At 48.1% G+C, this 115,343-nt stretch carries 88 protein-coding genes, 2 tRNA genes and 1 pseudogene (2 of these 91 running past the window's edge); 46 read left to right on the top strand and 45 right to left on the bottom strand.

What is annotated here, in order from left to right; genetic code table 11:
* Both PREMU_RS03250 and PREMU_RS03245 read right to left on the bottom strand, forming a co-directional pair.
* Positions 1–947, bottom strand: the 5' portion of a protein-coding gene (locus PREMU_RS03250) for a RagB/SusD family nutrient uptake outer membrane protein (RefSeq protein ID WP_007573100.1). Its footprint begins 793 nt before the window's first position; the window shows 947 of its 1,740 coding nt (coding positions 1–947); it begins with the start codon at positions 945–947; its stop codon lies beyond the left edge, outside the window.
* Between the two features lie 21 nt (positions 948–968).
* Positions 969–3,959, bottom strand: coding sequence for a SusC/RagA family TonB-linked outer membrane protein (locus tag PREMU_RS03245; RefSeq protein ID WP_007573099.1), 2,991 nt, complete (start codon positions 3,957–3,959; stop codon positions 969–971).
* A 243-nt stretch (positions 3,960–4,202) separates the two neighbouring features.
* On the opposite strand from PREMU_RS03245, the gene PREMU_RS03240 reads away from it, so the two are divergent.
* Positions 4,203–5,837, top strand: coding sequence for a DUF6377 domain-containing protein (locus PREMU_RS03240; RefSeq protein ID WP_156803945.1), 1,635 nt, complete (start codon positions 4,203–4,205; stop codon positions 5,835–5,837).
* Here PREMU_RS03240 and PREMU_RS03235 read toward each other — a convergent pair.
* The 7 genes from PREMU_RS03235 to PREMU_RS03205 all read right to left on the bottom strand — a co-directional run bounded on the left by PREMU_RS03235 (position 5,832) and on the right by PREMU_RS03205 (position 13,247).
* Entirely contained in the window at positions 5,832–6,776 is a 945-nt protein-coding gene (locus PREMU_RS03235; protein ID WP_007573097.1) for a lysophospholipid acyltransferase family protein, read from the bottom strand. The two genes, PREMU_RS03240 and PREMU_RS03235, sit on opposite strands and share 6 nt — an antisense overlap.
* On the bottom strand, positions 6,777–8,636 hold the full coding sequence (locus PREMU_RS03230; RefSeq protein ID WP_007573096.1) for a 4-hydroxy-3-methylbut-2-en-1-yl diphosphate synthase: 1,860 nt from the start codon (positions 8,634–8,636) through the stop codon (positions 6,777–6,779).
* Complete coding sequence (gene purE, locus PREMU_RS03225) at positions 8,637–9,143, bottom strand: 5-(carboxyamino)imidazole ribonucleotide mutase (RefSeq protein WP_007573095.1); 507 nt, start codon at positions 9,141–9,143, stop codon at positions 8,637–8,639.
* Positions 9,144–9,230: 87 nt separating this feature from the next.
* Positions 9,231–9,842 carry a phosphatase PAP2 family protein gene (locus PREMU_RS03220; RefSeq protein ID WP_007573094.1) on the bottom strand — a complete coding sequence of 204 codons (612 nt, stop codon included), beginning with the start codon at positions 9,840–9,842 and terminating at the stop codon, positions 9,231–9,233.
* A gap of 38 nt (positions 9,843–9,880) precedes the next feature.
* On the bottom strand, positions 9,881–11,392 hold the full coding sequence (gene rpoN, locus PREMU_RS03215; protein WP_007573093.1) for an RNA polymerase factor sigma-54: 1,512 nt from the start codon (positions 11,390–11,392) through the stop codon (positions 9,881–9,883).
* A 241-nt stretch (positions 11,393–11,633) separates the two neighbouring features.
* Positions 11,634–12,278, bottom strand: coding sequence for a hypothetical protein (locus PREMU_RS16045; protein ID WP_007573092.1), 645 nt, complete (start codon positions 12,276–12,278; stop codon positions 11,634–11,636).
* Positions 12,279–12,557: 279 nt separating this feature from the next.
* On the bottom strand, positions 12,558–13,247 hold the full coding sequence (locus tag PREMU_RS03205) for an SIR2 family NAD-dependent protein deacylase (protein ID WP_007573091.1): 690 nt from the start codon (positions 13,245–13,247) through the stop codon (positions 12,558–12,560).
* Positions 13,248–13,352: 105 nt separating this feature from the next.
* On the opposite strand from PREMU_RS03205, the gene PREMU_RS03200 reads away from it, so the two are divergent.
* The 8 genes from PREMU_RS03200 (at position 13,353) to mutS (ending at position 23,610) form a co-directional block, all read left to right on the top strand.
* A complete protein-coding gene (locus tag PREMU_RS03200) occupies positions 13,353–13,934 on the top strand; it encodes a BamJ family beta-barrel-assembly machinery protein (protein ID WP_007573089.1) in 582 nt (193 codons plus the stop codon).
* Positions 13,935–14,050: 116 nt separating this feature from the next.
* The gene (locus tag PREMU_RS03195) at positions 14,051–14,929 is read left to right on the top strand and encodes a BamJ family beta-barrel-assembly machinery protein (RefSeq protein WP_007573087.1); all 879 of its coding nucleotides are present in this window, start codon (positions 14,051–14,053) and stop codon (positions 14,927–14,929) included.
* A gap of 3 nt (positions 14,930–14,932) precedes the next feature.
* Positions 14,933–15,955: a BamJ family beta-barrel-assembly machinery protein gene (locus tag PREMU_RS03190; protein WP_007573085.1), complete on the top strand. Its 1,023-nt coding sequence runs from the start codon at positions 14,933–14,935 to the stop codon at positions 15,953–15,955.
* Between the two features lie 123 nt (positions 15,956–16,078).
* A complete protein-coding gene (locus PREMU_RS03185) occupies positions 16,079–16,543 on the top strand; it encodes an Lrp/AsnC family transcriptional regulator (protein WP_007573083.1) in 465 nt (154 codons plus the stop codon).
* Between the two features lie 19 nt (positions 16,544–16,562).
* Complete coding sequence (locus PREMU_RS03180) at positions 16,563–18,458, top strand: fused gamma-glutamyl-gamma-aminobutyrate hydrolase/peptidase (protein WP_007573081.1); 1,896 nt, start codon at positions 16,563–16,565, stop codon at positions 18,456–18,458.
* Entirely contained in the window at positions 18,455–19,492 is a 1,038-nt protein-coding gene (locus tag PREMU_RS03175) for a M28 family peptidase (protein ID WP_007573079.1), read from the top strand. Before PREMU_RS03180 ends, PREMU_RS03175 begins: the two co-directional genes overlap by 4 nt.
* Before the next feature lie 206 nt (positions 19,493–19,698).
* Positions 19,699–20,922 (top strand): VapE domain-containing protein, encoded by a 1,224-nt coding sequence (locus PREMU_RS03170; protein WP_007573077.1) that lies wholly within the window; start codon positions 19,699–19,701, stop codon positions 20,920–20,922.
* Between the two features lie 12 nt (positions 20,923–20,934).
* Positions 20,935–23,610, top strand: a complete 2,676-nt coding sequence (mutS, locus tag PREMU_RS03165) for a DNA mismatch repair protein MutS (RefSeq protein ID WP_007573076.1) — start codon at positions 20,935–20,937, stop codon at positions 23,608–23,610.
* A gap of 537 nt (positions 23,611–24,147) precedes the next feature.
* Here the strand turns inward: mutS and PREMU_RS03160 are convergent.
* From PREMU_RS03160 to PREMU_RS03125, 8 genes are all read right to left on the bottom strand, one after another.
* Entirely contained in the window at positions 24,148–25,410 is a 1,263-nt protein-coding gene (locus tag PREMU_RS03160; protein ID WP_007573074.1) for a histidine-type phosphatase, read from the bottom strand.
* 9 nt (positions 25,411–25,419) lie between these two features.
* Positions 25,420–27,102: a RagB/SusD family nutrient uptake outer membrane protein gene (locus tag PREMU_RS03155; RefSeq protein ID WP_007573072.1), complete on the bottom strand. Its 1,683-nt coding sequence runs from the start codon at positions 27,100–27,102 to the stop codon at positions 25,420–25,422.
* 17 nt (positions 27,103–27,119) lie between these two features.
* Positions 27,120–30,389 carry a SusC/RagA family TonB-linked outer membrane protein gene (locus PREMU_RS03150; protein WP_007573070.1) on the bottom strand — a complete coding sequence of 1,090 codons (3,270 nt, stop codon included), beginning with the start codon at positions 30,387–30,389 and terminating at the stop codon, positions 27,120–27,122.
* A 39-nt stretch (positions 30,390–30,428) separates the two neighbouring features.
* Positions 30,429–31,301, bottom strand: a complete 873-nt coding sequence (locus PREMU_RS03145) for a FecR family protein (RefSeq protein ID WP_040557964.1) — start codon at positions 31,299–31,301, stop codon at positions 30,429–30,431.
* Between the two features lie 72 nt (positions 31,302–31,373).
* The gene (locus PREMU_RS03140) at positions 31,374–31,919 is read right to left on the bottom strand and encodes an RNA polymerase sigma factor (protein ID WP_007573066.1); all 546 of its coding nucleotides are present in this window, start codon (positions 31,917–31,919) and stop codon (positions 31,374–31,376) included.
* Positions 31,920–32,493: 574 nt separating this feature from the next.
* Positions 32,494–33,525, bottom strand: a complete 1,032-nt coding sequence (gene rnc, locus PREMU_RS03135) for a ribonuclease III (RefSeq protein ID WP_007573065.1) — start codon at positions 33,523–33,525, stop codon at positions 32,494–32,496.
* Positions 33,526–33,529: 4 nt separating this feature from the next.
* Positions 33,530–34,792, bottom strand: coding sequence for a beta-ketoacyl-ACP synthase II (fabF, locus tag PREMU_RS03130; RefSeq protein ID WP_007573063.1), 1,263 nt, complete (start codon positions 34,790–34,792; stop codon positions 33,530–33,532).
* A 76-nt stretch (positions 34,793–34,868) separates the two neighbouring features.
* The gene (locus PREMU_RS03125; RefSeq protein WP_007573061.1) at positions 34,869–35,105 is read right to left on the bottom strand and encodes an acyl carrier protein; all 237 of its coding nucleotides are present in this window, start codon (positions 35,103–35,105) and stop codon (positions 34,869–34,871) included.
* A gap of 274 nt (positions 35,106–35,379) precedes the next feature.
* Here PREMU_RS03125 and PREMU_RS03120 point away from each other — a divergent pair, with 274 nt between their 5' ends.
* Together PREMU_RS03120 and PREMU_RS03115 are read left to right on the top strand one after the other, a co-directional pair.
* Positions 35,380–35,985 (top strand): DUF4254 domain-containing protein, encoded by a 606-nt coding sequence (locus PREMU_RS03120; protein ID WP_007573060.1) that lies wholly within the window; start codon positions 35,380–35,382, stop codon positions 35,983–35,985.
* Positions 35,982–37,025: a glycosyltransferase family 9 protein gene (locus PREMU_RS03115; RefSeq protein WP_007573059.1), complete on the top strand. Its 1,044-nt coding sequence runs from the start codon at positions 35,982–35,984 to the stop codon at positions 37,023–37,025. The genes PREMU_RS03120 and PREMU_RS03115 overlap by 4 nt, the downstream gene beginning before the upstream one ends.
* 46 nt (positions 37,026–37,071) lie before the next feature.
* Here the strand turns inward: PREMU_RS03115 and PREMU_RS15370 are convergent, their stop codons facing one another.
* Both PREMU_RS15370 and PREMU_RS03110 read right to left on the bottom strand, forming a co-directional pair.
* Entirely contained in the window at positions 37,072–37,269 is a 198-nt protein-coding gene (locus tag PREMU_RS15370) for a hypothetical protein (protein WP_156803944.1), read from the bottom strand.
* A gap of 405 nt (positions 37,270–37,674) precedes the next feature.
* Positions 37,675–38,882 (bottom strand): annotated as a pseudogene (locus PREMU_RS03110) (IS256 family transposase).
* 875 nt (positions 38,883–39,757) lie between these two features.
* Here PREMU_RS03110 and PREMU_RS03100 point away from each other — a divergent pair.
* Complete coding sequence (locus tag PREMU_RS03100) at positions 39,758–40,498, top strand: LytR/AlgR family response regulator transcription factor (protein WP_007573056.1); 741 nt, start codon at positions 39,758–39,760, stop codon at positions 40,496–40,498.
* Positions 40,499–41,143: 645 nt separating this feature from the next.
* Here PREMU_RS03100 and PREMU_RS15505 read toward each other — a convergent pair.
* The 4 genes from PREMU_RS15505 to PREMU_RS03080 form a co-directional block, all read right to left on the bottom strand.
* Complete coding sequence (locus tag PREMU_RS15505) at positions 41,144–41,863, bottom strand: C10 family peptidase (protein WP_223918546.1); 720 nt, start codon at positions 41,861–41,863, stop codon at positions 41,144–41,146.
* Between the two features lie 50 nt (positions 41,864–41,913).
* A complete protein-coding gene (locus tag PREMU_RS03090) occupies positions 41,914–42,381 on the bottom strand; it encodes a hypothetical protein (protein WP_007573055.1) in 468 nt (155 codons plus the stop codon).
* 645 nt (positions 42,382–43,026) lie between these two features.
* Positions 43,027–43,407, bottom strand: coding sequence for a hypothetical protein (locus tag PREMU_RS03085; protein WP_007573054.1), 381 nt, complete (start codon positions 43,405–43,407; stop codon positions 43,027–43,029).
* A gap of 4 nt (positions 43,408–43,411) precedes the next feature.
* On the bottom strand, positions 43,412–43,645 hold the full coding sequence (locus PREMU_RS03080; protein ID WP_007573053.1) for a hypothetical protein: 234 nt from the start codon (positions 43,643–43,645) through the stop codon (positions 43,412–43,414).
* Here PREMU_RS03080 and PREMU_RS14840 point away from each other — a divergent pair.
* The 5 genes from PREMU_RS14840 to PREMU_RS03060 all read left to right on the top strand — a co-directional run bounded on the left by PREMU_RS14840 (position 43,636) and on the right by PREMU_RS03060 (position 48,344).
* On the top strand, positions 43,636–43,776 hold the full coding sequence (locus PREMU_RS14840; RefSeq protein ID WP_156803943.1) for a hypothetical protein: 141 nt from the start codon (positions 43,636–43,638) through the stop codon (positions 43,774–43,776). The genes PREMU_RS03080 and PREMU_RS14840 overlap by 10 nt on opposite strands.
* A gap of 160 nt (positions 43,777–43,936) precedes the next feature.
* Positions 43,937–44,021 (top strand) — tRNA-Leu (locus tag PREMU_RS03075).
* Positions 44,022–44,046: 25 nt separating this feature from the next.
* Complete coding sequence (locus PREMU_RS03070; RefSeq protein WP_007573052.1) at positions 44,047–45,720, top strand: tetratricopeptide repeat protein; 1,674 nt, start codon at positions 44,047–44,049, stop codon at positions 45,718–45,720.
* A gap of 54 nt (positions 45,721–45,774) precedes the next feature.
* Positions 45,775–46,782: a DUF4369 domain-containing protein gene (locus PREMU_RS03065; protein WP_007573051.1), complete on the top strand. Its 1,008-nt coding sequence runs from the start codon at positions 45,775–45,777 to the stop codon at positions 46,780–46,782.
* A 14-nt stretch (positions 46,783–46,796) separates the two neighbouring features.
* On the top strand, positions 46,797–48,344 hold the full coding sequence (locus PREMU_RS03060; RefSeq protein ID WP_007573049.1) for a YifB family Mg chelatase-like AAA ATPase: 1,548 nt from the start codon (positions 46,797–46,799) through the stop codon (positions 48,342–48,344).
* A gap of 88 nt (positions 48,345–48,432) precedes the next feature.
* On the opposite strand, the gene PREMU_RS03055 is transcribed toward PREMU_RS03060, so the two are convergent.
* Positions 48,433–49,428, bottom strand: coding sequence for an alpha/beta hydrolase (locus PREMU_RS03055; protein WP_007573047.1), 996 nt, complete (start codon positions 49,426–49,428; stop codon positions 48,433–48,435).
* Positions 49,429–49,692: 264 nt separating this feature from the next.
* Positions 49,693–50,658 carry a glycosyltransferase family 2 protein gene (locus PREMU_RS03050; RefSeq protein WP_007573044.1) on the bottom strand — a complete coding sequence of 322 codons (966 nt, stop codon included), beginning with the start codon at positions 50,656–50,658 and terminating at the stop codon, positions 49,693–49,695.
* Positions 50,659–50,782: 124 nt separating this feature from the next.
* On the opposite strand from PREMU_RS03050, the gene PREMU_RS03045 reads away from it, so the two are divergent.
* The 5 genes from PREMU_RS03045 to PREMU_RS03025 all read left to right on the top strand — a co-directional run bounded on the left by PREMU_RS03045 (position 50,783) and on the right by PREMU_RS03025 (position 54,855).
* Positions 50,783–51,544, top strand: a complete 762-nt coding sequence (locus PREMU_RS03045; protein ID WP_244863860.1) for a lipopolysaccharide kinase InaA family protein — start codon at positions 50,783–50,785, stop codon at positions 51,542–51,544.
* Positions 51,545–51,678: 134 nt separating this feature from the next.
* Complete coding sequence (locus tag PREMU_RS15500) at positions 51,679–51,885, top strand: hypothetical protein (RefSeq protein WP_040557963.1); 207 nt, start codon at positions 51,679–51,681, stop codon at positions 51,883–51,885.
* Positions 51,882–53,237, top strand: a complete 1,356-nt coding sequence (locus tag PREMU_RS03035) for an NAD(P)/FAD-dependent oxidoreductase (RefSeq protein WP_007573039.1) — start codon at positions 51,882–51,884, stop codon at positions 53,235–53,237. Before PREMU_RS15500 ends, PREMU_RS03035 begins: the two co-directional genes overlap by 4 nt.
* A 22-nt stretch (positions 53,238–53,259) precedes the next feature.
* The gene (locus PREMU_RS03030) at positions 53,260–54,045 is read left to right on the top strand and encodes a lipopolysaccharide kinase InaA family protein (RefSeq protein ID WP_007573037.1); all 786 of its coding nucleotides are present in this window, start codon (positions 53,260–53,262) and stop codon (positions 54,043–54,045) included.
* Between the two features lie 12 nt (positions 54,046–54,057).
* On the top strand, positions 54,058–54,855 hold the full coding sequence (locus PREMU_RS03025; protein WP_007573035.1) for a glycosyltransferase family 2 protein: 798 nt from the start codon (positions 54,058–54,060) through the stop codon (positions 54,853–54,855).
* Between the two features lie 274 nt (positions 54,856–55,129).
* Here the strand turns inward: PREMU_RS03025 and PREMU_RS03020 are convergent, their stop codons facing one another.
* The 5 genes from PREMU_RS03020 to PREMU_RS14065 form a co-directional block, all read right to left on the bottom strand.
* Complete coding sequence (locus PREMU_RS03020; RefSeq protein WP_007573032.1) at positions 55,130–56,269, bottom strand: glycosyltransferase family 4 protein; 1,140 nt, start codon at positions 56,267–56,269, stop codon at positions 55,130–55,132.
* A 253-nt stretch (positions 56,270–56,522) separates the two neighbouring features.
* Positions 56,523–56,894 (bottom strand): desulfoferrodoxin, encoded by a 372-nt coding sequence (locus PREMU_RS03015; protein WP_007573030.1) that lies wholly within the window; start codon positions 56,892–56,894, stop codon positions 56,523–56,525.
* A 156-nt stretch (positions 56,895–57,050) separates the two neighbouring features.
* Positions 57,051–57,782: a hypothetical protein gene (locus PREMU_RS03010; protein WP_007573028.1), complete on the bottom strand. Its 732-nt coding sequence runs from the start codon at positions 57,780–57,782 to the stop codon at positions 57,051–57,053.
* 305 nt (positions 57,783–58,087) lie between these two features.
* Positions 58,088–58,840, bottom strand: coding sequence for a LytR/AlgR family response regulator transcription factor (locus tag PREMU_RS03000; RefSeq protein ID WP_007573026.1), 753 nt, complete (start codon positions 58,838–58,840; stop codon positions 58,088–58,090).
* The gene (locus tag PREMU_RS14065) at positions 58,818–59,873 is read right to left on the bottom strand and encodes a sensor histidine kinase (protein WP_007573025.1); all 1,056 of its coding nucleotides are present in this window, start codon (positions 59,871–59,873) and stop codon (positions 58,818–58,820) included. Before PREMU_RS14065 ends, PREMU_RS03000 begins: the two co-directional genes overlap by 23 nt.
* 193 nt (positions 59,874–60,066) lie before the next feature.
* Between PREMU_RS14065 and PREMU_RS02990 the strand changes: the two genes are divergently transcribed.
* The gene (locus PREMU_RS02990) at positions 60,067–61,221 is read left to right on the top strand and encodes an IS110 family RNA-guided transposase (RefSeq protein WP_007573023.1); all 1,155 of its coding nucleotides are present in this window, start codon (positions 60,067–60,069) and stop codon (positions 61,219–61,221) included.
* Between the two features lie 225 nt (positions 61,222–61,446).
* Here the strand turns inward: PREMU_RS02990 and PREMU_RS02980 are convergent, their stop codons facing one another.
* The 3 genes from PREMU_RS02980 to PREMU_RS02965 all read right to left on the bottom strand — a co-directional run bounded on the left by PREMU_RS02980 (position 61,447) and on the right by PREMU_RS02965 (position 64,033).
* On the bottom strand, positions 61,447–62,325 hold the full coding sequence (locus PREMU_RS02980) for a glycosyltransferase family 2 protein (protein ID WP_169311304.1): 879 nt from the start codon (positions 62,323–62,325) through the stop codon (positions 61,447–61,449).
* Between the two features lie 125 nt (positions 62,326–62,450).
* Entirely contained in the window at positions 62,451–63,248 is a 798-nt protein-coding gene (locus PREMU_RS02975; protein WP_040558573.1) for a class I SAM-dependent methyltransferase, read from the bottom strand.
* A gap of 703 nt (positions 63,249–63,951) precedes the next feature.
* Positions 63,952–64,033 (bottom strand) — tRNA-Leu (locus PREMU_RS02965).
* A 146-nt stretch (positions 64,034–64,179) separates the two neighbouring features.
* On the opposite strand from PREMU_RS02965, the gene PREMU_RS02960 reads away from it, so the two are divergent.
* Positions 64,180–66,645 carry a DEAD/DEAH box helicase gene (locus PREMU_RS02960; RefSeq protein ID WP_007573016.1) on the top strand — a complete coding sequence of 822 codons (2,466 nt, stop codon included), beginning with the start codon at positions 64,180–64,182 and terminating at the stop codon, positions 66,643–66,645.
* Positions 66,646–66,814: 169 nt separating this feature from the next.
* Here PREMU_RS02960 and PREMU_RS02955 read toward each other — a convergent pair whose 3' ends face one another.
* From PREMU_RS02955 to PREMU_RS02945, 3 genes are read right to left on the bottom strand one after another with little or no spacing between them, the layout of a single operon-like run.
* On the bottom strand, positions 66,815–67,522 hold the full coding sequence (locus tag PREMU_RS02955) for a porin family protein (RefSeq protein WP_169311303.1): 708 nt from the start codon (positions 67,520–67,522) through the stop codon (positions 66,815–66,817).
* Between the two features lie 5 nt (positions 67,523–67,527).
* A complete protein-coding gene (locus PREMU_RS02950; protein WP_040557960.1) occupies positions 67,528–68,694 on the bottom strand; it encodes a hypothetical protein in 1,167 nt (388 codons plus the stop codon).
* A 22-nt stretch (positions 68,695–68,716) separates the two neighbouring features.
* Positions 68,717–70,396, bottom strand: coding sequence for a Na/Pi cotransporter family protein (locus PREMU_RS02945; protein ID WP_007573010.1), 1,680 nt, complete (start codon positions 70,394–70,396; stop codon positions 68,717–68,719).
* A 97-nt stretch (positions 70,397–70,493) separates the two neighbouring features.
* On the opposite strand from PREMU_RS02945, the gene PREMU_RS02940 reads away from it, so the two are divergent.
* Positions 70,494–72,155, top strand: coding sequence for a nucleoside kinase (locus tag PREMU_RS02940; protein ID WP_007573007.1), 1,662 nt, complete (start codon positions 70,494–70,496; stop codon positions 72,153–72,155).
* Positions 72,156–72,417: 262 nt separating this feature from the next.
* Here the strand turns inward: PREMU_RS02940 and porZ are convergent, their stop codons facing one another.
* The 4 genes from porZ to leuS form a co-directional block, all read right to left on the bottom strand.
* Entirely contained in the window at positions 72,418–74,424 is a 2,007-nt protein-coding gene (gene porZ / locus PREMU_RS02935) for a type IX secretion system anionic LPS delivery protein PorZ (protein WP_223918544.1), read from the bottom strand.
* A 63-nt stretch (positions 74,425–74,487) separates the two neighbouring features.
* Positions 74,488–75,087, bottom strand: coding sequence for a non-canonical purine NTP diphosphatase (locus PREMU_RS02930; RefSeq protein ID WP_007573003.1), 600 nt, complete (start codon positions 75,085–75,087; stop codon positions 74,488–74,490).
* Positions 75,035–76,042: a YitT family protein gene (locus tag PREMU_RS02925; protein ID WP_007573001.1), complete on the bottom strand. Its 1,008-nt coding sequence runs from the start codon at positions 76,040–76,042 to the stop codon at positions 75,035–75,037. The genes PREMU_RS02930 and PREMU_RS02925 overlap by 53 nt, the downstream gene beginning before the upstream one ends.
* Before the next feature lie 12 nt (positions 76,043–76,054).
* Positions 76,055–78,943: a leucine--tRNA ligase gene (gene leuS / locus PREMU_RS02920; RefSeq protein WP_007572999.1), complete on the bottom strand. Its 2,889-nt coding sequence runs from the start codon at positions 78,941–78,943 to the stop codon at positions 76,055–76,057.
* Positions 78,944–79,653: 710 nt separating this feature from the next.
* Between leuS and PREMU_RS02915 the strand changes: the two genes are divergently transcribed.
* The 3 genes from PREMU_RS02915 to PREMU_RS02905 all read left to right on the top strand — a co-directional run bounded on the left by PREMU_RS02915 (position 79,654) and on the right by PREMU_RS02905 (position 82,462).
* Positions 79,654–79,866, top strand: a complete 213-nt coding sequence (locus PREMU_RS02915; RefSeq protein WP_007572995.1) for a hypothetical protein — start codon at positions 79,654–79,656, stop codon at positions 79,864–79,866.
* A 108-nt stretch (positions 79,867–79,974) separates the two neighbouring features.
* On the top strand, positions 79,975–81,639 hold the full coding sequence (locus PREMU_RS02910) for a fimbrillin family protein (protein WP_007572994.1): 1,665 nt from the start codon (positions 79,975–79,977) through the stop codon (positions 81,637–81,639).
* Between the two features lie 187 nt (positions 81,640–81,826).
* Positions 81,827–82,462 carry a DUF4294 domain-containing protein gene (locus tag PREMU_RS02905; protein ID WP_007572993.1) on the top strand — a complete coding sequence of 212 codons (636 nt, stop codon included), beginning with the start codon at positions 81,827–81,829 and terminating at the stop codon, positions 82,460–82,462.
* 352 nt (positions 82,463–82,814) lie between these two features.
* Here the strand turns inward: PREMU_RS02905 and PREMU_RS02900 are convergent, their stop codons facing one another.
* Positions 82,815–83,213 carry an HIT family protein gene (locus tag PREMU_RS02900; RefSeq protein WP_007572991.1) on the bottom strand — a complete coding sequence of 133 codons (399 nt, stop codon included), beginning with the start codon at positions 83,211–83,213 and terminating at the stop codon, positions 82,815–82,817.
* Between the two features lie 3 nt (positions 83,214–83,216).
* Entirely contained in the window at positions 83,217–83,687 is a 471-nt protein-coding gene (gene greA, locus PREMU_RS02895) for a transcription elongation factor GreA (protein ID WP_007572990.1), read from the bottom strand.
* Positions 83,688–84,087: 400 nt separating this feature from the next.
* Between greA and PREMU_RS02890 the strand changes: the two genes are divergently transcribed.
* Complete coding sequence (locus PREMU_RS02890; RefSeq protein WP_007572989.1) at positions 84,088–84,396, top strand: hypothetical protein; 309 nt, start codon at positions 84,088–84,090, stop codon at positions 84,394–84,396.
* The gene (locus PREMU_RS02885; protein ID WP_007572988.1) at positions 84,387–84,752 is read left to right on the top strand and encodes a hypothetical protein; all 366 of its coding nucleotides are present in this window, start codon (positions 84,387–84,389) and stop codon (positions 84,750–84,752) included. Before PREMU_RS02890 ends, PREMU_RS02885 begins: the two co-directional genes overlap by 10 nt.
* A gap of 33 nt (positions 84,753–84,785) precedes the next feature.
* On the opposite strand, the gene PREMU_RS02880 is transcribed toward PREMU_RS02885, so the two are convergent.
* Genes PREMU_RS02880 through PREMU_RS02870 form a run of 3 tightly spaced genes read right to left on the bottom strand, consistent with a single transcriptional unit; the run spans position 84,786 to position 88,824 of the window.
* Positions 84,786–86,339 carry an RluA family pseudouridine synthase gene (locus PREMU_RS02880; protein WP_007572987.1) on the bottom strand — a complete coding sequence of 518 codons (1,554 nt, stop codon included), beginning with the start codon at positions 86,337–86,339 and terminating at the stop codon, positions 84,786–84,788.
* Positions 86,336–87,997 carry a putative transporter gene (locus PREMU_RS02875; RefSeq protein ID WP_007572986.1) on the bottom strand — a complete coding sequence of 554 codons (1,662 nt, stop codon included), beginning with the start codon at positions 87,995–87,997 and terminating at the stop codon, positions 86,336–86,338. The genes PREMU_RS02880 and PREMU_RS02875 overlap by 4 nt, the downstream gene beginning before the upstream one ends.
* Before the next feature lie 8 nt (positions 87,998–88,005).
* Entirely contained in the window at positions 88,006–88,824 is an 819-nt protein-coding gene (locus PREMU_RS02870) for a pyridoxamine kinase (RefSeq protein WP_007572985.1), read from the bottom strand.
* A 197-nt stretch (positions 88,825–89,021) separates the two neighbouring features.
* Between PREMU_RS02870 and PREMU_RS02865 the strand changes: the two genes are divergently transcribed.
* The 16 genes from PREMU_RS02865 to PREMU_RS02795 all read left to right on the top strand — a co-directional run.
* Positions 89,022–90,110 carry a mannose-1-phosphate guanylyltransferase gene (locus PREMU_RS02865; RefSeq protein WP_007572984.1) on the top strand — a complete coding sequence of 363 codons (1,089 nt, stop codon included), beginning with the start codon at positions 89,022–89,024 and terminating at the stop codon, positions 90,108–90,110.
* 21 nt (positions 90,111–90,131) lie between these two features.
* Entirely contained in the window at positions 90,132–92,327 is a 2,196-nt protein-coding gene (locus PREMU_RS02860; RefSeq protein WP_007572983.1) for a substrate-binding domain-containing protein, read from the top strand.
* Between the two features lie 288 nt (positions 92,328–92,615).
* Positions 92,616–95,729 carry a SusC/RagA family TonB-linked outer membrane protein gene (locus tag PREMU_RS02855; RefSeq protein ID WP_007572982.1) on the top strand — a complete coding sequence of 1,038 codons (3,114 nt, stop codon included), beginning with the start codon at positions 92,616–92,618 and terminating at the stop codon, positions 95,727–95,729.
* A gap of 20 nt (positions 95,730–95,749) precedes the next feature.
* Positions 95,750–97,480 (top strand): RagB/SusD family nutrient uptake outer membrane protein, encoded by a 1,731-nt coding sequence (locus tag PREMU_RS02850; protein WP_007572981.1) that lies wholly within the window; start codon positions 95,750–95,752, stop codon positions 97,478–97,480.
* A 14-nt stretch (positions 97,481–97,494) separates the two neighbouring features.
* Positions 97,495–98,910, top strand: a complete 1,416-nt coding sequence (locus PREMU_RS02845; protein ID WP_007572979.1) for a DUF4960 domain-containing protein — start codon at positions 97,495–97,497, stop codon at positions 98,908–98,910.
* Positions 98,911–98,916: 6 nt separating this feature from the next.
* Positions 98,917–100,527, top strand: coding sequence for a glycoside hydrolase family 32 protein (locus PREMU_RS02840; protein WP_040557958.1), 1,611 nt, complete (start codon positions 98,917–98,919; stop codon positions 100,525–100,527).
* Between the two features lie 125 nt (positions 100,528–100,652).
* Positions 100,653–102,080 carry an AraC family transcriptional regulator gene (locus PREMU_RS02835; RefSeq protein ID WP_050796340.1) on the top strand — a complete coding sequence of 476 codons (1,428 nt, stop codon included), beginning with the start codon at positions 100,653–100,655 and terminating at the stop codon, positions 102,078–102,080.
* Positions 102,081–102,285: 205 nt separating this feature from the next.
* Positions 102,286–105,360 carry a SusC/RagA family TonB-linked outer membrane protein gene (locus PREMU_RS02830; RefSeq protein ID WP_007572972.1) on the top strand — a complete coding sequence of 1,025 codons (3,075 nt, stop codon included), beginning with the start codon at positions 102,286–102,288 and terminating at the stop codon, positions 105,358–105,360.
* Between the two features lie 32 nt (positions 105,361–105,392).
* Positions 105,393–107,162: a RagB/SusD family nutrient uptake outer membrane protein gene (locus PREMU_RS02825; RefSeq protein ID WP_007572970.1), complete on the top strand. Its 1,770-nt coding sequence runs from the start codon at positions 105,393–105,395 to the stop codon at positions 107,160–107,162.
* Positions 107,163–107,311: 149 nt separating this feature from the next.
* Positions 107,312–109,072 (top strand): glycoside hydrolase family 32 protein, encoded by a 1,761-nt coding sequence (locus PREMU_RS02820; protein WP_007572969.1) that lies wholly within the window; start codon positions 107,312–107,314, stop codon positions 109,070–109,072.
* Between the two features lie 219 nt (positions 109,073–109,291).
* The gene (locus PREMU_RS15495) at positions 109,292–109,417 is read left to right on the top strand and encodes a GH32 C-terminal domain-containing protein (RefSeq protein WP_244863857.1); all 126 of its coding nucleotides are present in this window, start codon (positions 109,292–109,294) and stop codon (positions 109,415–109,417) included.
* A gap of 158 nt (positions 109,418–109,575) precedes the next feature.
* A complete protein-coding gene (locus tag PREMU_RS02815) occupies positions 109,576–111,876 on the top strand; it encodes a TonB-dependent receptor domain-containing protein (protein WP_156803942.1) in 2,301 nt (766 codons plus the stop codon).
* Between the two features lie 47 nt (positions 111,877–111,923).
* Positions 111,924–112,154, top strand: a complete 231-nt coding sequence (locus PREMU_RS02810; RefSeq protein ID WP_007572965.1) for a hypothetical protein — start codon at positions 111,924–111,926, stop codon at positions 112,152–112,154.
* 31 nt (positions 112,155–112,185) lie between these two features.
* On the top strand, positions 112,186–113,634 hold the full coding sequence (locus PREMU_RS02805; protein ID WP_007572964.1) for a radical SAM/SPASM domain-containing protein: 1,449 nt from the start codon (positions 112,186–112,188) through the stop codon (positions 113,632–113,634).
* 3 nt (positions 113,635–113,637) lie between these two features.
* The gene (locus tag PREMU_RS02800) at positions 113,638–114,519 is read left to right on the top strand and encodes a GNAT family N-acetyltransferase (protein ID WP_007572962.1); all 882 of its coding nucleotides are present in this window, start codon (positions 113,638–113,640) and stop codon (positions 114,517–114,519) included.
* Positions 114,500–115,343, top strand: partial view of a peptidase domain-containing ABC transporter gene (locus PREMU_RS02795; protein ID WP_007572961.1) — the start only. Its footprint extends 1,337 nt past the window's final position; only the first 844 of its 2,181 coding nucleotides appear in the window; it begins with the start codon at positions 114,500–114,502; the stop codon falls past the right edge of the window. Before PREMU_RS02800 ends, PREMU_RS02795 begins: the two co-directional genes overlap by 20 nt.

Raw genomic sequence — 115,343 nt, 5'->3', positions numbered from 1 at the left:
TCGTGGAGCCAGTCGTTGGCTTTCGATGGTACTGACCACCAGTAGGTGTCACCTTTATAGTGCCAGTGAGACTCAGAGGCAGAAGCCGGGAAAGCGAAGATGACCTCGTCGCAGGTCTCGTTGTTCCAGTCGAAGGCAGCGTCCCAGCGGTCTGCGACTTTGTAAGTGCCGTACTTACCGTCGACGATGTCTTGAGCCACTTTCTCACAGTCAGCGAAATGATCCTCACCGACATAGACCTTGGCATTGAGATAGAGACGGGTCAAGAGGGCGGCAGCACCAGCCTGTGTCCACTGTCCTTGAAGATTTTCATTACCGCCGAGACTGCTCTTTTTCACCAGCTCGGGGATGGCAGCCTTCAACTCTGACTCGATGAAGTCGTAAATCTTCTTCGGCTCTACCTGGCTCATGGTGTTCTTCGACTGATCATAGAAGCTCTCAGAGAATGGTACGTTACGGAACTCGTCAAGAAGCGTAAGGTAGAACCAGGCACGCAGGACACGGTTCTGCGCCTTCAGGTTGTTGAACTCTGCCTCGGTGAATCCGAACTTAGAAGCGGAGAGCTTGTCAAGGTCCTCGATGACCATGTTGGCCTGACCGATGCCTTGGAAGCAGCCGTTGTAGGCACTCTGTGCCTCACCGTTAGTCGTTAGCCACTTGTGACGGTGCAGACGGGCCCAGCGGCCACCATCGTCCCACCAGTCCTCACGCGTAGGAGTGATGAGCTGGTCGGCGGTCTCCTCATTGAGCACCATACGGCTCTGGATGCTCCAGAAACCATGCTCGAAAGGCCGAAAAACGGCACGGATGACGTCATCCTTGGTATTATAGTAGTTCTGTGATGCCACCTGATCGTAGAGCGTCTCATCGAGATCAGTACAGCCGGTGACCGTCAGCAGTGCTGCCGGCATCATGAGCATGGCAGCATATCTAAATAGCTTATTCATAGTCTTGTAATGATTGTTTGTTTAGAAATCAACCTGCATGCCAAGCATAAACTGGCGTGTTGACGGATAATAAGAACGTGAACCCGTGGCTCCTGGATTAAGACCATTGACCTGATAGGTGGAAGGATCGACACCCGAAAACTGTGTCCAGGTGAAGAGGTTGCTGCCCACAGCATAGATGCGGAGCGACTCGATAAACTTGCTCTTCAGCGGCAGCGTGTAACCGATGTTCACAGAAGAGAGCTTGAGATAATCGCCCGGCTCGAGGAAGTAGTCGCACACGATAGGGTTCTGAGAGATGATCTTGTTCTTGCTGTATGCCTTGTCCATGACATTGCCCTGAAAGTTCTTCGTGCCATAGTAGAAATCATGGATATTGAAGATGTCGAAGCCAAGGGCTGTCTGGAAGAACAGCGAGAGGTCGATATTCTTATAACGGAAGGTGTGAGTCATAGAACCGGTGAACTTAGGCAGGCCATTGCCCACATACTGACGGTCATCGTCGGTAGCATTGTCGGCGAGAACCTTGTCACCGTTCTTGTCATAGACCACCCAGCGGCCCTGTGGGTCCACACCGGCATATTTCAGCATATAGAAGTTACCGATGCGCTTGCCTTTCTCAATGCGCTGCAAGGTATGGAAAGGATAAGGATCCTCAGGGCTGACGACATCATAATAGTCCTGGCCTACAAACTGATTGTTACTGAAGCTCACAAATTTGTTGGCCATGGTTGCTCCGATGACGTTCAGCGTATAGCTGAAGTTCTTGGTCTTGATGGCGTTCCATGTGATGTCGAACTCAAAACCGTTGTTACGCATGGTACCTACGTTGACGAAGGTTGTGGTGAACAAATAAGGAGGCACTGAGACATTGTAGTCGCCAAGGAGATCTTGCTGCTTGCGGTTGTAGTAGTTGAACGAACCGTAGAGCCTGCCCTGGAACAGCGTCCAGTCCAGACCGATGTTCCAGTTCTTGCCCTTCTCCCAGTGAAGGTCAGGGTTGACGTTTTTACCAGGACCCCATACCTGATAGAACTTACCGTTGTACATATAATAACCGAAGCCCTGCATGGTGTTGAGCGACTTGTAGCTGTCGAAATCCTGGTTACCTGTCACACCGTAGTCGGCACGTAGCTTCAGGTCGGCGAGCCAGCTCTTCATTTCTTTCATAAATGGTTCATCAGAGATACGCCAACCCACAGAGACGGCAGGGAAGTTGCCCCACTTGTGATTGGCACCGAACTTAGAGGAACCCTCATGGCGCAGAGAAGCTGTCAGCATGTAACGGCCCTTCCAGTCATAGCTTACACGACCGAAGAAAGCAATGAGCTTGTTGTCGTTCATGTACGATCCCATGTCGACTTCGCCCTTGTCCTTGGCGTAGGTTCCTGAACCGAGGTTGTTATCCTCAAGGGCATCGTTAGGAAAGTCCTTGTTGTTGGCGTTCAAGCCAGAGTATTTGTTGTACTCATAGGAGTAGCCCAACATGAGCTTGACATTATGATTACCGAAGGAGTTGCTGTAGTTGGTAATCCATTCCACACTCTGCATTGAAGATTTGGAGTAGTCTTGTGATGCCTCGCCGCTGCGTCCGGCATTGATAGCCAACGTACTTGTCGATGGCCGGAAGAATTGGTTGTAGTTGTCGTATTGATGGTCGGCAAAGGTCAGCTGTGTAGTGAGCATCTGCTTGCCCGGGTTCTTAAGCAACAAGGGGAAGAGGTTGAGCTTGGCCGAAGCATCCCAGTCGAGGAGCTTCGTCGTACCTGTGTTCTTGTCAAGGTTCTCGAGTTCCACCGGGTTATAGCCGGCCGCCTGTCCCTTGAAGTTATAATACTGCGCAGGATTTTGCGGATTCATGATAGGAGTGGTAGGATTGGCCTCTATGGCATTGCGGAAGACATCCCAGGAGGCTTTCCTGCGGTAAGCGATACGCGGAGCGATGTTGAGCCCGAAGGTCAACAGTCCGCTCTTCGTGGTATGGTTGATGGAAGCGCGCCCACCATATTCCTTACGTCCGGAGTAACGGTCGATACCCTCTGCATTACGGTAGTCGATAGAAGCACGATAGTTGCTCTTGCTGTTGCCACCGCTTAAGGTCAGCGTGTGCTGGGTTCGGACGCCGACGCGGCTCACCTCGTCAAGCCAGTCGGTAGATCCGCCGAGATCATAACCTGAACCGGAAGCGATGCGGTTGGCACGGTACTCGTCGGCACTGAGCATGTCGAGTTCTTTCTTGATGACATCGAACGACACCGTACCATTATAAGATGTATGGATGGCACCGTCGCGCGCGCCCTTCTTCGTCGTCACGAGGATGACGCCGTTAGAGCCACGGGTACCATAGATAGCAGAGGCGGCACCGTCTTTCAGAATATCGAACGAAGCAATATCATTAGGATTGATATTGGTGAGGTTACCACCCGGCACACCGTCGATGACAATGAGAGGACCTAAACCGGCAGCACGCGATGACACGCCACGGATCTGGATGCTCGCCTGATTGTTTGGGTCGCCGGCACCCGTGTTGGTGATGCTCACGCCCGGTACCTTGCCCTGGATCATCATCGACGGGTCGACACTGGCTACCTGTGTAAAGTCTTTGGAGGAGACATGAGAGATGGCGGAGGTCAACTCTTTCTTGTCCATCGTACCATAACCGATGACGACAACCTCATTGAGGACATCGTTCTTCTCATGGAGAGTCACGTTGATTGTCGTACGTCCGCCTACTACCTGAGTGGTGCTCTCAAAGCCAATATACGAGAAAATCAGCGAGGAAGAAGCAGGTACGCTGATAGTGTACTTACCATCCATATCGGTGATGCTGCCAGCCACATCTTTTCCGGCATTGGCAATCCTGACTGTTACGCCAATCAGAGGCTCACCACCAGGGTCGGTCACGGTACCCGACACTTTCACTTGCTGGGCAAATGCAGCAAGTTCCACAAACATCAGTAAGGCTAAAAGCACAAACCGACACTTGAAATCATTTCTTTCTTTTGGTCTCATGCTAAAAATATTAGTTGATTGTATTTATATTGTCACTGTTTTTAGAATTCTTTGCAAAGATAGTGAGCTTTATGATACCTTGTCATGAGAAGTACATAAGAAGTACATGAGAAGATCACAAAATAAAGTTTAATTGTTTGATAATCAATTATATATCATATAATTAAAAATAATCCAAAGTACATTGAGGAATTAATTATATTTTACGTAACTTTGTGAAATAAAAGTATAGGAAAGATGAAAATGAAATATTTACTATTTCTGGCCTTGATGTACATGACCGTCATAGACGTTTATGCCGGCAACTCCCAGCTTTATGCACGGCTCGACAGTGTAGTAGCCAATCGCGCTAATTACACGAAAGAAAAGGAGCAACGCATTGAGCAAATAAAGAAGATACTCCCCGTTACCGTAGATCCTATGAAACGGCTAAGGCTCTACGATGACATTTTCAACGAATACCATTATTTTCGTTTCGACTCGGCGATGGTCTATGTCAAAAAAGGACTAAGACTGGCAGAAGAGGCACACAACTCTTATTACACCCAGCTCAATCTTATTCATAAGGCTTCACTTCTCTCTGCTGCAGGGCTTTATAGTGAAGCTTTCGGTCTGCTGAATAAGCTGGACGCCAGACCCGTCATTAAAAGTCTGACCTACGAGTACAACCTCACGCTCTATTGGCTCTATACATACTGGAGTGACTATACCAACGACAGCGAGTACCGTGCCGTTTATTGGGCAAAGAAGAAGGAATATCTCCGCCGTACACTTAGTGTCGCCAAAGACCATCCCAACGACTATAATTATCTCAAAGGAGAATATGAGATGTACATTGTCGGAAGCCATATCAAAGCGCTGTACTATTATAATAAGGTGTTGGAATCGGAGCCAGAGAACACCCGTCTCTATTCCACTGCATGCTTTGCTGCCGCCTGCTGTTACAACTTCTTAAAACAATACGACAAGTTTGAGTCGTATATGATCCGTACGGCCATCACTGATATCATGACCCCTGTGAAAGAAAATCTCTCGCTCTATACTGTCGCTGACTGGCTGTTCACCACAAATGGCGACATCAAACGTGCAGAGAGGTATATCTCTGTGTCAATAGAGGATGCTAAGTTCTACAATAATAGGCTGCGCATCATCAGCAGTACCGACAAGCTGCCGGTCATCGTATCAAGGTTCAAAGACAAAATTAACGGACAGAATACCAAGCTCCTCTGGGCGCTCGGTGGAAGTTTCTTTCTGTTTCTTGCTCTTGTTGTCGCTACGGCATTCATTATCAGGCAGAACGGTCTGCTGACCAAACGGAGGAAAGAGATAGCTAAGCAGAACAAGCAGTTAGTTGGTCTTAATGATGAGTTGCAGTCACTGAATACCAAACTTACCGAGCACAACGAAAACCTCATAGATGTTAATCACAAGCGTGAGAACCTTGCAAAACTGTATATTGATCTTTGCTCAAAATACATTGACAGGCTAAACAGTTATCAGAAGTTTGTATACAGGAAGATTAAGGTCAATCAAATCAACGATCTGCTAAGTGCATTTTCATCTTCCAGGCTATCAGACGAGGATGCAGTGACATTCCTCAATGGCTTTGACAAGGCTTTTCTTGACTTGTATCCTACATTCATTGAGGAACTCAACCACCTACTCTCCTCCGACAGTGCCATACAACTGAAATCGGGCAATATGTCAACAGAGCTGCGCATCTTTGCCCTTATACGTCTGGGTGTAAAAGATAGCGGCGAAATTGCCAACCTGCTTTTCTGCACGCCACGCACTATCTACAACTATCGGTCGGCTTTAAAAGCAAAGGCCCTCAACAAGGAGACTTTTGAGGATGACGTCAGAAACCTGTGCCTATAGCATAATTCCCTGTATTTGCTTCTTGGCAACAACCTTTCCATTAATCACTGTAAACCGGCGGTCAAACTCCTCCTTGGTGCGTTTCCAGCGGTTGTGCGTCCACAGATAGTATTCGGGGGCTTTGCGCACCGACTGCTCCAGCATCCGGAAGAAGCGGCGTGTGACCTCTCCTTCGGGCAGGCTGGCGGGGTCGTCGGTGATGGGTATGTATTCTACATCGTAATAGCCGCGGCGCGGACGCGTCATCTTCACGTAAAAAATGACATCGTTCATCTTTCTCACGATGCGCTCGGCACCTGTGAATACCGGCGTCTCCGCATGGTTGAGGAAAGGCAGCCACAGATGGATATTCTCCCATTTGGGTGCCTGGTCAGCAATATATCCGGACAGGCTCATCCGTCCTTCGCGTCTCCAGCCTACGAGCTGCCGCAGGATGTCTTTCTTCGGAGTGGGCACACCTGTCGGCGCATAGGTGCGCAGACGAAGGAACACGTAGTTGATGACACGGCTGTGCAGTGGATCATAGATGAGACAGAGGCGACGCTCAGGATTCATGTCCTTGCCCACACGTGAGAGCCACTCCCAGTTGCAGTAATGTCCGAGAAAGCCTGCTGTGTTTCTGCCATTGACGAACCATTGCTCGTGCACCTCGGGATTCTTGACCCGCAGGCGGCGGTTAAGCTCTTCATCGCTGATGCTCAACAGCTTGATGGCCTCCAGGAAATAGTCGCAAAACCAATGGTAGAATTTCTTCTCGATGCTTTTGATCTCTTTTGTCGATTTCTCAGGAAAGACCGATGTAAGGTTTCGCCTGACTACGTCGCGCCTATACCTTATTATATAATAGAGTAGCGGCATAATCATATCAGAAATGGTATACAGCATCCTGAACGGCAGGATGCTGATGGCATAGAGAAGATAATAAACGAGTTTTGTCATTTATTGATGGTTTGAATCATCTGAACGGTCGTCTTTGATGAGCTTGAGCAGATGCTCCACGGCCTCACATTCCGGGATGTTATGCTCCACGCATTCCTTTCCCTTGTAGAGCGAGATCTTGCCCGGTCCGGCGCCTACATAGCCATAGTCGGCATCGGCCATTTCACCGGGGCCGTTTACAATACAGCCCATGATGCCTATCTTCAGGCCTTTCATGTCTTTTGTGGCCTCATGGATACGGCGGATGGTGTCGCGCAGATCATAGAGTGTGCGGCCGCATCCCGGACAGCTGATATACTCGGTTTTCGACGTCCGCAACCGTCCTGCCTGCAGAATGCCGAAGGCTGTGTCCTCAATGTCAGCCTCGGCGACGTTGCCGTCGTTCATGAGCCAGATGCCGTCACAGAGTCCGTCCATCATCAGTGCGCCCATATCAGCTGCCGATTCCAACTGAAACTCCTCTTTATCGTTCAACCGATACATCTGTGCAAAGACTACGGGATTCTCCACACCTGCGACCATCATTTCGTGGACGAGTGCACGCTGCGCCCCGAGCCGGTTCTGGTGATTGCTCATGCAGACCACGACGATCTCAGGATGCGCCTTCAGACAAGCAAGATATTCTTCTGCCGGCGTGCCAAACTGTAGGACGAGGAACTTCAGTTTTGTCTCAGCCATACCGATGAGTGGCATGGCGGTGACAGGGAAGATGGGGTAGAGCTGCGATTTGTCCGCAGCCTCGGTATAGCACTGATAGTCGACGATATATCTCTGACCTTTCACCCTCTCCTTGGGGAGCTGTGGACCGAGATAGATGTAGTCGGCCTTGGAGTCACGATTTTCCTCAGCGGCAACAGTCTTGTTCTTGCTGGCAATGACTACCGGCACACATTGACCACCAATATTTTCCACGACCTTTGTGTATCGGCGCTCCGGCCTGAGCCAATCGAAACCGCCATAGGTCTCAGCGGGGATGAGCTGATGTCCCGCTTTATGGCCAATATAATCTACCAAATGGCGGGCTACGGGTATCTCTGCTTCGGGTTCCTCTGTCAACGAGACACGGATGGTGTCTCCGATGCCGTCGGCTAACAACGCGCCGATACCCACGGCACTCTTGATACGTCCGTCTTCGCCCTCACCGGCCTCGGTCACGCCGAGATGAAGAGGATGGTGCATATCCTCCCTTTCCATGGTTTCTACAAGCAGGCGCACCGAGCGTACCATGACAACGGTGTTGCTCGACTTGATGGAGATGACAACGTTGTTGAAGTCGTGTTTCTTGCAGATACGCAAGAACTCCATACAGCTCTCCACGATGCCCTCGGGTGTGTCACCATAGCGGTTACGGATGCGGTCAGAGAGCGAACCGTGGTTCACGCCGATGCGGATGGCAGTGTGGTGCTCCTTGCAGATGTCGAGGAAGGGTACAAGACGCTCCTCTATTTTCTTGAGTTCCTCAGCATATTCTTCATCGGTGTACTCGTGCTTGATAAACTTTCGCGCGGGGTCTACATAGTTGCCGGGATTGATGCGAACCTTCTCTGCATAGAGCGCCGCTACGTCAGCTACGCGCGGATTGAAATGCACGTCGGCCACCAATGGTGTGGCAAAGCCATCGTGCCTTAGTCCGGCACTGATGTTCTTTAGGTTCTCAGCCTCCCTGATGCCTTGCGTGGTCAGGCGTACGAGCTCTCCTCCCGCCTTGATGATACGTTCAGCCTGGGTGATGCTGCCCTCGGTGTCGTCAGTGCTTGTTGTCGTCATCGACTGGATACGCACGGGGTTATCGCCGCCCATGTCGATCTGGCCAACGTGTACGACTGATGTCTCACGCCGATGATAGTTGAACAAATCCATTCAGCACTTAAATTTATAATCCTTGATAGCGACCAGCTCTGCGTTAGCCTTCTCTATTTTCTTTCCAAGTCCGGCTTTCCAAGCGTCTACCTTTGCAGCGATGGCCTCATCCCCCAAGGCTATCATCTCTGCAGCAAGGATGGCAGCATTCTGCGCACCGTTCACACCTACCGTAGCTACGGGTATGCCCGGCGGCATCTGGATGATGGAAAGCATGGCGTCAAGACCATCCAGCATGCCTTTGATAGGCACACCGATGACGGGCAGTGGCGTCGAAGCGGCAATGACACCCGGCAAAGCTGCTGCCATGCCGGCTCCGGCAATGATGACCTTCACGCCACGGGCCCTGGCACCTTTGGCAAACCGCTCCACGGCATCGGGTGTGCGATGGGCAGAGAGGGCATTCATCTCGAAGGGAATCTCCCGTTCCTCAAGCCATTTGCAAGCTTTCTCCATGACAGGAAGGTCGCTTGTGGAACCCATGATAATACTTACTAACGGCTTCATAATCTATGATATTTTATAAGGTTTGTCATTACTCTGAGCGGGCTGCGCAGCACTGAACGGAAACGAATTGTATTTTTACCATTCGTGTCAGATGATCGCCCAGAAGCCGATCACGGCTCCTACGAGAAAGCCAATGACGACCTGTGAGAGGGAGTGCTGCCTCAGAATCATGCGGCTGGTGCCCACCACGCCTGAAATAAAGAGGATGACACAAAACCACCACAGCGGATTGAAGGCAAAGAGGATGGAAAACGCCACCAGCGCACCCTCAAATCCACCTATGGCTGCGGTGTGCGTGGAAATCTTCCACCACACATTGACTATGGCACACACCACTTGAATGAGCAGCGCAGCCACAAGGATGTTGGCCATGAACTGCGGTATGTGCAGATAACTCATTATGAAATAGCACAACGTGTAGCACAAGATGGCGATGATGTAAGGCACCATACGGCTCTCCCGTTTGCCTAACTGCCATCGTGACCATCCCTGATAATTACGGTAGGCATGAATCAGGAGCGATGGCAGAAGGATGGTGAAGAGATATACCATCAGCAATACCATGCTCTTGTAAGCGAACGGCATCAAGTTCATGTAGCTGAAAACGAACAGTGCCAACAGCCCCCCCAAGGGCAGATAGAAAGGCGTGAACACCATGCTGACCACCCGTGCCGCTATGATAATGTCTTTTTCTCGCATTCTCTATAACTCAACTTAACTACTAACTACCGGCTCCCCTAACTTCTTCTGAGCCTCGCCACGGCCAGCCCAAGCTGTTCGCGATATTTAGCCACCGTGCGCCTGGCTATGGGGAATCCTTTCTTTTTCATCTCGCGTGCGAGGACGTCGTCGCTTAGCGGCTTATGCTTGTCCTCGTTGTCGATAAGGTCTTTCAGCGCGAGTTTAATCTTTCGTGTTGACATCTCCTCGCCATCCTTGGTCACGTAGCCGTCGGTGAAGAAGAATCTCAGCGGAAAGGTGCCCCAGCGGGTCTGCGCGTATTTCATGTTGCTCACGCGCGAGATGGTGGAGATATCCAGTCCTGTCCTCTCGGCAATGTCTTTGAGAATCATCGGCTTAAGGTCGGCTTCATCGCCATTCTGAAAGAATTTCTTCTGCCAGTTGATAATGGCTTTCATCGTGACATAGAGTGTGTGACGTCGCTGCCTGACAGCGTCGATATAGCCTTGAGCCTTGTCCACCTTTTCCTTGGCATAGAGCAGCGCCTCCTTCTCCTTACGGTTCATGTTCTGCTTATTGGTGCGGTAGGTATCGACCATCTCAGTGAACGACGGTGATATCTTAAGGTCAGGTAGGCGTCCCTCATTGATGGAGAAAGAGACGTTACCGTCATCGTCGGTATCGACGATAAAGTCTGGAGTGATCTGCTGCAGGCTCCGGCCCTCGGTCTCACTAAGCGCGGCCCCCGGCTTGGGGTTGAGCTTCTTTATCTCGTTATGAACAGCGGCAGCCTGATCATCAGTGAGACCCATTGACTGTGCGATTTTGTCCCAGTGTTTCTTGATGAACTCATCGTAATGATTGCTGACAACCTCCTTCATCAGCGTCCTGATCCTGCCCTCCGGCTTGCGTGCTATCTGCAGCAGCAGACACTCCTGTAGGGATCGGGCACCGATACCCGCAGGGTCGAAGGTCTGCAGGATGCGCAGCACCCGCTCTATCTCCTTCACCGGCACGTCAACACCATGGTAGATGGCCAGCTCGTCACAGATGTCGTCGAGGCTCTTCCTGAGCAGTCCGTCGCCGTCGAGCGACCCGATGAGATACTCCATGATCTGCTGTTGCTCTTCTGTGAGCTCCGTTTCTCCCATCTGTTCTTTGAGCTTATCGTAAAAAGAGGTGGTGTCGCCCCATACGGTCTCCTCATAGTCGGCATCAGGATTAGCCCGCGAGGAGCCGTGCATCGGCTCCGGCATCTCGTCGTCGCCGCCAAGGTCTTCCAGTGCATTGTCGAGAGCCTCCTCACGCTCTTCGCGCTCGGTTTTCTCCTCAAAAGAATCGTCGTCAGCACCGTCCGAGGAGTCTTCGCTGTTAGCTGGTTCCATCTCCATAGGTTCGTCGTCGCGCGTCTCTTCCAACGCGGGGTTATCGTCAAGTTCTGCGCTGATGTTCTGCTCCAGCTCCGCCAACGGCATTTCTAAGAGCTTCACTTGCAACATCTGCTGTTGCGAGAGCCGCTGCTGCTGTACCTGCTGTTGTGTCTGAGTCTGTATGAGTTTCTGTGCCATGATGATGATTGATGAAAGAGAAGTGCTGAAAACTGGAGCCCTGAAGACCCGTCATTACATGATTGGTCTATATTGTGATCTATACATCTCTTCTATTCAGTCTATTTTCTCTATTCAGTCTATTTTCTCTATTAGTGTCTATATTGTCTATCCGTGTCTATATTGTCTATCCGTGTTTTTCATCTGAGTTGTCGACCCATATGATGGGTTGATGTATTGACTGCACCTCTGAACCCCTCAACTATTTGAAATATTCCTTCAACTGTGCCGCCAAGGCAGCGAGTTCTTCAGGGTCCTTGTTGCCGAACCGATTCCATACATCCGTACAGGCCTCAAGGAGAGGAGAGTCGGTGGAGCGGCTTTGGCCGATATACGGGTCGCACACCAGGAAAACGTCCATCACGTTCACGACTTGGCGTGTACTCTCTTTCAAGAGTTTGGACAAGTCCTTGATTTCCGGCGTGTCCTCAACCATCGTAATGGGCGTGAGGCGGAAATAGAGATCAAGGATCATGATGAGCTTCACCGGTGTGAGCGTACCGATGCCGATGGGTCTGAAGTCTTTCTCCCACGACTCGTTCACCTCCACGCCCGCATAGAATGCGCCGGCGCTGCCGAAGCCGTTCATCTGCCGCAGCAGCTTGATGCCCCGTTTCAGTTTCCGAGGGTTTCCCGCATACACATCCCACAACCGTTGCAGACGCGGTGTGTCAATCTGCCGCAGTTTGAACATGCGCTGGTGGATCTGCGTAGGATGAATGTGCAGCTCCGTCGCCACGCCGACCAACTGCCGGCTGTAGAGATGCTTCACACCCTGCGGTTGCCTGAGATAAAGTTGTATAAGCAACAGCCAGTATTCATCGTGCCATTCTTCCCGTCGTACCATAAGCATGCCCTTTCAATATAATGCCACAAAATTAATAAAAAAACGGGAGATACAAGGTCTCTCAATAGGATATTATTATAAAACCGGAAGACATCGGTTTCTCTTTACGCTGTAAAGGCAACGCGTCTACGGCGTAAAGGCAACGCGTCTACGGTGTAAAGGCAACGCGTCTACGGCGTAAAGGCAACGCGTCTACGGCGTAAAGGCAACGCGTCTACGGCGTAAAGGGGAAGCGAGTATTCTGCAGAAAAAAAACGTCTGCTGCCTATAGGGATAAGGTCAGATCCTTTTCAGCAACTCTTTCATGCCCTCCGAGGCACCCTTCTGAATCTGTGTCACATGGCCTCCGGCCGCTACAGGATTGGGATCGATGAGGTAGACCGGCGAATCCCGAGGCACGAATTGCATAAGTCCGGCGGCGGGATAGACCACAAGCGACGTACCAATGATAACGAAAATATCGGCGTGGGACGCTGCTTCCGCGGCAGGCTCCAGCATGGGTACGCTCTCACCGAAGAAGACGATAAACGGGCGAAGCAGCGATCCATCGCCTGCTTTGGTACCGGGCTCAACATCGCTGTTGTCAGGTGTGAGCTGCTGGATATAACGCGGATCGTAAGGATCATTGCTTGAGCACGCTTTTGTCAACTCGCCGTGCAGATGGATGACGCGGGTCGATCCGGCTTTCTCGTGCAGGTTGTCCACGTTTTGGGTGAGCACCGTCACGTCATAGTCCTTCTCCATCTCCGCAATGAGTCGGTGGCCTTCGCAGGGCTGAGCGTCCCACAGCTTACGGCGCAGCCTGTTGTAAAACTCAGTGACGAGGCGGGGATCACGCTCCCACCCTTCATGGCTCGCGATCTGCTCCACTGGATAATTCTCCCACAATCCATCGTTGCCGCGGAAAGTCTTGAAACCGCTCTCCACCGACATGCCAGCTCCTGTCAAAAACACTACCTTCTTTTTCATACAACGTAATATTTTCCACAAAAATACTAAAATAATACGATTATGCTACCAAAAAAGCGTAACTTTGTGCGACTATTAATATTTAATAAGAAATCAGAAAAGAAAATGGATAAAGTAAGCTACGCCCTTGGCATGAGCATCGGGCACCAGTTACAGCAAATGAACGCCACCGACCTTAACGTCAGCGATTTCGCTGGAGCCATCACCGATGTCTTCGCAGGCAAGGCTCAACTCACCGACATGGAGGCTCAGACCGCTGTGCAGACCTTCTTCCAGCAGAAAACGGAAGGGCAGGCCAAGGCCGCTAAGGCCGAAGGAGAGAGTTTCCTGGCCGAGAACGCCAAGAAACCAGGTGTGAAGACCCTGCCTTCAGGCTTGCAGTATGAGGTGTTGCGCGAGGGAAACGGGCGTAAGCCGTCGGCTACCGACCAGGTGGAGTGCCACTACGAAGGCACACTCGTCAACGGACAGGTCTTCGATTCGAGCTATCGCCGTGGCGAGACAGCCACCTTTGGTCTCAATCAAGTCATCAAGGGCTGGACAGAAGGTCTGCAACTCATGCAGGAAGGGGCTAAATACCGATTCTTCATCCCCTACAACCTCGCATATGGAGAGCAGGGAGCCGGACAGTCCATTCCGCCTTACGCTGCCCTCATCTTTGATGTGGAACTGATCAAGGTGAAGTAATTCTTTCCTCATGAACGTTTCTGGAGCCGCCTTTCTGTAATAGATGCGGATTCCCAACGGTAAACAACGGGTTGAAGATCATCAATAAAAATCAAGACATAAACAGAATATCAACAATGAAAACAATGAAAACACTGGCCGTCATGGCCACCGCTGCCTTGGCTTTCTCAGCCTGCGGCAACTCGTCAGCTCCCCGTGCTGACCTCAAGACCGACATTGACTCCATGAGCTACGCCATCGGACTGCTGCAGTCGCAGTATGTACATCAGGCTATCCAGCAGGGGCAGGTCATCGACACCACCTATATGGACGAGTTTGTAAAGGGTATCAACGAGGGTGTCAACGCCGGCGACGACAAGAAGAAAGCGGCTTACATCATGGGCCTGCAGGTCGGTCAGCAGCTCTCTACCCAGCTTGTCAAGGGCGTGAATCATGAGGTGTTCGGCGACGACAGCACCAAGACCATCTCCTTGAAGAACCTGCTTGCCGGATTCATCACGGGAGCTACAGGCAAGAAGGGCATCATGACACCTGAGAGTGCCAACCAGATTGCGCAAAGCAAGATGGAGCAGATCAAGAACGCTACCATGTCGAAACAGTTCGGCTCCAACAAGGCAGCAGGCGAGAAGTGGCTTGCAGCCAACAAGAAGAAGCCCGGAGTAGTGACTCTCCCCTCGGGACTTCAGTATAAGGTTATAAAGGAAGGCAAGGGCGCTATCCCCACAGACACCACGACGGTGAAGGTGCAATATGAGGGCCGTACCATCGACGGGCAGGTCTTTGAGAGCAGCTATAAGAACGGCAACGGACCTGTAACCATGGTGCCTTCGCAGATGATTCCCGGATGGACACAGGCTCTGACCCGCATGCCTGAGGGCTCCGTGTGGGAAGTGTACATTCCCCAACAGCTCGCCTACAAGGATCGTCAGGCCGGAAAGATCAAGCCTTACTCAGTGCTGATCTTTAAGATTGAGTTAGTAAAAGTTGGTAAATAAACCATGAAAAAAGTCTTATTGTTCGTATCCCTCTTACTTGCCGTGACTGTCAGTACCATGGCAGCAGGCGACAAGAAAAAGGAATACAAGAAGGAAAACAAGAAAGAATGCATGGGGCATGCCTGCTGCAACGGGCAGCCCGTGAAACTGACCACCTCGTCTGATTCCACCAGCTACGCGGCTGGCTATGCCGCCACGGAGGGCTTACTACAGTATCTCACTCAACGCATGAATGTGGATACCGCCCATATCGCCGACTTCGTCCGCGGTTTCCGTGAGGCTGCAGCCAAGGCCAAAGACCCCGCTTTCGCAGCTTATATCGCCGGCAGTACCATCGCTACACAGGCTACAGGGCAGATTCTACCCAACATGAGCCGTGACCTGACAGGTACCGACGACAGCATCGCTACGGCACCTTTCTACGAGGGATTCATCGCCGGCGTCAGACAAGATACGGCTGTTTTCAAGATGGATAAGGCGCGCAAGCGCTTCGAAGACAAGTCGAAAGAGGCACGTGAGACCCGTAATCGCATCTTCAAAAAAGAGAATGAGGAGTGGCTGGCCAGCAACAAGACGAAGCCTGGAGTCATCACACTGCCCTCAGGACTGCAATACAAGGTACTGCGTGAGGGCAATGGGCCCAAGCCGAAAGCCACTGATGAGGTGGAGGTCGTGTATGAAGGCAAGACCATTGACGGAAAGGTGTTCGACGCTACCAAGAACCACGGCGGCAAAAAGACGGACTCTTTCCGTTGCGATCAGGTCATCAAGGGTTGGACAGAAGCCCTCACCTCGATGAACGTAGGTAGCAAATGGGAGATCTACATTCCGCAGAACCTCGCCTATGGCGCACGTGAGGCGGGTGAGATCAAGCCTTACTCCACGCTCATCTTCACTGTCGAACTGGTAGGCATCAAGGTGCCGGAGGCCACGAAAGCGGAAGAAACAAAGGCCGCCGACAGTAAGGCCACCCCGCAAGCCAAGAAGTCTGCCGGAAAGAAGAAAGCACCAGGAAAGAAGAAATAAATCTTCTGAACATTAACAAAATGCATGGATAATATAAAAATATCCGTGCATTTTGTTGTTTATATCATTTTTATTACCTACTTTTGCTACCAACATTAAAAACAAAGAGCATCAATAGACAATATGGAAAAGATAGACAAACTTGATAAAAAAATCCTTTCTATCCTCTCAAAGAATGCCCGCATTCCTTTCAAGGACGTAGCGGCAGAGTGCGGTGTGTCGCGTGCTGCCATTCATCAGCGGGTGCAGCACCTCATCGATGCCGGTGTTATTACAGGCAGTGGCTTCAATGTCAACCCCCTAAGTCTGGGCTATCACACCTGCACCTATGTGGGCATCAACCTTGAGAAGGGCTCCATGTACAAGGATGTCGTCAAGCGACTCGTCGACATTCCGGAGATTGTGGAATGCCATTTCACCACCGGCTCCTACACCATGCTCATCAAATGCTACGCCAAAGACAACGAGGCGCTCATGGATTTGCTCAACAATAAGCTGCAGACCATTCCTGGTGTGGTGTCGACAGAGACGCTTATCTCTCTCGAGCAAAGCATCAAACGGGAGATTCCCATCAACGTAGATGAGTAGAACGTAGACGAACAACAACATGAAATCATTTGATTTGGACGCGCATGCCAATGCCATCTATGCGTCCTTCCCAGAAGCCAATCGCCAGCCGGTGATTGGCATTACTGCTAATTACACCAACGGCGACGCGGCTCTCCGTGATAAATACTACGAGCAAGTGGTGCGCGCCGGTGGCACACCACTTCTCATCCCGCCCGTCGCCAACGCCAACGCTATCATCAACACCCTTGATCACATTGACGGACTGCTGCTCAGCGGTGGCGGTGACATCAATCCTCTGTGGTGTGAAGAGGAGCCGTCACCACAGCTCCATACTATCAATGCCACACGCGACAAGGCTGAACTGCTCACCGTGCGTCTGGCTTTTAACCGCCAGATACCCATGCTTGGCATCTGCCGCGGCATTCAGACACTCGCCGTCGCATTGGGAGGGAAGGTTAGTCAGGACATCAACAGCGGCTCTGCCGTATTGGCCGAAGGCGCAAACAGGACTTCACGCATCAAGCATTCACAGGATGCCGACCGCTGGGAGCCTACCCATACCATCAGTATCGAGCCGAATACCATCCTCTCAACCATCTATTCATCTGACACCGCGGCACCCGATGACACTGCCTCCGCCACCCTTGAGGAAGGTAGGAGTGGGACTTCTGCTGTCGTCAATTCCTTCCACCACCAGGCCGTTTCCAGCCCTGGTCCACGCTTCCGCGTGTCAGCAACAGCGCCCGACGGCATCGTTGAGGCCATCGAAAGCAATGAATACAAGTCCATCCTTGGCGTGCAATGGCATCCGGAATGGCTCGGCGACGAAGGCCTGCCACTCTTCAGCTGGCTGGTGGACAAAGCGCGGGAGTTCAGCGAGGTCAAGCGTCTCCACAATCGTATTCTGACACTCGACACCCACTGCGACACACCGATGTTCTTTCCGCAAGGCGTGCGTTTCGACCAAAGAGATCCACGCATCCTCTACGATCTGCACAAGATGACCGACGGCCGACACGACGCTGTCATCATGGCTGCGTATCTGCCCCAGCCAAAAATTGGTGAGCAGTTCTCGCAGAAAGTGGACATTGCCGGCATCATCAAGCACAATCCGCAGCTGCAGGGCATCTCCGCACAGCTGTCCCCCACACAGTATGCCGACCTCATCTTCGACAAATTAGAGCAGATCGTCGATGAGAACAGCGATTATATCAGTATTGCGCGCACACCCGCCGACCTCTACGAGGACAAGCGGAGAGGCCGGAAATCGATCATGTTCGGCATTGAGAACGGCCTCGCCCTCAATCACGACCTGGGCAACGTACGCCATTTCGCACAACGTGGTGTGGTCTACATCACGCTGTGCCACAATGGCGACAACGACATCTGTGATTCCAATCGGGGCGCGGCGATGCACAACGGCGTGTCGGAGTTCGGCGCAAAGGTCATTCGAAGGATGAACGATGAGGGCATCATGGTGGACTTGAGCCATGCCTCAGAGAAGTCATTCTATGACGCTCTCTCCATCAGCCGCACACCCATCGTGTGCTCACACAGCAACTGCCGCGCCCTCTGCGACGTGCCGCGCAACCTCACCGACGACCAGTTACGCGCTTTGGCCGCCAAGGGTGGCGTGGCTCACACCACCTTCTACCACGGATTTCTACGCAAAGACACATCAGAGGCATCCATCCTCGACGTCATGGCCCATCTTGAACACGCCATCGACATTATGGGCATAGACCACGTAGGCGTGGGCACTGACTTCGACGGCGACGGCACTGTGCGTGGATGCGCCGATGCTTCAGAACTCATCAACTTCACCCTCCAGCTCCTTCGGCGACGATATTCAGAACGTGACATCGCAAAGATATGGGGTGGTAACTGGCTGCGTGTCATGGCACAGGTTCAATCGGAGAGAAAGCAATCATGAAAAAGAAAATCATTATCATCATCGTGTTAGCCATTGTTTGTGCCACCGCCGTGTGGCTTTTCACATACGGTCCTCTCGCACACCGAGATGTAGAGAATACGGAAGAGACTGAGGAAGTGGAGAAAGTGCAGCCCGTCGGGCCCGTCTTCAACGCCGACTCCGCCTATATCTACACCAAGGCCCAGTGCGATTTCGGGCCGCGACCGATGAACAGCGATGCCCATGAGAAGTGCCTCAGCTGGATAGAAAATAAGTTCAAGGAATATGGCTGCAAGGTAACGCTACAACGATCAGACCTTAAAGGCTGGGACGGCACCATGCTCCACTCCACCAACATCATTGCGCAGTATCATCCGCAAGCCACGACACGCATCGTGCTCTGCGCCCATTGGGACTCGCGCCCGTGGGCTGACAACGATCCCGACTCGCTCAACTGGCACAAGCCCATTCTTGCTGCCAACGACGCTGCAAGTGGTGTAGCCGTCATGCTGGAGCTGGCACGGTTGTTGAAAGACACCCGACACCCGGTACCCAACGCTCAGTTGGGCATCGACTTCGTGTGCTTCGACGCCGAGGACTACGGGGTGCCCCAGTGGAGCAACATGCAGGACGACGGATCTACCTTTGCTCTTGGTGCACAGTATTGGGCAGGGAACATTCCTCATGGCTATGCGCCTTGCTACGGCATTTTGCTTGACATGGTGGGTGGCGCCGGCGCGCAGTTCTACCGTGAAGGCATGTCAATGCAGTATGCTCCTGCCATCGTGAAGAAGGTGTGGCGCGCGGCAAGGCAGGCCGGATACGGCTCTTTCTTCCCCAATGAAGACGGAGGCATGATCACCGACGACCATATTCCCGTAAACCAGACAGCCAAAATTCCCTGTATCGACATCATCCCCTACTATCCCACCTGCCAGCAGAGCTCCTTCGGACCCACCTGGCACACGCTCGCCGATAATATGGATAATATCGACAAGAATGTGCTCAAGGCCGTCGGACAAACCATGGTGCAAGTGATTTATACAGAGAAATAGGCGACACATACTGACTATCCTCTCCATCGTTCGGCACGTGCCGGAGAATTGTTCGGCACGTGCCGGAGGTAGCTCCTGTACGTGCCGGACGATGCTCCTGCACGTGCCGGGGCTTATTTTTTAATTGTATGGATAACATCAATTGGGTTGTCAGGTTTCTCGTTTTTTCTTTTTATCTTTGCAAACGGTAAAGACAATAAACAGCGATGACGGATGCCATAACATATTTAGAGCGGACGCACAGGTTGCGTCGCAACGTGCTGACGGGCGAGCTGCTCTATGCTGACGCTGAGGGTTGGCACAGGCTCTCCAAGGAAGGCCGCAACACCATTCTCTTAGAAGCAGAGCGCAAGGGGGTGAGCCTCACTGCCGAGACCCTCGACCGTTTCGTCCGCTCCACGCTCATCGAGCAGTGGAATCCTGCCAGGGAATGGCTTGACACACTGCCACAATGGGATGGCGAAGACCACGTGTTTGAGCTCTCACAGCGCATCGTCACCTCCAACCCCGACTGGGGTGACCGCTTTCACAAGTGGATGCTTCAGACTGTAGCCAGATGGATGGACATGGACGTGCCGCAGCGAGACATCATTGTGCCGGTGCTTGTCGGGCAATGGGGCTACGGCAAGACGTCGTTCTGCAACCTCATCCTGCCTCCTGCCCTGCGCCTGTATTATACCGACAAGATCAAACTCAGCGCTGCGGCAGAGGTCTATGAACTGCTGACAACCAACCTGCTGGTCAATATCGACGAGTTTTATCAGGAAAATACGCTTCAGGAACCTCTCGTGCGCTTTCTCTTCTCCCGCTCTACGCCGGTCTTCCGCCGGCCTTACGGCACCACGGAGGAGCCGCGCAGACAGTATGCAGGCTTCATCGCCACTACGGGAAACCTGCACCCTATGACCGATGCCGCGGGTGCCGCACATCTCGCATGCGTGGAGGTAGGTCATCGGATCGACCTTTCACCCATTCCCTATGAGCAGCTCTACGCCCAGCTGCGCGAGGAGATAGAGGACGGTTCCGACTTCCTTCTCACTGACGATGAGCGTGAACGCATGGCCGGACAGAACTCTCCTTTCGAAGAAGCCGACAACCTCGTGAAGATGGTGCGACTGCTTTATGCCAACCCGCCGAAAGGACAGAAGGCGAAAGCTGTCTATATCGACACCATCATCGACCGACTGATGCAGGAATATCCCTACTGGACGCCGGGCGAGCATGTCAATCAGGATGTTGGATTCGCTCTGCAGGAGGCCGGATTCACGCGCAGCCGCATCCACGGACGGTCGTGCTATCGCATCATACCACGCGATCCCCGACGCTTCGACTTTGCGGACAGTCAGGAGGAGAAACGAAACGATATGACGGATAATCCATTGGCACAGGCTTTGCTCTCCGGACTGGGAAATCTTGTAAAGCAAAAGTAATTATAACTCGCAATGCATCAATCTCAAAGCTCAAATAATACCCTCACCCCAATGATGCGCCAGTTCTTCTCTATGAAGGCCAAGCATCCCGATGCCTTGCTGCTTTTTCGGTGCGGCGACTTCTACGAGACTTACTGTGACGATGCCGTAGAAGCCTCAAGAATACTCGGTCTGACGCTCACCCGACGCAATAACGGCGCCTCTGCCGGCGCTGAGATGGCTGGTTTTCCCCACCATGCTCTCGACACCTACCTGCCCAAGCTCATACGGGCAGGAAAGCGGGTAGCCATCTGTGACCAGCTGGAGGACCCCAAGAAAAAACGCGCCATGATTAAGGGAAGGAAGGGTCTGACCGAGATGGATAAGATGGTGAAGCGCGGCATTACAGAGCTCGTTACGCCTGGAGTAGCCATGAGCGACAATGTGCTCAACTACAAGGAAAACAACTTCCTTGCTGCCGTTCACTTCGGCAAGGCTTCCTGCGGCATCTCTTTCCTTGATATTTCCACCGGCGAATTCCTCACTGGGCAAGGCTCCTATGACTATGTGGAGAAACTCATCGGCAACTTCTCGCCTAAGGAAGTGCTCTATGACAAGACGCGGCGCAAGGATTTTGAGCAGTATTTCGGTACTAAACTCACGGTCTTTGAACTTGACGACTGGGTGTTCACCGAGCAGACTGCGCGACAAAAGCTGTTGAAACACTTCGGCACCAAGTCGCTCAAGGGCTTCGGTGTGGAGCATTTGAAGGATGGTATCGTGGCTTCGGGTGCCATTATGCAATACTTAGAGCTCACGCAGCACACCAATATCAACCATATCACGTCGTTAAAACGGCTGGAAGAAGAGAAATACGTGCGGATGGACAAGTTCACTATCCGTTCGCTGGAACTGCTCCAGCCCATGCAGGAAGACGGCAAGTCGCTCCTCGACGTGATTGACCGGACTATCACGCCGATGGGCGGGCGGTTGCTCAGGCGATGGATGGTGTTTCCCCTGAAAGACGTGCGGCACATCAACGACCGCCTCGACGTGGTGGAGTACTTCTTCAAGGCGCCTGACTTCAGGCAGGTCATCGATGAGCAGCTGCACCGCGTGGGAGACCTGGAGCGTATCATTTCAAAGGTTGCCGTGGGCAGGGTGACGCCGCGTGAGGTCGTACAACTGAAGACTGCTCTGCAGGCCATCCAGCCCATCAAGTCGGCTTGTCTGTATGCCAACAATGGCAGTCTGAAGCGACTCGGCGAGCAGATGAACCTTTGTGAGAGTCTTCGGGACCGCATAGAAAAGGAAATTCAGCCTGATCCACCGCAGCTTGTCTCCAAAGGAGACGTCATCGCCGAGGGATTCAGCACGGAACTTGACCAACTGCGCCATATTTCGCGCGGAGGAAAAGACTATCTCCTGGAGATTCAGCAACGTGAGGCGGAGAAAACGGGTATTACCTCGCTCAAAGTAGGCTACAACAACGTCTTTGGCTACTATTTGGAGGTACGCAATACCTTCAAGGACCATGTGCCCGCCGACTGGATAAGAAAGCAAACACTGGCCCAGGCCGAACGATATATCACCCCTGAGCTAAAGCAATATGAGGAAAAGATACTTGGTGCAGACGAGAAAATCTTGGAGTTAGAGGCGCAACTCTTCTCTGAACTCATCGTTGACATGCAGGAGTTTATCCCTCAGATACAGATCAATGCCAATATTCTGGCACACATCGACTGCGTGCTGTCGTTTGCCAAAGTGTCTGAGGATAACGCCTATGTGCGCCCAGTGGTCGATGACACCACCGTGCTCGACATTCGCCAGGGCCGACATGCAGTGATAGAAACGCAGATGCCGCTCGGTGAGCGCTATGTGCCCAACGATGTTTACCTTGACACTGAGAAGCAGCAAGTGATGATGATCACGGGGCCAAATATGGCTGGTAAGTCGGCATTGCTCCGTCAGACAGCGCTCATCGTGCTGTTGGCGCAGATGGGTTGCTTTGTACCGGCAGAGAGTGCAAGAGTGGGATTGGTCGACAAAATCTTTACGAGGGTCGGCGCAAGCGACAATCTCTCGCTTGGCGAATCGACGTTTATGGTGGAGATGACAGAAGCTGCTGACATTCTCAACAATGTGTCGTCCCACTCTCTTGTACTGTTTGATGAGTTGGGTCGTGGCACATCCACCTACGACGGTATCTCCATTGCCTGGGCCATTGTGGAGTATCTGCATGAGCACCGTGGCTCACAGGCCCGCACACTCTTTGCTACTCATTATCATGAGCTCAACGAGATGGAAAAGCATTTCCAGCGTATCAAGAACTATAATGTGGCCGTGAAGGAAATCGGCGGCAAAGTCATCTTCCTGCGTAAGCTCACTCCTGGCGGCTCCGAACACTCGTTTGGTATTCATGTGGCTGAGATAGCCGGCATGCCACGCTCCATCGTCAGACGTGCTAATGAGGTGTTGAAAGAGTTAGAGGCTGATAATGCGGAAGTAGGAAATGCCGGAAAACCAAAAGTGGAAAACATTGGGAAGGACCATGACGGTATACAGCTCAATATCTTCCAACTCGATGATCCCGTGCTCAAGCAAGTGCGTGACGAGATTCTTGGGCTCGATATCAACAACCTCACACCTGTGGACGCGCTCAATAAACTCAATGAAATTAAGAAAATAGTTACCGGCAAAAGCTATTAAATGTGTGTCCGTAGCCTTGTCGGTGATAGGGAGAACGATGGCCAATACCACTTTCTTTTGGAAGTCAATGGGTGTGGACTCCTGACTTCATCACTTTTTTCTGCCATCATGTAGCGCACATTGATTATCAGTTATTTAGCTTAAAAAAGTGGGTGACTTTGAATGACGCAAACGTAAAAAGGTACTGAATCTCAGTGAGATAAGCAACAATATAAGGTTAATATATATTTACTTATCGATACTATATCATAATGCGTAACACACCATAAATAAGCCCCTTAAAACGGTTATGAAGTTATGCACAAACTTGACACCCTATAAATCATGGTTATGATATTGTTTTATGACGAAGGACATACACAATTATACCCATGATGGTGTGCAATCATCACCATAAAATGCTCATTGAGTTCTATCTCATCTCGAACAAGTCACTAACATCATTTCATAGAAAAGATGAAACAAACGGCTTAGGAGGCAGGCACATACAGCCCGCCTTTAGACCTATGGTAACTGTCTGACATCCGCCGTAAGAGTTCATTTCAGTTCATTGGTATAAAACTGTCGGACATCCTGCCATGAATAATAGGGGAAGCTGTCGGTCTTGACAGGGATATGCACCTCACGCTCATTGTGTAGGAACTTCACGAGGATATTGCCCCGGCTATTCCTGTAGAAGACAATCTGTACATTTGCAGCCATAGGTGCAGCCTTGAAATCAGACCAGTACTTATAGAGATTTTCCGGCTTGCTCACAGCCACATCAAAGTTCTCAATGTGAAGGATAGCCAGAAGGGGAATGATGTTACCGTCATGACCAAAACGGAGCGTAACAGCCATCTCTCCATCCTTGATAGCCTTGTCGGCTTGCTCGATGATGTCGCACAACAGGTGACGGGCATTCGCCACTACGATACCATTGCCATCTTTATGGTTGGCATTGCCTACATAGAACCGATAGTTGACACATTGCCACAGGTCGAAGAGCTCGCTTGGCGTGAAGAGGTCGTAGAAAGAGAGGTGAGTATCTATGTCCTGCATGTCAACGGCAATCCAGTACAATCCCCACATGAAGTTAGTTCCGTCAATATGTTGTCTGACATAGCCATCATCGGTGAAAAGCGACTGCATAAGACGCTGCGGCTTGACATGTGCTGCTTCGAATTGCCGGTACTCGCCCACCCATGGTCCATTATTGCTGTCAGTAAAGACATTCGACAGAGCCGTGTGGTAGTTCAGGTAATCCATGTATTTCTGACTCATCTCATAGCTGATGTCCAACTGAGGTGCCAGACTTTTCAGTTCATCCCCACAAGCTACCATGCTCATGGCACATCGCGGGACAACCGTTGAACGGGCCGACACCTTCCGTCTCCCCTTGAACACCTCCGGGAAGTTAGCATACATCCGCTTGGCTATGCCCTGATGCTGCCTTACACCAACAGGCGTTAGGTCTCCCCCACGTCCCTCCACATCTGGCCACAGCTGCTGCAGCCGCGACAGCACATCATACCCAAGGGGTGTCAATACGCCACACGAATCGGCATCATGAAGAGCATCCATGACCCATCTGTAGTCTCGGTCACCGATGAGATAACGGGAGCCATGGCGCCCATAATGACTGATATAGAAAGGATGGTAGCCTTTGGGAGGAGGCGTCAGTCTGACCGTCGGCTCCGGATAAGCTAAATAAACACCGCCAGCTTTATTCAAATCGGCACAGACCTCATCAAAAGAGGTCTGTGCTGATAAGGTAGCTGACAATAGCAAGGAAAAAGCTAATACCAGTAAGTTTCTCATATAACAGTATCAATATCCGTTATTCTGTTTGAGCTTAGGATTGTTTGTCAGCTCAGACTCAGGAATAGGGAAGAGATTATACTTATCATCGACATCACTCCCAAGTCTCACGCCATTCTTCCAGTCCCAGTTATCACCCTTGGTGAATTTGCCGAATCTGATAAGGTCTGTACGACGCTGAAGCTCTGAGGCGAGTTCCCGCTGCCGCTCAGCAAGAATAAAGTCGAGCGTAAGCTGGCTGTCGGTGATGTCACCCGGCACATCAGAACGTATGCCTGCCCTGGCATACTTGCCGCTCATATAAGCCCTCTCACGAATCTCGTTGACATAGTTCAGCGCCTCTGCCCTGCTGCCATTGGCACCACGGAGTATGGCTTCTGCCGCTATGAGATAGGCCTCGCCTGTGCGGAACATCGGAAAATTAATAGACGAGTAAGCTTCACCCTGGGCAGGAATCTTGTCATCCTTAGTCACATTACGCCATTTGATATATCCATATCCGCAGGTGAAGAGGCTTGTCATCTCTTCTTTCTCACCCCATGTCTCTTTCTTCTGGTTGGGCAGTGCCGTCATAAACTGGGCACGCTTATCCATCTTGTTATTGCCCCACGTGTCATTCTTGTCAAACACCACGTCTTTGGGATCAAAGGCATTAACAAGCGTTGTCTTTGCCCTGACATTTCCCCATCCGCGGGATCCAACACCTGTCTGGTAAAGTTCATTCATCGGACCATTGACAAAAGCCTTGACATAGAAGTTGGTACCGGCAGAGCTCTGAGCCTTCTTACCATCCTGACACAGAGGCCAGATGATCTCGGAACACTGATCATTGTCTGCAAGGAAGATCTGACGATAGTCTTGCGCCAGATTATACCCACCTTCATTAATCACCTTCTTGGCATAGGTCAGCGCATCGTCATAACGGTTCTCACCAATCCATGTCTCGGCATTGAGATACATACGAGCCAGAAGGAACCAGTCGGCGACTCTGTCCACACGTCCATACTCATTCTTATGTGGTCCACAGAGGTCATTCTCTATCGCCTTGAGTTCACTCTCCGCATATTCAAAGACCTGCTTACGGGTAGCCTGGTCGGGGACCGCCTTGACACCGGTATTCTCATCGATGATAGGCACACCCCCATAGAAGTCACAAAGGGTGGCATAGCAATAAGCTCTGAGAAAACGAGCCTCAGCTCTCATATGTACATAGTCGGTACCCAGCTGGTCGTAAAGTCCGCGGCTCCGCAGCTTCTCCTCCGTACACTCCCGCAAGAATTCGTTACAGTAGGCTATGGTCATGTTCAGACGCTGGTACGTCCATCTGATGACCGAGGCATTAGAAGCATCCCACTGGAGGTTCAGACATTTACGAAGACCGTTTGACTGGGACGGCATAAGAAAATTATCGGTCGGGAGTTCTTCAAGGTAGAAGAGAAGGCGCACATATCCAGAATAGCCCTCATTGGCACCCTCAAGATCACCGTCACCGCCATCACCACCACGCTGACCGGTAAGGATAAGTGACCCATAACACTTGGCAAGCATGCCTTTATACCCATCAACAGATGAATAAACCTTCTCACTGACAGGCTGATTGTCGTCAAGGGGCATGGTGTCGAGATCATTGAAGCAGGCTGTCAGCCCACAGCAAAAAAATAAAGCTATGATGAAACGAAAGATGTTTTTCATGATTACGACGTTTAAACTTAGAAATTCAGGTTTGCACTGATAGAGAATGTGCGCGGACGAGGATAGACATCACGGTCGATGCCATTCGGCAGTTCCGGATCGATACCTTTGTATCCGGTAATGGTAAACACGTTCTGCACGGTGAAAGCCAGTCGGAGGTTACTCTTTGTATTCCACACCTTAGGGAAAGTGTAAGCCAACGTAATATTATCCAGCCGGAGAAAATCGCCCTTCTCCAGGAACAGATCAGAATAAAGCTGCTGAGTGTCGAAACCTAAGTCTCGGGTAGAAGGCAGGATATTGGAGAAGTTGCCCTGGTCACTGTAGACAGACTGCAGATACTGGTCGGCACGCACATAATTATAGACATAATTGCCAAAAGCTCCGTGACCATTCATGCCGAGATACCAGTTACGGTAAGTGAATGACGTGTTGAAACCGATATAACATTTAGGAAGCGCACTCTTTGAGGGGTAACGTATCTCTGTATTAGAGATTGAACCGTCGGGCTGAATATATTTCCCTTCTATAGGCCTGCCATTGTCATCATAAGCCTGTTTGGCGAGATAGAACGTGTAAGGACGCTTACCGACCATAAACACCTGCACAAACTTACCTGTACCCGAGATTGAACCCGTCTGTACGAAGTTGCCCTGAGAGTCGATGACATTGAGCTTGGTGATTTCCGATGTATTCCAGGTATAGTTGAATCCTATATCCCATTTAAAGTCCTTGGTCTGTACGGGGACGGCATTGACAGAGAATTCCACACCTTTGTTGTCCATCTCCCCCACGTTCGTCGTCAGGATAGAAGAGAAGTTTGTACCTGAGATGACATTGATGGTGTTGAGAAGGTCTTTCGTATGACGTTTGTACACATCGAGCGATCCATAGATACGGTTGCCTAAGAATCCATAGTCCAGACCCGCATTCCATGTTGCCGTCGTTTCCCACTTGATATCGGTATCATAGGCATTCGGGCGGTAGGTACGGTACCAGGTATCTCCAAAACGGTAACTGGACTCCGGATAGGAGATGGTAAAGGTCGTCATGTACGGATAATCATTTAGGATATCCTGCTGACCCGTCTGTCCATAGCTGAGACGCAGCTTGAGATTGGAAATTACCCTGCTGTTTCTCAGGAAAGCCTCATCACTGACACGCCAGCTCAGTGCCACAGAGGGGAAGTAACCCCAGCGGTTGTCTTTGGCGAAACGTGAAGAGGCATCGGCACGCAGGGTGGCTGTGAGCATATAGCGGTTATTGTAAGTATAGTTGACTCGTCCGTAAAGTGACAACAGATAGTATTCTGTCTCATAGTGATAAGGAGAGAAGAGCTCCTTGCCCTCCGGCGACAAAGAGGTGTCATCATATTTCTTCCAGAAATGTTGCCAGCCATAACCTGCCATGGCACTGACATCATGCTTGCCAAAGAGATGCTGGTAGTTGGCATAGAGGTCGATAAGGGTGTTGCGCTTCTTCTGTTTACCGTCATAGTCGAGACCTGTGCCGTCTTTCATGTTCGACGTGTACATCGTACCCGCCAGATTGGGAATATCTTTCTTGTAGTTGCTCTCGAGATAATCCAGACCGAAGTTGGCATTCAACTGTAGATCCTCAAAACCATGCACCTTATAGGCAAGCTGCGTATTCCCGATGAATCTGCCCACCGTATTCCGAAACTTCTGCAGCTCCAACTGTGCCACAGGGTTATCCGTCTGTATTGCCATCGGCGACTTACCGTTCATCCATATAAAGTACCCCAGTCCCGGATCTGTCGAGGCTGTAGCGCTGCCTGTCCCCACGGGACGTGTTGGATCGTAGCGCAGTGCGTTGTTGACTACACTGCCGTCTACCATATGATTATTCTCATACGAAGCCTTGGCATTGAGCGTTACTGTGAGATGCTTGTCAAAGAAAGAGGGAGTGATGCCTCCGTCGAATGTGAAACGGTTGTATTGATTCGTCTTGATGATACCCTGCTGATTTGTATACCCGACAGAGGCCCTGTAAGGTGCAAACTTCCTGATATTGCCCGATGCAGAGAAATTATGCTCTGTACCTATAGCAGTACGATAGATCTCATCCTGCCAGTCTGTGTTGGCAGTGCCCATCTGCACATTGGAGGGTACCCCCGTCACTGTAGGCACAAAAACCCGAAACTCGTCTGCCGTCAGTGGGTTAAGACGCTTGGCAACAGTACCTATCGACACATTGCCATTGTAATTGAACTTCACGCCCCCTTGTGTACCCTTTTTTGTTGTGATGACGATGACACCATTTGATGCACGTGAGCCATAGATAGCTGTCGCCGATGCATCTTTCAGCACCGTAAAGGTCTCGATGTCATTCGGATTGATGGAACCGATGATATTACCGCCTCCCTCAATAGAAGAGTTGTCTACAGGAACACCGTCAATGACAAACAAAGGGTCATTGGAGGCAGAAAGAGAAGCACCGCTGCGGATACGGATGGTAGCGCTTGTACCCGGTGCACCGGAGTTGGTGACGACATTTACACCGGCTATCTTTCCTACGAGCGCGTCCTGAGCTGTGTTCTGCACACCTTTGTTCAGCTCGTCAGGCTTGATAGCCGTGACGGATCCCGTGAGGTCGTTCTTTTTCACCTGACCATAACCAATGACGACAAGCTCATTGAGCATATTGGCATCTTCCGACATGGTGATATTGATGCTGCTCTTACTGCCCACCGTCACCTCCTTAGGATTGAAACCTACGTAGCTGACAACAAGTATGGCCTTGTCAGGCACATTCAATGAGAAGTTTCCATCGATGTCTGTCACGGTACCCAGCGTACTGCCTTTCACCATGACGGTAGCTCCCGTGAGAGGCTCTCCCTTCGCATCAATGATGGTACCCTTCACCGTGAGTCTGTTGTCCTGGGATACAGCAGGACTGTTGACAGTTCTGCCGCGACCTGTCTTAATAAGCACCTGCTTGTCGGAGATGATATATCTCAACCCCTCAGCCTGACAAAGTTCAGAGACGATGCTTTCCACGGAACGGCCTTTTAGAGAGACATTGACTTCATCGTTAAGACGGCTTCGCACATTGTTGTCATAAGCGAACGTGTAGCCACTGTTTTTCTCAATGTAATCGAAAACGTCTTTTACCGTCATACGCTGTGCCTGAAGCACCATCATGCCATTTCCATCCTGTATCAAAGAGACATGCCCTGAGGCGAGAACTTGCCAGGGAAAAGACAGCAAACCTGCAGTAAGAAGCAGGGAGGCACCCCACTTAACTTTCTTGTTAGGTCTTATCATACTACTTAAGTTTAAAATGATTATGATATAATGTTGTTTTTATTTCCGTATTTTCACCACATTGCCATTGACAACATAGTGCGAATCAGAAAGGAAACTGATGCTTGTCAGCGTTCTCTCCCAGTTGTCGTTGAGCTGTAACTTACCATAAAGGCGCTTGCCTGAGATATTGGGTGAGCAGATAATACTCAAACCATAATAATCCTCCAGGGTAGATACGATCTGCTCCATCGTCTGTCCCTTGAGGTTAAGTACACCATCCATCCATGACACATAGTCGGCAGCATTAACATGTATGAGTTCACGTACGAAACCGTCTCTGATACGTACGAGATGGTCAGGACTCAGGCGAACCGTCTCGTCACTCCGTGTCGTTACCTCTACTGATCCGTCCAAGAGGGCTACCGAAGAGTTGCTGCTGTCATAGGTGTTGACATTGAACTTCGTACCGAGGACTTTGAGGTTGAAACCATTCCCATGTACCACGAAGGGACGGGCAGCATCGTGCGTCACATCAAGGAAGGCCTCTCCCGTGATAGCTATTTCACGTGTCTTCCCGGTAAAAAGACTCGGATAAGTCAAGGTTGTCCGTGAGTTGGCTATGACCTTAGTACCATCAGGCAAGATGATAGATTTTGTCTGCCCTATAGGGACACATACTTTCACCAGACTGGCTACGACAGTCTTCTTCTCCGTACGCTGCACCAATGCCACATCTTTTTCAGATTTTTCAGAAGTGAGAACGGCAGTCAGCATCACTCCTATCATCACAGCGACACTCGCTGCGGCAGACAGCAACACCGTCACCTTACGGTGATACCGGGCGATACGCTTACGGTGCGTGCGGAGCTTTATCTCGTCAGTGACGATATCAGAGGGAAGACAATGCTCTATAAGAAATCTGAGTTTCATATCTTCCTGAGATCCGTCATACCGGATGTTATGTAAATTATCGTTGTTCATCTATTCGTATTTGAAGGATTCCTACATCGCCTTCCGGAGTTTTTCCCTTAAAACAGATAGGGCGAAGGATATATGATAGTTGACAGTAGCCTTAGAGATCTGGAGCAGTTGTGATATTTCGTCATACGACATTTCCTCTATTTTTGCAAGAAAGAAGATATGCTTACATCGGGGTGGCAGGGCATCTATGGCTTTGTTGAGTTTTCGACATTCCTCTTCTGAGATGATACCGTCAATAGGCGACTTCAATTCAGGGAAATAGAAATCAGGGACTTCTTCCAAGGATATGTTCTGCTTCTTCCGTTTCTTACGCAGTGCGCTCACTGCCTTGTTGAAGGCAATGGTATTGATCCAGCCAAGGATGTTACCTATCTTGGGCAGTTCCTTTCTGTGCTGCCACACTTCGAGAAATACGTCACTGGAAAGTTCCTCGCTGAGCTCATAGTCTCCGAGTATTCCGAAGATATGGTAGAAAATCTTCGCTGAATATCGTTCCATGAATCCATCGAATGCCATTTCGTTCCCGTGTGAAATGAGATAAAGCTCGCTCCGTTCGGTATCTTGCATTGCGTGTTTTAGCTTTTAGTTCAAACCTGTTTCGATTGCGTTTCTATAAATAGAGACGCAAAAAAGGAAAAGACAAATAGGCTGTTTGGACCTCTTTTTTAAAAAATTCTCATCATACTGTTCTATTTCTGTTATCAGTGACAAAATTACTGCTATTTGTCTTTACAATAAAAATGTCGTTGCATTTCTATTAAAAAATAATACGATGACCGTGTGTTCATCCTTTTCTTGCAAAAATACAGATCTTTTGTCATAGTATGACCAAAGTGTGGTCATGATGTGACCAAAGCGTGGTCATGATGTGACCAAAGCGTGGTCATGATGTGACCAAAACGTGGTCATGATGTGACCAAAGCGTGGTCATGCTATGATACCTACTTCTCAGAAAAGATTTGGCTGACTAAATGCTTTACAGGATAATATATAAAATCCATTACAATCACTAAAATGGAACGATGGGATGATACCTACGCGAAACTAAATTCCATATCGTGAGACATGACGATAACCAAAAAACCTCTAAATCTCTTTAGTGAGACTTAGAGGGAATATCAAAGTTTATAAGGATTCTCTCCTATTCTTCGTGTTCTTCCTCGAATGCTATTCTCTCGGCTGTCGCAATGATGTTCTCACGGTCATGGTCGGATACGTTGTCAATGTCCATAACCATTTCGCGCTCTTCGCTGGCGGCACTTTCCTTCTCGGAGAAGACGCGCTCACGGAAGGCTGTCTCATGCTTGACATCGTCGGAGACTGCTGTGTCAGAGATTCTCATGAAAGTCTGGCTCTCGTCGGTGTTGGGGATGTCGTTGACCGGTTCCTCTTCCATCTTTGTGCGCTCACCCTTCGCCTTGAACACCTCGTCGATGAACTGCGGCTCGCGTTTGAGTTTGTCGAGCGTATCTTTGGCGGCTTTTTGCTGGCTCTCTTTCTTGGAGAATCCGTCGCCACTGCAGCCACAGACACTTTCAAGGAGCACCTGATAACTGAACACCGGATTGCCGTCCTTATCCTTGCCGCCCTTGATGAGCCTGAACTCGAGCTTCACCTTGTTCTTCTGCGTCCATTCAATGAGTTTCGACTTGAAGTTAACCTCTCTGTAAGCCACCTTGTCGATATTGATCATCTGTGCCAAGATACGCTTCTGGATGAAGGTCATGCAGGCGTTGTAGCCACGGTCGAGATACAATGCGCCTACGAGTGCCTCAAACGCATTGCCGCCGAGGTAGCTGTTGTGCGTATTGGAACGCCCGCTGGAAAGAATAAGGTCACAGATACCCATTTCCTTGGCGAGCTTGTTGAGCGTCTCACGCTGAACGAGCTTGGAACGTGTGTTGGTAAGGAAACCCTCACGCTTACCGGGAAAATGGCGATAGACGATGTCGCCCACAGCACAATCGAGCACGGCATCCCCCAAAAACTCCAGGCGCTCATTATTGATGGGCTTGCCCTTATTATTACGGTGGCGGATGCTCTTGTGCAGCAATGCTGTCTTATAATAAGTGATGTTGTGGGGATAGAAGCCGATAATGGAATACAAGGAAGCATAAAGCTCCTTATCCTTTTGGAAAAGGAGCCTTACTCTGTCTATTATGTTGACTAACATAAAGTTATTCAGCATATCTCTTAAAGATAACACAAGCGTTGTGACCACCAAAGCCAAACGTGTTGGAGAGCGCAGCACGCACCTCCCGTTTCTGTGGCTCGTTGAACGTGAAGTTCAGTTTGTAGTCGAGATCGGGATCATCATCACCAGCCTTGTGATTAATGGTTGGCGGCACGATGCCGTTGACGATACTCAGAACGCTGAACATGGCTTCCGCAGCGCCTGCAGCACCAAGCATATGGCCTGTCATCGACTTGGTGGAAGAGATGTTAAGCTTGTAGGCATCGTCGCCAAAGAGCTCTTTAATGGCCTTGGCCTCTGACAGATCGCCTACATGCGTAGACGTGCCATGAACGTTGATGTAGTCAATGTCTGAAGTCTTCAATTTGGCATCCTCCAAAGCAGCCTCCATGACGAGCTTGGCTCCAAGACCTTCAGGATGAGATGCGGTGATGTGGTAAGCGTCGGCACTCATGCCTTCACCTGCCATTTCGGCGTAGATGTGTGCTCCGCGCTTTTTAGCGTGCTCTAAGGTCTCTAAAATGAGGCAGGCAGCACCCTCGCCCATGACGAAGCCATCGCGGCTGCCACTGAAAGGACGGCTGGCGTGCTCAGGGTCATCGTTGCGGGTGGACAGGGCTTTCATAGAGCAGAACCCACCCAGGCCACACTCTGTGATGGCAGCCTCAGCTCCTCCGGCCAGGATGATATCCGCCTTACCCAGACGCAACAGGTTGAATGCATCGGCAAGAGCGTGCGAAGAAGAAGCACAGGCGCTTGTCGTCACATAGTTGGGACCATGGAATCCAAAATGGATGCTGATCTGACCGGCTGTGATGTCGGAAATCATCTTAGGGATAAAGAATGGGCTGAACTTCGGGCCTTCTTCACGGTGTTGACCATAGTACATCACCTCGTCCTGGAAAGTCTGGATGCCACCGATGCCAATACCATAGACTACACCGATGCGGTTCTTGTCTACTGTGTCAAGATCCATCTTCGAGTCAGCAACGGCTTGAATGGCCGCTGCCATACCGAGTTGCGTACAACGGTCCATCTTGCGGGCTTCCTTATGGTCAAGATAATCGGCGGCCTTGAAGTCCTTCACCTCACACGCAAACTGAGTCTTGAACTTGGAAGGGTCAAAAAGCGTAATAGGAGCTGCACCGCTCTTGCCTGCTAAGATGTTCTTCCAAGTCTCATTGACTGTGTTTCCCAGCGGTGTAAGGGCACCAAGTCCTGTTACTACTACTCTGTTCATTTCCATTTGGTAAAACCTTTTGTTAATACAAAAAAAGCGTTTAATGGCTATCATTAAACGCTGGGCATGACGCCAAAGTTATTTATTTAGCGTTCTCCTTGATGTAGTTGATGGCATCCTGGACTGTCTGAATGGTCTCAGCCTTGTCGTCGGGGATAGAGATACCAAACTCTTTCTCGAACTCCATGATGAGCTCCACTGTGTCAAGAGAGTCTGCACCGAGATCGTTAGTGAAACTTGCCTCAGGCTTCACGTCAGCCTCATCCACACCAAGTTTATCCACGATAATTGCCTTTACCTTTGATTCAATGTCTGACATAATTGTAATCGTTACGTTATTATTAATGAAATATATTTTTTCTCAAAAACGTGTGCAAAGTAAATAACTTTTTGTCAATTACGCAAATAAAATGTTGAAAAAGTGACTTTTAACTGCACAACAAGTAGTATGTTGTGCATTTTTCTGCCTTTTATAATCGATATATATCACCGTCAACCTGTTTTTTATGGGATTTAGGTTGGTAAGTTCAAAATAAGTTATTAATTTTGCATGTAATCTAAAGACAGCTATTTTAATTCACAGCACATATAATATGTCATTTACACAGAAATGCAATGAAATCTTCAATAAAGCAATTGAGGATTACCACGTGAAGGACGATATCGACACGCCCATCAGCAACCCTTATGGACATGACACGATAGAAAACCGCCTGTACTTGAAATGCTGGATTGACAGCGTGCAGTGGCACATGGAGGATATCATCCGTGACCCGCATATTAATCCACAGGAAGGCATGCAGCTCAAGCACCGCATAGACCGCTCCAATCAGGATCGCACCGATCTTGTGGAACAGATCGACTCGTGGTTTCGCCAGTATTTCTCTGATGTGACACCTTTACCTGACGCACGACTTAACACGGAGAGCCCTGCTTGGGCTGTGGACCGACTCTCTATCCTTGCACTCAAAATTTACCATATGCAGGAGCAGGCCAACCGCGAAGACGCTACACCCGACCACCGAAAACTGTGTAAGGGCAAGCTCAGCGTACTCTTGGAGCAGCAGAAAGACCTCTCTACTGCCATTGACCAACTGCTCGACGATATCGGCGAAGGAAAGAAATATATGAAGGTATATCGGCAGATGAAGATGTACAACGACCCGAGTACCAACCCTATACTCTACAAAAAGAAGTGAAAACTGATCACATCCTCATCATTCGCTTCTCAGCCTTGGGCGACGTAGCCATGACGGTGCCGATCGTGTACGGACTTGCAAAAGAGTATCCTACACTGCGTATCACCATGCTCTCGCAGTCTTTTGCACGCCCGCTCTTTGAGGATTTAGCTCCTAATGTCAGCTTCATGGAGTCAGACATCAAAGAAGAATATAAAGGCATCAAGGGGCTGAATAAATTATACCGTCGTCTTGCGGCCAAGCATTTCACGGCAGTGGCTGACCTTCACAATGTGCTGCGATCGAGTTATCTCCGCATGCGGTTCAACTTCGACCAGAACCATGTGGCGCATATCAACAAGCATCATGACCTGAGGCTAAAGCTTACGGCAAAGAGAAACAAGGTGTTAGCACCCATTCCAACTTCTTTCGACAATTATAAAGAGGTATTTGCCGCCTTAGGCTATCCTATCCATCATCTCGATTTTAAGTCTATCTTTCCCAATGGGCAAGGCCCATTGAGAGAGCTTCCTTCCGACATAGGTGAGAAGAAGGATTTCCAGCAGTGGATAGGCATTGCACCGTTTGCAGCGCATGAAGGGAAGGCCTACCCTCTTTACAAAATGAAAGATGTGATAGATCTCATTATCAAGAAGCATCCATCGGCTCGCATCTTCCTCTTCGGGGGAAAAAATGAGAGGTACCGATTGGCTGAGCTAGTTTCAAACAGTAAGAACTGTACAATTGTCGGTAACTATCTCAACAATCTCTATGAAGAGCTCATCCTTATGAGTCATCTTGATGTCATGGTAAGCATGGATTCTGCCAACATGCACCTTGCCTCGCTCGTCAACACACCCGTGGTAAGCATCTGGGGTGCCACGCATCCCTATGCTGGTTTCATGGGATGGAAACAAAAAGAAGAAAATGTCGTGCAGGTGTCTTTACCTTGCCGGCCTTGCTCCATCTTCGGTAACAAGCCATGCCGAAGAGGCGACTACGCCTGCCTCTACAATATCACACCTGCGATGATTGTAGAGCGGATAGAGAAAAACTTATAGTAATAGGCGAGGTGATAAGCGCTGGAATATATTTTTTTCCGTGTGCTTATAGGGAAATCATTCTAACCTTATCATTCATTGTGTGGATAACCCTGTAGATAATGCTGTGGAAAACTGTTGCGGTTTCAACAGCATTATTGCTTTTACTTTCAGCAAAAGGATATCCATAAGGTTGTAAAAGCTTTAACAAAGTGTTTTCAACAGTATTTCGACTACAAAAGTTATCAAACTCTTTCTTATCCACAATACACATATTTTGTTGATAACGTGAAAACTTACTGATATAAGGTGGATTAATATAACAAGCATATGTAGAGATAACAGCTTATAAAGTTAATATCCAAACTACCAAATATTTATCACATTTACTATCAACATATCCACAGACTATTATCATCCTACCATCTTTATTTTAAACTTAAAAATAAAAGATATAATAATATAAGATGGTGGAAAAAACACTAACCTTGCAATCATGAAAGGTCTGTCTATGCTTATCGGTGATAACCATTGGGACTCGTCTGAAGCAGAATCTGGGTAGTGTAAATCGAACTGTGTCAAGGTTGTATTCTTTATATCTTTAACCTCAGATGGGAGACACGATTTATAATCGTGTTTTCCAGATGAGGAGTCTTCTTCCGAGGTAAAGTTACATAATTTCAGAACGTTCTCCAAATTTAATTGCTAATTGTTGTGAGATGAGCGCCCAGTTTGCAAGTGGCATAGTCCACTTCCGGCTGATGTTCCGGTAAGCCAGATAGACGAGTTTCTCCAGGGCTGTATCACAGGGGAATACTCCCTTGTTCTTGGTAACCTTTCGTATCTGGCGGTGGTATCCTTCAACGGTGTTCGTGGTATAGATGAGCCGGCGGATTTCCTTGGTGTATTGGAAGAACTCCGTCATTCGCTTCCAGTTGTCACGCTACGATTTGATGACGATGGGATACTGTCCGCCCCATTTGGCATCAAGCTTGTCGAGCTCGGTCTCGGCTGCCTCCTTGCTGACAGCGCCATAGACCAGCTCCAGGTCCCTCAGAAACTCCTTCTGATGCCTGCTTGCCCACATATTTGATGGAGTTGCGTATCTGATGGACGATGCAGAGCTGCACGGCCGTATTGGGAAAGACGCTCCGAATAGCATCCGGGAAGCCTTTTCAGGCCATCCACGCAGCATATCATAATGTCTTCCACACCGCGGTTCTGCAAGTCCGTAAGCACCTCCAGCCAGAAGTTTGCCCCCTCGCTCTTGGCTACGTACATACCGAGCAGTTCCTTATGCCCGTCCTTGTTGATACCCAGTACATTGTAGATGGCACGGGTAACGGCACGCCCACTGTCGTCTTTCACCTTGTAGTGGATGGCATCAAGCCAGCAAATAGCATAGACCGACTCCAATGAGCGCGACTTCCACTCCTTAATCTCAGGAAGGACACGGTCAGTTATCGCGCTGATGGTCTCGGCCGACAGCCTGGTATTGAACTCCCGCTCAAAGTAACGGCTGATTTCCCGTGTACTCGTGCCAAAGGCATACATGCCGATAATCTGGTCTGCCATGCCCTCGGCAAGTATCGTCTCACGCTTACGCACGGTCTGAGGATCAAAGCTGCCGTTACGGTCACGGGGAGTTTCAACGGTCACCTCGCCATACTGAGTCTGAACGGTCTTGGGCATCTTACCGTTGCGGCGGTTGCCGCTCTCACGGGATTCTTCACGCAGGTGAGCGTCCATCTCACCCTCAAGAGCGGCATTCAATATGCGCTCCAACATTGGTGCCAAAGCACCATCCTTACCAAATAATGGTTCTCCCTTACGAAGCTGGTCCGCAGCTCTCTTGTAATCAATTTCGTTGTTGTCCATAAAAAATAAACTGTATAAAACTATTTCTTATTGTAGCTTGACACAGTTTACTTTACACTCTCGGTGGAAAAACTTTAGTAAGTTATAATTATTCAGCAAACACTACTTAAATATCTTTCTATTTCCAGTATAGTATCAGAACTTTTTGTTAACTTCGCATAAAGAAATGAATAAGGAATTTGCAAACGTCTATAATTTGACATCTAAGAAAGTGGGAGTAATCTCTCTATTCTTAGTTATTTTGTACGAGATTATGTGGTCGCCAGTTTATAACTACGACTCTCGTCTAATATCCAATTTGCCTACATTTCCAGAATTGATTATAGATGTTGTTACATGTACACTACAGACATGTTTGTGTAAAACAGCCATAAGATATGAGGCTCGTAATGGATTATTGCTAAAATGGGAGAATAAAACATTTCCAATGTTTATAACTATACTTGCTCTCTTCTGTACATTACTTGCACTTCCCATGACGCTACTTCAAATGCAACTCTATCATTCCTTCTCAATACAACAAGGGGATTGGCAAAATTACTATGTAGATGTAATGATTCTTTCACTATTATCTTGTTTACTCTTCACAATATCACTATTAGTTCAGTATATCGGATATGCGAAATGTATTGCAGTTTCTTTCCGAAAATGCAATCAAACACAATTGAATAATACTCCACTACATATAACGATAACTAACAACAACAATAATCTTGTGGTAACAAACGACTATAGGCCAATAGATAATGGAAGGTTATCATTAGGCATAGGACGACAAAACATAGATATAATGTTCTTGGTATTAGTGGTGTGAAATTCTATCACAAGGAATTAGAAAACATCGTCGAGATACCATTAGTTTAAAGTTATTGATTATGAAAATCCTGATTATTGAAGATGAGTTCGTAAATTTTATACATTTGGCAAATTTGCTAAATGGAACTAAAAACGTAGTTATAGAAGGTCCAATAAAGTCCGTCAAGGGTGTCAAAAAGTATTTTGAAAAGGACTGTTTAGATATAGATATTATTCTATCAGATATTCGACTTCCTGACGGGTTGGTATTTGATGCGCTTAGGGCTGTAAACTGTGAAATACCCATCATTTTCACCACGGCTTATGTTGATTACACATTGAATGCGTTCAAGTTTAATAGTATTGACTACCTTCTTAAACCAATCAAGCGCGAAGACCTTTTTGATGCCTTAGAGAGGTTTGTAAGACGGAAAACAGCGACATCCAAACTGTCGGTGATATCTCAGATCGGTGTACAAGAATACCGTCAGCGTTTTTTATGTCCATATAAGGAAAATATGATTGTTGTATTAGTTGATGACATCAGTCATATCTCTACAGAAAATAAGGTCACAAAAATTTATACCATAGACGGTCATAGCTATCATATAGACAATTCCTTGGACGAATTAATGGATCAGTTAAATCCCAAAGTTTTTCTGAGAATTAGTAGACAATATGTTATAAGCAAGCAGGCTGTTTCAAGCTATTCTGTTGGTTGTGATAGAAAAATATCGGTAAACTTGGTATACTACCCAAATACACATGTGATAGTAGGTAAAGAGAAACTATGTATTTTAAAAAAATGGCTAACCTGCTAATAATTTTCTCACAAGTTTAGTGGGTAGACATGTGTGTTTGTAATTTTAACAACAAACAGTCTTCTTGTAAACGGAGAGAAATTGACAGCAACTGCAATCCCCAAAAAGTCACAGTTGCCGTTTTAACCTAATAGTCAAATGGCTTTATTTTATACTAAAAATCATCGTAATCCGTATCTATGTGGAAATTATAGACTTTCATCAACATCTCATATTCTTTATAAGTATCATCGGACCACGTTTTATCGTCATATAGGTAATAGCCATTGTAGCATCCGTCCCAACCAAAGTTTATGTAATACACAATGTGGTACCGTTAGATGTTTTATAGCCATCTAGAAGCATACAATGCCCTGTTGTTGATGGCATATCAATACCAAAGCGCTTCCAAAGCCACCCTTTACTCTTCGGATGGCCTGAAAATATAGAAAGTCCATAGGCATTATTCTTCATGTTACTTTTAGTATTGTCCCACTTAGTATCAAAGCTGAATTGCCCACCTAAATAGCTGCCTAAAAATTTTACAGCGTCTTTTGTGTCTGTACCAGCGAAACTATTCTTATGATAGCTTGTGCCAATATTTTCGGCTATTTTCTTTATAACATTAGAGATGTCTGCTCTTTCATCTTGATTATAAAACCAGTCCTAGCGTGCTCTTGATTTGAGTTGTCTCCAAGAAGTTTTTAAAGTATATCCCTTAAAGACTCCGAAATCACTCTTAAGTACCGTCAAGGCTTGTGCCAAAGCAATTGGTACACACCCAGCTGCAGCACGACCGTTAATTGCATGATCCCCGGTTGATGAAGGAGACTGTAAATTAAAAGGATCACCCTGCCCCCATTCTACCTTGCATTTCGATGCAACAAACTCATCGCTACTTTTAGAGCTTCTCGTTTGAGAACATGCCCAATGCGGATTGCAAGACGACTCCGTTGTAATCTTGTTATAGACAGAGGATGCCATAACTCCAAGCATGAAAAGAAAATCGCCTGGTAATTGTTTTTGGCCAATTAATTGTCCATCTCTAAATTTGAGGTCAACACTATCGATATGTGCATAAATTGGTTCGGCCCTCTTATCTCCTGCCACAACTACGGTTGAGCCGTCAGAAAGCCTTACGAAGAAAAGAAGGTTGTTTGGATTGTTAATTTCATTTACTCCCCTTGTTGAACGAGTATGAATACAGATAGAGTCAACCCCAACAATACTGCCCGATTTGTTAAATGATCTAGTATCTGATTTATTTAGATATCCACTAACAACTTTTTCGACATCATTCCTCGTTACATTAAAGTTGTTGGTACCAACATTCGACAACGTTTCTTTCTTAATATCATCTTCTCCACTACATGATACAAGATACAAGCATGATGATAGAGAGGAATAACAGAGTTACATTTCTCATGATTATTTTTTTATTTGAATAATATATGAACTGTTGATATGCCGTCTGGGACAAAGAAGCCAATAGTCATTGAAAAAGGTCTTTTCTGTTTGGTATTTTCATTGTATAGTATTTTATATTTGCCATATCCAACTTTACTCAGTGTCATAAAGCCTAATTCTATTTTTAGAATGATGCCATTTTTACATAAGAACTTAGCTTCGTTCCCATTAGGCATGGTAATAGTGAACTGTTCCTTCTTCCTTATTTCTTTATCTATGCTTACGGATATTGGCGTTTCATTTTCATTGTAGAAAAGAAAGAATCCTTCAATATTATAATCTCCTTTTGCTAACTGAAAATAGCTTTCCGGTTGTTCATTACTTAAATTAATTATACTTGGATTTATGCCAATTAATTTATCAGTTATCTCATTCTTATCGCATGCGCTCATTAAAAAGAGTACAACGACGAATGTAATGTATTTTATCCCAGTCATTTTGAAATATATTTGGTTGTATGTTCCTTGCCATCAGGTATAATACAAAGAGCATGAATAGTCCAAGGTCTCACATCTTGTGATGTGAATAGATTATAGTTGTTGTTTTTCTCATTGTAATTATACGCAAAAGAAAAAGTTTTTTCATTATTGTTGTTTTGTGCATATTATATTCGACAACAGATATTTTGTAAATGCAAAAATACTTCTGTTATTACACTTCTACAAATTAAAATGACCGAGTTAGACATATATACGTATAAAGTGGACAAAAGTAAACTTCAAGTTTTCTATATGATTGTAAGTGTCAGCGCATAATTGGGTAATGTGTCAGAAAGGCTTTGGTTGTTGGCATATCGACTTCTAAGGCATTGATGCATTCATTTTCGCAACTCTCTCCATGTTTTAGCGAAAAATTCTATTGTGCTTTGAGGTTCATCCATCTGAAAATAAAATGTTTCTGCATCTATCTGTAAATTGAAAATTATTATTTAATACTGCAAATATACACACTTTTCGCTTATTTGCCAATCTCCTATTTTAAAAAAACATGAATCATCATCATTTTCCCATTGACGGAGCATTATGAAACGCATACGAGCACCTAAGACAATGTTCTTAGGACTCGTAAAAAGATTAAGCCAGCTATTTCAAATGTTTCTCACGCCATCTCTCCAGAGTCTTGGGATTGTTCTCCTTCATGTATTTGTCAAAGTCGATGGCTTCCTGCTGCTCTTTAGCTTGGGCTTCCATCTTCTCCTTGTAGTCGCACGCCTTAGAGTAGCTCGTTGCTACGAGGACAACAAGACCACCGATGACGATGCCGACAACCACGCTGCAGGGAATCACCCAATCGACGAAACAGCCCATGCGCTTGAAGAAGAGGTCGAAACGCTTTCGGTCGTCTTCGCAGAATTCCGCGTTGACAGATCTTGGGATGGCTTCGAGCATCTTTTTGGGTGCCTCCGCTATCGTTGCTTTCATGGCTTCTACAGCCTCCGTGTTCTTCTTGATGTTATCGTTCAAGTCCTTACGGGCCGCTCAGATCCGCAAGACTTCCGTCGGGATGGACCATCAGACTGCTGAAGCTGTCGAGATAGTCACTGATGGCACAGGAGCCCTGTGAGATGCTCTCAGCTTCCTTTGCGACCGCATCTGTGTGGGTCATGAAGTTCTCCAGATCAGTCTTGGCGATGGTAGCCGGTTCAGACATCACGCTTACAGCCTCTTGACTGTTTTCATTCCCTTTGGCGAATGCCTTCATGTACGTCTCATTCCATAGCGGAAACAGCAAAGAGAAATGCTATCTCAAAGTTCAAGGCACTCTACAAACTCGTCTCCAGCATGGCTCCTAAGGAGAACTTCTTCGATGAACCCTTTGCTGAGAACGACTAAGAAATAGTCATTTGGAATTTGTTATGCCTAAAAAGACTGAATTGTTACGTAACAGAGGACAATATATTAAATAGTGCAAAATAAGCGTACAAATTCTATTTAAATAAGCAGGGTTTAAGATAAATGAGCTAACTTTGCAGAAAGTCATGGGCAAATGGCCGCCGTGATGGTGGAATGGTAGACACGAGGGACTTAAAATCCCTTGGCCAGTAATGGCTGTGCGGGTTCGAGTCCCGCTTGCGGCACGAAAACTTTAATAGTAAATTTATTATGCGTAACCATCTGTTTTATTCTGTATCAGCATGTGCAATGCTTCTTTTAGCTTCATGCTCTAAGATGGGTCCTCTCTCTGCCGACAATTTCTCGGTAGACCCTAATCCATTGGAAACTGTAGGCGGTCAAGTTCCCGCAACCATCGATGGCACTTTCCCCGTGAAATATATGAAGAAGAAAGCCATTGTTACTGTCACGCCAGAGCTGCGTTATGGCAACGGCGAGGTGACGAAAGGACAGGGCGCTACCTTCCAGGGAGAGAAGGTTCAGGGCAACAACCAGACCATCTCTTATAAGATGGGCGGTAAATACACCATGAAAACCTCATTCCCTTACAATCCCGATATGCAGCAGAGCGAGATGTATCTCACTTTCGACGCCCGCAAGGGGAACAAGGTTTACAATGTGCCGGCCGTAAAGGTCGCAAACGGTGTCGTCGCCACGTCCGAGCTTTATAAGAAGACCATGGACAATGCGGGCGCTTGCATCGCACCCGACAGCTTCCAGCGTATCAAAGACCAGAAGGTACAAGCAAACATCAAGTTCCTTATCAATCAGGCCAATCTGCGTAAGAGTGAGCTGAAAAACAATTCCGTCAAGGAGTTCGTGAAGATGCTCAAGGAGATCAACGCCGACCGCAAGGGGTTGAACATGAAGAACGTAGAGGTTGCCGCTTACGCTTCTCCTGACGGTGGTTTTGCTTTCAACGACAAGCTGTCGAAGAACCGTGAGAAGGTCTCTACAGGCTATGTCAACAAGGAGCTCAAGGCTGCCAAACTCGGCGACACGAACGTTGACGCGCACTATACCGCTCAGGACTGGGAAGGTTTCAAGGAGCTTGTCGCTGCCAGCAACCTGCAGGACAAGGACGTTATTCTCCGTGTCTTAGAGATGTACAAAGATCCCGCGGAGCGTGAGCGCCAGATCAAGAACATGAGCGAGGGCTTCCGTGAGCTCGCCACAGGCATCCTGCCTGAGCTTCGCCGAAGCCGCCTCATTATCAATTATCAGACCGTGGGCCGCAGCGACGACGAAATCAACCAGCAGTACACTGAGGATCCGTCGAAGCTCAGCGAGGATGAGCTGCTCTATGCAGCCAGCCTGACCAACGATCCTGCTAAGAAGGCCGAAATTTACCAGAAAGCATCAGAGTTGTACGGCAACGACTACCGCTCGCTCAACAACCTTGCCGCTCTCGCCTTCAACCATGGTGACATGAACGCAGCCAAGCAGTACATCGCCCAGGCCCAACAGAAAGGCAACGCCCCAGAAGCTTATGCCAATCTCGCACTCATCGCCCTGAAGAACGGCAACACCAAGGAAGCTGAGAGCTATATCGCCAAGGCCAACGATGCCAACGGACTGAACGAAGTGCTCGGTAACCTGAATATCGCCAAGGGTGACTACGCTCAGGCTGTCAAGAACTTTGGTAACTCCACATCCAACAGCGCAGCTCTCGCACAGATTCTCACAAAGGATTATGCTACGGCTCTCTCCACACTTAACAACGTGAAGAATGCTGACGGCATGACAGAGTATCTGAAGGCTATTGTTTACAATCGTATGGGCAATACAACGGCTGCCAAAGAGGCTCTCCAGAAAGCAAAGCAGATTGACAGTGCACTGGCAACATATGCTTCCAAAGACCTTGAGCTTGCCAACCTGAAGTAATTTAACCGACATTAATAATATAGGAGCCATAGAGCCATAATGAAGAGGGGCTCTATGGCTTTTTTCTTTTTCCACATTATGCCACGCAACTTTTATCTCTTTCTTGCCATTCTCTTTCTCGTCTCCTGCGGTGAGGACAGCAAGCACTTCAAGATTGAAGGGCGGCTGCTGCAGATGAACCAGGGTGAGTTTTACATTTATAGCAACGACCCAGGCATCAACGGCATCGATACCATCAAAGTCCAAGGTGGCCGTTTCTCTTATGAGATGCCTTGCCTGTCACCTGTCACGTTGACGCTTGTATTCCCTAATTTTTCGACAACACCGGTCTTCGCGGAACCTGGAAAAACAGCAGAGATAGACGGTGATGCCTCACACTTGAAGATGTTGAAAATCAAAGGCACGAAGGACAATGAGCTGATGACGGACTTCCGCAGCCAGATATCAAACGCTTCACCACCAGAGATCAAGCATGATGTGGAACTGTTTATCAAAGATCATCCTGCATCGCCAGTGGGTGTGTGGCTGTTGGAGAAATACTTCATTGCCACTTCCAATCCCGACTATCAGACTGTAGACCGGTTAGTCAAGATCCTAATGGCAGAACAATCCGGCAACAATAGCCTGAAACGACTGGCGCAAAGTATTTCGAAACTAAATGATATAAGTGTAGGGAAGCGTCTGCCATCGTTCTTCGTCTATGACATCAACGGCCAGCCAATATCATCTTCTGAACTCTCGGCAGGCACGGCTGTCATTTGCGTTTGGGCGACATGGAGCTACGACAGTACTGACTTTCTCAGGCAATTGCAAACGTTGAAACAGACGAGCAGCATTAAAGTTGTCACCATCAACGTTGATCCCAGCAAGTATGATTGCCGCAACTTCACCAAAAACAACCAGATCACCTTGCCCGTAATATGCACAGGAGAAATGTTCGACACTCCCCTACTTAAGCAGTTAGGACTGCTGTCAGCCCCTGAGAATCTCGTCGTCAAGAACGGCAAAATCATTGGTCACGGCTTGTCCTCACAAGAGTTAACAAGGCTTTTAGGACACTAAAATAAAACAAGCCTATGCTCGTAAAAACCTATTCTGCTGCTGTCAACGGCCTACAAGTCACCCCCATCACCATTGAGGTAAGCCTGGTAAAAGGTGTGATGTACCACTTGACGGGACTTGGTGATGTGGCTGTGCGTGAAGGACGCGACCGCATTGCCGCCGCAATGCAATACAACGGATTAAAGTTTCCCAAGGCCGACATCACCGTCAACATGGCTCCTGCCGACCTAAAGAAAGAGGGAAGTGGCTTCGACCTGCCGTTGGCGATCGCCATTCTTGCCGCTGACGGGCAGATACCAGCCGATGCACTCGACCAATATATGATGCTCGGAGAATTAGGACTCGATGGCAAGTTGCAGCCTGCCAAGGGTGTGCTGCCCATTGCTATGAAGGCCAGGACTGAGCATTTCAAAGGGCTGATAGTGCCGAAACACAATGAGCGGGAGGCCGCAATTGTGAACCAAATCGCTGTCTACGGCATAGAGACGCTGACAGACGTCATCAATCTGCTCTCCGGACAGAAGCAGTTTGAGCCGTGCGTCGTTGATACGCGCAAAGAATTCTACGAACAACAATACGATTTTGACCTTGATTTCGCTGACGTACGCGGGCAAGAGAATGTGAAGCGTGCCCTGGAGGTCGCTGCTGCAGGCGGCCACAATGTCATCATGATTGGGCCGCCTGGATCCGGCAAGAGCATGATGGCCAAGCGGTTACCGTCTATTCTTCCACCGCTGACCCTTAGCGAAAGTCTTGAGACGACACAGATCCATTCCGTAGCCGGTACATTAAAACACGGATCCGCACTAATCTCTCAGCGACCCTTCCGCGCACCCCACCACACTATTTCCGAAGTGGCACTGGTGGGCGGTGGCAACAATCCCATGCCCGGTGAAATCAGCCTGGCTCACAATGGCGTTCTATTCTGCGATGAGTTGCCAGAATTTAACAAACATACCTTAGAGGTATTGCGGCAGCCCTTGGAAGACCGGCAGATCACTATCAGTCGCGCCAAATATTCAGTCACCTATCCGGCCTCATTCATGTTTGTGGCCTCGATGAATCCATGTCCCTGCGGCTATTATGGCGACCCCACCCACCACTGTGTCTGCTCTCCTGGGCAAATTCAGCACTACCTTAACAAGATTTCAGGCCCGTTGATGGACCGCATCGACATACAGTGTGAGATTGCGGCCATTCCTTTTAAGGAGCTCAGCAAAGCGCAGTCCGGTGAGCCATCAGCCAAGATCCGTGAGCGTGTCATAGCCGCACGAGCCATACAGACCAATCGATACAAGGGCATTGCGGGCATCCATTGCAATGCGCAGATGACGGAAAAAATGATTCATCAATATGCCGAGCCCGACAATGACAGTCTCTGCCTGCTACGTGAAGCCATGGAGCGGTTGAGTCTCTCGGCACGTGCCTACAGCCGTATCTTAAAAGTCGCACGCACCATTGCCGATCTCGCCCAATCAGAAAAGGTATTGCCATTGCACATCGCAGAAGCCATCGGTTACCGACAACTCGACAGGGGAGACTGGGCAGAAAGGGGAATATAATCTGCTGTTCTGCAAGAACGGCTCCCAGCAACGCACCTATCCTATGCGGTTTATGTCGCGAGTGGCAACAGATAACCACGCTCTCAAATTACAGATACTTCAGCAGGAAAGCCTTCACCCAGCGTGAATAGTGACTTCTGTGGTCTTTGAAACTGCGCGCGTGAGTGGAGCCATGGAAGACCACCATCTCTTTAGGTGCAGGCTTGGCGGCGTAGAGCGGATAAATCATACGCGTGGGCACAAACGTATCATTGCCGCCATGGATAAAGAGCATCGGCTTGCGGCATTTGGCTACCTGCCTTAGTGGAGAAGCTTCACCGAACGACCAGCCGTAGCCTGCCTTGCTAAGGGCTGACGCTGAATAGAGAAGTGGGAAATCAGAAAGCCCGAACATCCTGTCAAGCTCATAACTGAACTCATCCCAAACAGAAGTGTAGCCACAATCTTCAATGAAGCATTTGATATATGCTGGCGTGTCCTCGCCCGAGACATTCATCGTCGTGGCGCCACCCATCGACCATCCATGAATAACGATACGTGCATGACCGGTGGTGTCATCCTTGAAGAGGAGATCGGCAATGGCTGCCCATCTGAGCACGTCATGGCGGTCGTTCCAGCCCATCTGCATGACTGTCCCGCCGCTCTTACCATTGGCATGCAGGTCAGGGATGAGCACATTCATGCGCATCTCTTGGTTGTAGAAACATGCGAAATGCAACATGTCCACGGCGTTGTCGGTATAGCCCGGCACCAACACAGCTGTACGCGGCGTTTTCCTCGGTGCCTCAATGATGAGTGCATGCAGGCGTGTACTGTCATCGCTTAGTAAGCCCTTCTCCACGTTCGACATCACCACAAAGGTGTCACGAAGAGCCTTTACATGCTGTAACGAGTCCAGCCACGACACCATCCAAGGGTATCTTCCGCGCATTATCGCATACTGCAGAGTATAGTCGCGTCCCTTGTTATGAGCAGGACAAAGCGAAAAATCAATCAGATAGATACTTCCTCCCAAGACAAATAATATAATGAGACTAAGGATCAGCGAAGTAATCCACAAGGCTATTTTGTTTTTTCTTCCCATTGCTACAGATTTATGTCTGCAAAATTAAGAATAAAGCTGGTGATAACAAAGCTTCCCCGTTTGCATTTTCCTGGATTAAAATAGAGGAAGAAGGTCTTCGGTAACCTGCATCGGTGGGTCCGACAGACATCTCTCGTAGGCTCAGATAGAGCAAGATGAGCCTACATAAAGAGCGTCTGGCCGGCATCGGGATTCTTTTTAATTGGACCCTAAAGGTATTATAAAAAACGACGTAATATATGTCGCATATAAAAACTATTCAAGTTAAGATTCCATTCGCCAATCGGGCCTATCTTCATCATCTATACGGTTCAATACACCATAATCACCTTTTATCGCATAGAAGATAGCCTTCATGCGTCCCCTGAAATGCTCCCACCATAACTTACCGTGAGGATGTTTGTTCTGCTCTTCAATCCATGGCTTTCCCAAGTATGTGAGATAGTTGCGTATGGTAGAATTGAGTATCCGCCATTTAAAAAAGAACAATGGCAAGTATTTGTTTTTCTTTACGACGGCAGTCGTTTTGCACTCAAAATGATAAGCCCTGCTGGCTGCCAAGCCTTTAAAGTAACGCACGCCCACAAAGAGCAATTTGGCCGTAAAGTCTGGGTCACTGCCCATACCTGGCGTAAACTCTATGCTGTAGCCGCCTACCAGGTCCCAGATGTCACGGTGAACCAGCGAAGGTGGGCATGTGGCACCCTGCCAGTCTTGTAACTTCAATTGTGAGAACTCATTGAGCAGGCGTTGCTCCTGAAAATTGTCTGGTCGGTCACCATAATCAGCCTGCCAACCTTTCAACCCACCGGGATGATGATGCGGTTGTATGGTTGAGGCCGAGAGATAGAAATAGTTACTGTTAAGTTTTCTCACTTCATCATAGAAGGCTACATCCCACCCAGGTAATAAATACATATCATCGTTGAGAAACAATATATAATCAGTCTTCACCTTGGTACGCATTATGTTCATGGCCAGGCAAACACCTACATTATTCCGACTATAAGTATAGTCAAGTCCCTGTGCCTTCACCCATTCTAATGTACCGTCCTTACCCTCATTGATATGCACAATAATCTGGTGGCGATAGGCCGAATGTTCACGGATGCTTCTGATACATAGCTGTAAGAAAGGTAGGTTGTTCCACGATGGGATAAGAATGGAAAACAACATTCTCCCATCTGCATTGTCATTATTAAAAGAGAGATGCTCTATCGTAGGTTGCATATTCAATGGGAGTTAGCTAATATGTTAATATCATATTGCAAAATTACAAAAAAAGATAGACTTATATAAAAGTCAGGGATATTTTTTTTGCCTCCCAACGGAAAAGCATTACTTTTGCGAGGATATGACGAAGATGCAACTTTTCAATAACCGATACAAGTCGATGCGTGACTTTCTCCTTGGGATTCCAGAGCGGATGGACAAGGATGGCGAATACGTGTATGGCGGCAGACGTAATCTCATCAAGCGTTTCACGGCACCTGATGGGGAGATGCTCATCGTGAAGCGTTTCCACGCACCCCAGTTCATCAACCTATTTGTCTACTCTTGGGGTGTGCGCAAGCCGAAAGGTGCGCGTGCGTTCCAGAATGCCACAATTCTGCGAAAGCACGGCATCAATACCCCCGAGCCCATCGCTTACATGGAAAAGCGTAAGGGAGGTTTGCTGAGAGAGAGCTGGCTCATCACGGCGCAGTGCCCTTACACACATCTGCTCTATGAAATGGGTTCGGCAGCGCCTGACACCTACGAGCCCATGGCCAAGGCCCTCGCTGCTTTCGCAGCTCACATGCACGACGAAGGCATCCTGCATAAGGACTTCTCACCCGGAAACATCCTGTGGGACAAAGATGCATGCGGCAACATTGTCTTCTCTCTTGTGGATATCAACCGCATGTATTTCGCCTCTGTGGATATCCGTCGCGGCTGTTCCAATTTTACACGTCTTTGGGGACCGAAAAGGTTCATAGAGCTGCTCGTACGCGAGTATGCGCACCAACGGCATTTCGATGAGGAGCAAGTCCTTAGCATTGCACTTGCAGCCCGGGAAAAGTTCTGGATGAGATATCAACGTCATCACAAGATACCTTTTCCTTACGAGAAATAATCAGGTAAACATGGTAAATACAAAGTAATTTTGGCTAACTTTGTATCACTATTCTAATCAATTCACAAACGATGGCAAGCCATATCAGAAGGAGACTTTTCTTATTTCTAAGCCTATTGTCATTGACGCTGCCCATGAGCGTAAAGTCAACGACCGGTACGTTCACCGTCGGCAACAAGACTTCTCTGCTCAATGGCCAACCGCTCACGGTCAAAGCCGCCGAGATTCATTATCCCTGCATCCTGCGTGCCTATTGGGAACGCAGCATCAAACTGCTTCCAAGGGTCAAGCAGGGCGCGCCGGGGGCTATTAAAGACTACTATATTTACATTACACTATGAGCATCAATATCAAGCGGACCGCACAAAAGCGTGTGGTCATTGTCGGCGGCGGCTTAGGAGGCCTCCGCCTTGCAGAAGACCTGAAGGGCAGTGGCATGCAGGTCGTCCTGATCGATAAGAATAATTACCATCAGTTTCCACCACTTATTTATCAGGTTGCCTCAGCAGGACTGGCGCCCAGCAGCATATCCTTTCCCTTCCGCCAGCTCTTCCGCCACCGCAAGGACTTCTTTTTCCGTATGGCTGAAGCGCGTGCCGTGTTTCCTGACAAGAAGATCTTGCAGACATCTATCGGCAAGATCAGCTACGACCACCTCGTCTTCGCGGCTGGCGCCACCACCAACTTCTTTGGAAACAAGGACGTGGAGGAATGGGCCATACCCATGCGCACCATGTCCGAAGCCATGGGGCTGCGTAATGCTCTGCTCTCCAACCTGGAGCGCGCGATGACCTGCGCCACCGAAGAGGAACGTCAGGAGCTGCTCAACATCGTTATCGTAGGTGGTGGAGCCACCGGCGTGGAGATTGCAGGCGCTATCTCGGAGATGAAACGCTACGTCATCCCCAACGACTACCCCGACATGGACGCTTCCCACATGCACATCTACCTGCTCGAGGCCGGCGACAGACTGTTGGCAGGCATGTCGAAAGAATCGTCCGACAAAGCGCTCACCTTCCTCAAAAGCATGGGCGTGGACGTGCAGTTTGGTAAGATGGTGACCGACTACCGCGACTTCCGGGTGATGATCAAGGATGGCACGAGCATCGCTACCCGCACCTTCCTGTGGGTCTCAGGCATCCGCGCACAACCCATCACCGGCATCGACGGCGACCGGTTAGGCAGGGGATTCCGCATCAATGTGGACGAATACAACCGCGTGCAGGGGCTTGACGGCATCTTCGCCATCGGTGACCAGTGCCTTATGACGGCAGATGCCGCCTATCCTAAAGGGCATCCGCAGCTCGCACAAGTTGCCATCCAGCAGGCAAGGCTACTCGCACAGAACCTCAGAAAGATTGATCATGGAGATGCTTCGCTCACGCCCTTCCACTACAAAGACCTTGGAAGCATGGCCACCATCGGCCGCAACAAGGCTGTGGCCGACATCGGAAAGATCCACACGCAGGGCTTCATAGCCTGGCTCTTGTGGCTCGTTGTGCACCTGCGCTCTATTCTCGGCGTGAGAAATAAACTCGTCGTCATGCTCACCTGGGCATGGCAATACATCACCTACAACAACTCCATCCGCACTATCGTCTACGCCACCAAACCCAAGATGATACGTGAGCGCATTAAGCGTGAAGCCACAACCCACCTTGGTGAGGATCTGATGGAAGAGGAAAAAGAGTGAATCGATAGGCAAGATATAGGATATGCATAGTGAAATCTGTTCCACCCTGCAGGCTGACAAATGCTTTAACGAATGGTGGCGGCTGCTCCCCACCGCTTTCGACCATATGGGCGAGGTGGTTTTCAGCGGCCGCAATCAAATTCGGAAAACAGCTGTGCGGCTTGATGACGGCTCCATGACGGAAGTCGTTGTCAAGCGCTACAGGGTTCCACACTTCTTCCAACGCATTGCCTACAGCTGGCTGATCGCCACCAAAGCCAGGCGCGCTTACTTCAATGCCTGGCAGCTGAACTCGCGGCATATAGACACTCCCGAGGCTCTTGCCTACACGGAGTGCAGGGCGGCGGGGTGGCTGGGCTACAGCTTCCTACTGACAAAGGTGGACGATCAGGAAGCCATCGCCGGCATGCTCTGCATGGACGATGCCTTTGACCGGCCTTTCGCCACAGCACTTGCCGCATTCTTTGCACGGCTGCACGACAGGGGCGTCATCCATCAAGACCTCAACAACACCAACATCCGATTCAGCCGAAAAGAGGATGGCACCTACTCTTTCTCGCTCATCGACATCAACCGCATGACCTTCTTTTGCCCTAATGAGGCGCCACCGCTCAGAGAGTGCCTCCGCAACCTGACGTTGTATTGGGATCTGTCGCCAATGTATAGTTATGTCGCGCACGAATACATACGCCTGCGCGGGCTTCCGGAAGAGACCTATTCGTTGCTCATAAGAATCAAGAAGGCACACGACCGGCACTGGCGCCGCAAGAAAGCATTGTCACACCTGTGGCACCAGATTGTTCATTAATACGTTTGGAATATGGATCAGAAGATTTCTGTCGTCATCAACACTTACAATGCAGAGCTCCATCTTAGGGAAGTTCTTGAGAGTGTCAAGGGGTTCGACGAGGTTGTTGTCTGCGACATGGAGAGCACCGACCACACACTGGACATCGCAAAGGAATATGGTTGCAAGGTGATCAAAATAGCCAGGGGAGACTTCAAAATTGTGGAGCCAGCCCGAAACATTGCCATCCAAAGTGCCACTTATCCATGGGTTTTGGTAGTTGATGCTGATGAAATTGTGACCCCCGAGCTCCGTGACTATCTCTATGCACGCATCAAGGAGCCCGATTGCCCGCAGGGATTATACATTCCCCGCCAGAACCGCTTCATGAACATGCCGATGAAGGGGCGTGTGGGCGACCGACAGCTCAGATTCTTCATCCGCGAGGGAACAGCATGGCCGCCCTATGTGCATGCCACTCCCCATGTCAAGGGAAAGACAGCCCGCATTCCACACCTGCGCAACGTCATGCTCAGGCATCTCAACGAGAGCAGTCTCCACACCGTCATAGAAAAGGACAACCGTTATTCCGACGACGAGGTCAACAAACGTATCGACAAGCACTATGGCGTGTTTACGCTCTTCTACCGGCCAGCTTTCCATTTCTTCAAAAACTATATCATTGACGGCGGTTACAAAAACGGCGTCAATGGGATAATCCATGCCACACTAAAGGCTTTCTACCAGTTCATCCTCGTAGCAAAAGTCATTGAGAAGCGTGAAGCTGGTCTCTCTCCTTCCCACGCAGATGCGGCTGCTCCGAGGCCGTGATAGCCAAGCGTCACGCAATGGTCGGGACGAATAGGCGCCAAGTCGTGGACGATGATGGAGGAATACATGGCTGAGCACTGGATGCCTTTCCATCAGTGTGGCGATGTGTTCGTTGACCACAACGATCGATGACGGCAGCGGGGAACATTCGCCTGAGCGTGTTCATCAAAAGAGTGGAAAGAATGGTACCACCCATTTAGCGTATTCTGACAATGAGAATGCGCAAGGGCTTTTTAGGATGGTTTTTTATGGCCTGATGATCCATCCTGAATGTTCAACTTATAATTTTCTGATACACGCGGCACATCTGCGCGGCGACGTCGTTGTTCTCGAACCGCTTGATGTAGTCGCGTGAGCGTGCCACTACTTCCTCGCGGTTGGCCCTATCCACCATCGTCTCAATGGCAGTAGCAAGCGCCCTGGCATCATCAGGCGAGACGTAGAGGCTGTCGGGGCCGCCCGCTTCTTCAAGACACGAGCCCGTGGCAGCCACTATGGGAAGTCCACATTGGATCGCTTCGATGATGGGAATGCCGAATCCCTCATAGCGCGACGGATAAACGAAACATGCAGCATGACGGTAGAGCAGCGGCAACTCGTCATTGCCCACGTTGCTGAGAACATGTAGACGGTGCTCCAACCCATGGTTGCGGGCATAGCGCAGCACCTGCTCTGTGTAAGCAGTCTGACGTCCCACCAGCACTAAATGGAGGCCATTGGGCAAGAACGCGAGCGCTTCAACGCTCTCTAATGCGTTCTTCCGCTCCTCAATCGTGCCTACCTGGAGGATATAGCGCGGCCCAAGGTCACGGCGAAGGCGCGTGTCAGCACAGCCCTCAACACCTTCAGCACCTTTTCCCGCCACGGCAAAGTGCCGTGCGGCGCTTTGATAGATCACCGAGATATGGCTCTCAGGATAGTCGCTGAAAGCCAGGATGTCGCGCTTAGTGCATTCGCTGATGGCAATGATGTGGCTGGCTTCACACAGGGTGCGGTAGAATTTCCGCTTGTAAATCTGCACGTCCAGCCAGTGGTAATACTCTGGATGTCGGAGGAAGATGAGGTCGTGGATAGTGACAACCGCCGGTATACCCGCCTCGTGAATACCCCAGGGTAACTCGCCTGAGAGCCCATGGAAGAGGTCTATGCCGTCACTACGCAGGTCATTGACGATGCCATGGCTGCGCCAAAGGTCGCGCTGGATGCGCAAAGGCGCACGTTCCGGATAGCGGAAACGTACATTGGGCCGCGCGTGGACTTGCGAGCGCAAGTCGTCACGGCCCTTGTCGGGCGCATAGAGCAACAGTTCGTCGGTAGTGTCGACTGCTGAAAGACTGTTGATGAGTGTACGTCCATAGTTGCCCAATCCCGTTGCGTTACGCACGATGCGCTTGGCGTCATATCCTATTTTCATGGTTCTGCTTGTTGATGATTCGGCAAAGGTATCATAAAAAAAGCAGAAAACGACGTCCCCTCACTATTTTATTACTGAGTTGTTTCATAGTCCCGTCGTCGTCCGCCACGTGCAGGAGAAGTCTCCTGCACGTGGTGGAGAATCGTTCGGCACGTGGCGGAGAATCGTCCCTCAAATGCAGGACCATAAAAAACATGAGGATGATCATGGAAAGATCGTCCTCATGCCTCTATAGAAATGTCGTTTTTGCCCGTTATGCCTTCCACAGGCCATGGAGGTTGCAATACTCACGTGCAACTACCTCGGTGGCGTCGGTCTTGAACTCAGCCATGGGCTTGTCCTCCGGAGTAAGGTCACGGCGCAGCACACCATTGGGTGTCACCAGCTCAATCCATTGGATATAGTGCTCTGGTGTCATGGGATGAGCCACGCTGCCCACTGTGACGCGGTAGCCGCCCTCAATTTTCTCCACCACTGGTACGTGCTTTTCTGTTGCCGCGTCGGTGGTATTCTCTTTCAACAGTGTCATGGGCTCGCCGCAGCACACGGGTACAGCACCCTCATGCAAAACCTCAACGATGCCACCACAGTGCTTACACTTATAAACTTCTCCTTTTTTAGTCATAATGTTTTTGTCTTTAAAATGTTTCTGTATCAATTTCGTTTTATCATCATTCCGCATTATCCGAAGATGATAACATTGCAAATTTATAAACTTTCCATAAAACAGCCAACAAAAAACAGAAAAAAGTGTGCACAATCCTTATCTAACCAATCAAAATCATTCTCTCTTGGGGAGAGACTTCACTTCTTTGTTAGATAAAAAGACATATGGAAACTCTCTTCCTGTTTCTACATCAGTAAAGTCTAATGTATAAGTTGCCTTAGGCATGATACTTATCTTTGACATATTATTGAGAAGATTGATTGCTTCACGCTTTTTTAATCTAAACGTATGCCTGAATTCTTTATCTTCACCCTGTAAATCAAAAGACAGTATGGATCCGCCTTCAGAGATGTGATATGTTCCTTTCATTATCGGAATATCATTATATTTATGCTGCATATTGTTATAACTGAAAACATAAGAGATGCTATCTTTGCTTGAAATAAGAGCAAATAAACTTAGCGGTATATCTAAATTAGCTACTTCGCTAAAATCAAATACCAACGTAAGAAAAGGGTAAACCACTTGAACGGCAATATTGCATGATTCATTTGTAATTTTGTCTCGAACAACGATATTTGTTTCACCCTGTTCCCTCCCAATAAGAGAGACTTTCTGTTGTTTTCCATTTTGAGACGTCGAAAATAAAGTTTCAACGAAGTCATTTCCTTCCACTATTAGTTGTCCACTACCGCCAGTTACAGGGAGTGATACTGTATCTCCCAAAGCTACTTCACAATAATTATCAATAGTCAATGGCTGATGTTCGTTTTCTTCCTTATTGGAACACGCGAATAGGCAGGACACCAAGAAGCATATCAATATTAAATATAATTCCTTAATCATATGTATATAGGTAAAAGAGGGAGCATCCTAATTTCTTGTAAAGAATCATGCGCAATACTTTCATACTCCTGTTGTGTGAGTGTAATGGACTCTCCTGCGTCGTTGTGGAAACTGTCGTTTGCATCAGAGCAAGAACTCATTATCCCAACTACACATAGAGTAAAGATAAAAAACTTTTTCATTATTTTATTTTTTAGATTTACATTGCAAAGTTAAGTGTTTTTTATCTTACTACAATTAAAAAGTTACTGAAACGGAAAAATGTGATATTAAAACGGAATATTCTCAGATTAAACAATAACGAATCATTTAGAAAGCCATCGTTTGAGCTCGATAGTTCTCTCCTTACTTATAATAATGTTATCGTCATTACAACCTTTCAACCTGACTATTAACTTTGAGTTGAGAAATATACTTATTCTCTTGAAACTCCTTCTGTTTGCTATATATTGGCGGTTAATCCGAAAGAATATTTCCGGATCTAGCATATCTTCCAACTCCCCTAAAGTGAAAGGAATGGCAAAACCCTGCCCGTCGAAAAGATACGCCCTGACTTCAAACTTCTTGCATATATAGCTAATGTCATCAGTGTTAATAGGAATCAACTCGTCACCTTTGGGAATCAGCAAATGATGGTGTGTCTTATGCTCGGACGTATTTACCAAATTTTCCAATCCTTGTTTTTGTGTTTCACTTCTGAGAGTGAGTTTTCTAACCTTATCAATTGCAGCCTTTAGCTCATCAGGGACAATAGGTTTCAACAGATAATCTATTCCGTTATTCCTGAATGCTCGTATGGCATATTCGTCATATGCCGTTGTAAATATAATGAGTGCATTCGGAAAGATTTCTTTAAAGGCATCGAATACTATGTTTCCACCAAGACGTATGTCTGAGAATATCAAGTCGTAATTATTATCGCACCTAAGGGCTTCTTTCACCTCTTCAACTGATTTCAAAGGTCCTGACACGGATATGGTGTCATCAATATCCAGTATTAATTTGCGCAGGTGTTCTGCCCCTAAAGGCTCATCCTCAATAATCAGCGTTTTGTACATAGTTTTCAATTTCTTTTATTATTGGTAGATAAACACGGAAAAATCCGTTTTCGTTCTTTAACAAAGGTCTTTTCTTTTCCATAAGCGAATACTGCTTGAAGATATTCGACAATCCCACTCCTTCTGATGGAGCATGTTTCGAATACAATAAGTTTTTTATAATATTATTGCTTACCACTACGTAGTTCGAATCGCATTCTATGTCAATATATAATTTATTGACAGAAGAAGGAGCATTATGCTTCACGGCATTTTCTATTAAAACTTGCAAAGCCATAGGCACGATGTAACCATTGACTGCATTTTTTACTTCATAGTCAATGGAATCAGGGTATCGTGACTGCAATATGTCACAATAGTATTTTGCGTAGAAGAAAGCTTCTTCAATCGTAACGAGATTTTTACCAATGCTCTTTGTTACATACCTATATATCTTTGAAATATTAATTGCGAACCTCTCCGCTTCCCGAGGATTCATTTCTATCAAGCCTATAAGGATGTTCAGACTGTTGAAAACGAAATGAGGATTAAGTTGAAATTTTAGTAATCTTATAGCATCAGATTTTCTCTCTCGCTCATAGACAGATATAACCTGTCCGTAAAAATGCATTGTAAATATAAACGAACATAATGACGATACAAGACAAGAATCGTATACATCATCCAAAAGATACGGAGATGCATAAGATGGAAAAACATGGTCATAGGCAATGTCAATGATTAGTGAAATGAAAAAATTCAGAAATAATATTATAATGGCTACAGCGGCAAGATGTGCTTTCTTTATCTTCGGGTTTAATGCCTGATAGCATAGAAAGGAATAAGAACAAACAATACTGACAGCTGAGAACAATGCGCAAAATACTCCATTTACAATCAGACTTTTATAATCTTCGATTAACGACATGATACCTTGTATTCTGTCATACAGGCTTCCCATTTCTGACAGAACAAAAGATATAGCAGTAATGGAAAGCCACATCACAAATAATTTTGTCCTTGAAATGTTATAAAGTCCCTTTATATTTTTCATATTTCGCAAATTTAGATAAAATTCCCGAGTTATAAGCCAGTTGAGATAAAAAACCGAATAGATTTCCTCCCGCTGTGGCTATAACAAGGAAAATCAAGGCTGGCATACGCCCAATCCTATTTTACGTGCTCTAAGTCACAATTATTTGCCATCTTTGAGGTCTTAATTATTTAACCCTCTAAAAGTTAGGCTTATGAGAGCAGTATGCGGCCTTGACGTTCACAAAGATAGTGTTTATCTTTGTATTTTGACCGGGGAAGGCGAATTAATCGAGAAAATTTTCGGAGTTTTAACATTCCAGCTGCAGCAGATGCGTGACTTGTTGCTTGCCCATAATGTAGACGAAGTATCTATGGAGAGCACGAGCGTTTACTGGATTCCCATCTGGCGAGTCCTTGCGCCCCATTTCCACATGCGACTCGTCAACCCTTATTTCATCAAGCAGCTGCCTGGGCACAAGAGCGATGTCGCTGACGCGCAATGGATTGCCGAGTGCACATTGAAAAACCTTGTCAGCGGCAGTTTCGTGCCACCGGAGGACATACAGCAGCTTCGCCAGTACGATAGGCGCATCTTCGACCTTGACGAGGAAATCGTCCGCAAGTTGTCCAAGCTTGATGCCGTGATGCAGCGTTGCAATTTCCGCCTGAGCAACTATGTGTCCAACGTGGACTGCAAGAGTTACAAAGACGTGGTGCGGAAAATATCCGAGGGCGTGACAGACCCAGAGTCTTTGATAGGGGAAATCTACGGCCGCATCATAAAGCATCACGGCAGGGAAACGATACTGGCCTCGCTGGCCGGCGTCATATCACAGGCGGAGATAGACGTGCTCAGGCAGCTGCGGGAGGAGCTTGCCCTGGCCGAGGAGCACAAGCGGGAGTGTCTTGAGAGAATGCTGGAGATATGCCAGGAGAAATATCCTGACGAGTTGAGACGGTTGCAGACCATACCAGGGGTGAAAGAACGGACGGCCGCATCATTGATTGCGGAAATCGGAACGGACATGAGTAAGTTCGAAACGGCCAACCACCTTTCAGCTTGGAGCGGGCTGAGACCGAGAAACGACGAGTCCAACAAGAAGTTCAAGTCACGCCGCATAACTCACGGCAACGTTTATTTGCGCAAGAACATCATTCAGTGCGCATGGGCAGCAAGCAGGACAAAGGGCTGCTTCTTCAGTCGGTTCTCCTACCACCAGACCCAAGTCAGGAAGAAGAACAAGATGAAGGTCATCGTGGCCGTGGCTAGAAAGCTGTTGGTTGCCGCATGGCATGTAATCCACGACAAGACGGATTACGTTGACTTCCAAAAACGAGATCGCCAAGCACCCGCTTCAAATGGGTGACAACGATATACCACCCATGGAAAGGCTATTATCTTTGTGATAGCTTTGACCTCGCTCGCAAATTAACTTATCCCACGGGTGGCCATGGAAGCCAGTTTGAGCCTTGAGCTCGAAGAGGAAAGTACGATAATCCCCCACATTTTTCCAACCTTGGCTTTCAACTCTTAGTACTTCCTCGTACATTCCTTGCTTATTGATATTACGATGTGGTAGCATATTTTAATATTACAAAAAACACCCCGATAAATAGCATATTCTGAATATGTTAAAAAGGAAAAGTTTTGGGGTAGGTCCAAGTAGATTGTTTTTAATACTACGACTGTACAACCATTTTATCCACACTGTTATCCACAATAAGTGGTAACGCTGCAAATGACTGACAAGACGGAGCAGGGAAGAATAGCCTTGTAGCTCTTCACGTAAATCGTAAAGGGTTCGCAAGGCCTCTTCTGTCTTTTCCAGAAAACGCGCATTGCTCTCAAAGTGCACAAAAAATAATGGGTTGTCAATGTGGATAATACTCACATGCTTATCAGCCAAACTTTTGCCAAGAAGAGTATCCTCATAACCATAAGTCTTTATTTTCTCAGAGAAAGGATTGTCAAGCATTGTCATCCTATCTATCATAAAATTTCCTGAATGAAAATTAGTGTAAGGACTCATATTTCTTTTCCTCAGAGAAAAAGCCTTCTCTGCCTTCAACTCATTAAGGCATCTGAGGTTCGTATCATCTATACAGTCCTTAGACACTCCGATACTTCCACATACTACCTTGGCCTTGCCCGTATACCTCATATAAGTACCGACAAGATCCTCAGAGGGTATCATACCGGCATCCATATATATCAATGTGTCAAAACGGGCCTCATGGGCGAGAAAATTCCTTATTGCCGCTCTACCGATGTTAACCGGCCTTTTGATAAGCCGGCAACCTTCCATCTCTGCCACCTCATCGTTAAGAGAAGCAGCAGCCCCTGGAGAACCGTCGTCGGCGACAATTATCTCCCAGAGCATCTTCAAGCCAAGACATTGACGGCACAACTGCTTCACCTGATCTACACACGAGTCACAATAGACGGGGATAAGTATAGACAGACCTTTCATGATTTGTAAAACTCTTGCTTTAGCGTAGAAAAGTTCAATTTTTCCATTTGTATTCTGGACTTCTGTTGATTTTATTATTTTTTGTCCGTGATGGTACTTATATATCCGTCGTATGTATCGTTTTATCATCTTGGAGGTTTCACGGCAACAACAGAAAACAACATCGGTATTTCGCCACTCTTTCCTGCGATTTTGAATGTTCCGTTCTTTTCAGCTGTCATATTCCCGAATAAGTTGAAAGGCGAGTAATCATACTCTCCGAAAGACTGTATCTGCAAACCATTATTGAGCAAGCCATTCAGCACTACAGCCAGCCCGTGATTCCACGTAACGGTCTTTTGCCGATTATCGTTTTCTGAATCAGTGTAGGTGGCTTCTTCCACTATGTAAGGCTCTTTGCGTGAATAAGCATATCGGACTTGAGAGAAGTCTTCATTGAACATCCACAATATAGGGTGAAATTCCACGATAACGAACTTTCCACCGTCTTTCAGCATTTGTGAAAATACCCGTCCCCATTGGATTAAGTCGGGCAACCAATTAACAACACCGTAAGATGTATATACAATGTCAAACTGTTGCCCTTGCAGCACGGCAGGTGCATCGTAGATGTTACAGCAGCAGAATTGTGCCTTTAGTCCTAATTCCTCATTCAAGGACTTTGCCGTTTGTATAGCCTCTTCCGAGAAATCCACTCCCACGACATTGGCTCCCAACTTTGACAGGGAAAGCGTATCCATACCGAAATGGCATTGAAGATGCAGAATAGACTTCCCCCGAATATCTCCCAGTAAAGACAAATCCAAGTCGGGAACAGACTCTACCTCTCTTTTGAACTTGTCCAAGTCGTAAAATGAGGAATGCAGATGAATTTCTGTTCTTGCATTCCATGCTTCTTTGTTTATTTTATAATAATCTTCCATCATTTGTTTCTTGTTGATTTACTTATTAGGGTGTCCAGTTCGATGTTCTGAAAAACAGAGGCAGAAATCACCCGTTAAACTATTAATATAACATTCGATATTTAACGTTTTAAGTAATGAAACAGTTCTTTGAAAATTTGTATAACTCATTTTGATTTTTAGTATCTTTGAGTATTGATTCAAAGCACTTTAAGTCGATGAAAAAAGTAGCACGATGATCCCATAGAGAGAAAAACAAATCATCCACGATCTCCTCTGCTGTCTCATGGCTATGGGTTATAGCCATAGACAGTTCGCATAGGGCAGGATAATATTTCCGAGGGAGGTCTTCGAAAGTACACTTGTCTCCCTTTCGGATTAGATCGTATATACTTATACTGTTTTCTTTTTTCATATGTGGAGCATCCTTCGTAGCATTGATGTAGTGTAGTACCGCAACGCTATCAAGATGAGTTATATAATGCCAAACACTATTTGACAGTTGGTCATGTTATGTATACTTTATTTAGCACCATTTTAGCTTTCCATATGCAAAGATAGTAATTCTTAAGATTGTACAATAAGGAAGTTACGGATATTTTACATTTTATCTTCAACGGATAGTAAATATAAAGTAAACAGGCAGACTAAAAACAATTCGATCTATATGGTTAGAATTATAAAGCTAAGTGTTTGAAATCAAACCACTTAGCTTTTTACTTTGTACCCAGACTCGGGCTCGAACCGAGATGCCTTGCGGCACTGGTGTTTGAGACCAGCGCGTCTACCTATTCCGCCATCTGGGCAAGATGCGGAAGGACCGATGATGCGGGAAAGACGGTCTTCCAATGAAATGTGGTGCAAAGGTAAGTTATTTTTTTGAAAACAACAAGACAATTAGTTGTTTTTTATTAATTTTGCAGGAAACGATGATAGTTAATGATAAACAATGATGGCAGGAGACATGAAGCAAAAGCGAACGGCCAAGAAAAATAAGGACAAGCATATCCCTTATCAATATAAGCCCGATGGGATGGACCTTAAAACGTGGCAGCAGAAACTCCGCAAGCAGGCCGCTAAGGAGGCGCAGTTTCTGATCTTTTCCGTCGACGAGGAAAATGCGCCGGGGGAATACCGTGTAAACAACCCACGGAAATGTGAGACCTATAAGGTAGTCTATCGAGGTGCAAGAAGTCCATGGAACTACTGCTCCTGCATGGATTTCAAGACTTCACAGCTTGGCACGTGCAAGCATTTGGAGGCCGTTAAGATGTGGATTGGGCGAAAAGGCCATCATGTGCACCGAGAGATACCGTCTTACACCTCTGTCTATATTGATTATTCTGAAGGCCGGAAAGTCAGAATTCGCATCGGCACAGACCACAGGGCTGAGTTTGAATCGCTCTCTAAAGACTATTTCACCGACGGTGTACTCAATAATAATGGTTTGCTTCATTTTGAGCAGTTTCTTACACGTGCCCGTAAAACAGACGACACCTTTCGATGCTACAACGATGCTCTTGATTTTGTCCTTGAGCAGCGGGAGCGCCATGAGCGGGAACTTTGGACTTCCCAACTCACCGATGACGATTTTGCTACATTGTTGCATACCTCTCTTTACGACTATCAGAAGGAGGGTATCCGGTTCTCCGCCAGGGCGGGAAGAGCTATTATTGCCGATGAGATGGGACTGGGCAAGACCATCCAAGCCATCGGCACTGCACAACTGCTCAAAAACAAGGGACACATAACATCCATCCTTATCATTTGCCCTACTTCGCTTAAGTATCAATGGAAACGGGAGATTGAGCGGTTCACGGGCGAAGCGGTCCGTGTCATTGAGGGCAATCAGCTTAAGCGCCGTGACCAGTACTTTGCCGACGAGCCTTACAAGATTGTCTCATACAACGCGGTGGCTAACGATATAAGAACTTGGGGGCATCTGACCACCGATATGCTCATCATCGACGAGGTACAGCGTCTGAAAAACTGGGATACGAAGATTGCACAGGCAGCCCGGAAGATAGACTCTCACTACTCCGTCATCCTTTCCGGCACGCCGTTGGAGAACAGGCTGGAGGAACTCTACTCTGTTGTGGAGCTTGTTGATCAGTTCCTCCTTGGTCCTTTCTATCTTTTTCGCGACCGATACATTGTCAAGGACAATAAAGGCGTGACTGTCGGCTACCAAAACCTCAATGAGTTGGGCGAGAAGCTCAAGGCTGTTCTCATTCGCCGCCGCAAGTGCGATGTGCGTCTCCAACTCCCTGCCCGACAGGACAAGAATCTCATGATGCCTATGACGAGGGAGCAGATGACTGTACACGACGAGGCGAAACAGAGCGTACAGCGACTGATGCAGAAATGGGACCGTATGCATTTCCTTTCTGAGACCGACCGCAGAAGGCTGATGATGTTCCTGCAACAGATGCGCTGCGTGTGTGACTCCACCTATGTCCTTGACCAGAAGACGCGTTACGACACGAAAGTGGAAGAGACCGTGAACATCATCCTCAACGTGATTGAAGGAAGTGATGAGAAAGTGGTCGTCTTCAGCCAATGGGAGCGTATGACGCGCATCATCGCACAAGAATTAGAGCGTCATGGTATCCGCTTTGAGTATCTCCATGGTGGGGTGCCATCGAAGGTACGAAAAGACTTGGTCAACAACTTCACTGATCTTGCCGAAAGCCGTGTTTTTCTCTCTACTGATGCCGGCAGTACAGGGTTGAATCTACAGGTCGCCTCTGTCATTATCAATGTTGACCTCCCATGGAATCCTGCCGTATTGGAACAGCGCGTGGCACGCATCTACCGTATTGGACAAGAGCGTAACATTGAGGTCATCAACCTCGTTGCTGCCAATACTTTTGAGGAAAGTATGCTCGCCAAGCTGAAGTTCAAGACCTCTATGTTTGAGGGCGTGCTCGACGGAGGTGAGGATGCCATTTTCGTTGATAACAACAAGTTCGGCAAGATGATGGACAAACTCAAGGAGACAATGGAAGAAAGTAATGTATCTGCTGACGAAGTGCCCCTGGGAGACGTGGAAGAGGCTGCCCCTGCTGTTTCTTCCATTGATGAAGAAGATGATAAGGGTACTCGCATTGAGGAGGAGCTGCCCACTAATGATGTTTGGAACACCTCTGTTGCCAAACATACAGAAAGTAAGGAGTGCAGCGATAGCGAGAAGTCTGCAGGACATAAGGCACAAGCCCGGAGGCTGGTTACTGATGGTGTTGCTTTCTTCTCCGGTCTTGCATCTGCGCTCCAGTCGGAGCAATCCACCCGTGCACTTGTCGACTCCATTGTGGAGGAAGACAAGGAGAGGGGGACGGCCAACCTTAAAATACCAGTTCCGGATAAGAAAACGGTGATGCAGGTGCTTGGAATGATTGGAAAACTACTGAAGCCCTGACAGCTTGCACAAGAGCAAGGCAGGGTATGGCGTTGCGTACCATACCCTAAGCTATGATTTACAAATAAAGGATTTGCTGGGGTTCGTTGCAGAGGACCCGCAAAGTCGACTCACCAAAGGGCTCACCAATGGGGCCTACCGGGGAGCCGCCATGCGCTAAGAAGAAAGGTTACAGCGTGAACTTATATCCTGCCGTGATAAGGATGGGATAGTTACGTGAAGTCAGTGCCTCATAGGTGGTGCCCCAGGAATCAGACGGCTGTTGATGGATGGCCTTACGTACTTCAAAGCAATAGGTGGCATCGAGAGTGACGTGGTGCCACTCATAGCCCAAACCGAGAGGAAAGCCTGCCACAATGTTGCGGAAGTGACTGCTAACGTTCTGTGACTGTTTCTCTGTGTAGTGCTCCCACAGGTACATAGAGCTCGTGCCGTCGCCGAGATTCATGGTGCGGATGCTGCGAAGCCTCACTTTGTCCCTGGCTGAGATGAGGACACCGCCTGCCACACCAAAGTGAGCGGACAGTCCTTTTACGCCATGGAAATAAGCCTTGATCATCAGCGGTACGGAGATATATGCCACGTTGAGTTTTTCTTCTGCCGAGGCATACTTCTCTTTTCTCTCCTCAAATCCGGTTCCTATCAGACTGATGTCCGCACCTGTCGTGAGGGAATAATACTGTGACAGAGGAATCTCCACGCCAACGCCTGCCGTGTATCCAACTTTCCAAGTCTTTGTGCCCTGCAAAGCCGTGCCGTCCATCTTTGAGACAGAGATGCCTGCATGTGGGATAAAAGACACGCGGTGAGTTTCGTTCTGAGCCGATACACATAGGGTCAGCAACGATATGAGCAGAATTGATAGGATGTATTTCATGGTATTCATTTCCGTCGATAGGTATAGACTTCTGTCGTTGATTCCGATTTGCGGGTAAGTGTCATCTGGCGGTCAGTCTTGCTGCTGATGCTCCATTGTTCGATGTAGGAAGATCCGTGAGTCGTGATGGCATTCAGGTTATCGGTTATCGTGAGAATATTGTCCTCCACGCTGAACCACCCATCGTATGAATACCCAAGGTGGTTAGTCTTCTTCACTCGGTGCCCGGTCGTGAACTCCAAGGTATAGTAGTACTGCATGATCCAATCGTCTTCGGGCGTGATGTCCTCGTCGGTAATCGTCCTGCCATCAATAATGTCTGTATAATGCTTTGCCTCCCAGGTGCCGAGCCAGTCGGCAGAAACGGGGCTGTTGAGCAAGCGCTCCATTCGCACGATTTCCTGCGGTTTTTCCTTCCGCTCAAACCGCTGCACCATTTGTCCATCAGAGGCAGTAAGCAGCAATACCCCATTTCCAACGGCATACACTTTATAGCTTTGTCCCCACAAGGGGATGGCGCAGAAATAGCTGTTAAGCTGGATTTTTGCGGTATGGTAATTGATGGTGTGGTAGTTTTGGGCACCGACAATGGTTCCGATCTCCGACACATTACCCTCTTCGTCAATGTAGAAGCCACCGTCATGGGTGTTGTTTCCATCCGCCATCTCCCAATAGCCGGTGAGGTCGCTCATCGTGAAGCCTGACATCTTCATACTTTCCAACTCCTGAATCATCTTGTCTCCTTCGCCAGGGAGTGTAGATAGACGGTGGAAGGGTATCACGGAAGTCTTGCCATTATAAGCAAGATACATCATCTTGTCATCATTACCCGCTACGGTGACAGTATAGAAGCTTCCGTTGCCTTTGCTGAGCTGCATCTCATAGTGGTTGCCACTGGCAGTCCACTTGCCAGTTTTGAAGCCTAATTGATAGGGATCATTGGACGCCTGGGTATATATCCAGTCCGTCACTGTGCCGTCATCGTGCACTACGATGCCCTGAATGGCGCCGTCGCCGTTGAGATCTTCACCGGCTATCTGCCAATAGCCGGTAATAGGCGTGTTGATGTCCGGCTTCAGCGTGTCGGCATCATCGCTGCTGCACGCCGCGAGCGTGACGATACCGAGAAGAAGCGTGAGCATAGTCACGCAGTAGGTGTGTTTCATGGTCATAAGCTTTTAGGGGAGTAAATCATCACGACGCGGCCTTGAGTCCCATCCTTGCCTCTACGACATTGATGACATAGTCGCCAAGCTTTTCGCATTCCTGGATGATGTCCATATACATCGTGCCTGAAGCGTAGTCGTACTGGTGGTTATTGATATCGTTGAGGTTCTCGTTGCGCAGCTGGTTGCGATAGTTATTGATCTCGTTCTCAATGTTGAATGAGCGTGTAGCGTTAAGCTCTTCCCTATGGCCTTTGAGAAGAACGTTCATTTGCGTAAGTGCGTCGTCCACTAACTCGAACATCTGGTGGATGTGGTCGTACTGGTGCTCGTTGAAGTCCTCCTTCGAATTGAATTTGCGGTTGATGGTCCTGCCCATGTTGTTGCAGGAGTCGCCGATAGATTCCAGTTCTGAGATTTGCCGCAGCATGGAGCGAATCTTTCCCTTTGTCTCGTCGGAGAGGTGGGCGTTGCTCACCTGATCGAGATATTTAGCAATTTCTATCTCCATGTTGTCAGAGATATTCTCATATTTCTGTATGCGGTCATAGATCTTATTGAATTTATCTTCGTTTTTCTCTTCTAAGAGGTCCCTTACCATACCGAACATACGCTGGATGCGCTCTGCAAAGCTTTGGATTTCTTTCTGTGCTTCAAGCACCGAGAGTTCCGGAGTCTTCATAATACCGCTCTGGATAAAGCGCAAGCGGAAGTCATCGTCATCGGCGTTGGCCTTGGGCTTCCATACCCAGCAGCACACCTTCGCTACCTGCTTGACAAACGGTAACAAGATAATGGTATTAGACACGTTGAAGCATGTGTGGAACGCAGCGAGGGCAAAGGTGAGCTGCGTGCCGGATGGTGTATCCGTAGCGGGATTGAAGCCTACCAGGCCACAGGCAAGGTTGACAAAATATTTGAAGACGCATAGCACCCAGATGACACCGAAGACATTGAAGAACAGATGCCCGAAGGCGGCACGGCGCGCCTCAGTGTTGGCGGTGAGCGCCACGAGGTTGGCTGTCAGTGTCGTGCCGATATTCTCACCCATCACGAGTGCAATGCCGAGGTAGATAGGAAGTCCCGCCTGCGTGCAGAGCATCATGGTGATGGCCATGAGTGCGGCGGAACTTTGCAGAATACACGTGAGGATGGTGCCGAAAAGGAGGAACAACAAGATAGTTCCGAAACTGTTGGGGTTGAACGAGGCGAAGAAACCTTTCAGTGAGTCGAGTTCTGCTGGCGGCAGTTGGCTTTCACCGAGTGTGGCAAGGGCAAGAAACATGAAGGCCACACCGAAGAGAAAGTCACCCACGTAGCGATTTTTCTTGGAATAGATGAGCATCAGGCCGAAGAGGAATACAGGCCATACGAAATCGCTGATCCTAAACGAGAATCCTGCCGACATGATCCATGCTGTGAGCGTTGTGCCGATATTAGCACCCATAATGACGGAAATAGCCTGAACCAGCGTGAGCAGGCCGGCATTGACAAAGGACACCGTCATCACGGTCGTGGCGGTGCTCGACTGTACGGCTACCGTGGTCAGCATGCCTGTGAATACTCCCGAAATGCGGTTGGTGGTCATGGCACTCAATACATGGCGTAGCTGTGGGCCCGCCAGTTTTTGCAGGGCCTCACTCATCACTTTCATTCCATAGATGAGAAGCGCGAGGGCACCAACAATCTTTAATAAAAGAATGGTCATGTTTTAACTATGTTTATTATATGACTTTCGCTTTGCCCGATAGAAATGGCTAACTTTACACTCTATAATCATTTGGCCAACTATTAATGTTTGAAAAATGAAACAGGCGTTACAAATTCGTTGCAAAAATAATAAAAAAACACTAAACATCGCACCCGAAAGCACACTTTCTGATATTTTTTTTCAGTCTGGACTGAAAATGGAGTCAGGTCCGATATGTGCCAAAGTCAATAACAAGGTAGAAGGTCTGCATTACAGAGTTTTCCACAATAAAGATGTGGAGTTTCTTGACATGACCTCCGATTCGGGCTCGCGTAACTATACGCGCACACTCTTCTTCATTCTTTGTAAGGCGGTGCACGACCTTTATCCTGGCAGCCAAGTGGTGATCGACATCCCTGTGAGTAATGGTTATTTTGTCAATCTCAGTATTGGTCACGACGTGACAGTTGACGATGTCGAACGCATCAAGAAGCGCATGCAGGAGATCATCACGACCAAGATGTCCATTCGTCGCTTTGAGGTGCCCACAGAAACGGCCGTGAGGATGTTTGCCGACAAGGGCGACACGGCGAAAGTGAAACTGCTCAAGAGCTATGGCAGGCTCTATACCACATATTATCAGATTGATGACTATGTGGATTATTACTATGGCTCGCTGCTTACCAACACCTCACGGATCTATCTCTTTGGCTTAGAGAAGTATTTCGACGGGTTGCTTCTGCGTATTCCTGACTTGAAAAACCCGAAGGTCTTGCCTGAAATGACACATCAGGACAAGATGTTTGGCATCTTTAAGGAGCACCACCGTTGGCAGGATATCATCGGCGTGCGTACCGTGGGTGATTTCAACGAGTTGGTGGACAAAGGGGCAGCCACCGACATGATCAATGTCTCCGAAGCTTTGCAGGAGAAGAAGATATCGGAGATAGCAGATGAGATAGCCTCGCGCAAGGGTGTGAAGCTCGTGCTGCTTGCAGGACCATCATCGTCAGGTAAGACCACGACGTGCAAGCGCTTGTCCATCCAACTCCTCACCAATGGCATCCGTCCATTGCAGATATCCCTCGACGATTATTTCGTGGACCGTGAGCAGACACCTAAGGATGAGAAGGGCGAGTATGATTATGAGAGTATTTATGCCCTCAATCTCAAGCTCATCAACGAGCAGTTCAACCAGCTCTTTCAGGGCGAAGAGGTGGAGCTGCCCAAGTATGACTTTCAGGCGGGGAAATCGAGACCCAGCGGAAAGAAACTGAAGATGGAACCAAACAATGTGCTCATCGTTGAGGGCATTCATGCACTCAACCCCGAGCTGACCTCCGAAATTCCCGAGAAGCAGAAGTTCCGTGTCTATGTGTCTGCCCTGACGACGATTCTCCTCGATGACCACAATTATATCCCAACGACAGATAACCGTCTGTTGCGCCGTATCATCCGAGACTATAAGTACCGTGGCGTGACGGCACAGGAAACTATCCATCGATGGCCATCGGTGCGTGCAGGAGAGAATAAATGGATTTTCCCATTTCAGGAGAACGCCGACGCGATGTTCAATTCAGCCATGCTTTTCGAGCTTGCTGTCATCAAGCAGCAGGCAGAGCCGTTGTTGGAGCAGGTGCCGGAGAGTGCAGAAGAATATTCGGAGGCCTACCGGTTGAAGAAATTCCTCGACTACATTCGTCCGGTTCCCAATCGCGATATTCCGCCCACGAGCCTCCTAAGAGAGTTCCTCGGAGGCAGTTCGTTCAGGTACTGATTCCATCCTCTTGGCCTACACAAGCTGGTTAGTTTATCCGTGTAGATTTGTGTTATCTACCCTCAAAAACAGTTTTTAGCCACAGAAGGATAAAGAAGTATTCTTGCCACAGATATGTACAGATAACACAGATCTACACAGATGTCCGGTATGTCCCGAAGATATTTTGGATTTCACCTGTTCGACAGGCTTGAACTCTGCGCATGCACTTATAGGACGAGTTTCAAGCATAGACTCTTCTACTGAAAACATAATTAACTAATTAGTTAACAACAGCTATTTTGCAAACGGGTCCTTTCTCCCCTTCACTGGTGGCAATCTCAACCATGTAGACACCGCTTGCCACTCTTTTCCCGTTACGGTCCAGCCCATACCATTTGTATTGTCCATTGGCAGCGGTACCTTCATTGACAAGAGAGCCGCTGCTTGTTACAATCTTGACGGTTGCTCCGTTCTCCAGTCCTGTAATAGTGACGGCTCCCTCGTATCCTGGACGCACAGGGTTAGGGTAAGCCCATACATTGTCTTTTGTCATTCCATTACTGTTGTCGGCAAAGTTAGCCGTATAGGTGCATAGCCCCAAGTCGGTTCCTATATAGGTCTTTCCCGTGGCCTCATCGCAGGCAAGGGAAAGGATGTTGTCAGACAAAAGCTGACTGTCCGACTTAGTAAAATGAGCCAGTGTCGTGATGTTGTCGGAATCGATAACATACAGGCCGTTTCCGTTGGTTCCAAACCATTTCCTGTTGTTTTTGTCTATTGCCATACAGTTGATATCTACTCCTGAAAGCAGATAGTCAGCATAGTTGGTACCGTCGTTGCGTGGCACTTTGACCTGAGTATATACGGGGCTTGTGGCAGTGATCTGGTCGGGTGTGAGCATTAATGGACCCTTGTCGGTACCTATCCAAATATTATTTTCCTTGTCTTCGGCGATGCAGCGTACATAATAGATGTTGCTTATTTCTGTGCCATCCTCGTTCACATAAGGTGCCACGAAATCATTGAGTGCATCCGTAGATGTCTGATAAGCATAAAAAGACGGAACAGTCCAGTGGTTGTTGACAAACCATGTCAATCCGCGGCTGTCAGTCATTAATCCCTTCATGGCTCCTAAGCTTTGAGGATCATTGAAAAGATATTTAAGTTTCATCAATTCATTATGTGGATGTGACACCCATTGTCCGTCTTTTGTATATTCAAGGATAGATTGTGTGGGAGCCTGACTGTTCAACGCCCATAAATTACCGTCTTTGTCGTACATGACGCTAAGGATGAGCTCATAATCCTGGCTTTTCTTATCGAACCTCTCTATGGGGGAATTCCGGTGATTCCATAGTTTGACGAAGTTTCCATTCTCAAACTCATAGATACCGCTTCTTGCGCCTGCCATGACGTGGCTGTCATCACGGGGGTCGATGTCAAGACTTGATATGTCTTGATAATTTATACCTGTTGCAGGGGCAATGTCGTCTTGATAAATAGTCCATTTGTCATCGTCAAGCACTTGTATGCAGCCCGGCTGATAATTGAAAGCACCATTGCAAGAATAAAGTTTGCTGTTGTGTATTTTCAGGAAGCTGAAGTAATTGTATTTCGGCCCGTCGGGTTTCATCTTGTTGACGGTGGCAAGCAGTCCGGCGTCTATGGTCTTTGTCCGTGCTGTATAATCGCCAATGCGTGTCCATTGGTTGGGATTGAGAAGGTTGGAAGAGAGGGCTGCACGGTAAAGTCCTTTCGTGGAGCTTGCCGCATAGATGTAGTTGTTGTCGGTATAACAATAATCCACACGGAACCCAAGCTGATAGGTATCAGAAAAGGATGCGTCGGCGACATTGAGTTTCACAATGCCAAAGCCTGTGGAGAGATAAGCGTAACTGCCGGAAATATCCACACTGTAAACAGACTTATCCACAGTCATCGAGGTGTTCATATAGGCCGGCATATTGACAACATTGCCATTTGCAGAAAGCAGGTCGATGTTGCAATCATGATAGACAATGACAAGGCTATGTGCAGCCTTGCACCAGGCAATATGTGCGATGCCACAGTCGGAGAGCACGGTCGTCTTGTCGTAAGTCTGTACGTCATTGTCTCGCGTATTGTAACTGAAGAGCCCACCGGATGCCAATACGTAGAGCATGCCGTCGTTGGCTTGCTCTATCTCCTCAGGCTCATAATAGCTCAGATAGGCCTTCCACTGAGCTGTGGCTCCGCAGAGACAAGTCATCCACAACAAAGTGCACAAGATGATTTTTCTTCCTGTCATTGGCTATAAATAGAGTTTCACTAAGAATAATGCATCTACACGGAAAATATTCTTCGTGGACAGTCATTCGTGGAGGAGCCAGTCGGCGAGTTTCTTTACAGCCTTTGCTCTGTGGCTGATCTTGTTCTTCACCTCTTCGCCGAGCTCGGCGAAGCTCTTGTCGTAACCATCGGGAATGAAGACTGGGTCATAGCCGAAGCCCTCCGTACCATGCTTCTCATAAGCTATACGGCCTTCCACGACACCTTCGAAGCGATATTCGCGGGAGCAGACGAGGTTGCCGCCTTCCATCTGGATGAGCGAGATGACAGTGCGGAAACGCGCCTTGCGGTTCGGATTGTCGCCGAGCCTCATGAGCAGTTTCTTCATGTTGGCCTCACTGTTATGGTCCGTGTCCTCCGCGTAACGGGCAGAGTGGACACCGGGCTCACCATCGAGCGCATCGACCTCAAGCCCCGTGTCGTCAGCGAAGCAGTCGACATGGTAATGGTCAAAGACATACTCTGCTTTCTGATGAGCGTTGGCCTCAAGACTGTTCCCCGTCTCGGGGATGTCCTCATGACAGCCAATATCTGAGAGAGAGACAATATCAAACGACGGACCGAGAATCTCACGGATTTCCTGTAACTTGTGTGTGTTGTTGGTCGCGAATACTATCTTCATTTTTTTCTTTTTTCCCTATATTTATTTGTTTATTCTTTGGCAATTTTACCTTTACGTGGTCGAAGCCTTCACCGTAGACACCAATGACGGAACTCTGTGATACGAAGGCATCGGGATCTATCATCTTAATAATGCGGAAGATAGGTGTAGATTCGCGTTTGCGCGCAAGAATACAAAGCACTTTCATGTCTTGTCCTGTGTACCATCCGTGGCCGTCGAGAATGGTGATTCCACGATCCATCTGTGTGCCAATGGCATCGGCTATCTCTTTACTTTTCTTTGAGAAAATCATGAATTGCACTGATTCACGCTGCGCGTTCATCACATGGTCAAGCATGAAATTCTCTATAACCATTGTACAGAGACCAAACATCACTTTATGCAGCCGTCCTAATATATCGCCGAATTGAGGGAAGAACATACAACTGCCGATGATACAAAGGTCGATAGTTAACAATACCTGTCCCAGCGAGAAACTGTAGTACTTGTTGATTGATGCTGCAATGATGTCCGTACCGCCTGTCGATCCGTTGTTAAGGAAGACGATAGCCAGTGACGTTCCCGTCAGCATACAACCCATCATCAGCGACATGAAGTCCTGATTCTCACCTAATATCTTCACGTAGTGTCCTGCCGCGTCAACCGGCATAAGCTTTTGCGCGAACCATAACATGAAATAAAGCAGGATAATGGCGTAAATGGTCTTCATCAGAAACTTCAGGCCAAGAGCTCGTAATCCTACAATCAACAGGACAATGTTGATGATGAGATAGGTGTTTTGAATAGGGAAACCAGTGGCATAATAGATTACAGCAGCCATACCGGTGACACCTCCCGTCACAATTTCGTAAGGTAGCAGGAAAAGCGTATAGGCAAAGGCATAGAGGCATACACCAAAAGTGATGCCTGCATAGTCTTTGGCTTCGTCAAATATTAATCGCTGGTTGATGGTCATATAATAAAATGTTTATTTCACTACGATATTGATGATACGCCCCGGCACTATGATGACCTTGATCACCTTCTTGCCTTCCATGTACTTGGCGCAGCGGTCGTCGGCGAGCGTCTCTTTCCCAATGGTGTCCTTGTCGGCATCGGCGGCGAACATCTTCTGGAAACGGGCCTTGCCATTGAAACTCACCGTCATCTGCATCTCGTTCTCCACAAGATATCTCTCATCCCATGCAGGCCATTTGGCGTCGCATACTGTTGTGGTGTTACCGAGCTGATGCCACAGCTCCTCAGCGATATGAGGAGCGAAAGGAGCGATAAGCACGACGAGGTCGGAGAGCAGCGTGCGGTTGTGGTACTTCTGCTGACCCAGTTCGTTGACACAAATCATGAACGCAGAGATAGACGTGTTGTAAGAGAACATCTCGGTGTCCTGTGTCACCTTCTTGATGAGCTTGTGTACGCTCTTCAGACTGTCCTTACTTGGCTCTGCATCATCGACAAGGAACTTATCGGTACGGTTGTCCCAGAACAGAGCCCATAGCTTCTTCAGAAAGCGGAAGCAGCCGTCGATGCCGTTGGTGTCCCAAGGCTTCGAAGCCTCCACAGGACCGAGGAACATCTCGTACAGGCGCAGCGTGTCGGCTCCATAGTCGCGCACGATATCATCGGGATTGACGACATTGTACATCGACTTCGACATCTTCTCTATCGCCCAGCCACATACATATTTGCCTTCAGCACCGTCGGCTGACTTGCTGCCATCCTCGAAGATGAACTCCGCGTTGGCGTATTCGGGGCTCCATTTCTTGAAAGCCTCGGTGTCGAGAATATCGTTCTTCACAAGGTTGATCCATACATGGATAGGCGTCACGTCCTGATAGTTCTTACGCTGGCCGAAGCTGACGAAGACAGGCTTATCAGCAGTAGACAGTTCGTTGGCACGATAGACGAAGTTGCTTCTGCCCTGAATCATTCCTTGGTTGACGAGTTTCTGGAACGGCTCTTCCTCACAGCTCACACCATAGTCGTGGAGGAACTTGTTCCAGAACCGTGAATAGATGAGGTGGCCCGTGGCATGCTCCGTACCGCCGACATAGAGGTCCACATGGCGCCAGTATTCATCAGCAGCCTTGGAGACAAGGGCCTTGTCATTGTGAGGGTCCATATAACGGAGGTAGTAAGCGGAACTTCCTGCAAAGCCCGGCATCGTATAGAGGTCAAGGGGGAAGACGGTCTTGTTGTCTATCCTCGTGTTCTCCACAATCTGGTTGTTCACAGTGTCCCATGCCCATTTCTTAGCTCTGCCCAATGGAGGCTCGCCGTTGTCGGTGGGTTTATACTCTGTGATCTCAGGCAGCTCTACTGGGAGATACTGCCCTGGTACCATCCTTGGGATGCCGTTGTCGTAGTAGACGGGGAACGGCTCGCCCCAGTAGCGCTGGCGGGAGAAGATAGCGTCGCGCAGACGGTAGTTAACCTTCACGCGGCCGATTCCCTTCTCGGTAACAAACTTCTTCGTCTTGGCGATAGCTTCCTTCACGGTGCAGCCATTGAGCGAGAAACCGTCGATGCTCTTGTGACCCTCGCGCGGAGAGTTCATCACGATGCCTTCCTTGGCGTCGAAGCTCTCCTCCGACACATCGGCACCCTCAATGAGCGGTATGATGGGCAGGTTGAAGTGCTTGGCAAAAGCATAGTCGCGGCTGTCGTGTGCAGGCACTGCCATGATAGCGCCCGTGCCGTAGCCGGCAAGCACGTATTCGGAAATCCAGATAGGAATGTTGTCGCCTGTGAAAGGATTGACGGCATAGGAGCCGCTGAACACGCCCGTGACCTTATGGTCGCTCATGCGGTCAAGCTCTGTGCGGCTCTTCACATAGTTGAGATATTTGTCCACCCCGGCTTTCTGTGCCGCTGTGGTCACCTGCTGTACATACTCACTCTCGGGAGCCAGCACCATAAATGTGACTCCGAACATCGTATCGGCACGCGTCGTGAAGATGGTGAACTTCACGTCGGAGTCTTTCACGGAGAACTCCACTTCCGTACCCTCGGAACGGCCAATCCAGTTGCGTTGCGTGTCTTTGATACTGTCGCTCCACTGGATGGTGTCAAGACCGTCGAGCAGGCGTTGGGCGTAAGCTGATGTGCGGAGACACCACTGGCTCATCTTCTTCTGCACTACAGGGAAGCCGCCACGGATGGACACGCCTTCCACGACCTCATCGTTGGCGAGCACGGTGCCGAGACCCGCGCACCAGTTCACCATCGTCTCGCCTTTGAAAGCAATACGGTAGTTCATCAGCGCTTCACTCTTCTGCTTGTCGTCCATGGCTTTCCACTCAACGGCAGTGAAGCTGAGGGTATTGTCGCTCTGTGCCACGTTAAGCCCTTCAGTACCTTTTGTCTCAAGATGTTCGATGAGTTTGTCGATGGGTTGTGCTTTCTGAAGGTCGTTGTCATAGTAGGAGTTGAACATCTTCTCGAACGCCCACTGTGTCCAGTGATAATAGTGAGGGTCACAGGTCTTCACCTCGCGGTCCCAGTCGAAGGAGAAGCCTATCTTGTCGAGCTGCTCACGGTAGTGGTTGATGTTTTCGTTGGTGGTGACGGCTGGATGCTGGCCTGTCTTGATGGCATATTGCTCAGCGGGCAGCCCGTAGGCGTCGTAGCCCATGGGGTTCAGCACGTTGAAACCTTTCAGACGCTTGTAGCGGGCGTAGATATCCGAGGCGATATAGCCGAGAGGGTGGCCTACATGCAGCCCCGCACCGGAGGGGTAAGGGAACATGTTGAGGACATAGTATTTAGGTTTGTCGGGGTCTTCCGTTACCTTGTAGGTCTTGTCGTCAGCCCACTGTTTCTGCCATTTTTTCTCAATCTCTCTGAAATCGTAGTCCATTGCTTTGCTAAACTTATTATTTATAAGTGCAAAGATACAAAGATATTGGGAAATAATGTTTTAAGTAGCTTAAAAAACATGGTCGGACATATTTTTCATTCATTTCCAGAACGGCAGCACATCCATTCTGCCCTTACTGTTCTCAATGGTTCTCTCTTCATCAATATTCATTTTATTTTGTAATGATAATAAAATATCCTTGATAATTTTGCAGTTAATAAAATAAATATTAACTTTGCACCCGTAACCACCTGATGTAATATTGAATATAGATAAACATAAATGTCCACTGCATATTTCCTTCTATTGTATAAGGATGTGCAAGACACAGGAAAACAGAGCATTTTCCTGCAAAAAGTTATCAGATTGTTTGGTAGTTCCAAATAATTTGATAACACACACACACACACACACACACACACCACTACACTACAGGTGTAATCCGTGTTCTAATTATAAGGCTTTTTCACGCGCGCGAAACGATCCGCGCCAATCCAGCATGAGCAAGGGGATTCCGTAAGAAATCTTCTTGCAGGCCTTTCGTGGTTTGGCGTATTGGATTTTATGCGGAGCAGTAGTATGTTTATAACGTCTTTCCAACAGCACAATCATAAGGTTTACCGGTATCCATTATTGTAGGGGTAACGGGAGTAATAAGCATTTGTTTTAAAAAATAGGAATTACAAAATCAATTTCAAAATTCAACGATTATGAAAAAAGACAAGTATGTACAACCGATCATCGATGTAATCGAGCTTGACGAGGAAGAATCTCTGTTAGGTAGAAACAGTAATCCTACTACAGCGGGTGGCGGCCTTACACCTGGTAACGGAGGTGATTCTATTATGCACGCCAAAAGGTATCTCCCCAATGAGGAGGAAGAAATGGTAGGCAGTAAAGTGTGGAGGAAGCTTGGGAATTAAGAAGAAGCTCTGTCCGGATGCAGAGACGGACTTTCTAAAGTCTGTATCCGGGAGCTTAAACACTCAAGTAATCATTAAATCAATATCTTTAAGAACGGTACAACAGTAATGAATATTAGAAAGACATTTAGCATACAGGGTCTTTCCGGTATCCTAAGCATACTCGTGACTGCAGCCATCTTCACGGCTTGCACAAACGATGAGACGACAGACAAAGCTTCGGGGAAAGGGGCGCTGGTAAGCGGCTTCAACTTATCAGCTTCCCAGACATCTACGTCAGAAACGTTTATGACCAGAGCCAAGGTCAGCAGCGACGGAGCTTTCACATGGAATGTGGGCGACAAGGTCAGCGTCTTCAACTTCTCCACTTATTACACCTCTACGGCCGAGACTACGGAGGCAGGAGCCGAGACCCACTTTGAGGGACAGATGGTGGCAACGAAAGGCGACAGTATCGCCATGTTCTACCCTGCTATCAACGACGTGACCGTGAAGAGCGGCACAGAATTCGGGCAGCTGAACCTGGATATCAGCAAGCAGATGGGAACGCTCGACGACTTTGCAAACCGATTCTATTTTAAGTTCGGACTGGGCAGGGTAGACGATGTCAGCAACGGCATTGCGGCCGTGTCCGCCAAGCTTCAGGATCAAGTGGCGTTGTGCAATTGCAAGTTTACCTTCAAGCTCAACGGAGAGACATTGATGATGAAAGGTGTGAAAATAACCGGTGCTCCGTCCGTGGCCACCGTCAACCTGAGAACGGACAATCTCAACGGCAGCCTCACACCCTCCCACTCCACGCAAACCGATGTCATAGATGTTACCCCTCCGTCGGCCGACTCGGTTGCGGATATCGCCATGTTTCCCACTGGCGGACAGGAGGAAACCTACACTCTCACCGTGACGGGAGCCGACGGCAACACCTACAGCGTGAAGCAAGCAATGACGCTTGTGGCCGGGAAATACTACAACTACGTCATTGAGCTCGGTGAGGATGACACACCGGAATGTGATGACGTGAGATGGGCGAAGTCGAACTTCGTTCTCTATGACCTGTGTTACTCGTGGAACCGGTCGTCTTATGGTTTCTATTGCAGGCCGTGGAGCAGCAACACCACAAGACGTAGGGGCTACCGCGTGTGTGACACCTTCCGTTGGGGCGTCATCGGAGAAGCAGCCTGGAACCCTTGTGTGCCTTATTGCCCGCCAAGCGGCGACAGGGAGATCAGCGGTAAGATGTTTACCGACCCTGAGATGCGTCACGAGACAAAAGACTTCTGCAAGGCTCGCTATGGCGACATTGTCTATTGGGCAACCTGCGGCAAATTGCGTCTGCCCACAGCGAAAGAGATGACCAAGCTCTTCACAGCCCGCTCGTGGGAATATGGCATGCACGAAGACTACTGTCAATGGCCGGCCTATGGATTCATGTTCACCTGTCCGCCAAAGGGTGAGACACGGACCACACGCTACGATTACTGTTACCCCAAGCGGTTCTCGCGCTGGGACTTCGATAGTGGTATTTTCCTGCCCCTTGCGTCTTACCGCACCGGTGACGGCCGTTGGACCTGCGAGAGATATGTGTCTAAGTACATGACGTCGACGTTGGTCCAAGGCTGTGTGGACACATGGAGCTTCGGGCACAATGTGAACCCCGGCGGCAGTAAGACCGATTGGAAGACCGGCGCGAAATGCGATGCACGGACTCTCCGCTCGCGGTATTCGCCCTGTGAGTTTGTTCCCATACGTGCGGTGTATGTAGACAAGAAGTAATACTTTTGCAAAATGCCACTCTATAAATTCATGCAGATTTATAGAGTGGCATTTTACAAAACAAGGCCTCGGCAAATATATTTTAGCTGTGGAAAACATTGGAAAGGGCAGCAGGCGCCGGAATATTCATTTTATTTAATAGTCTTTCTATGCTCGTTCGGCAAATAGGTTGTAACTTTGTGCCATAATGAGAAGATTAGTCACCATACTGTTTCTTGTTTTCCCGCTCATGGCCATGGCGCAGAAGTTCAACAACGGTGTCAACCCCGAAGATATGGATGTTGACATGGACAGTCCTACATTCGTGCCAATGGTGAAGATAGGCAAGGTGAAGCAGGGAAAGGATTCCATCCAGTATGTGGAGTTGAACAATATCTGGGTGTATCCCGAACCCGTGTTTAAGAGTGCGGCTCAGCGTGCAGCTTATAACCGTTTGGTTTATAATATCAAGCGTGTGCTGCCCATCGCCAAGGAGTGCGACCGCATCATTATTGAGACGGGCGAGTATCTGGAGATGCTACCCAACAAGAAGGCGAAGGACGAGCACATGAAAAAGGTGGAGCAGGACATCAAGCGGGAATACACGCCCCGCGTGAAGAAGCTTACTTATTCTCAGGGAAAGCTCTTGATCAAGCTCATCGACCGCGAGTGCAACAACTCGTCTTACGACCTCATCAAGGCCTTCCTCGGACCCATCCGCGCCGGTTTCTACCAGTCGTTTGCCTGGATCTTCGGCGCTTCGCTCAAGAAGCAATATGACCCCAACGGCGCCGACCGCATCACCGAGCGCGTCGTCAGGCAAGTAGAGGCCGGACAGCTGTAATACGATAGGCGATGCTTACATAAGCGAAGCGGTTAATCATTCTTAATTGATGACCCACTGATGGAAGAACGTATCTTCCGTGAGGTATTTTTCTTTATCCTCTCTCAGCACGTTCTAATGTTGTGCGGTAGGCTTTGTTGGCATTCAGCACGCCGTGGCGGTAGTAACGGGCCACAAAATTGAGTTGTCGGTCATTCATCCATTGTCGTCTAACTTTTATCCATTCAGTTAGTGATACCACGACGCCTTGAACGACAGCCACTGCTTGGCCTGGTATTTCATGGCAAGGCGTGGGTTCACGGCGATGGTCGGTAATCGAAAGCTGTGCGATCATGGTCAACAAGAGACGAATTTACAGCTTCTTGAATTCAGTGTAAATCTTGTCGGCAGTCTCTTTCATCTCCTCTTCGGAGAGCTTGACATGCTTGTGGAAGTCCACATCAGCCTCAGAGTCGATGGGGATGAGGTGGATATGGGCGTGGTTGACATCCAGACCAAGCACCACCTGCGCCACTTTCTTGCAGGGAAAAGCCTTTCGAAGGGCGACGGCCACCTTTTTTGTGAAGACCTCAAAAGCGGCAAGGTCGTTGTCGCTCATGTCGAAGATGTAGTCAACCTCCTTGCGGGGCACGACGAGTGTGTGTCCTTTCTTTACGGGGTTAATGTCGAGGAAGGCGTAGAACCGGTCGTTCTCGGCACATTTGTAGCTGGGAATCTCTCCGGCAGCTATCTTACTGAAAATTGTTGCCATCGCTTATTCTCCTATACTTATTTCATCAATGCGGACGTGAATGGTGCCGCGGGGAATCTTAATCTCCACCTCTTCACCCACCTTCTTGTTGAGCAGCCCTTGTGCAATAGGCGTCTTGATGGAGATTTTGCCCAGCTTGAGGTTGGCTTCGCTTTCAGAGACGATGGTGTAGGTCATCTGCTTCTTGTTCTGAAGGTTGGTGATCTTCACTTTCGACATAATCTGCACCTCGTCGGTCTTCAGACGGCTTGTATCCACGATCTTAGCCTGTGCGATGGTGAGCTTCAGCTCATTGATTTTGGCTTCGAGCTGTGCCTGCGCCTCCTTTGCGGCGTCATATTCTGAGTTTTCACTTAAATCTCCCTTGTCGGCTGCCTCGGCAATGGCCGCAGAAGCCTTGGGGCGCTCCACAGACTCAAGTCTGCGTACTTCGGCTACGAGCTTGTCGTAGCCATCCTGTGACATGTATGCCATAATAAAACAGTATTAAATAACAGTTAATGTGTTAATAATTCTTATAGTAACAGGCAAACGAAAAAGAATACCGACATCCTGCTGGAATGTCGGTATTCCTTCTCTTAATCTTTCTGTTTATCCTATTCGTTGCAAAGTTAGTCCTTTCCGCCGATACGGACAAATTTTTTAAGGATTATTTCCAGAATATTTTCAGAAAGCCACTTTTGCGGTGAATGTCATCGTTCGGCCTGTTGCCGGATGCCGGAAGGTGATGCATCTTTTTCCATTATATGCAGGTATCGGATCGAGTATGCGTTGGCGAAGATAAGAGGAATAATTGATGTAGGCTATTTTTGGAGAAGATTTGTTTGCAGGTTAAAAGAAAAGTACTTATCTTTGCGAAAAACATAGGAAAGTTATGACGACATTACAACTCAACCAACAGCTCTTTCATGAACTGTCCATTATATCTCAAGACGAGAATAAGTTAAAGGAGGCGATTGCTGCGCTAAAGAACATCGCCCTTGGCATTTTGCCGGCTACAAATCAAAGTCCCAACAAGTCGGTTGTTCAAAAAAACAGTCAGACAGCTACCATGACGGATGATCAATGGGCGGCATATTTTTCAAATACTCCTGCTGTGGATATGCCATCCGATACGGAAACAGAAGAATTTGTAAAGAAAGGAAAAGGCAGAACCATTAAACAGATAGAGCCATGGCTGTGAAAAGATTCCGAAGAGGAGAGATCGTTGATGTGGATTTTTACTTTCCTGACAAAGATGTGACCTTACATCATCCGGGCGTTGTGGTGTCCTCACAAGAGTTACAAGAAGATGAGGATGGACTGATATACATCCTTTTAATATCATCAAAGAATATCCATCCTAAATACACGATAGAGCTTACAGACGAGATGGTGACCAAACCTTTAGGAAAACGGTCTTATTTTGTGACACATTTTCTAATGTACTTCTCTATAGAAGAGATCAATTTCTCTTATGGACGTGCCATTCGTCAGCCCTATTTAGACCAAGTGATATCCAAGACTATTGATAGTATTTTTGGTTGGGAAATAGCATAATTGGCCATAAAATAGAATCCCTCCAAATGTCAATTAGAACTTTGCTTTTGCGGTGAATGTCATCGTTCGGCCTGTTACCGGATGCCGGAAGGTGATGCTTTCAGCATGCAGACAGAGGCGATCGGCAGGTGTGCCATAGAGTAAGTCTCCCTTGATGGGGTCGTCGAGACCGAGGCCGTGTGCGCAATGAAGACGCAGCTGATGCGTGCGACCGGTCCGTGGCCATAGCCAGAGACGGTCGTCAGCCACCTTTTTATAATAAGTGATCGCCTCACGCCCATGGTCAAAGTCGACCATTTGCCGCGGGCGGTCGTCGAGGTCGGGGCGCAGGGGTAGCGAGATGATGCCTTCTGCAGGTGTCTCTGCAGGAAGCGGACGGCTCAGTACGGCGACATAGCGCTTGCTGATTTCGTGCCGGGCAAACTGCTGTTGGAGGTCATGATAGGCCGTCAGGGTCTTGGCAATGACCATCAATCCGCTTGTCGCCATGTCGAGACGGTGGACGATGAGCGGCGAGGCGCTGTCGGGATAGCGCTGCTGCATCAGTGCGAGCACACTTATGCGACTGCTCCTGCCGGGTACGGAGAGCAGTCCGGAAGGCTTCTCAATGACACAGAGATCGTTGTCCTCATAGAGTGTTTTTAGTTGTGTGGCCAGCCGATCATCCTCTTCATGGCTCTCCAAGGGGTTGGTATCGATCTCAATACCTTGCAGCATCCATCCGAGAATGGGTTTGCATTTACCGTTGCAGGCGGGATAGAACTGCAGATGATGGCGCACTTCGCCTTTCGGGCTCTCACCCCACCAGAACATTGCCATTGACCTCGGACGCAGCTCATGCTGATAGGCATATTGCAGCAACTTGGGCTCACAGCATTCCCCACTACCCGCCGGTGGAATCTCTCCACCGCGTATTTCTATCAGATTCCTGTGCTCACCTTTGGCGTTGAGCATGCGGAACCGTTGGAAGAGCCACCGCTGCAGGATGTCACTCTTCTGTCGACGCAGTGTCTTCAGGCTGTTAAGGTGATCGGTTTCTGCTTTTCTCGCTTCCTCCGCCTGTCGTTGTCTGACTTTCCAACGATGCAGTTCGGCATTCTCAAACTGCCGCCGGCGGATATACGCTTCATCGCTCTCGCCCTGGCGTTTTCCTTTCGTCGTGGTGGGACGGGGGTCTTCCGGCACCGGCTGCCCCTGTGAAGGCGCTGCCGCTTCAGGGACCAGAGTGCTGGAGAGTGCTGCAATCTCGTGATTGAGCTGTGTGATCTCAGCCTCGTGCCGTTTGAAATAGCCATTGGGCTGGAGGTAGTCGAAGACTGCTGGCACAAAATCCGGCCAGTCAGCACGCCCGTATATTTGTCCGCTGTATCCGGCAAGGTATTTGATTTGCTCTCCTTTGACGAAGCCAGTCTTACCATTTTCCACCACCAGGACGCCAAACATCTTTCCCTTGGCAATCTCTTGTCGAAAATGCTCATTGACGTGATGGTGGGAAAACGGCGACGGCTTGCCTTCCAGCCAAGTCATGAGTTGGCCGGCTGCAACGAGGCATTCGGGCGACGGCGTGTAGTAGAAAGGATTGTTCATGCAAAGAGCATGATGAGCGTCTGTGCTATCACGACCCTGACAAACATGCCGATGGGGTAGACCGAGGCGTAGGAGATGCTCGCCGTATCGCCCTTGCAGGTGTCGTTGGCATAGCCCAGAGCCATGGGGTTGGCCATAGATCCGCAGAGAATGCCACAGATGGTGCCGAAGTCGAACTTGTGCGTACGAAGGGCGATGATGCCGATGATAAGCACGGGGATGACAGTGATGAGAAAACCAATACCCACCCATGCCAGACCTTCGGGGCGCATAATGGTGGTCATAAAGTCCTTACCGGAGTCGAGACCAAGACAGGCAAGGTAGAGGGATAGACCGAGTTTACGCAACATGAGCGACGCTGACCGTGTAGTATAAGATATCATACGAGTCTTCGGTCCTAAGGCACCCACGATAATTCCCATAATGATAGGACCTCCGGCAATGCCCAGACGCAGACTGTTGGCCATGCCGGGGATGGAGATGGGAATAGTGCCGAGGGCAAGTCCAAGGACGATGCCGATGAAGATGCTGCCGATATTCGGTTCTTCCAACGTCTTCACGGAGTTGCCGAAGAAGTGTTCTGCATTGTCAAGATCTTCGTGTTTGCCCACGATAGTGATGCGGTCGCCGTATTGCAAACGCAGGTCGTCGCTGGCCAGAAGCTTGATGTCGCCGCGGACCACACGGCTCACATTCACGCCATAGGCTGCTCTCAGATGGATATCGCGCAGCCGTTTGCCGTTGAGACCGGCGCGCGTCACCACACAGATGCGGCTCTCCACTTTGGCGTCAATCGCATTCCAGTCGACATCGCTCTGGTTCCAGTCGTGATCCACGCGTTTGCCGAAGAGCAATTCCATGGATTTCTCGTCCTCCTTATTGGTGACCACGAGCAGCGAGTCGTTGACATGGAGCACGGTCTGGGCCATGGGCACGATGACCTCCTTGCCTCGCCAGATGCGCGAGATGATGAATTTAAGGTGTGTCATGTGTGCCAACTCGGCGATGTTCTTGCCTACAATGGCGGGATTGAGGGCAATGAACTGTGCAATATAGGTGTGGTCGTCGTCGGACAGCGGCTTCACCTCTAAGTCTTTTGGCTTTACAAAGAGTTTGCGGATGATGACCATGGCCACGATGACGCCCACCACGCCGAGCGGATAAGTCACGGCGGTGGCCAGAGCCATACTGCTGTTAGGCAGTCCGAGATGGGTAAGGGCCTGTGTGGCCGCACCGAGGGCGGGGGTATTGGTGGTGGCACCGCAGAGCAGGCCGACCATGTTGGACAGGCTCACACCCGTCAACGGGATGAGGACAAGCGAGAACAGTGTGCCGAAGACGATGACGGCAAGGCTCCATAAGTTCAGAGCCATGCCCTCGGAGCGCAGCGAACCGAAGAAGTTGGGACCCACATGAAGACCGAGGCAGTACACGAACATCGACAGGCCAAAGGTCTCAATATAGTCGAGAATGTTGTGGTCGATGGACAGTCGCAGTTCACCGGCAAGAATACCGATGAAGAACACCCATGCGATGCCGAGTGAGATGCCCCTCACTTTTATCTTTCCAAGGGCGAGACCCACGGCGATAATGATCGAAACGAGCACCACAGTCTGTATCGAAGAGTGGATGGTAAGGAGAGACGAGAAAAAGTTCATGGCCTGTTTTACAAGATGTTGAGATAGTTCTCCAGCGGTATTCCGGCATTTTTATCGCTGTTGTTTTTGTTGCGGTCGATGAGCGTATAGACGGCGTCCATGGCCTTTCTGGTGGCGGTTTTAAGCTCTACGCCGTCGAGCAGACGACCGATGAGTACGGCCGAGAAAATATCACCTGTGCCTGGGAAATGGACGGGAATCTCGGTGTAATCCAATAGAAAGCGCTCTCCGGTGCAGTGGTTGAAACCTGCCACACAGTGCTGTCCGTCGACGGTGACCGAGGTAATGAGCACCGATTTGGCCCCTGTGGCATGCAAACGGTCGAGGAGAGTGAAAGCCTGCTCACGGTTGACACCTTCGGCCCGGTAGGTAGTATCGGTGAGATAGCAGGCTTCGGTATAGTTGGGGAAGATGAGATCGGCGACGGCGATCATCTCTCTCATGCTCTGAATAGTAGCTGGTGTGACGCCGTTATAGAGCTTTCCCTCATCGCCCATAATGGGATCGACGAAGATGAGCGTGCCTAAATGCTCTTGCTCCATACAGTAAGCTGAGACGATTTGCGCCTGCCGCTCAGAGGCGATAAAGCCTGTGGCGATGGCGTCAAAGTGGAAGTCAAGCTCTTTCCAAACGGGAAAGACACCGGTGATGTAGTCGGTGGTGTCGAGAAGATTGAACTTTCCGTAGTCGAGAGTATTGGAGACCAAGGCCGTGGGAAGGTTATAGGTGACGTGGCCCATAAAAGACAAGATGGGAAGCATGGCTGCGGAAGCCACCTTACCGTAGCCACACATGTCATTGATGAGAAGTATTTTTTTCTTTTCCATGAGTTGTCAGCATAAAGCGATGGTGAAAGCCATAAGGCTATATAATACCGCAAAATTACTAAAAAACGGAAAGGTGGAGAAGTGAAAATAAAAAAATCGTTGCTTCAACTAAAAAATAAAGAAAAGAAGTAACTATTTCCTTGCCGGCTCGTTTTCTTTATGTAGCTTTGAAGTGATAAAAAGTAAATCTAAACTATATGGCATTCATTGACAACCAATATTGTCTGATTCTTGCCGGCGGAAAAGGCCAGCGTCTTTGGCCCTGCAGTCGTGAGAATCGTCCAAAACAGTTTATAGATTTTTTCGGTACCGGCAGGACACAGATCCAGCAGACGTGGGACCGGATGGCGAAAGTAGTGTCTCCCGACCACATCTTTCTCAGTACCAATGTCCAATATCTTGATTTAGTAAGGCAGCAGCTTCCTGAATTGCCGGATGAACGCATTCTTGTGGAACCCATTCTGCGCAACACCGCTCCAAGTATGGCGTGGGCTAACCATCGGATCTCTGAACTCAATGACAGCGCGGTAATGATAGTCGTGCCCAGCGACCAGATCATCCTCAATGTCGAGTCTTTCCTCAAGGACACCCGTACAGCGATGAGTTTTGCAGCTACTCACGACTCTTTCGTGGCGATGGGAGTGAAGCCGACGCGTCCGGAACCAGGCTATGGATATATCCAGATCAACGGCATCGTGGAAGGAAACATCCATCATATGCGCAGTTTTACAGAGAAACCCGATCGCGACTTCGCCAAAATTTTCATGGAAAGTGGCGAGTTTTTGTGGAATACAGGCATTTTTGTCTCCAACGTCAGGAACACACGCACGATGTTTGGAAAGTTTCTGCCGCCCGTGCTGCGTGGCCTTGACAAACAGTATCCGCACGCCACGCCCGATCAGGAGGCTGCTTACATGGCAGAATACTTCCCCTCCTACCCCAACATCTCTGTGGAGGCCGGCGTACTCGACAAGTTAGAGAATGTCTGTGTGATGCGTTGCGACTTCGGCTGGGCTGACTTGGGCACATGGCACGGCATCTATGAGGCGCTGCCGAAAAACAACGACGACAATGTCGTGGTGGACTCGGAAGTCTATATGGAGAACAGTCATCACAACGTAGTCAAGTTGCCTGAGGGGCGCATTGGCATTATCAGCGGCCTCGACGGCTTCATCGTGGCAGAGAAAGACAATGTGCTGCTTATCTGCAAAAAGGAAGATTCCTCAGCACTTGTCCGCAAGTATGTCAGCGAGGTGCAGCTGAAAAAGGGAGACGCCTACGTGTGATCCCTCAAGCATCATCATCAAATGAAGTGCTCTCTCTACTTTCTGCTCATGCTCTTCCTACTGTCGGCATGTACGGACAACCATGCCTACAAGTACCGTATAGGTGTGTCACAGTGTGTAGGTGGCAAGTGGCGGGAGAAGGTCAACGACGAGATGCTCTCAGTGCAGCACCTTTATGGCAACGAGGTGAAGGTCGATGTTGCGAACGCTTCGCACGACACTCACAAACAGATACAGCAGATAGACTCTCTCGTTGCCTCGGGCGTTGATCTCCTGGTTGTGGCTCCCAACGAGTACAGCCCTATCGCTCCGGCCATCGTGCGGGCAAAGAAAAGGGGAATCCCCGTGGTGCTCTTCGACCGCAAGGCGCGCACCAATGACTACACTGCCTATATCGGTGGCGACAACACCGAGGCAGGGCGGGCCATGGGTCACTATGCTCTCTCGTTGTTGCAGGAGCGCAACGATGATCATACGCCTCTCATTCTGGAGATTACCGGCGGCACCAACTCTTCGCCTGCCATCGACCGACACAGAGGCTTCTCGGAGGTGATGAGTGGCCGGAAAGGCATTGACTACCGGTTTGTCAATACCGATTGGACTTCGGAAGCAGTCTATCAGGCGATGAGTGAGTGGCTCACCCATCACTCCATACCCGATATTGTGTTTTGCCACAGTGACCTGGCAGCTCGTAATGCCTATAAAGCGGCACTGAAGCATGGGGCGGCGAAGAAGATCCTTTTTCTTGGTATCGACGGACTGCCGGGCAAAGGCGAGGGCATCGACGCGGTGGAGCGGGGCCTCTTTGCCGGCACCTATATCTATCCTACTCACGGCGAAGAAATCGTAAAACTGGCGTTGGATATTTTGCAAGGCCACACATACAAGCGCGAGAATATCATGAGAGGCACCGTCGTCACGCCCGACAACGCCGCCCTGCTCCAGCAGGCCAGTATGGAGATGTCACAGCAGAGTAGCGACCTGCTCATCCTGCAAGACAAGTTGGAAAACTATTTCGGTCTCTACAACACGCAGCGCATGATCACGCTTGTCAGTGTCGCAGCCATTGTGCTGTTGGTCATCGCGCTCGTGCTCATCTGGCGTGTCGTCGTCATTACGCGGCGGTTGAACCGCAGGGAGAAGCAGATCAACCGTGAGCAGACCCTCTTCTACACCAATGCACGCCACCAGTTCCGCACACCGTTAACGCTTATCGAGGGGCCCGTCAAAGCTCTTTCCGGATCTGCTACACTGCAGGGTGATGAACGGATATGGGTAGATATTCTCCAACGCAATGTCGAACAGCTTGCCCACATAGTTTATGACGTGCTCAACTTCACGCCTGGCACGATCGAAGACAAGGCAAATGACAGTGGACAGAAAAACCTCCTTTCCGTTTCCGACTCTAATGCCTCTGTGCAGTCAGCACGGCTGGAAATGCTGACGGAAAACAACGACAATGAACTGCCGACAGTACTCATTGTGGATGACAATGAGGATATGCGTCGATACCTCCGCACGCTGCTCACAGGAAAATATTATGTGGTGGAGGCTGCCGACGGCGAGAGTGGACTCCTGGTGGGGCGCGATACCGTGCCCGATCTCATCGTGAGCGACGTGATGATGCCGGTGATGGACGGCCTGCAGTTCTGCCGCAAAGTCAAGGACGATCCCATGACTTCGCACATCCCTGTCATCCTGCTCACTGCCCGAAGCACGGAGAGCCAGCAGGTGGAAGGATTGGGTAGCGGAGCTGATGCTTACATGACCAAGCCGTTCAGTGCCAATCTGCTGCTTGCGCGCATCGACAATCTGCTCAAGAACCGTGCCCATTTGCGGCATCTCTTCGACGGAAAGAGTCAGGAAGAAACAGAAGAACAGAAGCTCACATCGCCTGACCGCGAGTTTATTAACCGGTTCAAGTCGGCTGTGCAGAAACATTTATCCGAAAACAATCTCAAGATGGACGACCTCGGGGCAGAGATGGGCATCAGCCGTATACAGCTCTATCGAAAAGTAAAGGCATTGACAGGATTCTCTCCCGCTGACCTCTTGAAGCAGATACGGTTACAGAAAGCTCTGTCGCTCCTGCAGCATTCCTCATTGTCCGTTTCAGAAATAGCCTACAACACCGGCTTTAGTTCTCCAGGTTATTTTTCTACCTGCTTCAAGAAACAATATGGTAAGTATCCAACTGACGTCAGGGCTCATCATTAATTCTCCGGTACGTGTCAGCCGATTCTCCGGCACGTGCCGGAGAATTGTCCTACGTTCGCAGGACAATGAGAGACAACCGGGATGGCTGAATAATTCTTATTCCGACGGACAACTTTAATATTCTGACAAACTCTTCTAATTCTGTTACATGAAACATTTTTGAAACCCATTGAACGTTATTTTTGGTTGTTGTCAACTATCAGTTGTTAATTTTGCAGCATTACTTGAAAACGTTATCAAAAAATGTTATTAGAAAAGACAAATATTAACAACTTAAAAACATCAGACATGAGACATCTCAAGTTCTTTTTGCTGGCACTGCTGACGTCAGTCACGGTATCAGCATTGGCACAAAGCGAGGACATCACTGTTTCGGGAACTGTCGTTGACAAGACAGGTGAACCGATCATTGGTGCTTCCGTCATTGAGAAAGGTACGACGAAAGGCGCCGTTTCCGATCTTGACGGTCATTTCACGTTCAAGGCATCCAAGGGTGCCACACTCACCATCTCTTACATTGGCTTCACCTCGCAGGAGGTGAAGGCCGCCCCAAATCTTCAAATCACACTTCAGGAAAATGCTAAAGAGCTTAGCGAAGTAGTTGTGACCGGCTACCAGGTGCAGCGTAAGGCCGACCTTACGGGCGCCGTGTCAGTGGTGAATGTCGATGACCTTGCCAAGCAGAATGAGAACAACCCCATCAAGGCTCTGCAAGGCCGTGTGCCGGGCATCAATATCTCTGCCGACGGCAACCCCTCGGGTTCAGCCACTGTCCGCATCCGTGGTGTGGGAACACTTAACAACAACGACCCGCTCTACATCATCGACGGCGTGCCCACGAAGAGCGGCATGCATGAGCTCAACGGCAACGACATCGAAAGCATCCAGGTGCTCAAGGACGCTGCTTCCGCTTCTATCTATGGTTCGCGCGCTGCCAACGGCGTGATTATCATCACCACCAAGCAGGGCAAAGATGGCAAGGTGAAGGTTAACTTCGACGCCAGCCTCTCCGCCCAGACCTATGCTCATAAGATGAAGGTACTCAATGCAGAGGAGTTTGGACAGGTGATGTGGCAGGGATATGTCAATGAGGGACTCGATCCCAACACCAATGGTCTCGGCTACCGTTACAACTGGAGCTATGACGCTCAAGGCACCCCAGTGCTTAACAGTCTCAGCATGAACAAGTATCTCGATGCTGCCGGCACCACCCCCGCTGCCGATACCGACTGGTTCAAGGAGACCACACGTACCGGCCTCATCCAGCAGTACAACGTCTCGCTGAGCAACGGCAACGACAAGGGATCATCCTATTTCTCCCTCGGATACTATAAGAATAAAGGTATCATCAAGACCTCTGACTTCGAGCGCCTCTCGGCACGTATGAACTCTGATTACAAACTTATCAAGGTGGGTGACCGCAATATCGTCAGCATCGGCGAGAACTTCACGCTGAACCGTACCAGTGAGGTGCAGGCTCCCGACGGATTCCTCGAGAACGTGTTGCAGTTCAACCCCTCCATCCCCATCTATACCGAGAATGGCAGCTATGCCGGTCCTGTCGGAGGTTATCCAGACCGTGAGAATCCCGTTGCACGTCTGCAGCGTAACAGCGACAACCGCTACACTTACTGGCGCGCTTTCGGCGGCACTTATCTCAACATCAATCCTTTCAAGAACTTTAATGTCAAAACCACCTTCGGTCTCGACTATGCCCAGAAGCAACAGCGCATCTTTACTTATCCCATCACCGAGGGCACTGTGGCCAACAGCACCAATGCGGTGGAACCCAAGCAGGAGCATTGGACCAAATGGATGTGGAATGCCGTGGCTACCTATAACTTTGAGACAGGCAAGCATCGTGCTGACTTCCTTGCCGGTACAGAGCTGAACCGCGAGGATGACACTAACTTCAGTGCCAAGCGCTATGGCTTTTCTGTTCTCAATCCTGACTATATGTGGCCTAATGCTGGTGTCGGCGAGGCTGAGGCCTACGGTGGCGGTGAGGGCTACTCGCTCGTTTCCTTCTTCGGCAAGGCCAACTACAACTATGCGGACCGCTATCTCGCCAGTGTCACGGTGCGTTACGACGGCAGTAGCCGCTTTGGCAAGAACAACCGCTACGGTACTTTCCCTTCCGTCAGTCTCGGCTGGCGTCTCAGTGAGGAGAAGTTCATGAAAGGCATCAACTGGATCGACAACCTCAAGCTCCGTGCTTCATGGGGCCAGACCGGTAACCAGGAAATCTCTAACATTGCACGCTACACCACCTATGTGAGCAACTACGGTGAGGCCGGTTTTGGCGGTCAGGGCTATGGCACGAGCTACGACATTGCAGGTACCAACGGCGGGCAGACGCTCCCCAGCGGTTTCAAGCGCAATCAGCTTGGCAACGATGACCTGAAGTGGGAGACTACAACACAGACCAACATCGGTCTTGACTACGGCTTCTTTGGTGATGCTCTCTACGGATCATTGGAGTGGTACTACAAGAAGACCTCTGACATTCTGGTCTATATGCCCGGCATCGCTGTCATGGGTGAAGGCTCTGACCAATGGATCAATGCCGGTGAGGTGACCAACAAGGGTATTGAGTTCAACATCGGTTACCGTGGAAAAATTGCAGACTTCCAGTATGACCTTTCCGGAAATATAGGAACTTATCGCAATAAAGTGACCAAGCTTCCCGAGACCATTGCAGCCAGGGGTACCTTCGGTGGCAACGGCGTTTACAGTGTCGTTGGTCATCCGATGTATTCACAGGTTGGTTATGTCTACGACGGCATCTTCAAGAGTCAGGATGAGATCGATAACCACGCTGTGCAGAATGGTGCCGGCTTGGGACGCATCCGCTGGAAGGACCTTAACGGCGACAATGTCATCAATGAGAAGGACCAAAAGTGGATTTATGACCCGACACCCGACTTCACGTGGGGCCTGAACATCTATCTGCAGTATAAGAATGTTGACTTGACAATGTTCTGGCAGGGCGTGCAGGGTGTTGATGTCATCAGCGACCTGAAGAAGGAAACCGACCTCTGGAGTGGCCTGAACATCTCCAACCTCAACAAAGGTCGCCGGCTTCTTGATGCCTGGACTCCGCTTAACAACGGATCCAACATTCCTGCCATCAGCACCATGGACAACAACAACGAGAAGCGCGTGAGCAGCTACTTCGTTGAGAACGGCTCCTACGCCAAGCTGCGTACCATTCAGCTCGGATACAACTTCCCCAAGAGTATCTACGAGAAGCTCTATCTCACCCGTTTGCGCGCTTATGTCTCGGCACAGAACCTGCTGACCATCAAGAGTAAGAACTTCACAGGTGTGGATCCAGAAAATGCCAACTTTGGCTATCCTATCCCTCTGAACGTTACATTCGGTCTCAACTTGTCTTTCTAATTGCTAAACAGAATTTTTTTATGAAAACTAAAATATTTCATCTTTTCTGCGTTGGGGTTCTTGCCATGAGCCTCACTTCCTGCTCTGACTTCCTTGACAAGCAGGTGCCGCAGGGTACATTGAATGATGATCAGGTGAAGACCGCGCAGAATGCTGATGCCATGGTGACGTCTGCCTATGCCATCTTCACCACAGCAGAGGACATCAACTCCTCATTCTCGATGTGGAACTACGACGTGCGCTCTGATGACGCCTATAAAGGTGGCAGCGGTACGAGTGACGGTGATGTATTCCACCAGCTCGAGATCCAGAAAGGGGTATTGACAACCAACTGGAACATCAACGATATGTGGGTGCGTCTTTACAACTGTATCTCGCGTGTCAACACCGCTATTGCTCTTCTCGACAAGACTGACGACAGCTTCAAGCTGAAGGACGAGCGACTGGCTGAGATGAAGTTTCTGCGTGCCTATGCTCACTTCCTCCTCAAGCGCCTCTACAAGAATATTCCTTTCGTGACGAATGAAAACCTCACGCAGGAAGAGTATAAGACGCTCTCCAACCGTGAGTTCTCCAACGATGAGGGCTGGCAGAAGATCATCGATGACCTTATGATGGCTTACAACACGCTGCCTGAGAGGCAAGCTGACAAAGCCCGTCCCACAAAGGCTGCTGCTGCTGCTTTCCTTGCGAAAGTTTATCTCTATAAGGCTTACCGCCAGGATGAGCCTGCAAGTAATCAGGTGACATCCATCAACCAGGATGACCTGAAGAAAGTGGTTGAGTTTACCGACCCTTCTCTCTACCGGAACTACGGACTGGAGAGTGACTTCCACAACAACTTCCGCCCTGAAGAAGCTTACGAGAATGGCAGGGAGAGCCTCTGGGCTATTCAGTATTCCCGCAATGATGGCTCGGTCTATGGCAACCTCAATTGGAGCTACGGACTCATCCCTCCAAACATCCCCGGTGCCACCGATGGTGGCTGCGACTTCTACAAACCAAGTCAGAACCTTGTCAATGCTTACCGTACAGGAACCGACGGACTGCCTCTGCTCTCTACCTTCAACGAAAAGAACTACAGCAAGTCGGCTGACAATGCCGATCCTCGTCTTTTCCTCACTGTAGGTATGCCGGGACTGCCTTATGAGTTTGACAAGAAATACATCATGTCGGAGACAAGCATATGGAGCCGTAGTAACGGCCTCTATGGTTACTATGTCTCGCTAAAACAGAATGTAGACCCTTCCCTCATCGGCTCCTATCTCATCAAGGGCTCTTACTGGGCCAGCAGCATGAACCGTATCGTCTTCCGCTATGCCGACGTCCTGCTGATGCGTGCCGAGGCTTTTGCGCAGCTTGGTGATACACAAAAAGCCATTGACCTTGTCAACGAGATCCGTACGCGTGCCGCCGGAAGCACACGCATGATAGCCGACTATCCCCACACCTACGGCGTGAAAATGTATTGTGCCAACTACAAAGGCTCTTACACTAAGGATGATGCCGTAAAGATTGTCAAGATGGAGCGTCGTCTGGAACTGGGTATGGAGAGCGAGCGTTTCTTCGACCTTGTGCGCTGGGGAGATGCTGCCACAGTGCTGAATAAGTACTATGCCGAGGAGATTCCTCATTGTGCCATCTTCAAGGAGGCTCATTTCGAGGCTAACAAGGACGAGTATCTCCCCATTCCGTTTGAGCAGCTGTCTGCTTCCAACGGACATTACACGCAGAACATTGGTAACTGGTAAAAACTGAAACAACGATGAAAAAACTATATATCAAAACAGTAAGGGCACTCTTGTCTTTCTGCCTTCTGACGGTGCTGTGCTTCCTCATAGCCTGCTCTGACGACAATACCAGTAACCTGCAGCTCGCAGGCAACTGCATGGTGGAACAGATAGCCCTCGATGGCTATGAGGGTATCGTTGACTTGAATACACGCACGGTCACCGTACGTGTGCCGGAGAACTACAACACCTCTGCCATGAAGGTCACAGCCATGAAGGTCTCTGATGGCGCTACGGCAAGTATCGCTGAAGGTGAGACGCTGGATATGGACGCTGCCAAGCAGCTTCGCGTGAAGAATGGTGATGTGTTCCTCGACTGGCATGTCAGTGCTCTCCGTGATGAGGCGCGCATCGACCAGTTCGTCCTCAATGATATCTATACTGGTACTATCGACAAGGCTACGACTGCCATCACAGTTTATGTGCCTTCTTCTGTCGATATCACTAACCTCACCCCGACCATTCTCACAGCTGTCAACGACACAGTAAGTCCGGGCTCCGGTGAGGCACAGGACTTCACCCGCCCTGTCGTCTATACGGTCACTAACCGTTCGGCAAAGGCGGTCTATACCGTCAAAGTCATCCAGCTTTCCAAGCCTCAGGCGCTCTTTGTAGGTTTCGCTGCCACGATGAATGACCTCGACCCCGAGGAGAAGACCGCGTGCGAGTGGATGCTTGCCAATGTGCCCGGATCACTCTATGCCTCCTTTGCTGACCTGCGAGCAGGAACCATTGACATGAGCCGGTGTAAGGTTATCTGGTGGCACTATCATGAGAACGGTGGTGTCGATGGTCACGACATTTTTGCCGCCAAGGCTGCTGACGCACTGGAATCGAAGAACGTGCTTCGTCAGTTCTATGAAAATGGCGGTAACCTCTTCCTGACACGCTATGCCGTCCACCTGCCATCGTTCATCGGCGCTACAGGCGACGATGAGTGGACAACACCTAACAACTGCTGGGGTGGCGACGAGAGCACTGCTGAGGAATGTGGCGGTCCCTGGACCTTCCGTATCTATGGCGGTGAGGAAAACCATGCACTCTGGCAGAACCTCATTAAGGGCGACAACCCACAGGAGGTCTATTGCACCGACAAGGGTTATCACATCACAAACTCTACTGCACAGTATCATATCGGCAGCGACTGGGGCGGATACAACGACTACAATGCGTGGACCAGCCGCACAGGTGCTAGCGTGCTTGGTGTCGGCGGCGATGGTGCCATCGTGGTGTGGGAATATCCTGCTCATGCCGGCAAGGGCGACATCATCTGCATCGGATCAGGATGCTACGATTGGTATTCAAACTCTTTCGGTGCAGGATACACAGAGAAGTTCCATAAGAACATCGCTACCATCACCCAGAATGCGTTCAACTATTTAATGAAGTAAAATCTTATGAAATCAATGATATTTTCATCCATCGCCGTAACCCTTGCGGCACTCTCACTGACTGCTTGCAGCGACGACAACTTCAGCCCCGATGCCGACAAGGACTGGGCAGGGACAACCTCCTTCTTCAACTCCACCGACGAGAAAGGCTTTGACACTTATTACCAGCCTGCTGTAGGACGCTGTGGCGATCCCATGCCTTTCTACGACGAGAAGACAGACGACTTCAAGGTGCTTTATCTTCAGGAGTACGACAACAACGGCACCTACAATTACCACCCCATCTGGGGTGTCAGCACGAAGGACGGTGCTAACTATGAGAGCATGGGTGAGGTGCTGCCTACCGCCACCTCCGACAAGGAGCAGGATGCTGCCCTCGGTACCGGCTGCGCTGTCTATGATGAGCAGAGCGGCACTTACTACATCTATTATACTGGTCACAATCCCAAGTGTGAGAGCACTGAGGTGGTCATGCGCGCTACCTCTCCTGACATGAAGACATGGACAAAGGATAATGCCTGGAGCCTCAAGGGAATGGATTACGGCTACTCGAAGACAGACTTCCGTGATCCTCAGGTCTTCAAGACCGAAGATGGCACGTGGCATATGGTCATCGCCAGCACGCTGAAATTTGCTGAGTTCACCTCCACCGACCTCAAGACTTGGCAGCACACAGGTAGTTTCAACATGGTGTGGGACCGTCAGCTCGAGTGCCCCGACATCTTCAAGATGGGTAACTACTGGTACTTCGTCTATAGTGAGGGCTACCGCTCTGACTGGAGCCGTAAGGTGAAATATTTTGTTGCTTCTTCTTTTGAGGATTTGAAAAAATGCTTCAATGATCCGGGTGCCAACTGGCCGAAAGACGGCCACGAGGGTGTGCTCGACAGCCGTGCTTTCTATGCTGGCAAAACGGCAAGCAATGGTACCGACCGTTATATCTGGGGATGGTGCCCGTACCGCACAGGCTCTACAATCTTTGAGAAGAACATCAATGTTGGTGCCGATGGGGAGCCCAACTGGTCGGGAGCGCTTGTCTGCCATAAGCTTATCCAGCACAGCGACGGCACGCTGACCCTCGGTGAGGTGCCGGCCATCAGCGCCAAGTATGACAAGCCACAGGATCTGAAAGCCATGGAACAGAGTGAGGGTGCTACTGTTAATGGATCAACAGTATCGCTCAGTGGCAACTCACATGTTCTCTTTAATCGTTTGGGCAACCACAACAAGATTTCCTTTACGGTAAAGACTGCCGGTAACACCGACAAGTTCGGCTTCTCTCTTGTCCGTGCCGGTGGTGATGAAGACGGCAAGCATTACTCCATCGTCATCAACCCAGAGAACGACCAGACCCGTAAGATCAACTTCGAGGAGCAGGGTAAGGATGGCATAGGCTTCGTCCGCGGCATTGATGGCTACAACTTTGCCCGTCCTGCTGACAATACCTATCACGTCACGGTTTATACTGACAACAGTGTATGTGTGGTCTATATCAACGATGTGGCTTGCTACACCAACCGCATCTATGGTATCCAGAAGAACTGCTGGAGTCTTGACTGCTACGATGGGCAGGTGACTGTTAGCGAGGTGAAAGTAATGCAATATAAAAGTATCTAAAAAGCTTAATTTCTGGCACCATTTTCTTATCTTTGCCCACTGAAAAGAGAAATGATAAGGAAATGGTGCCATTGAAACATAGATCTACTTTTTGTATAGTATATATAGCATTTATTTATTTAGCAGTGTGGTTGCTATCGTCCTGCTCACGTGGCTATCGCATTGGTGTTTCGCAGTGTGTGGGTGGCCCGTGGCGTGACAAGGTCAACAATGAGATGATTTCGGCTCAGCATCTTTTTGACAAGGATGTAAGGGTGGATATTGTCAACGCAGATAATGATACAAAACAGCAAGTCCGGCAAATTGACAGCATGATACAAGCAGGTGTCGATTTGTTGATAATCTCACCCAATGAAGACGCACCATTGAAATCTTCTCTCGATAGAGCCAGACAGAAAGGCATTCCTGTCATCCTTTACGATCGTAAGGCAGAAGGTTACTATACGGCATTCATCGGCGGCGACAATATCGATGCAGGAAAGTCAATGGGCATTTATGCTGTCTCCTTAGCCTATTCCAATATAGAGCGGCAAGGTAAGCCGAAGATATTGGAGTTGAATGGCCCTTTGATAAGTACTCCAGACATTGAACGCCACAAAGGTTTCAAGTTTGTCATGAACAAGCATCTACAGATGGATTATCGTGTTGTAGCGACCGATTGGACACGTGAGTCAACAAATGCTGTTCTCACCAAGCTCCTGAAATCCGGCTATCTACCCGAGGTTGTGTTCTGCCATAGCGACTGGGCCGCTTTTGGCGCCACGGATGCTCTGAAGGCTCTACATCTTGAGAAGTGTGTCAAAGTACTTGGCGTTGATGGCTTACCGGGCAAAGGTGAAGGGATTGAGGCTGTTAGAAATGGACAGCTTGCCGGCACCTATATTTATCCCACGCATGGTACGGATGTCATAGAGCTTGCTCTGAAAATACTTGAACATAAGCCTTATCAGAAGGTTAACAATATCAAGGGAACGGTAGTCAACAATGAGAATGCCTCGGGGTTGTCACATAGCGCTGAACAGCTTGCCCTTCAAGGCAATCAACTCAATGCCATACAGAAGAAACTGGAGAGTTATCTCAGTTTATATCATGTTGTCAGTGCAGCCCTTGTCATAGCTGTTGGGCTTATCATTCTCGCTGTCATTGCTTTGATTCTCATTGTCCATGCTGCCCGCAAGGAGCGTAAGGCCAAGCAACAGATGATGGAGTTGAATCGTGAGCAGATGAAGTTTAGAGAGAATGGCGGGCTTATCAATGACCTTTATCATGTCATTGAAACAAAGATGTCAGACCCGAACCTTCGTGTTGACGACATTGCCGCCGATGTAGGCATGAGCCGTACACAGCTCTACCGTAAGCTGAAAACTGTGATGGATGTGGCACCCAACGACTTGCTGAAAGATGCGAGACTGAATAAGGCGCGTCAATTGCTTCATACCACAACGGCGTCAGTCTCTGAGATCGCCTTCGCTGTCGGATTCTCATCACAAAGTTATTTCACGTCGTGCTACAAGCAGAAATACGGAATTAACCCAAGTGAAGATCGGATATAGAATAGTAATAATGTGTCATGCTTGATAATTTTTGTTTCTTCACATTGTAAAATACAGTCCAAAATCGTTCAATGATGTTGCATGAATCAAAGTTGTTAGTCAAATGACGGAAATTAGTAGTTACGGTTTCTAAGTCTGCTTAATTTTGCAATGTTACTTGAAAACAAAGGGAAAACAAAATTATAACAACTTAAAAACATCAGACATGAGACATCTCAAGTTCTTCTTGCTGGCACTGTTGACCGCAGTCACAGTATCAGCGTTGGCACAAAGCGAGGACATCACTGTTTCGGGAACTGTCGTTGACAAGACAGGTGGTCCGATCGTTGGCGCCTCAGTCATTCAGAAAGGCACCTCCAATGGTGCTGTCACCGATCTTGACGGCCATTTCACAGTAAAGGTGCCCAAGGGTTCCACTCTCTCCATTTCTTACATCGGCTTTACAGGGCGAGACGTAAAAGCCACTCCAAATCTTCGAATCACACTTCAGGAATCAGCCAACGATCTTAACGAGGTCGTCGTTACAGGTTACACATCAGAAAAGAAAGCTGATCTCACTGGCGCCGTGTCAGTGGTAAAGATGAAAGACATTGCTGATGTACCCACCGGTAATGTCCTCTCAAGCTTGAATGGTCGTGTCGCCGGTGTTAACATTGCAACCGACGGTACGCCGGGCAGCCCCACATCAACACTCGTCCGTGGTACGACGACTATCAACAACTCATCTCCTCTGTATGTCATCGACGGCATTATGACACGCGACAATGTCGGCAGCATTCTCTCGTCAAATGACGTAGAGAGCATCCAAGTGCTGAAAGATGCTTCTTCAGCTGCTATCTATGGTGCGCAGGCTGCCAACGGTGTCATCATCATCACCACCAAGCACGCTAAGAAGGGCGAGACACATATCACTTTCGATGGTTCGCTTACAGCACAGACCTTCACAACCAACTACGACCTCCTCGATGCCTATCAGTGGGGCGATGTGTATTGGCAGGCTTACAAGAACACTTACGGCACCCATCCCAACTCACTCATCTATGGCGATGGCGATAAGGCACAGCTCAACACATCTACACCTTATTTTACCGGTACCGACGGACAGACCTATACAGCAGCCAACACCGACTGGCTTGACCTGATGTACAAGACGGCCCTGATGCAGAACTATTCGCTCACGCTCAGCCGTGGAAGCGACAAGGGCAGCACATCACTCTCTGTCAACTGGCTTGACCAGGACGGTACGATGAAAAACACCGACTACAAGCGTTTTAACACCCGTCTGACGAGCGACTATAAGTTCTTCAACGACCGTCTGAGAGTAGGCGAGAGCGTTGCCGTGAACTATTGGACTCAGCATCTGGCACAAAGTGGCATTGAAGAGCAGCTTGTGGCCCAGCACCCCGCAGAGCCGGCCTACAGCAACCAAGGCGGTTGGGGCGGCGGTTACATGGACGTGCTCAACGATAAGCCTAATCCACTGCGACTCCAAGACAACCAAAAGCACAACAAGCATGACTACTGGCGCGTCTTCGGTAATATGTATATTGAGCTGACACCTATAAAGAACCTGACACTCAAGACCAACTTCGGTGTGGACTATTACAACGAATTCAGCAAGACTTTCATACCCAAATGGACTGAGAGCAGCCGTACGGTCAACGTGAACGAGCTTGACACTTACCACTACCACAGCCTCAACTGGGTATGGACCAACACTGCCAACTACAACTTGGACCTCGGTGACCACCGCATGAGCTTCCTCTTCGGTACTGAAGCTAAGAAGAACATGGTGGAAGATCTCGGCGGATACGGACAGGGGCTTGTCTCTGAGGCTGAGGACTATCGTTATCTGAACGCTATTACCAACTTGGCTACAGTACGCGGTATTGGCGGCAACTACTCCATGGTGTCTTATTTCGGTAAGGTCAATTATAGCTTCCAGGACAAGTATCTGCTCTCAGCCACACTCCGCCGTGATGCCAGCAGCCGCTTCGGTAAGAACCACAACGCCGGTTGGTTCCCCTCTGTTTCTGCCGGTTGGCGTATCTCTTCGGAGAAATTCATGAAGAAGACAAATTCCTGGCTCGATGACCTGAAGCTACGTGCCAGCTGGGGTATCAACGGTAATGATGAGATTGACAATGAGGCTACCTACACCAAATACCTTGTCTCTCTGTCAGATGCCAGCTATAACCTCTCTGGCGACAACCAGCATCTGGCTTCAGGAGCTGCCAAAACTCACACAGGCAACCCCGACTTAAAATGGGAACAGACGCGACAGATCAACGCCGGTCTGGACTTCACGGTGCTCAACCAGCGCCTCTCAGGCAGTGTGGACTACTTTTTCAAGAAGACCACTGACATGCTTTATGAGCCTCCTTACGCAGGTGTCATCGGTGAGGGCGGCTACTCTTGGCAGAACTGTATTGACATGAACAACAGTGGTTTTGAGATCGTTGTCGGTTGGCGCGACCATCTGAAGAACGGTATCAGCTACAACATCGACGCCAATGCCTCTTTTTATCACAACGAAATAAAGAAGCTCCCTGATGCCATCTACTACACATTCGGTGGTGGCATGCCCGGACACTCCATCGTCGGCCAGCCTTACGGCTCTTGGATGGGTTACAAGACGGCCGGAGTATTCCGCACACAGGCTGAGGTGGACGAGTATAAGAGCAAATACAATGTACAGATAGGTGCTCCAGGCGTAGGACGTATCAAATATCTTGATGTCAACAATGACGGCAAGATCAATACTTCTGACCAGACATGGCTTGGCTCTGACCAGCCTAAGTTCGCCTTCGGTGTCAATCTCGGCGCTTCATGGAAAGGTTTCGATCTCAGCCTCTTCTTCAATGGCATGGTGCGTGATGCGTGGAACAACTCCAAATATTACACTGACCTCTTCCAGTGCTGGAACGGTAACCACTCTACCCGCCTTCTCGACGCTATGAAGGCATGGACAGAGTTTGAGCAGACCGGCGTCTACAATTGTGACACGCCTGCACTGACCGCGCTCGACAACAACAATGAGAACCGCTCTTCTGACTTCTACATTGAGAACGGCACATTTCTGAAGCTCAAGACTGCTACGTTGGGCTACACGCTCCCCAGCAAGTTGCTCAGGCAGATTCATCTCTCTAACCTTCGTGTTTACTTCCAGGCACAGAATGTGTTTACCATTACAAGTTACACGGGTGCTGATCCGGAGGGCCTCGGCTACACTTATCCGTTGCCGCGCATATTCACCTTCGGTGTGAGCGTAGGTCTGTAAAATCATTGTACGACAATATAAAACGAAAGATCATGAAATTCAAATATATCGCTATATTCGCAGCTGCCGCATTCTTCACTGCCAGCTGCAATGAGGACAGTTTCCTTGGCGAGAAGCCTCAGGGCGTCCTCACCGACGACATCATTCAGAACGGCAAGGAGGTGAGTCTTCTTACCAACAGCGCTTACAGCGCACTGATGGGCCCCAACCCGCAGAAGTGGAGCGTGTGGCTTTACCCTACGACCAACTGGACTTATGGCAGCGTACGTGCTGACGATGCTTACAAAGGCGGCGGCGGTACAGGTGACTGCGCGGACATCCATAAGATGGAAATCATGGACGTGGACGCCACTAACGCCAATGTTGACAACAAATGGTATCACCTCTACACGAGCGTGCAGCGTTGTAACTCAGCACTGAGAATGCTCAACAGCATGACCGACGCTGAACTCAGCGACCGACAGGTGCAGATAGCCGAGATGAAGGTGCTGTGCGCGCACTTCTATTTCGAGCTCAGCCGCCTGTTCAACAAGATTGTCTATTTTGAAGAGAATTATGAGGGCAAGGTCTCTGACCTTCACAATGATGAGTTCACACGTGACCAGATTCTTGAGAAACTCGCTACGACGATGGAGAATGCCGCCAAGGTGCTGCCCGAGAACCAGCCTCAGGTGGGACGCATCAATAAGTACATTGCTACTGCCTACGCCGCGAAGATCAATCTCTATCGTGCCTATAAGCAGGACGACGCCACGCACAAGGTGACAGGCATCGACCGCCAGTTGTTGCAGAAAGTCGTTGATGAATGTGACGTGCTCATCAACAGTCACCGCTATGCGCTAATGGATAACTTCCAGGATCTTGATAAGGTCTCTACGGGGGATAACAGCAAGGAGGCTGTCTTCCAGGTGCAATATTCCATGAATGATGGCAGCAACTCAGCAGGACGCGTCGACTGGTCCAACCTGCTCAATGCGCCACAGGGACCCTATTCCGGTGACGGATTCTTCCTTCCCAGTCAGGATCTTGTTGATGCTTTCCAGACTGACGCCAATGGACTGCCGGAGTTTGATACCTACTATCAGCATCATTTTGATGTATGGAATGCTGAGGCGAAGAAAGCCGAGAACAACACCAACAACGTGGACCCGCGCATTGACTTCATCGTAGGCCGTCCCGGAGTGACGTGGAAGACTTACACGGAGACTCCTTGTGAGCCCACATGGGTGCGTGACCAGGGCACATACGGACAGCACTGCTCAAAGCGCTTCTTCGTATCGCCCGAGAGTGACGAGATGTTTAAGGGATGGCCGTGGGGTGCAAGCGCCCTCAACTGGACCGTCATCGACTATAGCGACATCCTTCTCTGGAAGGCCGAGGCGCTGATAGAGATGAACCAGAACCTCGATGAGGCCCGCCAGCTCATCAATCAGGTCCGCGGCCGTGCTGCCAACAAGCAGTATTGGGTGCATGACTTCAACGACACTTCCAAGTATGCAGCCAATTATAAGATTTCTGAATACCCGGCTGCTGGCTGGACACAGGACTATGCCCGCAAGGCTCTTCGCTTCGAGACGCGTCTGGAGCACGCTATGCGCGGAGAGCGTTTCTTCGACCTTGTGCGCTGGGGTATCGCTGCTGAGACAATGAATGCTTATTTCGATCACGAGCGTGGGCAGAGAGCTTATTATGTCAATTCGCACTTCACGCAAGGCAAAGACGAGTATTTGCCAATCACCGTCACGCAGTATAACCTCTCTAATGGCGTCTACACTCAGAATCCAGGATATGGCAATTTCTAAGCGATAAGACTGCGATAACACTTTGGTCAGCTCGTGACCACACCCTGGTCACGAGTTGACCAAAGTGTGGTCATATGTTGACCACGCTGTGGTCACGCACTGATTACGCTATAATCATATTTTAAAACCAATAAAATTAAGAACGAACGATGATGAAAGTTCAAAAGTATTTAGCTGCCGCTGCTGTGTTTCTCGCGCTACCGGCTCAGGCCCAAACAGTGAGCTTCCTCAGTGAGACCCATGCCATGATACATGTTCCAGCCGGTCATAAATACCTGCTCTTGCCCGTGGAGGAGAGCCAGGAGAATGATTATATACGCGTATCAGTGGACACCAAACTTGTCAAGGAGCTCAATTGCAAGCTTGCCGTCAGTAAGACCGACTACATGGTCCCACTCGACCTTCAGCGCATCATTGCCGAAGAGAAGGGCCATAAGGATGCCAAAGGCAACATCGTCATTGACTTTACCTTCAACCGAGGCAATAACAACCCAGGCGGACAAATTGCCTTGAAGAACTTTGCATGCTGGAAGGAACTGAAGCTCTCCGACACTTTCGACACGACGAACCGGGAGCGTCTGCGGCCGGTCTATCATCATACACCGGCTTACGGTTGGATGAATGACCCCAACGGCATGTTCTATAAGGATGGCGTGTGGAACCTGTACTTCCAGCATAATCCTTATGGCTCACAATGGGAGAACATGACGTGGGGACACTCCACTTCTACCGATCTCATCCACTGGAAGTTTGAGGGCGACCCCATAGAGCGTGATGCCTTCGGCACGATCTTCAGCGGTTCAGCCGTTGTTGATAAAGACAATACCGCAGGCTATGGCAAGGGTGCCGTCATCGCTTACTATACTTCTGCCGGACAGGCCCAGACGCAGAGCATGGCAGTCTCCACCGACAACGGCAAGACGTTCACCAAGTACGCGGACAACCCCGTGCTTGTTTCCAATATCCCAGACTTCCGTGATCCGCACCTTTTCTGGTACGCGCCACAACAAAAGTGGATCATGATTGTCTCTGAGAGTCAGCACATGAAGATCTTCTCTTCTAAGAATCTCAAGGACTGGACCTTTGAGAGCACGTTTGGAGATGGCTATGGATCGCATGACGGTGTGTGGGAATGTCCCGACCTCATTGAGGTGAAGAATGAAGAGGGAAGCGGGAAGAATCAGAATGGCAGTAAGTGGATTTTGATCTGCAACATCAACCCCGGTGGTCCTTCGGGTGGCTCAGCCACACAGTACTTCACCGGCACCTTCGACGGCCATCAGTTTACCTGCGACACCGATCCTAAGGTGACGAAATGGATGGACTGGGGCAAGGACCACTATGCTACGGTCACTTTCGACAACGCGCCCGACGGCCGCCACGTCGCGCTGCCGTGGATGAGCAACTGGCAGTATGCCAACCAGCTGCCAACGAAGCAGTACCGCTCAGCCAACGGCATCGCGCGCGACCTTGGCTATTTCGAATACAAAGACACGGGCTATGTCAGCGTGAAGCCGTCACCCGAGGTGTTCGCTGCCTTCTCGAAGAAAGCGCAAGCTTCGCTCTCTCCTGCTTGCCGTGTCGACATCCAACTGCGTGGCAACGCCACAGTCACACTCTCCAATAGCAAGGGTGAGCAAGTCGTCATGACCTACAATGCAGCCAATGAGACTTTCTCCATGGACCGCACCAAGAGTGGCGACATCAGCTTCAGCAACGATTTCGCTGCCGTGACAAAGGCTCCGACGCGCGGCCGCATCAAGACCCTACAGCTCTTCATCGACAAGAGCTCCATCGAGGCTTTTGATGCCGACGGCAAGATGGCAATGACCAATATCGTCTTCCCCTCAGAGCCTTACAACAAAATAACCGTCAAGGGAGGAAATGCAAAGATCTATGGGTTGAAGTGATTGGAGAATTGAATGAATAAGGGAAGCTTGCAACTACTCAGTTCTTAGTCAGGGATAGTCATGAGATATTAATACTTCCCGGTAAACAGAAGCGATGCGGTGAGTCCAGTTGCAAGTTGACCTATATCGCGGCGCGACTTAATCAGCGTTCCCTGGAAAATGATTGAGTAGTCGGCTATTTGCTTTTCAAAGTTTAACAGAATTGCAAAGGCCTGTGTCTTGGTAAATGAGAAGAAACGGAGACTTCATGTTTTTGTTGACCAATCGTCGATAGAATTATTTGCGGGTGATGGTGAGAAGGTCTTCACACTTCTTATCTATGCGGCGAAGGTCAGACGGGAATAGAGTTGTTTGCTCTCAGGCCTGGTACCAAAGGTCAACTTTACAGGATGGGAACTAAAAAATGTTATTTATCGAACAGTTTCGTGAAAAAGAGCTCGTAAAACTTGGTAGTTATTATAAAAATGTGTAACTTTAAAGCGTTTTTATAATGAAATACAAATATGGTAAAAAAGACAGTATACATTATGTCGTTTCTGTTCTTTGCAACCCTTCCTTTATTTGGACAAGTTGTAGATGGATATGTATTCGATGAAATAGATTCTACTGCCATTGCTAATGTGTTGGTAAAAGTCGACAATAATAGTGAGTTGTTTGCTTTAACAGATAGCCATGGTTACTTTAAATTAGATAGTGTTGCATTGAAAGATAGCCATATTATTTCTATGAGCCATATATCTTTTAATTCTCTCACAACAAAATTAACAAGTAATGGGGCAACATACTATCTTAAACCCAAATATGAGATGCTGAATGAGGTCGTGGTTGAAAGTAACTGGATATACAGGAAAGATGGAATGGTTGTTGTCGATTTTGGGAAAATGAAGATGGAGCAAAATTTACAATTGTCAGATGCATTACGTCATATTCCTGGAATTGTTAAGAACTCTAATGGGAATTATTCTCTGGGTGGAAAAAATGCAGTCATATATGTAAATAATGTAAAGCAAAATATTTCAACCCAATCATTGGAGGCTTTTTTGGAGAGTTTACCTGCAAGTATTGTTGCAAATATAGAACTGACTTTCGTCAATTCTGGGAAATATAGTGCATCCACTGAGGCTGTTATAAATATTAATACTAAAAGCAATATACCCCTAGGTCAGTCAGTACAACCATATGCTTTTACTTCATTTTTCCCACATGGAATGTATGATACTGGTGGAAATATTTTTTATATGGTAAAGAAAAGTAGATGGCTTTATAATGGCACGCTTTCATTTGCAAACGAAAGAGTATACAAGTCATCTACAGATAGTTTGTCGTATAATGGTCTCAAAATCCTTGATGACCATAATTTTAGCGATGGTAGGAATAATGTGTTTACATATAGAGGAAGTACAATTTATGAATTTACAAACAAATCTAAATTAAGTCTTAATGCATTTGTATATTACGACAAAGGCAGTGCCGATTTAATTTGGAATAATTATAACATCAATCAATATACTGCGAACAAACATGCCCATAGTGACCTTTATAATATTTCATTGTCATATACTTTACCTTCTATCAACAAAAGGACAAATGGCTATTTAACATATGCCTTTTCATACGGTAATGATAACTCTAAATTTGATTACCTGGCAAAAGATGAGGTATACAAGAGTTCAGACTTGAGAATGAATGGATATATGAATACATTTAATATAGATTTAAACTCAGAAGTAAAATCCTTTTTATTCTCTTATGGGCTACAGATGGACTATAATAAAGTGAAAGATCATGTTATCTATTCACATGTCAACATGGATAGAAATGATGTTGACGAATCATTTTCTGGTCATGAAGTACTAATAGGTTTATATGCGCAAGCAAGGTATACATTTTCTAAGCGAATATCTACACGTCTTGGTTTGCGAATAGAAAACACACAATATACATATTCTTCAACTAATAACAACAACAGCAAACATTATGTCAATTTCTTTCCATCCTTGTTGACGTATATTAATATGAACAATTATAATTCGATTATTGGTATTGTCTCAAATATAAACAGGCCTAAATATTCATGGATGGTGTATGGAGAAAGACAGGCAAATGATATGGTATCTATGTATGGTAATCGGGATCTGAAACCAAATAAAGCATACGGCTTTGTTATTTATAACACGCTATTTAAATATATGAATCTTAATTTTTCATATATACTAACATATGACTTCATTGGAAGTGTTTTTTCCTCAAATGGTAAACATTTGTCTAGTACCTATCAGAATATTGCAGATCAACAGACGTTTAAGACAAACATAGTCATACCGTATCGTTTTGCAGACAAGAAAATTATGGGGCAATTCCAGTTCAACCTCGCTTATGATAAGCTATATAACTTTAAAAACCAATTCTCATTGCCTGCTAATCGAAAGTGTTCGTATGTTAATTATAACATTCATTCTAATATAAGTTACTCTCCAGCAAGTAGGATTTACTTATCAATAGATGGGAATTATTATTCAACATACAAATCCTCTTTAATGGATGTGACAGCAAATGGCTCTTTAGATTTTGAATTACAATATATGATGTTAAAAGAAAAGAATCTTCAGCTTAGATTAACTCTTAATGATGTATTTGCAAGAGATGCTAAAAGAGTATTCTATTATGTTGACGGTCAATATTACTCTTATCAACGCCACATTGGACCAATATTCAGATTGTCGCTTAAATATGTATTCAATAAAGGTCAAAGAGTCGTAGATGAATATAGAGATTACACTCCATCCAACGACCGATTAAGATGAAATGTCCCCCAGTTTTACATAATGTCAAATTTATAAACGATTTAATTATGGAAAGAAAATTGTCATTTTCCCAGTTTGCATCAATAGCAGAATCTCAGATTCTTGATGATGCTCAAATGAATGCGATTGAAGCAGGAGACTCTTGCACTCAATCATGTAAAAAATCTTGTCAGCCAGGAAATCAGAACTCAAATGTCGGCAATGGTAATAGTGCCGACCTTAGCAAACTGCAATCTGAAAAAGAAATGCAGAAAGTTTCAGAAACTTTATTACCTTAACAATTAACATCTCTACTGGGGGACTTTTTATATGAAAGTATTCAACAAAAAGTACAAATTTGTCAATGATAAGGATCGGATTATAATTAAGAATAATCCGACAGAGAATAGTGACGCATATTTTGCATTTATACACCCTGTTTATGCATGGATTTTAAGTCTTTTCAATGGAAAACGTACAACTCAGTGTGTTTTGGATATTATATCCAAAAGATTACACATTTCTGACGTAGATGCAGATCGTATAATAAAATCGTTATATCATAATAAGAAAGAGCTTGCAATTTCTTATGATGGTGTCATATCTATGATTCCATCGTATGTATTAGAATATGCTTCTTACGAGCGTGATGAGTATGCTGAAAGTTTCTTTTATATAGAGCCCCCTCTAAATCATAATAGAAGAAGATTGTCATATCCACAAACACTTTTAATTTGTCCAACATTACAATGTTTCACGGATTGTATATATTGCTACGCAAACAAATCTTATGTTCACAAAGAGATTTCTTCAGACGTTTGGTGTCGCCTCATTTTACAAGCAAAAAGTGTAGGTATTGAAAGGATTGATATTACTGGCGGTGAGTTCTTTCTTAAAAAAGGTTGGACAAAAATAGCAAAGACCTTGACCGCTAACGGTTACTATCCTGACATTTCAACAAAAATACCTTTGTCTAACAAGGTTATTGATTGTATAGTGGACTCAGGTTTGAAAAGCATACAGTTTTCGCTAGATACACTACAGCAAAGTGTAGCTAATGAGACTTTATGTGTAAATGGCAATTATGTAAATGATATAAAACGAAGTATACAATATGCTGATTCAAAGAAGTTGAGAATTATTCTCAAACCGACTTTGTCGAAATTTACTTGTAACATTGAGAATGTTAATGAAGTATTATTGTTCGCAAATACTCTAAAGAATATATCTAAAGTCGTTGTTTCAATTATTGGATTTAGCTGTTATAAGTCAGATGATAATTATCCGAAAATACGTCCATCTCTTCAACAGGTATATGACATGCGTTCATATATTAGTGAAATCAGGGAAACGGTTGACATTCCTATTGTCGATGATACATTTATCTATAAGAAATGTGAGATGAAAAACTCCAAAGTATTTGATGAACGCCCACTGTGTTCTGCAAATGTCGATGGTTTTGTCATCCTTCCAGATGGTACAGCTACTATCTGTGAAGAATTATATTGGAATTCTTTCTTTAAAATCGGTAACATTAATGAGCATTCTATTATAGAGCTGTGGGAATCTACTAAAGCGGAATCTCTATACTTTCTCTCTTCAAATAATTTCCCGCATGATTCTGCATGCCATAAATGCAAAGATTTTATTCATTGTCGTTATTCAAAAGGTGTATGCTGGAAATTAGTGATAGAGGCCTATGGCCAAGCTAAGGTTCTTCATCCCGACCCGAGGTGTCCCAATTCACCAAATTCTCAAAACCAATTCACCTTAGATTAACTGATGGTTCAAGCATTATACTATATATCAAGTATAAAAGAAAGCAAGTATAAAGATACTATTATAGAAGTCATTTCTCAATTTTTCTATTCTAAAAAACTTGCTGAATACCAAATAATCTGCGCACTTTGCGACGCTGAGGTTTTAGGATTTGTAATATTCGAAAATAAGAACGATATATGTATACTACACTATACATATATATTACCTCTTTATAGGAATCAAAATGTTGCTAAAAATCTGTTATGCAAATTGTATGAGGTCAATAAACCATTATGCAAGTATATTGTGAATATGTTGGTATATGACAATGAAAAATATGGTATTGAAAATTTTTGGTACGCATTAGGATTTAATACAATAGCCATAGATTGTCTTGGATATTTTATTAAAAAAGAAGATTGGGTCATGGGTGTTGAACCTCGATTAAAATCATTTTCGCGCAATAATCCTTATTCAATGGTTGATTATCAAGAGATTAGTAATACGAAGAAAACGCAGATTGCGCAATATATTAATTTGCAATCAATTCCTGAACACTTTTCTCCTGTTTTATCTATGGAAGATAATAAAGGATGTAAATGCTATTTTGACAAGAACGAACAGCTGATAGGATGGACTATTATTAATCAAAAGAACAAGTACACGATTGAATTCTGTTGCACATATATTGTTGAGACGCACAGAAATATTAATGCGCTTTGTAGTATATGGAAGATGATATCTATTGAGATAAAATTAAAAAATCCCAACATCAAATATTTAATATTCTATTATGATGTTAATTCTATAAAATTACGAAAACTGTACTTCTTTTTTTTAAAACAATGTGCGTGCAAGCATTTTAAAAGAATTGTATTACAACATGAAATATCCTTTCTTTAAACAATTAAGCGAAAAAGATTGTGGGCCAACCTGCTTTCGTATGATAGCTAAATATTACGGAAAAGACATAGATGTGGTATCTGCAAAAGTTTTGTGCAATTTATATAAGAATGGCACAACATTGCTTACAATAAAAAAAGCCTTTGAGAATATCAATATTGATTCGACAGGAATGAAAATATCGCATTGTGATTTTATAGAAAATTTTAATGCACCCTGCATTATTTTTTGGAAAAGATCACATTTTGTTGTTGTTTGGCATGTCTTCAGAAATGAGGTTCTTATAGGTGACCCTGCAATTGGTAATATTCTATATAACATAAGGGATTTCAAAAGAGGGTTTATTGCAGATCAACATTCTGGCGATGATTTGGGCATTGTCTTATTGCCTCAACCCAATTCTTATTTTTCTACTGATGAAATAAAAAATAAGCAGTCCAACAGTTATGTCAATTATAGCTTGTTTTTAAGACCGCAAAGGAAACTTATATATCAATTATTGTTTTCGTTTTTTTTATCATCAATAATAAGTTTTGTTTTTCCCTTTTTAGCACAGGGTGTTGTCGACTTGGGAATTGAAAACAAGGACGGGGGACTTGTAACTTGTATTTTAATAAGTCAAGTTGCACTTATTATTGGCATGTGCGCCAATCGTTTTGTAAGCGGTTGGCTAATGGCCCATATAAGTAACAGAGTAAGTATTTCAATGGTTTGTCATTTTTTAGAAAAACTCATGAAAATGAGAATTTCATTTTTTGACGCAAAAATGATTGGCGATTTACTTCAGAGAATTCAGGACTTTAATAAGATAGAATATTTTCTTA

It is taken from the genome of Hallella multisaccharivorax DSM 17128 (assembly GCF_000218235.1).
GTDB lineage: Bacteria > Bacteroidota > Bacteroidia > Bacteroidales > Bacteroidaceae > Prevotella > Prevotella multisaccharivorax.
Note: the sequence above shows the minus strand (reverse complement) of the source record. Positions and strands in the feature narration are given on the sequence as shown.

Coding starts and splice junctions, on each gene's coding strand:
- PREMU_RS03245 (WP_007573099.1), bottom strand. CDS start 3,959: ATGAGACCAAAAGAAAGAAATGATTTCAAGTGTCGGTTTGTGCTTTTA.
- PREMU_RS03240 (WP_156803945.1), top strand. CDS start 4,203: ATGAAATATTTACTATTTCTGGCCTTGATGTACATGACCGTCATAGAC.
- PREMU_RS03235 (WP_007573097.1), bottom strand. CDS start 6,776: ATGACAAAACTCGTTTATTATCTTCTCTATGCCATCAGCATCCTGCCG.
- PREMU_RS03230 (WP_007573096.1), bottom strand. CDS start 8,636: ATGGATTTGTTCAACTATCATCGGCGTGAGACATCAGTCGTACACGTT.
- purE (WP_007573095.1), bottom strand. CDS start 9,143: ATGAAGCCGTTAGTAAGTATTATCATGGGTTCCACAAGCGACCTTCCT.
- PREMU_RS03220 (WP_007573094.1), bottom strand. CDS start 9,842: ATGCGAGAAAAAGACATTATCATAGCGGCACGGGTGGTCAGCATGGTG.
- rpoN (WP_007573093.1), bottom strand. CDS start 11,392: ATGGCACAGAAACTCATACAGACTCAGACACAACAGCAGGTACAGCAG.
- PREMU_RS16045 (WP_007573092.1), bottom strand. CDS start 12,278: ATGGTACGACGGGAAGAATGGCACGATGAATACTGGCTGTTGCTTATA.
- PREMU_RS03205 (WP_007573091.1), bottom strand. CDS start 13,247: ATGAAAAAGAAGGTAGTGTTTTTGACAGGAGCTGGCATGTCGGTGGAG.
- PREMU_RS03200 (WP_007573089.1), top strand. CDS start 13,353: ATGGATAAAGTAAGCTACGCCCTTGGCATGAGCATCGGGCACCAGTTA.
- PREMU_RS03195 (WP_007573087.1), top strand. CDS start 14,051: ATGAAAACAATGAAAACACTGGCCGTCATGGCCACCGCTGCCTTGGCT.
- PREMU_RS03190 (WP_007573085.1), top strand. CDS start 14,933: ATGAAAAAAGTCTTATTGTTCGTATCCCTCTTACTTGCCGTGACTGTC.
- PREMU_RS03185 (WP_007573083.1), top strand. CDS start 16,079: ATGGAAAAGATAGACAAACTTGATAAAAAAATCCTTTCTATCCTCTCA.
- PREMU_RS03180 (WP_007573081.1), top strand. CDS start 16,563: ATGAAATCATTTGATTTGGACGCGCATGCCAATGCCATCTATGCGTCC.
- PREMU_RS03175 (WP_007573079.1), top strand. CDS start 18,455: ATGAAAAAGAAAATCATTATCATCATCGTGTTAGCCATTGTTTGTGCC.
- PREMU_RS03170 (WP_007573077.1), top strand. CDS start 19,699: ATGACGGATGCCATAACATATTTAGAGCGGACGCACAGGTTGCGTCGC.
- mutS (WP_007573076.1), top strand. CDS start 20,935: ATGCATCAATCTCAAAGCTCAAATAATACCCTCACCCCAATGATGCGC.
- PREMU_RS03160 (WP_007573074.1), bottom strand. CDS start 25,410: ATGAGAAACTTACTGGTATTAGCTTTTTCCTTGCTATTGTCAGCTACC.
- PREMU_RS03155 (WP_007573072.1), bottom strand. CDS start 27,102: ATGAAAAACATCTTTCGTTTCATCATAGCTTTATTTTTTTGCTGTGGG.
- PREMU_RS03150 (WP_007573070.1), bottom strand. CDS start 30,389: ATGATAAGACCTAACAAGAAAGTTAAGTGGGGTGCCTCCCTGCTTCTT.
- PREMU_RS03145 (WP_040557964.1), bottom strand. CDS start 31,301: ATGAAACTCAGATTTCTTATAGAGCATTGTCTTCCCTCTGATATCGTC.
- PREMU_RS03140 (WP_007573066.1), bottom strand. CDS start 31,919: ATGCAAGATACCGAACGGAGCGAGCTTTATCTCATTTCACACGGGAAC.
- rnc (WP_007573065.1), bottom strand. CDS start 33,525: ATGTTAGTCAACATAATAGACAGAGTAAGGCTCCTTTTCCAAAAGGAT.
- fabF (WP_007573063.1), bottom strand. CDS start 34,792: ATGGAAATGAACAGAGTAGTAGTAACAGGACTTGGTGCCCTTACACCG.
- PREMU_RS03125 (WP_007573061.1), bottom strand. CDS start 35,105: ATGTCAGACATTGAATCAAAGGTAAAGGCAATTATCGTGGATAAACTT.
- PREMU_RS03120 (WP_007573060.1), top strand. CDS start 35,380: ATGTCATTTACACAGAAATGCAATGAAATCTTCAATAAAGCAATTGAG.
- PREMU_RS03100 (WP_007573056.1), top strand. CDS start 39,758: ATGAAAATCCTGATTATTGAAGATGAGTTCGTAAATTTTATACATTTG.
- PREMU_RS03090 (WP_007573055.1), bottom strand. CDS start 42,381: ATGACTGGGATAAAATACATTACATTCGTCGTTGTACTCTTTTTAATG.
- PREMU_RS14840 (WP_156803943.1), top strand. CDS start 43,636: ATGCCTTCATGTACGTCTCATTCCATAGCGGAAACAGCAAAGAGAAAT.
- PREMU_RS03080 (WP_007573053.1), bottom strand. CDS start 43,645: ATGAAGGCATTCGCCAAAGGGAATGAAAACAGTCAAGAGGCTGTAAGC.
- PREMU_RS03070 (WP_007573052.1), top strand. CDS start 44,047: ATGCGTAACCATCTGTTTTATTCTGTATCAGCATGTGCAATGCTTCTT.
- PREMU_RS03065 (WP_007573051.1), top strand. CDS start 45,775: ATGGCTTTTTTCTTTTTCCACATTATGCCACGCAACTTTTATCTCTTT.
- PREMU_RS03060 (WP_007573049.1), top strand. CDS start 46,797: ATGCTCGTAAAAACCTATTCTGCTGCTGTCAACGGCCTACAAGTCACC.
- PREMU_RS03055 (WP_007573047.1), bottom strand. CDS start 49,428: ATGGGAAGAAAAAACAAAATAGCCTTGTGGATTACTTCGCTGATCCTT.
- PREMU_RS03050 (WP_007573044.1), bottom strand. CDS start 50,658: ATGCAACCTACGATAGAGCATCTCTCTTTTAATAATGACAATGCAGAT.
- PREMU_RS03045 (WP_244863860.1), top strand. CDS start 50,783: ATGACGAAGATGCAACTTTTCAATAACCGATACAAGTCGATGCGTGAC.
- PREMU_RS15500 (WP_040557963.1), top strand. CDS start 51,679: ATGAGCGTAAAGTCAACGACCGGTACGTTCACCGTCGGCAACAAGACT.
- PREMU_RS03035 (WP_007573039.1), top strand. CDS start 51,882: ATGAGCATCAATATCAAGCGGACCGCACAAAAGCGTGTGGTCATTGTC.
- PREMU_RS03030 (WP_007573037.1), top strand. CDS start 53,260: ATGCATAGTGAAATCTGTTCCACCCTGCAGGCTGACAAATGCTTTAAC.
- PREMU_RS03025 (WP_007573035.1), top strand. CDS start 54,058: ATGGATCAGAAGATTTCTGTCGTCATCAACACTTACAATGCAGAGCTC.
- PREMU_RS03020 (WP_007573032.1), bottom strand. CDS start 56,269: ATGAAAATAGGATATGACGCCAAGCGCATCGTGCGTAACGCAACGGGA.
- PREMU_RS03015 (WP_007573030.1), bottom strand. CDS start 56,894: ATGACTAAAAAAGGAGAAGTTTATAAGTGTAAGCACTGTGGTGGCATC.
- PREMU_RS03010 (WP_007573028.1), bottom strand. CDS start 57,782: ATGATTAAGGAATTATATTTAATATTGATATGCTTCTTGGTGTCCTGC.
- PREMU_RS03000 (WP_007573026.1), bottom strand. CDS start 58,840: ATGTACAAAACGCTGATTATTGAGGATGAGCCTTTAGGGGCAGAACAC.
- PREMU_RS14065 (WP_007573025.1), bottom strand. CDS start 59,873: ATGAAAAATATAAAGGGACTTTATAACATTTCAAGGACAAAATTATTT.
- PREMU_RS02990 (WP_007573023.1), top strand. CDS start 60,067: ATGAGAGCAGTATGCGGCCTTGACGTTCACAAAGATAGTGTTTATCTT.
- PREMU_RS02980 (WP_169311304.1), bottom strand. CDS start 62,325: ATGAAAGGTCTGTCTATACTTATCCCCGTCTATTGTGACTCGTGTGTA.
- PREMU_RS02975 (WP_040558573.1), bottom strand. CDS start 63,248: ATGGAAGATTATTATAAAATAAACAAAGAAGCATGGAATGCAAGAACA.
- PREMU_RS02960 (WP_007573016.1), top strand. CDS start 64,180: ATGGCAGGAGACATGAAGCAAAAGCGAACGGCCAAGAAAAATAAGGAC.
- PREMU_RS02955 (WP_169311303.1), bottom strand. CDS start 67,522: ATGAAATACATCCTATCAATTCTGCTCATATCGTTGCTGACCCTATGT.
- PREMU_RS02950 (WP_040557960.1), bottom strand. CDS start 68,694: ATGACCATGAAACACACCTACTGCGTGACTATGCTCACGCTTCTTCTC.
- PREMU_RS02945 (WP_007573010.1), bottom strand. CDS start 70,396: ATGACCATTCTTTTATTAAAGATTGTTGGTGCCCTCGCGCTTCTCATC.
- PREMU_RS02940 (WP_007573007.1), top strand. CDS start 70,494: ATGAAACAGGCGTTACAAATTCGTTGCAAAAATAATAAAAAAACACTA.
- porZ (WP_223918544.1), bottom strand. CDS start 74,424: ATGACAGGAAGAAAAATCATCTTGTGCACTTTGTTGTGGATGACTTGT.
- PREMU_RS02930 (WP_007573003.1), bottom strand. CDS start 75,087: ATGAAGATAGTATTCGCGACCAACAACACACACAAGTTACAGGAAATC.
- PREMU_RS02925 (WP_007573001.1), bottom strand. CDS start 76,042: ATGACCATCAACCAGCGATTAATATTTGACGAAGCCAAAGACTATGCA.
- leuS (WP_007572999.1), bottom strand. CDS start 78,943: ATGGACTACGATTTCAGAGAGATTGAGAAAAAATGGCAGAAACAGTGG.
- PREMU_RS02915 (WP_007572995.1), top strand. CDS start 79,654: ATGAAAAAAGACAAGTATGTACAACCGATCATCGATGTAATCGAGCTT.
- PREMU_RS02910 (WP_007572994.1), top strand. CDS start 79,975: ATGAATATTAGAAAGACATTTAGCATACAGGGTCTTTCCGGTATCCTA.
- PREMU_RS02905 (WP_007572993.1), top strand. CDS start 81,827: ATGAGAAGATTAGTCACCATACTGTTTCTTGTTTTCCCGCTCATGGCC.
- PREMU_RS02900 (WP_007572991.1), bottom strand. CDS start 83,213: ATGGCAACAATTTTCAGTAAGATAGCTGCCGGAGAGATTCCCAGCTAC.
- greA (WP_007572990.1), bottom strand. CDS start 83,687: ATGGCATACATGTCACAGGATGGCTACGACAAGCTCGTAGCCGAAGTA.
- PREMU_RS02890 (WP_007572989.1), top strand. CDS start 84,088: ATGACGACATTACAACTCAACCAACAGCTCTTTCATGAACTGTCCATT.
- PREMU_RS02885 (WP_007572988.1), top strand. CDS start 84,387: ATGGCTGTGAAAAGATTCCGAAGAGGAGAGATCGTTGATGTGGATTTT.
- PREMU_RS02880 (WP_007572987.1), bottom strand. CDS start 86,339: ATGAACAATCCTTTCTACTACACGCCGTCGCCCGAATGCCTCGTTGCA.
- PREMU_RS02875 (WP_007572986.1), bottom strand. CDS start 87,997: ATGAACTTTTTCTCGTCTCTCCTTACCATCCACTCTTCGATACAGACT.
- PREMU_RS02870 (WP_007572985.1), bottom strand. CDS start 88,824: ATGGAAAAGAAAAAAATACTTCTCATCAATGACATGTGTGGCTACGGT.
- PREMU_RS02865 (WP_007572984.1), top strand. CDS start 89,022: ATGGCATTCATTGACAACCAATATTGTCTGATTCTTGCCGGCGGAAAA.
- PREMU_RS02860 (WP_007572983.1), top strand. CDS start 90,132: ATGAAGTGCTCTCTCTACTTTCTGCTCATGCTCTTCCTACTGTCGGCA.
- PREMU_RS02855 (WP_007572982.1), top strand. CDS start 92,616: ATGAGACATCTCAAGTTCTTTTTGCTGGCACTGCTGACGTCAGTCACG.
- PREMU_RS02850 (WP_007572981.1), top strand. CDS start 95,750: ATGAAAACTAAAATATTTCATCTTTTCTGCGTTGGGGTTCTTGCCATG.
- PREMU_RS02845 (WP_007572979.1), top strand. CDS start 97,495: ATGAAAAAACTATATATCAAAACAGTAAGGGCACTCTTGTCTTTCTGC.
- PREMU_RS02840 (WP_040557958.1), top strand. CDS start 98,917: ATGAAATCAATGATATTTTCATCCATCGCCGTAACCCTTGCGGCACTC.
- PREMU_RS02830 (WP_007572972.1), top strand. CDS start 102,286: ATGAGACATCTCAAGTTCTTCTTGCTGGCACTGTTGACCGCAGTCACA.
- PREMU_RS02825 (WP_007572970.1), top strand. CDS start 105,393: ATGAAATTCAAATATATCGCTATATTCGCAGCTGCCGCATTCTTCACT.
- PREMU_RS02820 (WP_007572969.1), top strand. CDS start 107,312: ATGATGAAAGTTCAAAAGTATTTAGCTGCCGCTGCTGTGTTTCTCGCG.
- PREMU_RS02815 (WP_156803942.1), top strand. CDS start 109,576: ATGGTAAAAAAGACAGTATACATTATGTCGTTTCTGTTCTTTGCAACC.
- PREMU_RS02810 (WP_007572965.1), top strand. CDS start 111,924: ATGGAAAGAAAATTGTCATTTTCCCAGTTTGCATCAATAGCAGAATCT.
- PREMU_RS02805 (WP_007572964.1), top strand. CDS start 112,186: ATGAAAGTATTCAACAAAAAGTACAAATTTGTCAATGATAAGGATCGG.
- PREMU_RS02800 (WP_007572962.1), top strand. CDS start 113,638: ATGGTTCAAGCATTATACTATATATCAAGTATAAAAGAAAGCAAGTAT.